The 107,865-nt window shown below is 65.3% G+C and carries 116 protein-coding genes, 2 pseudogenes and 2 riboswitches (2 of these 120 cut by a window edge); of the genes and pseudogenes, 51 read left to right on the top strand and 67 right to left on the bottom strand.

Going from position 1 to position 107,865, the window contains the following annotated elements:
• The 5 genes from ACDI39_RS05355 to ACDI39_RS05335 form a co-directional block, all read right to left on the bottom strand.
• Positions 1–238, bottom strand: the 5' portion of a protein-coding gene (locus ACDI39_RS05355; protein ID WP_410896930.1) for an START domain-containing protein. Its footprint begins 368 nt before the window's first position; 238 of the gene's 606 nt are visible here — the first part of the coding sequence; the start codon lies at positions 236–238; its stop codon lies beyond the left edge, outside the window.
• A 138-nt stretch (positions 239–376) separates the two neighbouring features.
• A complete protein-coding gene (locus tag ACDI39_RS05350; RefSeq protein ID WP_225789066.1) occupies positions 377–1,213 on the bottom strand; it encodes a bifunctional allantoicase/(S)-ureidoglycine aminohydrolase in 837 nt (278 codons plus the stop codon).
• A 133-nt stretch (positions 1,214–1,346) separates the two neighbouring features.
• The gene (locus ACDI39_RS05345) at positions 1,347–2,711 is read right to left on the bottom strand and encodes an LLM class flavin-dependent oxidoreductase (RefSeq protein ID WP_225789067.1); all 1,365 of its coding nucleotides are present in this window, start codon (positions 2,709–2,711) and stop codon (positions 1,347–1,349) included.
• 16 nt (positions 2,712–2,727) lie between these two features.
• Positions 2,728–3,708, bottom strand: a complete 981-nt coding sequence (locus ACDI39_RS05340) for an aliphatic sulfonate ABC transporter substrate-binding protein (protein ID WP_253090746.1) — start codon at positions 3,706–3,708, stop codon at positions 2,728–2,730.
• A gap of 119 nt (positions 3,709–3,827) precedes the next feature.
• Complete coding sequence (locus ACDI39_RS05335; protein WP_225789069.1) at positions 3,828–4,514, bottom strand: class I SAM-dependent methyltransferase; 687 nt, start codon at positions 4,512–4,514, stop codon at positions 3,828–3,830.
• Between the two features lie 125 nt (positions 4,515–4,639).
• On the opposite strand from ACDI39_RS05335, the gene ACDI39_RS05330 reads away from it, so the two are divergent.
• Positions 4,640–5,854, top strand: coding sequence for a YeeE/YedE family protein (locus ACDI39_RS05330; RefSeq protein WP_225789070.1), 1,215 nt, complete (start codon positions 4,640–4,642; stop codon positions 5,852–5,854).
• 153 nt (positions 5,855–6,007) lie between these two features.
• On the opposite strand, the gene ACDI39_RS05325 is transcribed toward ACDI39_RS05330, so the two are convergent.
• Entirely contained in the window at positions 6,008–6,337 is a 330-nt protein-coding gene (locus tag ACDI39_RS05325; protein ID WP_486537937.1) for a hypothetical protein, read from the bottom strand.
• Positions 6,338–6,411: 74 nt separating this feature from the next.
• Positions 6,412–7,224: a sulfite exporter TauE/SafE family protein gene (locus ACDI39_RS05320; protein WP_253102458.1), complete on the bottom strand. Its 813-nt coding sequence runs from the start codon at positions 7,222–7,224 to the stop codon at positions 6,412–6,414.
• A 107-nt stretch (positions 7,225–7,331) separates the two neighbouring features.
• Here ACDI39_RS05320 and ACDI39_RS05315 point away from each other — a divergent pair, with 107 nt between their 5' ends.
• Positions 7,332–8,105, top strand: coding sequence for an AraC family transcriptional regulator (locus ACDI39_RS05315; protein ID WP_225789073.1), 774 nt, complete (start codon positions 7,332–7,334; stop codon positions 8,103–8,105).
• A 188-nt stretch (positions 8,106–8,293) separates the two neighbouring features.
• Here the strand turns inward: ACDI39_RS05315 and ACDI39_RS05310 are convergent, their stop codons facing one another.
• From ACDI39_RS05310 to ACDI39_RS05280, 7 genes are all read right to left on the bottom strand, one after another.
• On the bottom strand, positions 8,294–9,103 hold the full coding sequence (locus ACDI39_RS05310) for a gamma-glutamyl-gamma-aminobutyrate hydrolase family protein (RefSeq protein WP_225789074.1): 810 nt from the start codon (positions 9,101–9,103) through the stop codon (positions 8,294–8,296).
• Between the two features lie 361 nt (positions 9,104–9,464).
• Positions 9,465–10,247 (bottom strand): amino acid ABC transporter ATP-binding protein, encoded by a 783-nt coding sequence (locus ACDI39_RS05305; protein ID WP_486537934.1) that lies wholly within the window; start codon positions 10,245–10,247, stop codon positions 9,465–9,467.
• 22 nt (positions 10,248–10,269) lie between these two features.
• Entirely contained in the window at positions 10,270–11,514 is a 1,245-nt protein-coding gene (locus ACDI39_RS05300; RefSeq protein WP_225789075.1) for an NAD(P)/FAD-dependent oxidoreductase, read from the bottom strand.
• Between the two features lie 16 nt (positions 11,515–11,530).
• Entirely contained in the window at positions 11,531–12,241 is a 711-nt protein-coding gene (locus tag ACDI39_RS05295) for an ABC transporter permease (RefSeq protein WP_486537932.1), read from the bottom strand.
• Entirely contained in the window at positions 12,238–12,957 is a 720-nt protein-coding gene (locus tag ACDI39_RS05290) for an ABC transporter permease (RefSeq protein ID WP_253080239.1), read from the bottom strand. The genes ACDI39_RS05295 and ACDI39_RS05290 overlap by 4 nt, the downstream gene beginning before the upstream one ends.
• A 125-nt stretch (positions 12,958–13,082) precedes the next feature.
• On the bottom strand, positions 13,083–13,835 hold the full coding sequence (locus ACDI39_RS05285) for a transporter substrate-binding domain-containing protein (RefSeq protein WP_225789078.1): 753 nt from the start codon (positions 13,833–13,835) through the stop codon (positions 13,083–13,085).
• A 26-nt stretch (positions 13,836–13,861) separates the two neighbouring features.
• The gene (locus tag ACDI39_RS05280; protein ID WP_225789079.1) at positions 13,862–14,734 is read right to left on the bottom strand and encodes a MurR/RpiR family transcriptional regulator; all 873 of its coding nucleotides are present in this window, start codon (positions 14,732–14,734) and stop codon (positions 13,862–13,864) included.
• 149 nt (positions 14,735–14,883) lie between these two features.
• On the opposite strand from ACDI39_RS05280, the gene ACDI39_RS05275 reads away from it, so the two are divergent.
• From ACDI39_RS05275 to ACDI39_RS05235, 9 genes are all read left to right on the top strand, one after another.
• The gene (locus tag ACDI39_RS05275; RefSeq protein WP_486537929.1) at positions 14,884–15,909 is read left to right on the top strand and encodes an Ldh family oxidoreductase; all 1,026 of its coding nucleotides are present in this window, start codon (positions 14,884–14,886) and stop codon (positions 15,907–15,909) included.
• Between the two features lie 155 nt (positions 15,910–16,064).
• Entirely contained in the window at positions 16,065–17,264 is a 1,200-nt protein-coding gene (locus tag ACDI39_RS05270) for an amino acid aminotransferase (protein WP_225789081.1), read from the top strand.
• A gap of 355 nt (positions 17,265–17,619) precedes the next feature.
• Positions 17,620–18,912, top strand: a complete 1,293-nt coding sequence (locus tag ACDI39_RS05265) for a serine/threonine transporter (protein WP_253080242.1) — start codon at positions 17,620–17,622, stop codon at positions 18,910–18,912.
• Between the two features lie 146 nt (positions 18,913–19,058).
• The gene (gene tpx / locus ACDI39_RS05260) at positions 19,059–19,559 is read left to right on the top strand and encodes a thiol peroxidase (protein ID WP_225789083.1); all 501 of its coding nucleotides are present in this window, start codon (positions 19,059–19,061) and stop codon (positions 19,557–19,559) included.
• A 206-nt stretch (positions 19,560–19,765) separates the two neighbouring features.
• Entirely contained in the window at positions 19,766–21,028 is a 1,263-nt protein-coding gene (locus ACDI39_RS05255) for an MdtA/MuxA family multidrug efflux RND transporter periplasmic adaptor subunit (protein ID WP_225789084.1), read from the top strand.
• Entirely contained in the window at positions 21,025–24,120 is a 3,096-nt protein-coding gene (locus ACDI39_RS05250) for an MdtB/MuxB family multidrug efflux RND transporter permease subunit (protein WP_225789085.1), read from the top strand. Before ACDI39_RS05255 ends, ACDI39_RS05250 begins: the two co-directional genes overlap by 4 nt.
• A gap of 34 nt (positions 24,121–24,154) precedes the next feature.
• Positions 24,155–27,262, top strand: a complete 3,108-nt coding sequence (locus ACDI39_RS05245) for an efflux RND transporter permease subunit (protein WP_486537925.1) — start codon at positions 24,155–24,157, stop codon at positions 27,260–27,262.
• Positions 27,259–28,761 (top strand): efflux transporter outer membrane subunit, encoded by a 1,503-nt coding sequence (locus ACDI39_RS05240; RefSeq protein ID WP_253080244.1) that lies wholly within the window; start codon positions 27,259–27,261, stop codon positions 28,759–28,761. The genes ACDI39_RS05245 and ACDI39_RS05240 overlap by 4 nt, the downstream gene beginning before the upstream one ends.
• 149 nt (positions 28,762–28,910) lie before the next feature.
• Positions 28,911–30,992, top strand: coding sequence for a putative bifunctional diguanylate cyclase/phosphodiesterase (locus ACDI39_RS05235; RefSeq protein WP_253080245.1), 2,082 nt, complete (start codon positions 28,911–28,913; stop codon positions 30,990–30,992).
• On the opposite strand, the gene ACDI39_RS05230 is transcribed toward ACDI39_RS05235, so the two are convergent.
• Positions 30,989–31,249, bottom strand: a complete 261-nt coding sequence (locus ACDI39_RS05230; RefSeq protein WP_225789089.1) for a DUF1652 domain-containing protein — start codon at positions 31,247–31,249, stop codon at positions 30,989–30,991. The two genes, ACDI39_RS05235 and ACDI39_RS05230, sit on opposite strands and share 4 nt — an antisense overlap.
• Before the next feature lie 280 nt (positions 31,250–31,529).
• The gene (locus tag ACDI39_RS05225; RefSeq protein ID WP_225789090.1) at positions 31,530–32,711 is read right to left on the bottom strand and encodes an NnrS family protein; all 1,182 of its coding nucleotides are present in this window, start codon (positions 32,709–32,711) and stop codon (positions 31,530–31,532) included.
• Between the two features lie 201 nt (positions 32,712–32,912).
• Between ACDI39_RS05225 and ACDI39_RS05220 the strand changes: the two genes are divergently transcribed.
• Complete coding sequence (locus tag ACDI39_RS05220) at positions 32,913–33,827, top strand: site-specific integrase (protein WP_486537922.1); 915 nt, start codon at positions 32,913–32,915, stop codon at positions 33,825–33,827.
• 35 nt (positions 33,828–33,862) lie between these two features.
• On the opposite strand, the gene ACDI39_RS05215 is transcribed toward ACDI39_RS05220, so the two are convergent.
• Together ACDI39_RS05215 and gspG are read right to left on the bottom strand one after the other, a co-directional pair.
• On the bottom strand, positions 33,863–35,053 hold the full coding sequence (locus ACDI39_RS05215; protein ID WP_225789092.1) for a type II secretion system F family protein: 1,191 nt from the start codon (positions 35,051–35,053) through the stop codon (positions 33,863–33,865).
• Between the two features lie 12 nt (positions 35,054–35,065).
• Positions 35,066–35,491 (bottom strand): type II secretion system major pseudopilin GspG, encoded by a 426-nt coding sequence (gspG, locus tag ACDI39_RS05210; protein ID WP_225789093.1) that lies wholly within the window; start codon positions 35,489–35,491, stop codon positions 35,066–35,068.
• Between the two features lie 184 nt (positions 35,492–35,675).
• On the opposite strand from gspG, the gene ACDI39_RS05205 reads away from it, so the two are divergent.
• From ACDI39_RS05205 to ACDI39_RS05190, 4 genes are all read left to right on the top strand, one after another.
• Complete coding sequence (locus ACDI39_RS05205) at positions 35,676–36,272, top strand: lytic transglycosylase domain-containing protein (RefSeq protein WP_225789094.1); 597 nt, start codon at positions 35,676–35,678, stop codon at positions 36,270–36,272.
• 81 nt (positions 36,273–36,353) lie between these two features.
• Positions 36,354–37,808 carry an ATP-binding protein gene (locus tag ACDI39_RS05200; RefSeq protein WP_486537919.1) on the top strand — a complete coding sequence of 485 codons (1,455 nt, stop codon included), beginning with the start codon at positions 36,354–36,356 and terminating at the stop codon, positions 37,806–37,808.
• Positions 37,809–38,100: 292 nt separating this feature from the next.
• Positions 38,101–39,594 carry a sensor histidine kinase gene (locus ACDI39_RS05195; protein WP_225789096.1) on the top strand — a complete coding sequence of 498 codons (1,494 nt, stop codon included), beginning with the start codon at positions 38,101–38,103 and terminating at the stop codon, positions 39,592–39,594.
• Positions 39,563–40,987 carry a sigma-54-dependent transcriptional regulator gene (locus tag ACDI39_RS05190; RefSeq protein WP_410045624.1) on the top strand — a complete coding sequence of 475 codons (1,425 nt, stop codon included), beginning with the start codon at positions 39,563–39,565 and terminating at the stop codon, positions 40,985–40,987. Before ACDI39_RS05195 ends, ACDI39_RS05190 begins: the two co-directional genes overlap by 32 nt.
• Positions 40,988–41,019: 32 nt before the next feature.
• Here ACDI39_RS05190 and ACDI39_RS05185 read toward each other — a convergent pair whose 3' ends face one another.
• The 3 genes from ACDI39_RS05185 to ACDI39_RS05175 all read right to left on the bottom strand — a co-directional run bounded on the left by ACDI39_RS05185 (position 41,020) and on the right by ACDI39_RS05175 (position 43,426).
• The gene (locus ACDI39_RS05185; RefSeq protein ID WP_486537916.1) at positions 41,020–41,316 is read right to left on the bottom strand and encodes a hypothetical protein; all 297 of its coding nucleotides are present in this window, start codon (positions 41,314–41,316) and stop codon (positions 41,020–41,022) included.
• 117 nt (positions 41,317–41,433) lie between these two features.
• Entirely contained in the window at positions 41,434–42,786 is a 1,353-nt protein-coding gene (locus tag ACDI39_RS05180; protein ID WP_253080247.1) for a GntP family permease, read from the bottom strand.
• Between the two features lie 100 nt (positions 42,787–42,886).
• Complete coding sequence (locus tag ACDI39_RS05175) at positions 42,887–43,426, bottom strand: gluconokinase (protein WP_225789099.1); 540 nt, start codon at positions 43,424–43,426, stop codon at positions 42,887–42,889.
• A 210-nt stretch (positions 43,427–43,636) separates the two neighbouring features.
• On the opposite strand from ACDI39_RS05175, the gene gntR reads away from it, so the two are divergent.
• Positions 43,637–44,656 (top strand): HTH-type transcriptional regulator GntR, encoded by a 1,020-nt coding sequence (gntR, locus tag ACDI39_RS05170; protein ID WP_368816722.1) that lies wholly within the window; start codon positions 43,637–43,639, stop codon positions 44,654–44,656.
• Positions 44,657–44,711: 55 nt separating this feature from the next.
• Here the strand turns inward: gntR and ACDI39_RS05165 are convergent, their stop codons facing one another.
• The 6 genes from ACDI39_RS05165 to ACDI39_RS05140 form a co-directional block, all read right to left on the bottom strand.
• Positions 44,712–47,984 carry a transporter substrate-binding domain-containing protein gene (locus ACDI39_RS05165; protein ID WP_486537913.1) on the bottom strand — a complete coding sequence of 1,091 codons (3,273 nt, stop codon included), beginning with the start codon at positions 47,982–47,984 and terminating at the stop codon, positions 44,712–44,714.
• A 14-nt stretch (positions 47,985–47,998) separates the two neighbouring features.
• Positions 47,999–48,613, bottom strand: a complete 615-nt coding sequence (locus tag ACDI39_RS05160; RefSeq protein WP_225789102.1) for a response regulator transcription factor — start codon at positions 48,611–48,613, stop codon at positions 47,999–48,001.
• A 248-nt stretch (positions 48,614–48,861) separates the two neighbouring features.
• On the bottom strand, positions 48,862–49,617 hold the full coding sequence (gene cobM, locus ACDI39_RS05155) for a precorrin-4 C(11)-methyltransferase (protein ID WP_225789103.1): 756 nt from the start codon (positions 49,615–49,617) through the stop codon (positions 48,862–48,864).
• Positions 49,618–49,649: 32 nt separating this feature from the next.
• Positions 49,650–50,060: a cobalamin biosynthesis protein gene (locus ACDI39_RS05150; protein ID WP_225789104.1), complete on the bottom strand. Its 411-nt coding sequence runs from the start codon at positions 50,058–50,060 to the stop codon at positions 49,650–49,652.
• The gene (locus ACDI39_RS05145) at positions 50,060–50,749 is read right to left on the bottom strand and encodes a CbtA family protein (RefSeq protein WP_368816718.1); all 690 of its coding nucleotides are present in this window, start codon (positions 50,747–50,749) and stop codon (positions 50,060–50,062) included. The genes ACDI39_RS05150 and ACDI39_RS05145 overlap by 1 nt, the downstream gene beginning before the upstream one ends.
• A gap of 10 nt (positions 50,750–50,759) precedes the next feature.
• Positions 50,760–50,945 carry a CbtB domain-containing protein gene (locus ACDI39_RS05140; RefSeq protein WP_253090755.1) on the bottom strand — a complete coding sequence of 62 codons (186 nt, stop codon included), beginning with the start codon at positions 50,943–50,945 and terminating at the stop codon, positions 50,760–50,762.
• Between the two features lie 96 nt (positions 50,946–51,041).
• Positions 51,042–51,263: riboswitch (cobalamin riboswitch) on the bottom strand.
• Between the two features lie 84 nt (positions 51,264–51,347).
• Positions 51,348–51,545, top strand: a riboswitch (cobalamin riboswitch).
• A 100-nt stretch (positions 51,546–51,645) separates the two neighbouring features.
• On the opposite strand from ACDI39_RS05140, the gene cobW reads away from it, so the two are divergent.
• The 4 genes from cobW (at position 51,646) to ACDI39_RS05120 (ending at position 58,149) form a co-directional block, all read left to right on the top strand.
• Positions 51,646–52,713 carry a cobalamin biosynthesis protein CobW gene (gene cobW / locus ACDI39_RS05135; RefSeq protein ID WP_253102448.1) on the top strand — a complete coding sequence of 356 codons (1,068 nt, stop codon included), beginning with the start codon at positions 51,646–51,648 and terminating at the stop codon, positions 52,711–52,713.
• A 3-nt stretch (positions 52,714–52,716) separates the two neighbouring features.
• On the top strand, positions 52,717–56,478 hold the full coding sequence (cobN, locus tag ACDI39_RS05130) for a cobaltochelatase subunit CobN (protein ID WP_253102446.1): 3,762 nt from the start codon (positions 52,717–52,719) through the stop codon (positions 56,476–56,478).
• 1 nt (position 56,479) lies between these two features.
• Positions 56,480–57,481, top strand: coding sequence for a magnesium chelatase ATPase subunit I (locus ACDI39_RS05125; protein WP_486537908.1), 1,002 nt, complete (start codon positions 56,480–56,482; stop codon positions 57,479–57,481).
• An 83-nt stretch (positions 57,482–57,564) separates the two neighbouring features.
• Positions 57,565–58,149, top strand: coding sequence for a vWA domain-containing protein (locus ACDI39_RS05120; RefSeq protein ID WP_225789110.1), 585 nt, complete (start codon positions 57,565–57,567; stop codon positions 58,147–58,149).
• Between the two features lie 119 nt (positions 58,150–58,268).
• Here the strand turns inward: ACDI39_RS05120 and ACDI39_RS05115 are convergent, their stop codons facing one another.
• Positions 58,269–58,535, bottom strand: coding sequence for a hypothetical protein (locus tag ACDI39_RS05115; protein ID WP_016392598.1), 267 nt, complete (start codon positions 58,533–58,535; stop codon positions 58,269–58,271).
• A gap of 331 nt (positions 58,536–58,866) precedes the next feature.
• Between ACDI39_RS05115 and ACDI39_RS05110 the strand changes: the two genes are divergently transcribed.
• Positions 58,867–60,192 (top strand): sigma-54 dependent transcriptional regulator, encoded by a 1,326-nt coding sequence (locus ACDI39_RS05110; RefSeq protein WP_486537905.1) that lies wholly within the window; start codon positions 58,867–58,869, stop codon positions 60,190–60,192.
• Between the two features lie 30 nt (positions 60,193–60,222).
• Here the strand turns inward: ACDI39_RS05110 and ACDI39_RS05105 are convergent, their stop codons facing one another.
• The 11 genes and pseudogenes from ACDI39_RS05105 to ACDI39_RS05055 all read right to left on the bottom strand — a co-directional run.
• Positions 60,223–62,424: an LTA synthase family protein gene (locus ACDI39_RS05105; RefSeq protein WP_410897086.1), complete on the bottom strand. Its 2,202-nt coding sequence runs from the start codon at positions 62,422–62,424 to the stop codon at positions 60,223–60,225.
• 285 nt (positions 62,425–62,709) lie between these two features.
• On the bottom strand, positions 62,710–63,987 hold the full coding sequence (locus ACDI39_RS05100) for a hypothetical protein (protein ID WP_225787721.1): 1,278 nt from the start codon (positions 63,985–63,987) through the stop codon (positions 62,710–62,712).
• Positions 63,988–64,033: 46 nt separating this feature from the next.
• Positions 64,034–64,774: a hypothetical protein gene (locus ACDI39_RS05095; protein WP_225787722.1), complete on the bottom strand. Its 741-nt coding sequence runs from the start codon at positions 64,772–64,774 to the stop codon at positions 64,034–64,036.
• Between the two features lie 35 nt (positions 64,775–64,809).
• On the bottom strand, positions 64,810–65,490 hold the full coding sequence (locus ACDI39_RS05090; protein ID WP_225787723.1) for a C39 family peptidase: 681 nt from the start codon (positions 65,488–65,490) through the stop codon (positions 64,810–64,812).
• Positions 65,491–65,550: 60 nt separating this feature from the next.
• A complete protein-coding gene (locus ACDI39_RS05085; RefSeq protein WP_225787724.1) occupies positions 65,551–66,528 on the bottom strand; it encodes a heme utilization protein in 978 nt (325 codons plus the stop codon).
• A 46-nt stretch (positions 66,529–66,574) separates the two neighbouring features.
• Positions 66,575–67,153 carry an adhesin gene (locus tag ACDI39_RS05080; protein ID WP_486537901.1) on the bottom strand — a complete coding sequence of 193 codons (579 nt, stop codon included), beginning with the start codon at positions 67,151–67,153 and terminating at the stop codon, positions 66,575–66,577.
• Position 67,154: 1 nt separating this feature from the next.
• Complete coding sequence (locus ACDI39_RS05075; RefSeq protein WP_225787726.1) at positions 67,155–67,604, bottom strand: hypothetical protein; 450 nt, start codon at positions 67,602–67,604, stop codon at positions 67,155–67,157.
• Positions 67,605–67,899: 295 nt separating this feature from the next.
• Entirely contained in the window at positions 67,900–68,451 is a 552-nt protein-coding gene (locus ACDI39_RS05070; protein ID WP_225787965.1) for an AAA family ATPase, read from the bottom strand.
• Entirely contained in the window at positions 68,448–69,017 is a 570-nt protein-coding gene (gene pnuC, locus ACDI39_RS05065; protein ID WP_225787727.1) for a nicotinamide riboside transporter PnuC, read from the bottom strand. Before pnuC ends, ACDI39_RS05070 begins: the two co-directional genes overlap by 4 nt.
• A gap of 254 nt (positions 69,018–69,271) precedes the next feature.
• A pseudogene (locus tag ACDI39_RS05060) lies at positions 69,272–69,790 on the bottom strand (methyl-accepting chemotaxis protein); the annotation flags it as partial.
• A gap of 402 nt (positions 69,791–70,192) precedes the next feature.
• Positions 70,193–70,816: pseudogene (locus tag ACDI39_RS05055) on the bottom strand (cache domain-containing protein); the annotation flags it as partial.
• Between the two features lie 392 nt (positions 70,817–71,208).
• Between ACDI39_RS05055 and ACDI39_RS05050 the strand changes: the two are divergent.
• Positions 71,209–72,039, top strand: a complete 831-nt coding sequence (locus tag ACDI39_RS05050; RefSeq protein ID WP_225787728.1) for an undecaprenyl-diphosphate phosphatase — start codon at positions 71,209–71,211, stop codon at positions 72,037–72,039.
• A 1-nt stretch (position 72,040) separates the two neighbouring features.
• Positions 72,041–72,484, top strand: a complete 444-nt coding sequence (locus tag ACDI39_RS05045) for a DUF1294 domain-containing protein (RefSeq protein ID WP_486537898.1) — start codon at positions 72,041–72,043, stop codon at positions 72,482–72,484.
• A 341-nt stretch (positions 72,485–72,825) separates the two neighbouring features.
• Here the strand turns inward: ACDI39_RS05045 and ACDI39_RS05040 are convergent, their stop codons facing one another.
• The gene (locus ACDI39_RS05040) at positions 72,826–73,173 is read right to left on the bottom strand and encodes an MmcQ/YjbR family DNA-binding protein (RefSeq protein ID WP_225787966.1); all 348 of its coding nucleotides are present in this window, start codon (positions 73,171–73,173) and stop codon (positions 72,826–72,828) included.
• 4 nt (positions 73,174–73,177) lie between these two features.
• Positions 73,178–74,080, bottom strand: a complete 903-nt coding sequence (locus ACDI39_RS05035; protein ID WP_253081746.1) for a LysR substrate-binding domain-containing protein — start codon at positions 74,078–74,080, stop codon at positions 73,178–73,180.
• A gap of 133 nt (positions 74,081–74,213) precedes the next feature.
• Here ACDI39_RS05035 and ACDI39_RS05030 point away from each other — a divergent pair, with 133 nt between their 5' ends.
• Positions 74,214–74,825, top strand: a complete 612-nt coding sequence (locus tag ACDI39_RS05030; protein WP_253081747.1) for an FMN-dependent NADH-azoreductase — start codon at positions 74,214–74,216, stop codon at positions 74,823–74,825.
• 50 nt (positions 74,826–74,875) lie between these two features.
• On the opposite strand, the gene ACDI39_RS05025 is transcribed toward ACDI39_RS05030, so the two are convergent.
• From ACDI39_RS05025 to ACDI39_RS04985, 9 genes are all read right to left on the bottom strand, one after another.
• Entirely contained in the window at positions 74,876–76,075 is a 1,200-nt protein-coding gene (locus ACDI39_RS05025) for an MFS transporter (RefSeq protein WP_486537895.1), read from the bottom strand.
• Positions 76,076–76,239: 164 nt separating this feature from the next.
• The gene (locus ACDI39_RS05020) at positions 76,240–77,826 is read right to left on the bottom strand and encodes an ABC-F family ATPase (RefSeq protein ID WP_225787967.1); all 1,587 of its coding nucleotides are present in this window, start codon (positions 77,824–77,826) and stop codon (positions 76,240–76,242) included.
• Positions 77,827–77,846: 20 nt separating this feature from the next.
• The gene (locus tag ACDI39_RS05015) at positions 77,847–78,971 is read right to left on the bottom strand and encodes a tyrosine-type recombinase/integrase (protein ID WP_368816357.1); all 1,125 of its coding nucleotides are present in this window, start codon (positions 78,969–78,971) and stop codon (positions 77,847–77,849) included.
• Positions 78,881–79,213, bottom strand: coding sequence for a hypothetical protein (locus tag ACDI39_RS05010; RefSeq protein ID WP_486537892.1), 333 nt, complete (start codon positions 79,211–79,213; stop codon positions 78,881–78,883). Before ACDI39_RS05010 ends, ACDI39_RS05015 begins: the two co-directional genes overlap by 91 nt.
• 36 nt (positions 79,214–79,249) lie before the next feature.
• Entirely contained in the window at positions 79,250–79,477 is a 228-nt protein-coding gene (locus ACDI39_RS05005; protein WP_486537890.1) for a hypothetical protein, read from the bottom strand.
• A 51-nt stretch (positions 79,478–79,528) separates the two neighbouring features.
• On the bottom strand, positions 79,529–79,888 hold the full coding sequence (locus ACDI39_RS05000; RefSeq protein ID WP_486537205.1) for a hypothetical protein: 360 nt from the start codon (positions 79,886–79,888) through the stop codon (positions 79,529–79,531).
• A gap of 341 nt (positions 79,889–80,229) precedes the next feature.
• Positions 80,230–80,499 carry a hypothetical protein gene (locus tag ACDI39_RS04995; RefSeq protein WP_486537206.1) on the bottom strand — a complete coding sequence of 90 codons (270 nt, stop codon included), beginning with the start codon at positions 80,497–80,499 and terminating at the stop codon, positions 80,230–80,232.
• Positions 80,496–80,873, bottom strand: coding sequence for an HNH endonuclease (locus ACDI39_RS04990; RefSeq protein WP_486537207.1), 378 nt, complete (start codon positions 80,871–80,873; stop codon positions 80,496–80,498). The genes ACDI39_RS04995 and ACDI39_RS04990 overlap by 4 nt, the downstream gene beginning before the upstream one ends.
• Positions 80,874–80,954: 81 nt before the next feature.
• The gene (locus ACDI39_RS04985) at positions 80,955–82,079 is read right to left on the bottom strand and encodes a hypothetical protein (RefSeq protein ID WP_486537888.1); all 1,125 of its coding nucleotides are present in this window, start codon (positions 82,077–82,079) and stop codon (positions 80,955–80,957) included.
• A gap of 52 nt (positions 82,080–82,131) precedes the next feature.
• Here ACDI39_RS04985 and ACDI39_RS04980 point away from each other — a divergent pair, with 52 nt between their 5' ends.
• Positions 82,132–82,518: a hypothetical protein gene (locus ACDI39_RS04980; protein WP_486537886.1), complete on the top strand. Its 387-nt coding sequence runs from the start codon at positions 82,132–82,134 to the stop codon at positions 82,516–82,518.
• 5 nt (positions 82,519–82,523) lie between these two features.
• Here the strand turns inward: ACDI39_RS04980 and ACDI39_RS04975 are convergent, their stop codons facing one another.
• The 17 genes from ACDI39_RS04975 to ACDI39_RS04895 all read right to left on the bottom strand — a co-directional run bounded on the left by ACDI39_RS04975 (position 82,524) and on the right by ACDI39_RS04895 (position 92,349).
• Positions 82,524–83,447, bottom strand: coding sequence for a DNA cytosine methyltransferase (locus ACDI39_RS04975; RefSeq protein WP_486537884.1), 924 nt, complete (start codon positions 83,445–83,447; stop codon positions 82,524–82,526).
• Positions 83,444–84,604: an RNA-directed DNA polymerase gene (locus tag ACDI39_RS04970; RefSeq protein ID WP_486537882.1), complete on the bottom strand. Its 1,161-nt coding sequence runs from the start codon at positions 84,602–84,604 to the stop codon at positions 83,444–83,446. The genes ACDI39_RS04975 and ACDI39_RS04970 overlap by 4 nt, the downstream gene beginning before the upstream one ends.
• A gap of 198 nt (positions 84,605–84,802) precedes the next feature.
• A complete protein-coding gene (locus ACDI39_RS04965) occupies positions 84,803–85,156 on the bottom strand; it encodes a four helix bundle protein (RefSeq protein ID WP_486537880.1) in 354 nt (117 codons plus the stop codon).
• A gap of 52 nt (positions 85,157–85,208) precedes the next feature.
• Positions 85,209–85,781, bottom strand: a complete 573-nt coding sequence (locus ACDI39_RS04960) for an Lcl C-terminal domain-containing protein (protein WP_486537878.1) — start codon at positions 85,779–85,781, stop codon at positions 85,209–85,211.
• Between the two features lie 116 nt (positions 85,782–85,897).
• Complete coding sequence (locus tag ACDI39_RS04955; protein WP_486537876.1) at positions 85,898–86,374, bottom strand: hypothetical protein; 477 nt, start codon at positions 86,372–86,374, stop codon at positions 85,898–85,900.
• A gap of 65 nt (positions 86,375–86,439) precedes the next feature.
• Entirely contained in the window at positions 86,440–86,628 is a 189-nt protein-coding gene (locus ACDI39_RS04950) for a hypothetical protein (RefSeq protein WP_486537265.1), read from the bottom strand.
• Between the two features lie 93 nt (positions 86,629–86,721).
• Positions 86,722–86,883, bottom strand: coding sequence for a hypothetical protein (locus ACDI39_RS04945; protein WP_486537266.1), 162 nt, complete (start codon positions 86,881–86,883; stop codon positions 86,722–86,724).
• Positions 86,884–86,885: 2 nt separating this feature from the next.
• Complete coding sequence (gene ssb, locus ACDI39_RS04940; RefSeq protein ID WP_486537874.1) at positions 86,886–87,374, bottom strand: single-stranded DNA-binding protein; 489 nt, start codon at positions 87,372–87,374, stop codon at positions 86,886–86,888.
• 10 nt (positions 87,375–87,384) lie between these two features.
• A complete protein-coding gene (locus ACDI39_RS04935; protein WP_486537872.1) occupies positions 87,385–87,882 on the bottom strand; it encodes a siphovirus Gp157 family protein in 498 nt (165 codons plus the stop codon).
• A complete protein-coding gene (locus ACDI39_RS04930; RefSeq protein WP_253168228.1) occupies positions 87,879–88,631 on the bottom strand; it encodes a hypothetical protein in 753 nt (250 codons plus the stop codon). The genes ACDI39_RS04935 and ACDI39_RS04930 overlap by 4 nt, the downstream gene beginning before the upstream one ends.
• A 288-nt stretch (positions 88,632–88,919) precedes the next feature.
• On the bottom strand, positions 88,920–89,135 hold the full coding sequence (locus ACDI39_RS04925; RefSeq protein ID WP_486537870.1) for a hypothetical protein: 216 nt from the start codon (positions 89,133–89,135) through the stop codon (positions 88,920–88,922).
• Positions 89,132–89,323 (bottom strand): hypothetical protein, encoded by a 192-nt coding sequence (locus ACDI39_RS04920; RefSeq protein WP_486537868.1) that lies wholly within the window; start codon positions 89,321–89,323, stop codon positions 89,132–89,134. Before ACDI39_RS04920 ends, ACDI39_RS04925 begins: the two co-directional genes overlap by 4 nt.
• Complete coding sequence (locus ACDI39_RS04915; RefSeq protein WP_486537866.1) at positions 89,320–89,739, bottom strand: hypothetical protein; 420 nt, start codon at positions 89,737–89,739, stop codon at positions 89,320–89,322. The genes ACDI39_RS04920 and ACDI39_RS04915 overlap by 4 nt, the downstream gene beginning before the upstream one ends.
• A gap of 20 nt (positions 89,740–89,759) precedes the next feature.
• A complete protein-coding gene (locus ACDI39_RS04910; RefSeq protein WP_486537864.1) occupies positions 89,760–90,053 on the bottom strand; it encodes a DUF551 domain-containing protein in 294 nt (97 codons plus the stop codon).
• Positions 90,050–90,337, bottom strand: a complete 288-nt coding sequence (locus ACDI39_RS04905) for a hypothetical protein (RefSeq protein WP_486537862.1) — start codon at positions 90,335–90,337, stop codon at positions 90,050–90,052. Before ACDI39_RS04905 ends, ACDI39_RS04910 begins: the two co-directional genes overlap by 4 nt.
• 561 nt (positions 90,338–90,898) lie before the next feature.
• The gene (locus ACDI39_RS04900; protein WP_486537860.1) at positions 90,899–91,087 is read right to left on the bottom strand and encodes a hypothetical protein; all 189 of its coding nucleotides are present in this window, start codon (positions 91,085–91,087) and stop codon (positions 90,899–90,901) included.
• Between the two features lie 593 nt (positions 91,088–91,680).
• Positions 91,681–92,349 carry a S24 family peptidase gene (locus tag ACDI39_RS04895; protein ID WP_486538953.1) on the bottom strand — a complete coding sequence of 223 codons (669 nt, stop codon included), beginning with the start codon at positions 92,347–92,349 and terminating at the stop codon, positions 91,681–91,683.
• A 188-nt stretch (positions 92,350–92,537) separates the two neighbouring features.
• Between ACDI39_RS04895 and ACDI39_RS04890 the strand changes: the two genes are divergently transcribed.
• From ACDI39_RS04890 to ACDI39_RS04770, 25 genes are all read left to right on the top strand, one after another.
• The gene (locus ACDI39_RS04890) at positions 92,538–92,777 is read left to right on the top strand and encodes a carph-isopro domain-containing protein (RefSeq protein WP_332774401.1); all 240 of its coding nucleotides are present in this window, start codon (positions 92,538–92,540) and stop codon (positions 92,775–92,777) included.
• A gap of 30 nt (positions 92,778–92,807) precedes the next feature.
• On the top strand, positions 92,808–92,996 hold the full coding sequence (locus ACDI39_RS04885; RefSeq protein WP_027907665.1) for a hypothetical protein: 189 nt from the start codon (positions 92,808–92,810) through the stop codon (positions 92,994–92,996).
• Positions 92,997–93,281: 285 nt separating this feature from the next.
• Positions 93,282–94,148, top strand: a complete 867-nt coding sequence (locus ACDI39_RS04880) for a replication protein (protein WP_486537857.1) — start codon at positions 93,282–93,284, stop codon at positions 94,146–94,148.
• Positions 94,138–94,944: an ATP-binding protein gene (locus tag ACDI39_RS04875; RefSeq protein ID WP_486537855.1), complete on the top strand. Its 807-nt coding sequence runs from the start codon at positions 94,138–94,140 to the stop codon at positions 94,942–94,944. Before ACDI39_RS04880 ends, ACDI39_RS04875 begins: the two co-directional genes overlap by 11 nt.
• Positions 94,944–95,135: a hypothetical protein gene (locus ACDI39_RS04870; protein WP_486537853.1), complete on the top strand. Its 192-nt coding sequence runs from the start codon at positions 94,944–94,946 to the stop codon at positions 95,133–95,135. The genes ACDI39_RS04875 and ACDI39_RS04870 overlap by 1 nt, the downstream gene beginning before the upstream one ends.
• Complete coding sequence (locus ACDI39_RS04865; protein WP_486537851.1) at positions 95,132–95,602, top strand: hypothetical protein; 471 nt, start codon at positions 95,132–95,134, stop codon at positions 95,600–95,602. Before ACDI39_RS04870 ends, ACDI39_RS04865 begins: the two co-directional genes overlap by 4 nt.
• Complete coding sequence (locus ACDI39_RS04860; protein WP_486537849.1) at positions 95,599–96,204, top strand: recombination protein NinG; 606 nt, start codon at positions 95,599–95,601, stop codon at positions 96,202–96,204. The genes ACDI39_RS04865 and ACDI39_RS04860 overlap by 4 nt, the downstream gene beginning before the upstream one ends.
• Positions 96,205–96,349: 145 nt before the next feature.
• Positions 96,350–96,715: an antiterminator Q family protein gene (locus ACDI39_RS04855; protein ID WP_486537847.1), complete on the top strand. Its 366-nt coding sequence runs from the start codon at positions 96,350–96,352 to the stop codon at positions 96,713–96,715.
• A gap of 166 nt (positions 96,716–96,881) precedes the next feature.
• The gene (locus ACDI39_RS04850; protein WP_253080000.1) at positions 96,882–97,127 is read left to right on the top strand and encodes a holin; all 246 of its coding nucleotides are present in this window, start codon (positions 96,882–96,884) and stop codon (positions 97,125–97,127) included.
• A complete protein-coding gene (locus ACDI39_RS04845; protein WP_486537844.1) occupies positions 97,124–97,648 on the top strand; it encodes a glycoside hydrolase family protein in 525 nt (174 codons plus the stop codon). The genes ACDI39_RS04850 and ACDI39_RS04845 overlap by 4 nt, the downstream gene beginning before the upstream one ends.
• Positions 97,645–97,827 (top strand): hypothetical protein, encoded by a 183-nt coding sequence (locus ACDI39_RS04840; RefSeq protein WP_253099495.1) that lies wholly within the window; start codon positions 97,645–97,647, stop codon positions 97,825–97,827. Before ACDI39_RS04845 ends, ACDI39_RS04840 begins: the two co-directional genes overlap by 4 nt.
• A complete protein-coding gene (locus tag ACDI39_RS04835; protein WP_486537842.1) occupies positions 97,824–98,300 on the top strand; it encodes a lysis system i-spanin subunit Rz in 477 nt (158 codons plus the stop codon). The genes ACDI39_RS04840 and ACDI39_RS04835 overlap by 4 nt, the downstream gene beginning before the upstream one ends.
• A complete protein-coding gene (locus ACDI39_RS04830) occupies positions 98,297–98,554 on the top strand; it encodes a hypothetical protein (protein ID WP_486537840.1) in 258 nt (85 codons plus the stop codon). Before ACDI39_RS04835 ends, ACDI39_RS04830 begins: the two co-directional genes overlap by 4 nt.
• A gap of 7 nt (positions 98,555–98,561) precedes the next feature.
• Complete coding sequence (locus ACDI39_RS04825; protein ID WP_486537838.1) at positions 98,562–99,104, top strand: terminase small subunit; 543 nt, start codon at positions 98,562–98,564, stop codon at positions 99,102–99,104.
• Positions 99,082–100,578 (top strand): terminase, encoded by a 1,497-nt coding sequence (locus ACDI39_RS04820; protein ID WP_486537836.1) that lies wholly within the window; start codon positions 99,082–99,084, stop codon positions 100,576–100,578. Before ACDI39_RS04825 ends, ACDI39_RS04820 begins: the two co-directional genes overlap by 23 nt.
• A gap of 40 nt (positions 100,579–100,618) precedes the next feature.
• Positions 100,619–100,909 carry a hypothetical protein gene (locus ACDI39_RS04815; RefSeq protein WP_486537834.1) on the top strand — a complete coding sequence of 97 codons (291 nt, stop codon included), beginning with the start codon at positions 100,619–100,621 and terminating at the stop codon, positions 100,907–100,909.
• Positions 100,910–100,911: 2 nt separating this feature from the next.
• On the top strand, positions 100,912–102,600 hold the full coding sequence (locus tag ACDI39_RS04810; protein WP_486537832.1) for a portal protein: 1,689 nt from the start codon (positions 100,912–100,914) through the stop codon (positions 102,598–102,600).
• Complete coding sequence (locus ACDI39_RS04805) at positions 102,601–102,900, top strand: Bbp19 family protein (RefSeq protein ID WP_486537830.1); 300 nt, start codon at positions 102,601–102,603, stop codon at positions 102,898–102,900.
• A gap of 2 nt (positions 102,901–102,902) precedes the next feature.
• Positions 102,903–103,244, top strand: a complete 342-nt coding sequence (locus ACDI39_RS04800) for a Gp49 family protein (protein ID WP_486537828.1) — start codon at positions 102,903–102,905, stop codon at positions 103,242–103,244.
• Complete coding sequence (locus tag ACDI39_RS04795; RefSeq protein WP_486537826.1) at positions 103,241–103,939, top strand: hypothetical protein; 699 nt, start codon at positions 103,241–103,243, stop codon at positions 103,937–103,939. The genes ACDI39_RS04800 and ACDI39_RS04795 overlap by 4 nt, the downstream gene beginning before the upstream one ends.
• Before the next feature lie 16 nt (positions 103,940–103,955).
• Positions 103,956–104,951 (top strand): major capsid protein, encoded by a 996-nt coding sequence (locus ACDI39_RS04790; protein WP_486537824.1) that lies wholly within the window; start codon positions 103,956–103,958, stop codon positions 104,949–104,951.
• A 10-nt stretch (positions 104,952–104,961) separates the two neighbouring features.
• Positions 104,962–105,354, top strand: coding sequence for a Bbp16 family capsid cement protein (locus ACDI39_RS04785; RefSeq protein WP_253079988.1), 393 nt, complete (start codon positions 104,962–104,964; stop codon positions 105,352–105,354).
• Positions 105,347–105,763, top strand: a complete 417-nt coding sequence (locus tag ACDI39_RS04780) for a hypothetical protein (protein WP_486537822.1) — start codon at positions 105,347–105,349, stop codon at positions 105,761–105,763. The genes ACDI39_RS04785 and ACDI39_RS04780 overlap by 8 nt, the downstream gene beginning before the upstream one ends.
• Before the next feature lie 53 nt (positions 105,764–105,816).
• Positions 105,817–106,443 carry a phage connector family protein gene (locus tag ACDI39_RS04775; protein ID WP_486537820.1) on the top strand — a complete coding sequence of 209 codons (627 nt, stop codon included), beginning with the start codon at positions 105,817–105,819 and terminating at the stop codon, positions 106,441–106,443.
• A protein-coding gene (locus ACDI39_RS04770) for a phage tail protein (RefSeq protein WP_486537818.1) crosses the window boundary here: on the top strand, positions 106,443–107,865 show its 5' portion. Its footprint extends 905 nt past the window's final position; only the first 1,423 of its 2,328 coding nucleotides appear in the window; the start codon lies at positions 106,443–106,445; its stop codon lies off the right edge, out of view. Before ACDI39_RS04775 ends, ACDI39_RS04770 begins: the two co-directional genes overlap by 1 nt.

The raw sequence follows: 107,865 nt of genomic DNA, 5'->3' as shown, positions 1-107,865 counted from the left end.
TGGCGCAGGCGTACAGCCATTTGCAGGCGACCCGCAGATTCTCCTGCAGGTCGGCCAGGATGCGTACGCTGGCCTTGATGCGGGTGACGCCGCGAAACCGCTGGTAGGGCGAGCCGGGTACCGCGCTCAGGTAGACATCGATGCCGTCTTCCTGGTGCGCCAGGCGCCAGTCGTCGGCCAGCAGCGTGGGCGCTGCCAGCAGGAGCAGCACGGCGAGCAATCGGTGCAAGGAGGGCATGGGGCGGCGGCCGGGTGGGAAGGCGTCAGGCAAGTATGGCCGCTGGAGGCAGAGGTGCCATGAAGATCTGCGCTGTCGAGCTGTTGGGCTGTGTTGCAGCCCGCGAACAGGGCGCCAAGCGCGCCCTGTTCGCTTACTTCAACGTTGGGGGTTGAGGGTCAGGTGCACGTGGCGGTTGACGTCCTTGTACAGCAGGTAGCTGAACGGGCCCGGGCCGCCAGAGTAGCAAGCCTGCGGGCAGAAGGCGCGCAGCCACATGAAGTCGCCGGCCTCGACCTCGACCCAGTCCTGGTTCAGGCGGTACACCGCCTTGCCTTCCAGCACGTAGAGGCCGTGTTCCATGACATGGGTCTCGGCGAACGGAATCACGCCGCCGGGCTGGAAGGTCACGATGTTCACGTGCATGTCATGGCGCATGTCGGCCATGTCGACGAAGCGGGTGGTGACCCAGCGGCCTTCGGTGCCCGGCATCTCGATGACCTGGGCCTTGTCGCGGTGGGTGACGAAGGATTCCGGAACGGCCAGGCCCTCGACCTTCTGGTAGTGCTTGCGCAGCCAGTGGAAGGTGACGTTGGCCTTGCTGTTGTTGCGCAGGCTCCACTCGGCGCCTGGGGCCAGGAAGGCATAGCCGCCCGGGACCAGGGTGTGGTGCTTGCCTTCGACGGTGATGTCGATCTCGCCTTCGACCACGAACAGCACCGCTTCGGCGTTCGGGTCCAGTTCCGGCCGCTCGCTGCCGCCTTCCGGGGCGACTTCGACGATGTACTGCGAGAAGGTCTCGGCGAAGCCGGTCAATGGGCGAGCGATGACCCACATGCGCATCTTGTCCCAGAACGGCAGGTGGCTGGTGACGATGTCACGCATCACGCCCTTGGGGATGACGGCATAGGCTTCGGTGAACATGGCACGGTCAGTCAGCAGCTCGGTCTGGGCTGGGTGCCCACCGTGGGGGGCGAAGTAGGAATGGTTCGACATGGAGGGTCTCGACTTGTTGTTCTGTCCCCGTGCCGTAAGCCGCACCGGCCGGTGCGCCGCAGGGGATGCACGGACAGAATATGAGCCTTTGCCGGGTATCCACAAATTAAATGTTGAAATATCCGGTATTCATTCACTGAATGTCGACCTGGCGCCCCGCGTGCTGTTCCGGCAGCCGGTTGCCACGGCCGAACAGCTTGTGGCGCAAGGTGCCGTCGGTATAAGCCCGAGGGTAGCGGCCACGGCGTTGCAGCTCGGGCACCAGCAGCTCGACCACGTGGCGCAGGTCGTCCGGCTGTACGGCGTAGGTCAGGTTGAAGCCGTCGATGCCGGTCTGGTCGAGCCAGTGTTCCAACTGGTCGGCGACCTCTGCGGGCGAGCCCACCAGTACCGGCCCGCGTCCGCCGAGGCCGACGAACGCGGCGGCCTCGCGCACCGTCCAGCGGCGGTTCGGGTCGGCGGCGGTGAACGCGGCCAGGGCGGCGCGGCCGGCATCGTTCTCCACGTACTCGATGGGCGCGTCGGGGTCGAGGCCGGCGAAATCGATGCCGGTCCAGCCCGACAGCAAGGCCAGGGCGGCATCCAGGTCCACGTGCCGGCGGTAATCGGCAAAGCGCGCCTGGGCCGCTTCGCGCGTGTCGGCGACGATCAGCAGTGCCTGGGCATAGATCAGTACGTCGTCGCGGCCCCGGCCGGCCGCTTCGCTGGCCTGGCGGATACCGTCGGCGTAGCGGTGCAGCACGGTGGGGGTCGGCCCGCTGATGAACACGCACTCGGCGTGCCGCGCGGCGAACTGTTGGCCACGGGCCGAGGCGCCGGCCTGGAACAGCACCGGCGTGCGCTGGGGCGAGGGCTGGCACAGGTGCATGCCGGGCACCTGGAAGTGCTCGCCATGGTGGCCGATGGGGTGCACACGAGCAGGGTCGAGGTAGCGGCCAGTCTCGCGCTCCAGCAGCACGGCGTCGTCGTCCCAGCTTTTTTCCCAGAGTTTGTACAGCACCTGCAGGTACTCCTCGGCCAGGTCGTAGCGCTGGTCGTGGCCGAGCTGGCGCGCCAGGCCCAGGTTGCGGGCGGCGCTGTCCAGGTAGCCGGTGACGATGTTCCAGCCGACCCGGCCATCGCTCAGGTGATCGAGGGTCGACATGCGCCGAGCGAAGGGGTAGGGGTGCTCGTAGGTCAGCGAGAAGGTCACGCCGAAGCCCAGGTGCCGGGTGACGCCGGCCATGGCCGGGACCAGCAGCAGCGGGTCGTTGACCGGCACCTGCACGCCGCCGCGCAGGGCCGCCTCGGGGCTGCCCTGGTAGACGTCGTAGATGCCCAGCACGTCGGCGATGAACAGGGCATCGAACAGGCCTTGCTCGAGCAGGCGGGCCAGGTCGGTCCAGTAGTCCAGGCGGTTGAAATCCACGCTGGTGTTGCGGGGGTGGCGCCACAGGCCGGGGGACTGGTGGCTGGCGGCGTTCATGCTGAAGGCGTTGAAGCGGATCGGGCGTGGCATGCGCATCTCCTTGGCGTCAGGGCAGCACGGAAGCCGGGTAGACCGCGTCGGCCACCTGCAGCTTGCGTGGGATCAGGCCCAGGCCCTGGAAGGTATCGGCCAGCTTCTGTTGCTCGGCGACGATCTGCGGGGTGATGGCCACGGCGTTGTAGTTGCGCCGCTCGCTGGCCACTTCCAGGATGTCGGCGCTGATCCCCAGTTGTGGTGCCAGCAGGCTGGCGACTTCGGCAGGCTTGGCATTGGCCCACTGGCTGACCTTGCCCAGTTCGGCGAAGAAGGTCTTGAGCAGTTCGCGGTGCTGGTCGGCGAAGCGGGCGGTGGAGAGGTAGAAGGTGCGGTTGTTCGACAGGCCGCTGCCATCGCGCAGGTTCTTCAGACCTGGCTGTCGCTGCGCGGCGGCGAGGAACGGGTCCCACAGGGTCACGGCCTGCACGCTGCCCGACTGCAGCGCCGCCACGGCATCGGCGGCGTTGTTGACGTAGGCGGGGGTGATGTCCTTGTAGCTCAGGCCGGCCTGCTCCAGGGCGACGGCCAGCAGGTACTGGGCGTTCCAGCCGCGGCCGGTGGCCACGCGCTTGCCCTTGAGGTCCTGGACGCTGGCGAGGTGGTCCTGCTCGCGCACCACCAGGCCGATGCCGCGCGGGTAGGGCTGCTCTGCCGCCAGGTAGACCACCGGCTTGCCGGCTGCCTGGGCGAACACCGAGGGGGCGTCGGCGGCATGGCCCAGGTCGATGGCGCCGGTGCTCAAGGCTTCGAGCAACTGCGGGCCGGCGGCGAACTCGTGCCAGCTGACTTTCACGCCCTGTGGGGCGAGGGCCTTCTCCAGGGCTCCACTGCCCTTGAGGATATTGATGCTGTTGAACTTCTGGTAGCCGATGCGCAGGGTCCTGGCCTCATCGGCCAAGGCGCTGGACCAGGGTAGCAGGGCGCTGGCGACACCGGCCAGCAGGCCGCCGAGGAGCAGGCGGCGCAGGGGAGAGAAGGCACGGGCAGGCACGGGAAGATCTCCTGGAGGGCAAGGAAAATGGCCTGCCCAGCCTAAGGAGGCGTCTGGGTGCTTTCAATTTTTTAATTCCAATTTGTTAGATTGTTTTGTTCTTTATATATCGTTTTTTTTCAAGGTATCCCTGCCTCCGGTGCTGCTACTGCCGTGAGCAGCAACGATTGTGGCAGTGCACGCTGCGGGTGTTGCGGCTCCTGCAGGCCGGCAAGGCGATAGCCCGCCATCTCCAGGGCGTTCAACCAACTGGACAAGGTGCGGAAATACCACGGCATGGGTGCCCACTGCCCGGCGAGCGCCACGAACGTCTCTTCGCGCCAGCCATCCTGGTAATCGCCCTCGGCCATGCTCCACGGATGCAGCGTCTGGATGATCAGCGCGCCGTCTGCGGCGAGCAGCGCGTTCAGGGCGGCGAGCAACGGAATGATGTCCTGGTGCAGCAAGGCGAAGTTGGCACAGACCAGGTCGTAGCCGCGACCAATATCCACCTGGGACTTGGTCAGTTGCGCGTAGGTAGCCAGGTGCACGCTGGCCGGACCCGCCGCCCGCGCGGCCTCGACCAGCGTCGCATCGCCGTCCACGCCCACCGCCTCGATGCCGCGCTCGCCCAGGGCACGTAGCAGCCAACCCTCACCGCAGCCGAGGTCCAGTACCCGTTGTGGCTGCCGGCCGAGTATGGCCAGCAGGATGGCCTGGTCGGTGACTTGGCGCCGGCTTTCGATGCCGCCCTCGCGCACGGCCTGGATCCAGGCCTGCGCGTTGTGGTGCCAGGTGTGCAGGACCGTGGTTTCGCTAGGTGACATGGCGGGCGCCCGATCTGGAGGGTTGGCTGCAAAAGGATAGGCCAGGTTCGTGACCTCGTCGCAGTCGTGCCCTGGCGTCTGGGCGTTATACTCGCGGCCCCGTTCCACTGTATCTGAGTATTCCGATGGGTCTTTGCGCAACTGCCACACCCGAACCGCGCCGCCTCGGCGCGCCGCTGATCGCCCTGGCCCTGCTGCTGGCCGGCGCCTGGTTCCTCAACCTCAACGCCGGCGCCAAGCAGGTGCTGCTGCTGATCGTCGGTGCCGCCCTGGGCTTGACGCTCTACCATGCCGCCTTCGGCTTCACCTCGGCCTGGCGGGTGTTCATCAACGAACGCCGTGGCGCCGGCCTGCGTGCGCAAATGGTCATGCTGGCCCTGGCCGTGCTGCTGTTCTTCCCGGCGCTGTCGGCTGGCAGCCTGTTCGGCACCCCGGTCACCGGGCTGGTGGCGCCGGCAGGGGTGTCGGTGGTGTTCGGTGCGTTCATCTTCGGCATCGGCATGCAACTGGGCGGCGGTTGCGCCTCCGGCACGCTGTTCACCGTCGGCGGCGGCAATGCCCGGATGCTGGTCACCTTGCTGTTCTTCATCATCGGTTCGGTGACCGCCACCCACCATGTCGACTGGTGGTTCGCCCTGCCTTCGTTCCCGGCCACGTCGATCGTCCAGACATGGGGCGTGGCGCCGGCGCTGCTGGCAAGCCTGGCGCTGTTCGGGCTGATCGCCTGGGCCACCGTGGTGCTGGAGAAGCGCCGCCACGGCCAGCTCGAAAGCCCGGTGCGCAGCGAGCACCAGGGCCTGCGCCGCTTCCTGCGCGGGCCCTGGCCGCTGCTGTGGGGCGCCGTTGCCCTGGCGTTGCTCAACTACGCCACCCTGGCCCTGGCCGGGCGCCCCTGGGGCATCACCTCGGCCTTCGCCCTGTGGGGCGCCAAGACCCTGGGCGGCCTGGGCATCGATGTCGGCAGCTGGGCCTTCTGGCAGATGCCGGGTAACGCCAAGGCCCTGGCCGCGCCCCTGTGGCAAGACATCACCACCGTGATGGACATCGGCATCGTCCTCGGCGCGCTGCTGGCCGCGGGTCTGGCCGGGCGTTTCGCACCGAGCCTGAAGATCCCGCTGCCGTCGCTGGTCGCCGCGGTGATCGGCGGCCTGTTGCTCGGCTATGGCTCGCGCCTGGCCTATGGCTGCAATATCGGCGCCTATTTCAGCGGCATCGCCTCGGGCAGCGTGCACGGCTGGCTGTGGTTGGTAGCGGCCTACACCGGCAACTTGGTCGGCGTACGCCTGCGACCGCTGTTCTTCGCGGGCGAGCGACGAGCACCGGCGCTGAGCGGCTGCTGAGCCTTCCCCCGCGCGCTGGCCGTTCAGGGCCAGCGCCACCCCGCGAGCCTGACCTGTGAGGTCAGGCTTGAGTGGAGCATTTTGAGAAATTACATTAACTAAATCTCGTAATTACTTTATAAAAATCAATTAACTTATTGTTTTTATAGAGAATTATCTTCCGGCGACAGCATGCTGGACGCACTGCTCGTAGTACGTCTGCTTGATCGCTGCCGGCTTGAGCCGCGAGCGGCTGTTGTAGGTTTGTTCGGTAATCCCGAAGGCGGTCATACGCATCCATGGCTTGGGGAACTTGCGTGCCTGCAGTTTCTTGCGTGTGGCATACAAGGTAACGCCAGAGAGCTTGGCGTGCTGCGCCTCGGCGGCGATCTGCGAACCCCAGTTGCAGACATGGCGATCGTTCTGGTTCAAGGCCCTGGCCTGGACACCGGAAGCCACCGTGATCAACAGGCAGCCGGCGACCGTTGCTAGAAATACCCGCATGTTGCTGTCCTAAGCTTATGAAGGAAAAGGGAGTTTGCCTTCGCTTGGAGTGGCCGGGGGCCAGCAATTTGCCGTCAGGGGCCTACCAGCAGCATCGTCAGCAACACGATCCCCAGCAGTACCAGGTAGGCGCGCGCGTGCAGGCCATCGGCGATCCGCCCGACCAGCGGTGCGGCCAGGCGCATGCCCAGCCAGGCGCCGAGCACCAGGGCAGCCGCGGCCGGCAGGTCGATGAAGCCAAGATAACCATCGCCCAGGCCTCGGCCCGATGCCGGCAATACGGCATAGACCAGCGTGGCCGCCAGCGCCATGGGCAGGGAGAGCGGGTTGGCCATGGCCGTGGCGCTGAGCATGCTCGCGCCACGCCTGCGCATCAGCGGCACGGTCATCACGCTGCCGCCCACGCCGAGCAAGGCTGCCAGCGCGCCAATGGGCAGGCCGGCCAGGGTCGCACCCGCTCGGCCCAAGGGGCGCAGCCTGGCCCCTTCGTGGAGGAAGCCTGGGCGCAGCCAGCCATCGAGCAGGCTGGCCACCAGATAGGCGACGAACACCCAACGCAGCCAGGTGCTGTCGAGGTGCAGTGCCGCGAAGGCACCGAGCAGGGCGCCCAGGGCGATGCCGGGCGCGAGCGGGCGGACCAGGCCCCAGCGCAGGCTACCCGCGCGATGATGGCGCCAGGTCGCCAGGGCGCTGCTGACGATCATCACGGCGGAGGAGGTCGCGACGGCGACCTGCATGGCGTGCTGGCCGACCAGCGAGCTGGCTTCATGGTTGGCCAGCAGCAGGGCATACAGCAGCGGTACGGCGAAGAAACCACCGCCGAAGCCGAACAGCAGGGTGGTGATACCGGCACACAGGCCGAATGCACCGAGCAATGGATACAGCATCGATCTGCCTCCCAGGCGTATGGAGGCCGGCAGCGTAGAGCGAGCAGGCTTGGCCGGCATGCGCGAATCGGCCAATAATCATCGTGTTCAGGCCAGAGGCTTCAGCCATGCGCAACATCCCCTTGGCCCAGGTCGATGCCACCCCCCGGCCTGTGTTGGCGATCGGCACCGATTACGCGCCGGGCACGCTGTTGCCCAGCCACACCCACCGGCGGGCCCAGTTTCTCTATGGCATGAGTGGGCTGATGGAGGTGCAGACCGACGATGGCTCCTGGGTCATCCCGCCGCACAACGGCGTCTGGATCCCGCCGGGCAAGCCGCACCAGGTGCGCATGCAGGGGGTGAGCACGCGCAGCCTGTACATCGAGCCGCAGGCGGCGCCGCGCGCGGGCACCTCGTGCGAGGCGCTACGGGTCAGCCCGTTGTTGCATGAGTTGCTGCTGGCCAGCGTGGAGATACCGCCGTTGTATGACGTGCAGGGGCGGGACGGGGTATTGCTGGCACTGATTCTCCATGAGCTGAGCCTAGCGCCGCGCCTGCCACTGTTCGCGCCGATACCCGCCGAGCCTCGGCTGGCGGGGCTGTGCCGGGCGTTCCTGCGTGCCCCGGACATCCGCGTCGATGCCGAGGGCTGGGCCCGGCAATCGAACCAGAGCCTGCGCACCTTCAATCGCCGGTTTCGCCAACTGACTGGCTTGTCGTTCGGTGCCTGGCGCCAGCAGGCGTGTGTGATGGCGGCAGTGACCCGGTTATCGGCGGGCGAGGCGGTCACCCGGATTGCCCTGGACCTGGGCTACGACAGCCCCAGCGCTTTTTCCAGCATGTTCCGCCGGGTCATGGGGCGGGCGCCGTCGGCGTTTAGCCGGCGCGAGGGGGGCTGAGCGAGCATTTGGGCCGCCTTGCAGCCCCAGGAGCAGGGCATTGGCAGTAGGGATAAAAAAAGATCGCGCAGACAGGCACAAGCCCGCCGCCCGTTTCCACAGGAGATGTTCTGGGACCAGCAGAGGGTGACCTGGGGAAACGGGGGCGACCTTGCGCCGCCCCGCGATCAAAGCTAACGAAGAACGGGTCAGGCCGCCTGGTTGCGCTTGACCTGGGCCTTGCGCACCTGGGCGCGGCAGGCGTCGCCGAAGGCCTGGAAGATCCTGATCGAGTCAGGGTTCTTCGCGGCCTGCCATTCCGGGTGCCACTGCACGGCGAACAGGAACGGCGAGATGCCCGGGGCGTGGATCGCCTCGACCAGGCCATCCTCGGCATGGGCGATCGGCTCGATGCCCTTGCCCAGGTTGCGCAGGCCCTGGCCATGCAGCGAGTTGACGCGGATCTCGTCGGTGCCGAGGGTCTCGCGCAGCCAGCTGCCAGGCTGGATCTTCACGCTGTGTACGGCCTGGTACTGGATCTCGACCGGGTCCTCGGGGTTTTCCCGATGGTCGTTGAAGCCAGGCTCGGCGTAGACCTTCTGGTAGATGTCGCCGCCCAGGGCGACGTTGATTTCCTGCATGCCCCGGCAGACGCCGAAGATCGGCAGGCCACGGGCGATGGCCATCTTCACCAGGGGGATGTCGAACAGGTCGCGGTCCTTGTCCTGGGCCTTGCCCGGGGTCAGGTTTTCCTGGCCGTAGAGGGCCGGGTCGATGTTGCTGCCCGCGCCGGTGAGGTAGACGCCGTCGGCCATGTCGAGGTAAGTCTCGAGGTCTTCGGTCCCGCAGCAGGTGGGGACCAGGACCGGGACGCAACCGGAGAATTCGACCAGCGGGGTGATGTATTTGTGGGTCATGACCTGGTAGTCATGGCCCTTGCGCTCCTGGGTGCCCATGGTCATCAGGACGACGGGTTTGCGCAGGGTGGGTTGCTTGTTGCCAATGTTGCTGTTGGACATATGTCACCTTAGGACAGGTTCTACCTGTCGTTGTTGTGCAGGCGCACGGCCTGGGCCTTGTGTGCGGCCTGGGGCCCCGAGCACTGCCGGCTCGCCGGAGGGGCGTTTCCGGTCGGGGCTTGATTCATAGCTTGCCAGAGCCGTTCGATATGTCAAACGACTGGCAGGGCGGTCTGGCGCCGGTTTTCGGGGGCTGCAGGGCGTACAAGCCTGAGGTGGCAAGGGTTTGGCGGAGGTTGAGGTCAATAATATTTAACGATGCAGTTGGGTCTTTGCGTGGCTGCAATGAAAGGGCGGTGCGGGCTCATTCCTGGCGGTTCGTCGGCCCGACAAGCTTGGGGCTGCTTTGCAGCCCCCCTGGTCAGTGCAGGATCTGCTTGAGAAACGCCTGCGCCCGCACCGTGCGGGGCTGGTTGAAGAACACCTCCGGCGCGCTGTCCTCGATGATCTGCCCACCTTCGAGGAACAACACGCGCTCGGCCACCTGGCGGGCGAAGCCCATCTCGTGGGTGACGCAGAGCATGGTCATGCCGGTCTGCGCCAACTGCACCAGCACGTCCAGCACCTCGGCGACCATCTCCGGGTCGAGCGCCGAGGTGGGCTCGTCGAACAGCATGATCCGCGGCTTCATGCACAGCGCCCGGGCGATGGCCACGCGCTGCTGCTGGCCGCCGGACAGCTGGCTGGGGTACTTGTGCGCCTGGTTCTCGATACCGACCTTGCGCAGGTACATCCGCGCCCGCTCCTCGGCGTCCTTGCGCGACAGGCCACGCACGCTGGTGGGCGCCAGCAGGCAGTTGTCCAGCACGCTCATGTGCGGGAACAGGTTGAAGTGCTGGAACACCATGCCGATCTCGCTGCGCACCTGGGCGGCCTGGCCAGTGGTGGCGGCCAGGTCGGTGCCGGCAACCCGGATGCTGCCTCGCTCGGCGATCTCTAGGCGATTGATGCAGCGGATCAGCGTCGACTTGCCCGAGCCGGATGGGCCGCAGAGCACGATACGCTCGCCTTCGCGTACCTCCAGGTCGATATCGCGCAGCACGTGGAAGGCGCCGTAGTGCTTGTTCAGGCCCTCGATACGGATCAGCACCGGGCGCGGGTCGGTTTCAGGGGCGAGGCTGGCAAGGCTCAGTGGGGCGGTCATCTTGTTGTTCTCCCGCATAGGTTCAGTCGAAGCGAGTGGCGCTGTAGGGCGCCGGGTCGGTGAAGGGCGCCTGCCCGGTGACCAGCTCGGCCAGCAGGCGGCCGCTGACCGGGCCCAGGGTCAGGCCGTGGTGGGCATGGCCGAAGTTGAACCACAGGTTGGCGTGGCGCGGCGCCGGGCCGATTACCGGGCGCATGTCTGGCAGGCACGGACGCCGGCCCAGCCAGGGCCTGTCGTCGAGGCGTTCGCCCAGCGCCGGGAATAGCTTGCGCGCCAGGGCTTCGCAGCGGCCTAGCTGGATCTCGTTGCCCGGCGCATCCGCGGCGGCGAACTCGATGCCGGTGGTCAGGCGCACGCCCCGGGCCATGGGCGCCAGCACATAACCGCCCTGGGTATCGCAGATCGAGTGGCCGAGCTCGGCACCGTCGCGGGTGGCGTAATGCATGTGGTAGCCGCGCTTGATCGCCAGCGGGAAGCGGTAGCCCAGCGGTTCGAACAGCTCGGCCGACTGTGGGCCGAGGCAGGCCACCACTTCGTCGGCCTCAAGCGGGCCACGGCGGCTGTCCACCTGCCAGCGCTCGCCGAGCCGGCGCAGGCTGCGCGCATCGCCCTGCAGGAACTGCCCGCCACGCTGGACGAACAGTGCGGCATAGCCGCGGGTCAGGGCGCCGGGGTCGCTCACGGTCTTCGGGTCGAGCCAGTGGATGCCGCCCAGCACGTCGCCCTCCAGGCGCTGCTCGCGGGCTTGCAGTTGCTCGCGCTCGAGGATTTCGTACTGCAGGCCGTAGCGCGCCAGGCCGTGCAGGTCGGCCTTGGCCCGGTCGAACAGGCGTGGGTCACGGTACACCTCGATCCAGCCCTTGGCCTGCACCAGTGCACCGAGGCCGGCGGCCTCGATCAGGGCGTCGTGCTCCTCGACGCAACGTTGCACCAGCGGCAGCATGTCGGCCGCCGCGCCGGCCAGGCGCCCTGGGGCCGATTGCTGCCAGTAGCGCAACAGCCAGGGCGCGGCCTTGGGCAGGTGGACCAGGCTGTAGCGCACGTCTGGCTGGCGGTTCAGGCCATAGCGCAGCAGGGCGCCGAGGTTGCGCGGGAAGGCATAGGGAATCACGCTGGAACGCTCGATCAGCCCGGCGTTGCCATGGCTGGTGCCGCTGCCGGGCGTGTCGCGGTCGAGCAGGATCACCTGGCGTCCGCGCGCCTGCAGGTGCAGCGCGGTGCTGACGCCGACGATGCCGGCGCCGAGGACAAGGGTTTGGCAGTGCATGGGGCGTATCCTTCGGTCAGTTCAGATGGCGGCCCAGGCGGGCTTCCAGGTGTTTCAGGGCGCGCCGCACGAGTTCCACGATCACCAGGTAGAGCACGGCGGCCCACAGGTAGATCTGGAAGTCGAAGCTGCGCGAGAAGGCCAGCTTGGTCACGCCCATCAGGTCGTAGATGGTCACTAGCGAGGCGATGGCGCTGGCCTTGATCATCAGGATCAGCTCGTTGCCCAGTGGGCCGATGGCCACCAGCAGCGACTGCGGCAGGATCACCTTGAAGAAGGTGGTCGAGCGCTTCAGGCTCAGGGCCCGCGCCGCCTCGTACTGGCCGGGGGCGATGGCCAGCAGGCTGGCGCGGAAGATCTCCGCCTGGTAGGCGGCGGTGTTCAGGGTGAAGGCCAGCAGGGTGCAGTACCAGGCTTCGCGGAAGAACCACCACAGGCCCAGCTCCTGCCAGAAGCCCTTGAGCGAGCCGAGGCCGTAGTACAGCAAGAACAGCTGGGCCAGCAGCGGCGAGCCACGGAAGAAGTAGATGTAGCCGGCGGCCAGGCGTTGCAGCAGTTGGCTGCGCGACAGGCGCGCCAGGGCCAGCAGCAGGCTGAGCGCCGCGCCCAGGCTGAAGGAGATCGCCACCAGCTTGGCGGTCACCAACAGGCCGTCGAGAAAGCGCGGGCCGTAGCGCTCCAGCAGGTCGGGGTCCAGCACCATGGCCAGCCATTGTTCGACGCTCATGCCCGGGCTCCTTGCAGGTGGCGGTTGCAGCGCCGTTCGATGAGGGCGAAGACCCTGCCCGACAGCGCCGAGAACAGCAGGTAGCCCAGGCAGGCCACGCCGTAGAAGAACATCGGCTCCTTGGTCACGCTGACCGCCAGGTTGGTCTGGCGCATCAGGTCGACCAGGGAGATGGTCGACACCAGCGAGGTGTCCTTGAGCAACGACAACCAGTTGTTGGACAGACCAGGCAGGGCGATGCGGGTGAGTTGCGGCAGCACCACCTTGAAGAACCCCGTGCGCCGGCTCAGGCCCAGGGCGGCGCAAGCCTCCACCTGGCCCTTGGGCAGGGTCTTGAAGGCGGCCAGCCAGATCTCGCTGGAAAAGGCGGCGAACACCAGGCTGAAGGCGATCATCGCGGCGAGGAAGGTGTTGATCAGCACCTCGCCTTCATAGCCCAGGGCCGCCAGCAGCGTCTGCGCGGCGATCTGGCAGCCGTAGTAGATGATCAGCAGGGTCAACAGCTCGGGCAGGCCACGGAACACGGTGGAGAACGTGGTCGCCCAGGCGCGGGGCAGGCGCTTGCGCGAACGCGCGGCGAGGGCCACGAGCAGGCCCAGGGGCAGGCCGATGGGCAGGCAGGCCAGGGCCAGCGACAGGGTCACCAGGGCGCCGGCCAGCAGCGCCTGGCCCCAGCCGCCACTGGCGAAAGACAGCAAGGACAATTGATCGAGCATGGTGTATCTCCACACTGTCGCTATCGGGGGCGCTTCGTGCCCCTTTCGCGACGCAAGGCCGCTCCCACAGGGGCGGCGCCGAGCTCAAGAGCGGCGCAGCCTCCATGGGAGAGGGCGGTCGCAGGTCAGTTGTAGATATCGAAGTCGAAGTACTTGCTGGCGATCTTCTGGTAGGTGCCGTTGGCGACGATCTCGGCCAACGCCTGGTTCAGGCGCTGGCGCAGGGCGTCGTCGTCCTTGCGCACGGCGATGGCGGCGTTGGCCTTGGTGCCGGCGACGTCGCCGAGGATCCGGCAGCAGGCCTGGCCGTTCTTGTCCATCCACTCGTGCAGGGGGAACTTGTCGGCGATCACCCCGTCCAGGCGGCCGGAGGCCAGGTCGGCGTTGGCTTCGTCCATGGTGGGGTAGAGCTTCACGTCGGCGCCGGCCCTGGCGTAGACGTCCTCGGCATAGATGGCTTGGGTCGAGGAAGACTGGGCGCCGACGGTATAGCCCTTGAAGTCGGTCTGGGCATCGGTGATCGGGCTGTCCTTGGCCACCGCGACGGCCAGCGGGGTGCGGTAGTAAGGGTCGCTGAAGGCGATTTTCCTGCGCCGTTCCTCGGTATCGATCATCGAGGCGACCACGGCATCGTACTTGCGGGCCATCAGCGCCGGGATGATGCCTTCCCAGTCCTGGGCCACCAGGGTGCACTGGACCTTCATCTGCGCGCACAGGGCATGGGTGATATCGATGTCGAAACCATGCAGCTTGTTATCGGCGTCGACATAGTTGAAGGGCGGGTAGGCGCCCTCGGTGGCGAACCGCAAGGTCTCGGCACTGGCGGCGCCCGCCAGCAGCAGGGCGCACGCACCCACCACAGCCATGGTCTTTTTCATTTCGCACCTCTGTACTTGCACTCTTGCTATTGTTGTTTGCCCGCTGGCCACGAGGTGTAGCCGACGAACTCGTTATGTAGAGCGGCAGTCGCTTCCAAGCGTCTTTCAACATCGGGCCCGAGTTTCCTGCAGACCTCGTTGACCATCAGGTGCACCCACGACAGCATCGCCGAGGTGGACTCCCAGAACAGGTTGAATTCGGTGGGGATGCGGAACACCTCGTCGGCGTTGGCCTCGGCCCAGTCACAGAAGGTGTCGGTCACCAAGGTGACCGGAATGCCGGCCTGGCGTGCCTTCTGGCACAGCTGCAGGGCATGGCGTGAATAGCGGCGCGCCTCGAACACCAGCAAGGCGCTGTCCTCGGCGCGGCCAAGCAAGACCTCGCCGAAGTGCCCGGCGCTGCCATCGACCAGTTGCACACCGTCGCGCAGGTACTGCATCAGGTGACTCATGCACATGGCGATGCCGCGTTCGGTCTGGAAACCGGCGACGAACACCCGCGGCTTGTCCGCCAGGCGCTGGGCCACCTGCTGCCAGGCCTGGCCACGGCTGTATTCGTGCACCCGCACCAGTGCCGCGATCTCCAGCTCCAGGCTGCCGGCGCTGTCGGCAGCTTCGCGGTTCTGGCGGTAGGCTTGCAGGCGATCCCCCACCAGCCAGGGGCCGTCGCCCAGGTCGCTCTGCAGGTCTTGCTTGAGCGCCTTGAGGTGGGCATAGCCCAGGGCGCGGCAGAAGCGGCCGACACTGGACTCGCTGACGCCCAGCTTGGCGGCGATGCTGGCCGAGGTCTGGAACGGCAGCTCGTGCAGGTTGGCGAGCATGTAGCTGGCGATCTTGCGGCCCGAGGCGGCGGCGCCGTGCAGGCTGTTCTCCAGGCGTTGCTTGATCGGTTGGCTCATGTCGCGGCTCCGGGCTGGCTGAGGCGTGGGATAGAAAATGGATGTTTTCTGTCACTAAGTCAATATTTGACAGATAACTGCCATTCGCGGGAAAGTCTTCGCCATTGCCTTACGCTGTAGCCATTCCAATGCCAAGAAAGGAGCTCCAGATGTCCGCACCTTCCGCCAGCCCCGTCGTGCGCGTGCCTTTTGCCGAGCTGCAGGCGCTGCTGCAACGTATCTTCCTGCGTCACGGCTGTTCCGAGGCGGTGGCCGCGGTGCTCGCCCACAACTGCGCCAGCGCCCAGCGCGATGGCGCCCACAGCCATGGCGTGTTCCGCATGCCCGGCTACGTCTCTACCCTGGCCAGCGGCTGGGTCGATGGCCGTGCCCAGCCCCAGGTGAGTGACGTGGCGTCGGGGTACGTGCGCGTCGACGCCGCTGGCGGTTTCGCCCAGCCGGCCCTGGCGGCGGCCCGGGCGCTGCTGGTAGAGAAGGCTCGCAGCGCCGGGATCGCGGTGCTGGCGATCCACAACTCGCACCACTTCGCCGCCCTTTGGCCGGACGTGGAGCCCTTCGCGGACGAAGGGCTGGTGGCGCTCAGCGTGGTCAACAGCATGACCTGCGTGGTGCCCCATGGGGCGCGTAAACCGCTGTTCGGCACCAACCCCATCGCCTTTGCCGCGCCTTGCGCAGGGCATGATCCGATCGTCTTCGACATGGCCACCAGCGCCATGGCCCATGGCGACGTGCAGATCGCCGCCCGGGCGGGCGAGACGTTGCCGCCGGGCATGGGCGTGGACGCCGAGGGCCAGCCGACCTGCGACCCGGCGGCGATCCTCGAAGGCGGCGCGCTGCTGCCGTTTGGCGGGCACAAGGGCTCGGCGCTGTCGATGATGGTCGAGTTGCTGGCGGCGGCGCTGACCGGTGGGCATTTCTCCTGGGAGTTCGATTGGTCCGGGCATCCGGGGGCGAAGACGCCCTGGACCGGGCAACTGATCATTGTCATCGACCCGAGCAAGGCACAAGGGCAGCGGTTTGCCCAGCGCAGCCGGGAGCTGGTGGAGCAGATGCAGGCGGTGGGGCTGACCCGTATACCGGGGGAGCGGCGCTACCGCGAGCGGGAGGTGGCCGAGCGGGAAGGCGTGGCACTGAGCGAGCAGGAGTTGCAGGGGCTCGAGGCGCTGGCTGGCTGACACGGCCCAATGGCCGCTCAGAGCATACCGCTGTCCTTATGTCGTGCAGGCCTGCACTGAACACCTTGCACATCAGTGATGTTCCTGCGGCGCCACTGCAGGTATCCTCGGGGGCAGCATTTCCCGAACTGTCCTGATCCAAGGAGCTGTGCGCTGTGTTCAAACATGTCGATGCCTATGCCGGCGACCCGATTCTCTCGCTGATGGAGACCTTCAAGGCCGACCCACGTGCCGACAAGGTCAACCTGAGTATCGGCCTGTACTACGATGAGGCCGGCGTGGTGCCGCAACTGGCGGCGGTGGGCGAGGTGGAGAAGCGCCTGGCCGGCCAGCCCCACGAGGCTTCCCTGTACCTGCCGATGGAAGGTCTGGCCAGCTATCGCCAGGCGATCCAGGCCCTGCTGTTCGGTGCCGATCACCCGGCGGTGGCAGGCGGTCGCGTGGCCACCGTGCAGACCGTGGGCGGCTCCGGGGCGCTGAAGGTCGGTGCGGACTTCCTCAAGCGTTACTTCCCGCAGTCCGAGGTCTGGGTCAGCAACCCGACCTGGGACAACCACCGGGCGATCTTCGAGGGCGCGGGCTTCAAGGTCCACACCTACCCGTACTTCGACCCGGCCAGCCGTGGCCTGGACTTCGCCGGCATGCTCGCCACCTTGCAGGGGCTGGCGCAGAACAGCATCGTCCTGCTGCACCCGTGCTGCCACAACCCCACTGGCGTCGACCTGGACCAGAACCAGTGGCAGCAGGTGGTCGAGGTGGTCAAGGCGCGCCAGCTGATCCCGTTCCTCGATATCGCCTACCAGGGCTTCGGCGAAGGCCTGGTGGAAGACGCCTACGCCATCCGCGAAATGGCCCGCGCCGGGGTGCCGTGCCTAGTCAGCAACTCGTTCTCGAAGATCTTCTCGCTGTACGGCGAGCGGGTAGGGGGCCTGTCGGTGGTCTGCGACGACGACGCCACCGCTCAGAGCGTGCTCGGCCAGCTCAAGGCCACCGTGCGCCGCAACTATTCCAGCCCGCCCTGCCACGGCGCCCAACTGGTCGCCGGCGTGCTCGGCGATGCCGCGCTCAATGCCCAGTGGGTGGCGGAAGTGGAAGCGATGCGCAAGCGTATCCTCGACATGCGCCAGGGGCTGGTGGACCTGCTCGGTGAACTGCTGCCGGGCCAGGACTTCCAGTTCTTCCTGCGCCAGCGCGGCATGTTCAGCTACACCGGTTTGAGCGTCGAGCAGGTACGTCGCCTGCGGGACGAGTTCGGCGTGTACCTGATCGACAGCGGCCGGGTGTGCATGTCGGGCCTGCGCCCGGCCAACCTGCGCCGTGTGGCCGAGGCATTCGCGGCCGTTCAACAGGGTTGATGCAGGCGGGCACCCTTTCGGGGTGCCTGGTCGATCACATTCGCGGGCAAGCCCGCTCCCATGATCCTGCCAGTCGTATCGTTGGCGACCGGCTCGGCCCCTGTGGGAGCGGGCTTGCCCGCGAGTGCGTTCGCCGCCACGCTTCCTGTGTGAAGGTGCAACCCATTCCTCCAATCAGGTAACGCCTGGTTTCAGAAAATTCCCACTCAAGGTGCAACCGTCCCTCGGGCAGGGCTATGCAAGTGCAACCCAATCAGCGCACAATCGCGCCCCTCTTTTTCGGTTGAGGTGCGCGAGGCCTCGTGTTTCGCCGCTCTCAGCCTGTTGCAGTCTTGCGAGTGGAGTTGCACCCGGAATGAATGAGCAGGCCCCAAGCGTCGAACGGCGCTTCGAAGAATCGACCCCCGCCACCCTCGGCAGCTGGTCGCGACAAGACACCACCTGGATGCTGGGCCTGTTCGGCACGGCGATCGGCGCCGGAACCCTGTTCCTGCCGATCAACGCCGGCCTCGGCGGTTTCTGGCCGCTGCTGATCCTGGCCGTGCTGGCCTTCCCCATGACCTACTACGCCCACCGCGGGCTGACCCGCTTCGTGCTCTCCGGGCGCAACGGCGGCGATATCACCGAGGTGGTCGAGGAACACTTCGGCATCACGGCCGGTGCCCTGATCACCGTGTTGTACTTCTTCGCCATCTTCCCGATCCTGCTGATCTACAGCGTGGCCTTGACCAACACCGTCAGCAGCTTCATGGAACACCAGTTGCACATGACCCCGCCACCGCGGGCGCTCCTGTCGTTCCTGCTGATCTTCGGCCTGCTGCTGGTGGTGCGCTGCGGTGAACAGGCCACGGTCAAGGTCATGAGCCTGCTGGTGTACCCGTTCATCGTCGCCCTGGCGCTGCTGGCCCTGTACCTGGTGCCGCACTGGAATGGCGGCATCCTCGACAGCGCCACCCAGCTGCCGTCTGGCTCGGCCTTCCTGCACACCTTGTGGCTGGCGATCCCGGTGATGGTGTTCTCCTTCAACCACTCGCCGATCATCTCGGCCTTCGCCGTCGACCAGAAGCGTCGCTACGGCGAACATGCCGATGAGCGCAGCGGCCAGATCCTGGCACGCGCCCATCTGCTGATGGTAGCCATGGTGCTGTTCTTCGTCTTCAGCTGCGTGCTGACCCTCAGCAGCGCCCAACTGGCCGAGGCCAAGGCGCAGAACCTGTCGATCCTGTCGTACCTGGCCAACCATTTCAGCAACCCGACCATCGCCTTCGCCGCGCCGTTGATCGCGTTCATCGCCATCGCCAAGTCGTTCCTGGGGCACTACATCGGGGCCAGCGAAGGCCTCAAGGGCATCATCGCCAAGACCGGCCTGCGCCCAGGCGCCAAGGCCATGGACCGTGTAGTCGCTGCGCTGATGTTGGTGGTGTGCTGGATCGTCGCCACCCTCAACCCGAGCATCCTGGGCATGATCGAGTCCCTCGGCGGCCCGATCATCGCTGCGCTGCTGTTCCTCATGCCGATGTATGCCATCCGCCGCGTGCCGTCGATGCGCAAGTACAGCGGCGCGCTGTCCAACGTCTTCGTCGTGGTGCTTGGCCTGATGGCCATGTCCTCGGTGGTCTACTCGGTGGTCGATAGCCTGCTGGGGTGAGGGGGCGGCTTCGAGCTGCAAGCTTCAAGTAAAAGCGACGTGGTGCGCCTTGGCTTGTCGCTTGCAGCTCGAGGGGCCACTAGGCACCCGGGCGCCTTCGTGCTTAACTCGGTGTCCTTTTCAAACCTCGCATAAGGATTCATGTCATGGCTCAAGTGACCCTCAAAGGCAGCCCCGTACAGGTCAACGGCAACCTGCCGCAGGCCGGTGCCCAGGCGCCGGCCTTCTCCCTGGTTGGCGAAGGCCTGGCCGACAAGTCGCTGAAGGACTACGCCGGCAAGCGCAAGGTGCTGAACATCTTCCCGAGCGTCGACACCCCAACCTGCGCCACCTCCGTGCGCAAGTTCAATGCCCAGGCCAACGACCTGGCCAACACCGTGGTGCTGTGCATCTCCGCCGACCTGCCGTTCGCCCAGGCGCGCTTCTGCGGCGCCGAAGGCCTGGAGAACGTGAAGAACCTGTCGACCCTGCGTGGCCGTGAGTTCCTTGAGAACTATGGCGTGGCCATCGCCGACGGCCCCCTGGCCGGCCTGGCTGCCCGCGCCGTGGTGGTGCTGGACGAGAACGACAAGGTCCTGCACAGCGAACTGGTCGGCGAAATCGCCGACGAGCCGAACTACGACGCGGCGCTGGCTGTATTGAAATAAATGTACCGGGGCTGCCGTGCAGCCCCCTGGGGTTACACCCTGTAACGGCCTGGAACGCTTTCCAGGCCGTTTTCATTTAAAGTTCAGCGTCTTGGCAACGTAAGCCGAAGGTAAATCCCTGGTAAAGGCCCTTTGCTAAAACGGTGCCAGTGCTTATCGTTCAACCTCCCCAAGCCGCCATTTCCTGAACAAGGTTCGTTCAACCCATGCAAGCTTCCGTCTCCCGTTCCCCTCGTCGCTGGCTCGTCGGCCTGCTGATCCTGCTGCTGGTGGCCCTGCTGGCCTGGTGGCTGTGGCCTGCATCGCCGGCCAACAAGGAAGCGAGCGGGCGCCCAGGCGGGCGTCCTGGCTTCGGCGCCTCCGCCGACCCGGTGCCGGTGCGCGTGGAGCCGGTGCGCGTCGGTGACTTCCCGCTGTACTACAAGGCCCTGGGCACGGTAACGGCGACCAACACGGTCAACGTGCGCAGCCGGGTGGCCGGCGAGCTGGTCAAGATCCACTTCAAGGAAGGCCAGCAGGTCAAGGCCGGCGACTTGCTTGCCGAGATCGACCCGCGCCCCTACCGCATCGCCCTGCAGCAGGCCGAAGGCACCCTGGCGCAGAACCAGGCCCAGTTGAAGAACGCCCAGGTCGACCTGGCGCGCTACAAGGGCCTGTACGCCGAGGACAGCATCGCCAAGCAGACCCTGGACACCGCCGAGGCCCAGGTGGCGCAGTTCCTGGGCCTGGTCAAGACCAACCAGGCGCAGGTCAACGATGCCCGTCTGAACCTCGAATTCACCCAGATCCGCGCGCCGATCAGCGGCCGCGTGGGCCTGCGCCAGCTCGACCTGGGCAACCTGGTGGCGGCCAACGACACCACCGCGCTGGCGGTGATCACCCAGACCGAACCGATCAACGTCGCCTTCACCCTGCCGGAGACGGAACTGGCCACCGTGCTCGAGCGCTACCGCAGCGGCGCCAGCCTGCCGGTCGAGGCCTGGGATCGTGGCGATGCCAAGCTGCAGTCCACCGGCGTGCTGGGCAGCCCGGACAACCAGATCGACACCACCACCGGCACCCTGAAGTTCAAGGCCCGCTTCGAGAATAAGGACCAGGCCCTGTTCCCCAACCAGTTCGTCAACGTGCGCCTGCTGGCCGATACCCTCAAACAGGTGGTCCTGGCCCCGGCCGCGGCGATCCAGTTCGGCAACGACGGTACCTTCGCCTACGTGGTCAATGCCCAGAACAAGGTCAACATCCGCAAGCTCAAGGTGGGTGCCAGCGATGGCGAGCGCAGCGTGATCCTCGAGGGCCTGGCCGCCGGCGATCGCCTGGTGCTCGAAGGCACCGACCGCCTGCGCGAGGGCAGCCTGGTGGACGTGGTGGAAGACAGCTCGCAAGTCCCGACCACCCCCGGCCAGCACCTGCAGGGCCAGGACGCCAAGGGCTCGGCCCAGGCCGATGAGCCGCGCAAGGCGGGCGCATGAACCTGTCGCGCCTGTTCATCCTCCGTCCGGTCGCCACCACGCTGAGCATGCTGGCCATCGTCCTGGCCGGCCTGATCGCCTACAAGCTGCTGCCGGTCTCGGCCTTGCCCCAGGTCGACTACCCGACCATCCGGGTCATGACCCTGTACCCCGGTGCCAGCCCCCAGGTGATGACCAGCGCGGTCACCGCGCCACTGGAGCGCCAGTTCGGACAGATGCCGGGGCTGACCCAGATGGCCTCGACCAGTTCCGGCGGCGCCTCGGTGCTGACCCTGCGCTTTAGCCTGGACATGAACATGGACGTCGCCGAGCAACAGGTGCAGGCCGCGATCAATGCCGCCAGCAACCTGCTGCCCAGCGACCTGCCGGCACCGCCGGTGTACAACAAGGTCAACCCGGCCGACACCCCGGTGCTGACCCTGGCCATCTCGTCGAAGACCATGCCGTTGCCCAAGCTCAACGACCTGGTCGATACCCGCGTGGCCCAGAAAATCGCCCAGATCAGCGGCGTGGGCATGGTCAGCATCGCCGGCGGCCAGCGCCAGGCGGTGCGGATCAAGGTCAACGTCGATGCCCTGGCCGCCAACGGCCTGAACCTGGACGATGTGCGCACCCTGATCGGTGCCTCCAACGTCAACCAGCCCAAGGGCAACTTCGACGGCCCGACCCGGGTGTCGATGCTCGACGCCAACGACCAGCTGCGCTCGCCCGAGGAGTACGCCAACCTCATCCTGGCCTACAACGACGGTGCACCGCTGCGCCTGAAGGACGTCGCCGAGATCGTCGACGGTGCCGAGAACGAGCGCCTGGCGGCCTGGGCCAACGAGAACCAGGCGGTGCTGCTGAACATCCAGCGCCAGCCGGGGGCCAATGTCATCGAGGTGGTCGACCGGATCAAGCAGATGCTGCCGTCGATCACCGACAACCTGCCGGCCGGCCTGGATGTCATGGTCCTCACCGACCGTACCCAGACCATCCGTGCCGCGGTCAAGGACGTGCAGCACGAGCTGCTGATCGCCATCGCCCTGGTGGTGATGGTCACCTTCGTCTTCCTGCGCCGCGTCAGCGCCACGATCATCCCGTCGATCGCCGTGCCGCTGTCGCTGATCGGCACCTTCGGCGTGATGTACCTGGCCGGTTTCTCGATCAACAACCTCACCCTCATGGCCCTGACCATCGCCACCGGTTTCGTGGTGGACGATGCCATCGTCATGCTGGAGAACATCTCCCGGCACATCGAGGAGGGCGAGACGCCGATGCAGGCGGCGCTCAAGGGCGCCCGGCAGATCGGCTTCACCCTGGTGTCGCTGACCTTCTCGCTGATCGCGGTGCTGATCCCGCTGCTGTTCATGGCCGACGTGGTCGGCCGGCTGTTCCGCGAGTTCGCCATCACCCTGGCGGTGGCGATCCTGATCTCCCTGGTGGTGTCCCTGACCCTGACGCCGATGATGTGCGCCCGCCTGCTCAAGCGCGAGCCCAAGGCCGAGGAGCAGGGGCGCTTCTACCGCGCCAGCGGCGCCTGGATCGACTGGCTGATCGAGCACTACGGCAGCGCCCTGCAGTGGGTACTCAAGCACCAGCCGCTGACCCTGATGGTGGCGGTGGCGAGCCTGGCGTTGACCGTGTTCCTCTACCTGATCGTGCCCAAGGGCTTCTTCCCGGTGCAGGACACCGGGGTGATCCAGGGCATCTCCGAGGCGCCGCAGTCGACGTCGTTCGCCGCCATGAGCGAGCGCCAGCAGGCCTTGAGCAAGGTGATTCTGCAGGACCCGGCGGTACAGAGCCTGTCGTCCTACATCGGCGTCGATGGCGACAACGCCACCCTCAACAGCGGCCGCCTGCTGATCAACCTCAAGCCCCATACCCAGCGTGACGTCACCGCCAGCGACGTGATCGACCGCCTGCAGCCGCAACTGGACAAGCTGGTGGGCATCCGCCTGTTCATGCAACCGGTGCAGGACCTGAGCATCGAGGACCGGGTCAGCCGCACCCAGTACCAGTTCAGCCTGTCCTCGCCCGATGCCGACATGCTCGCCGAATGGAGCGGCAAGCTGGTCCAGGCCCTGCAGCAACGGCCCGAGCTCATGGACGTGGCCAGCGATCTGCAGGACAAGGGCCTGCAGGTCTACCTGGTGATCGACCGCGACATGGCCAGCCGCCTCGGCATCAGCGTGTCGCAGATCACCAACGCCCTGTACGACGCCTTCGGCCAGCGGCAGATCTCCACCATCTATACCCAGGCCAGCCAATACCGCGTGGTGCTGCAGTCCCAGGCCGCGTCGAGCATCGGTCCGCAGGCGCTGGAGTCGATCCACGTCAAGGCCAGCGATGGCGGCCAGGTGCGCCTGTCGGCCCTGGCGCGCATCGAGCAGCGCCAGGCGCAACTGGCCATTTCCCATATCGGCCAGTTCCCGGCGGTGATGATGTCGTTCAACCTGGCCCACGGTGCGTCCCTGGGCGAGGCGGTCCAGGTGATCGAGCAGGTGCAGCAGCAGATCGGCATGCCGCTGGGCGTGCAGACCCGCTTCCAGGGCGCCGCCGAGGCGTTCCAGGCGTCGTTGTCGAGCACCTTGCTGCTGATCCTCGCCGCCGTGGTGACCATGTACATCGTGCTGGGCGTGCTCTACGAGAGCTACATCCACCCGGTGACCATCCTCTCGACCCTGCCATCGGCGGCGGTGGGGGCCTTGCTCGCGCTGCTGCTGAGCGGCAACGACCTGGGGATGATCGCCATCATCGGCATCATCCTGCTGATCGGCATCGTCAAGAAGAACGCGATCATGATGATCGACTTCGCCCTGGAGGCCGAGCGCCAGCAGGGCATGAGCCCGCGCGATGCGATCTACCAGGCGGCGCTGCTGCGCTTCCGGCCGATCCTGATGACCACCCTGGCCGCGCTGTTCGGCGCCGTGCCGCTGATGCTCGCCACCGGCTCCGGCGCCGAGTTGCGCCAGCCCCTGGGCCTGGTGATGGTCGGTGGCCTGCTGGTCAGCCAGGTGCTGACGCTGTTCACCACCCCGGTCATCTACCTCTACTTCGACCGCCTTGCACGGCGCTTCGGCAAGCAGCGCCTGACGGAGGAGCCGGCATGAGCAACGGCAAGCTTCAAGCGGCCCGGGGTCGCCCATGAACCTGTCCGGCCCGTTCATCCGCCGGCCGGTGGCGACCATGCTGCTGAGCCTGGCGATCATGCTGCTCGGTGGCGTCAGTTTCGGCCTGTTGCCGGTTTCGCCGCTGCCGCAGATGGATTTCCCGGTGATCGTGGTGCAGGCCAACCTGCCGGGCGCGAGCCCCGAGGTCATGGCTGCCACCGTCGCAACGCCCCTGGAGCGCAAGCTTGGCAGCATCGCCGGGGTCAGCACCCTGACCAGCAGTTCCAACCAGGGCTCCACCCGGGTGATCATCGGCTTCGAGATGGGGCGTGACATCGACGGTGCGGCACGCGAAGTGCAGGCGGCCATCAACGCCACCCGCAACCTGTTGCCCAGCGGCATGCGCAGCATGCCCACGTACAAGAAGATCAACCCGTCCCAGGCGCCGATCATGGTGCTGTCGCTGACCTCCGACGTGCTGCAGAAAGGCCAGCTCTACGACCTGGCCGATACCATCCTGGCCCAGAGCCTGGCCCAGGTCAGCGGGGTAGGGGAAGTGCAGATCGGCGGCAGTTCCCTGCCGGCGGTGCGTATCTCCCTGGAGCCGCAGTTGCTCAACCAGTACGGCCTGTCCCTGGACGAGGTGCGCACCGCCGTGGCCAACGCCAACCAGCGCCGGCCCATGGGCTTCGTCGAGGACGCCGAGCGCAACTGGCAGGTGCGCGCCAACGACCAGCTGGAGAAGGCCAAGGACTACGAGCCCCTGGTGATCCGCCAGGAGAATGGCTCGATCCTGCGCCTGTCGGATGTCGCCAGCGTCACCGACGGCGTGGAGAACCGCTACAACAGCGGCTTCTTCAACGACCAGAGCGCCGTGCTGATGGTGGTCAACCGCCAGACCAACGCCAACATCATCGAGACCGTCGAGCAGATCAAGGCCCAGTTGCCTGCCCTGCAGTCGCTGCTGCCGGCCAGCGTCAAGCTGGACGTGGCCATGGACCGTTCGCCGGTGATCAAAGCGACCCTCAAGGAAGCCGAGCACACCCTGCTGATCGCCGTGGCCCTGGTGATCCTGGTGGTCTACCTGTTCCTCGGCAACCTGCGTGCCTCGCTGATCCCGAGCCTTGCGGTACCGGTGTCGCTGGTAGGCACCTTCGCGGTCATGTACCTGTGCGGCTTCTCCCTGAACAACATGTCGCTGATGGCCTTGATCCTCGCCACGGGCCTGGTGGTGGACGATGCCATCGTGGTGCTGGAGAACATCTCCCGGCACATCGAGGACGGCCAGCCACCGATGCGCGCGGCCTTCCTCGGCGCCAAGGAGGTGGGCTTCACCCTGCTGTCGATGAACGTCTCGCTGGTGGCGGTGTTCGTCTCCATCCTGTTCATGGGGGGCATCGTGCGCGGCCTGTTCCAGGAGTTCTCGATCACCCTGGCGGCGGCGATCATCGTCTCGCTGGTGGTGTCCCTGACCCTCACGCCGATGCTCTGCGCACGCTGGCTCAAGCCGCACCGCGAGGAGCAGAACCGCCTGCAGCGCTGGAGCGAGCAGGTGCACCAGCGCATGGTCGGCGCCTACGACCGCAGCCTGGGCTGGGCCCTGCGCCACAAGCGCCTGACCCTGGTCAGCCTGCTGGTGACCATCGCCGTCAACATTGCCTTGTACGTGGTGGTGCCCAAGACCCTCATGCCGCAACAGGACACCGGCCAGCTGATGGGCTTCATCCGTGGCGACGACAGCCTGTCGTTCACCGTGATGCAGCCGAAGATGGAGGTCTATCGCCGGGCATTGCTGCAGGATCCGGCGGTACAGAGCGTGGCCGGCTTCATCGGTGGCAACAGCGGTACCAACAACGCCATGGTGCTGGTGCGCCTCAAACCGATCAGCGAACGCCGGATATCGGCCCAGCAGGTGATCGAGCGCCTGCGCAAGGAACTGCCCAAGGTGCCTGGCGGGCGCCTGTACCTGATGGCCGACCAGGACCTGCAACTGGGTGGCGGTGGCCGCGACCAGAGCACCTCGCAGTACCTGTACACCCTGCAGAGCGGCGACCTGGCGGCCCTGCGCGAGTGGTTCCCGAAAGTCACCGCGGCCCTGCGCGCCTTGCCGGAGCTGACCGCCATCGACGCCCGTGACGGCGCCGGCACCCAGCAGGTGACCCTGGTGGTGGACCGCGACCAGGCCAAGCGCCTGGGGATCGACATGGACATGGTCACCACGGTGTTGAACAACGCCTACAGCCAGCGCCAGATCTCGACCATCTACGACAGCCTCAACCAGTACCAGGTGGTGCTGGAGATCAACCCGAAGTACGCCTGGGACCCGAGCACCCTGGAGCAGGTCCAGGTGATCACCGCCGAGGGGGCGCGGGTGCCGCTGTCGAGCTTCGCCCGCTACGAGAACAGCCTGGCCAACGATCGGGTCAGCCACGAGGGGCAGTTCGCCTCCGAGGACATCGCCTTCGACGTCGCCGAGGGCTACAGCCCCGACCAGGCCATGGCCGCACTGGAGCGCGCGGTGGCCAAGGTCGGCCTGCCGGAGTCGGTGATCGCCAAGCTCGGCGGCACCGCCGATGCCTTTGCCAAGACCCAGGAAGGCCAGCCGTTCATGATCCTCGGCGCCCTGGTGCTGGTGTACCTGGTACTGGGCATCCTCTACGAGAGCTACATCCACCCGCTGACCATCCTCTCGACCTTGCCCTCGGCCGGCGTCGGCGCTTTGCTCGCGCTCTACGCCACAGGCGGGGAGTTCAGCCTGATTTCGCTGCTGGGGCTGTTCCTGCTGATCGGCGTGGTGAAGAAGAACGCCATCTTGATGATCGACCTGGCCCTGCAGTTCGAACGCAACGACGGCATGAGCCCGGAGGAATCGATCCGCCGCGCCTGCCTGCTGCGCCTGCGCCCGATCCTGATGACCACCCTGGCCGCCATCCTCGGCGCACTGCCGCTGCTGCTCAGCCGCGCCGAGGGCGCCGAGATGCGCCAGCCCCTGGGCCTGACCATCATCGGCGGCCTGGTCTTCAGCCAGGTCCTGACCCTCTACACCACGCCTGTGGTCTACCTGTACCTCGACCGCCTGCGCCACCGCTTCAACCATTGGCGCGGCGTGCGCACCGACGCCGCACTGGAAACCCCGCTATGAACTTTGCCCAGACCCCACTTCATCGTGCCTTCACGCGGCTGACCCGCGGGCGCGGCTCGCGCCTGCTCGGCGCCGGGCTGTGCGTGGCGATGCTCAGTGCCTGTACCTTGAGCCCGGACTACCATCGGCCCGAACTGAGCACGCCGGCCCAGTTCAAGCAGGCCGAAGGCTGGACCCAGGCCAAGCCGTCCGACGCCCTGGCGCGTGGAGCCTGGTGGGAGATCTACGGCGATGCCGGGCTCAACGCGCTGGTCGAGGAGCTCAACCGCAACAACCAGACTGTCGCGCAGTACGAAGCCCAGTACCGCCAGGCCCAGGCACTGGTACGCAGCAGCCGTGGCGCGCTGTTCCCCAGCCTCGACCTGTCCGTGGGCAAGACCCGCTCGGCCCAGGGCACCGGCAGCAGCAGCTCGAGCCTGTCGAACAACAGCAGTGGTATCCGCAATACCTACAACGCCCAGCTCGGTGTGAGCTGGGAGCTGGACCTGTGGGGCAAACTGCGCGAAACGCTCAACGCCAACGAGGCCAGCGCCGAAGCCAGCTTCGCCGACCTTGCGGCGATTCGCCTGAGCCTGCAGTCGGAGCTGGTGCAGAACTACCTGCAACTGCGGGTGATCGATGAGCAGAAGCGGCTGCTGGAAGCGACCGTCGCCGCCTACGCGCGTTCGTTGCGGATGAACGAGAACCATTACCGCGCGGGCGTCGCCGGCCCGGATGCGGTGGCCCAGGCGCGGACCCAGCTCAAGAGCACCCAGGCCGACCTGATCGACCTGGCCTGGCAGCGCGCCCAGTACGAGAACGCCATCGCCGTGTTGCTGGGCAAGGCACCGGCCGATTTCGCCCTGGCCGACAGCAACGACATCCCGGCCTTGCCGCAGATTCCCCTGGCGCTGCCGTCGCAGTTGCTGGAGCGGCGCCCGGACATCGCCTCGGCCGAGCGTAATGTGATGGCGGCCAACGCCAATATCGGCGTGGCCCGTGCGGCCTACTTCCCAGACTTGACGCTGAGCATGAGTGGCGGTTACTCCAGCAGCAGCTTCAGCAACTGGATCGAGCTGCCCAACCGCTACTGGTCGGTAGGGCCGCAACTGGCCATGACGCTGTTCGATGCCGGCAGGCGCAGTGCCGAAGTCGACCGCACGGTCGCGGTGTATGACCAGACCGTGGCGCAATACCGGCAGACCGTGCTCGATGGCTTCAGGGAAGTGGAGAACTACCTGGTGCAACTGAAGGTGTACGGGGACGAGGCGGTGGTGCGCCAGGAGGCGCTGGATGCCGCCCGCGAGTCGCTGCGCCTGACCGAGAACCAGTACCGTGCCGGGCTGATCGGCTACCTGGACGTGGTCAATGTGCAGACCACGGCGCTGAGCAACGAACGCAGCGTGCTGACCTTGCTGCAGGGGCGGTTGGTGGCCAGCGTGCAACTGATCGCCGCGCTGGGCGGCGGATGGGAAGCGCAGCAGGCGTTTGCCGAGGCGCAGGAGAGCGGACAGGACTGAGCCTGGGTTTTTGGGGGGGCGAAGCGGCCCCAATCCCCTTCCTAGAATGGATCCATTCTCATTCGCGAAAACCCGTGCGTTTCAGCAAGGCTTGAGTACAATCATCGGCTTTTTCCGGACCCACTCCGGGCCTGCCGCTGGAACTGCAAATGCTGATCGGTAGCTACTCCTCTTCGCTGGTGTTGATCTCGCTGTGCGTGGCCATCCTGGCGTCCTATACCGCCCTTGACCTCACCGGACGCATCGCCACGGCCAAGGGCCAGGCGGCCTGGCTGTGGATGGGCGGGGGCGCGTTCGCCATGGGCATCGGCATCTGGTCGATGCACTTCATCGGCATGCTCGCCTTCAGCCTGCCCATCGACCTGGGCTATGACCTGGCCCTGACCGCGCTGTCTTTGCTGATCGCCATGCTGTCGTCGGGCTTCGCCCTGTGGCTGGTCAGCCAACCGAGCCTGCCCTGGCCGTCGTTGGCGTTCGGCGCGCTGATCATGGGCGGCGGGATCGCCAGCATGCACTACACCGGCATGGCCGCGTTGCGTCTGCAGCCGGGCATCGACTACGACCCGACGCTGTTCGGCGCCTCCCTGGCCATCGCCGTGGGGGCGTCGGCGGCGGCGTTGTGGATCGCCTTCCGCTTGCGCCGGCACACGCCCTACGTGCGCCAGGTACGTGGCGCGGCGGCGGTGTTGATGGGCATCGCCATCGTCGGCATGCACTACACCGGCATGGCGGCGGCGAACTTCCCCGAGGGCAGTTTCTGCGGTGCACTGGCCGGTGGCCTGCGCGGCGATGGCCTGGACTACCTGGTGCTGATCACCACCCTGGCGGTGCTCGCCGTGGCACTGCTCACCTCGGTGCTGGACGCCCGCCTGGAGGCGCGTACCGCGGAGCTGGCACAGTCGCTGACCCTGGCCAACCAGGAACTGATCCAGCTGGCGCTGCACGACACCCTGACCGGGCTGCCCAACCGCACCCTACTGGCAGACCGCATCGAGCAGGCCATCGGCAAGGTGGCGGAGCAGGGCGGTTGTTTCGCCCTGATGTTCATCGACCTGGATGGCTTCAAGCCGGTCAACGATGCCTTCGGCCACCATGTCGGCGACCAGTTGCTCAAGGCCGTGGCGGCGCGCCTGCGCGGCCACCTGCACAGCCAGGACACCCTGGCACGCATCGGCGGCGATGAGTTCGTCCTGCTGGTGCAACTGCGCGAGCCGGACGATGCCATGGACGTGGCGGTCAAGCAGGTCAACCTGGTGTCGCGCCCGTTCCGCGTGGCCGAGCACGACCTGCAGCTGTCGGCGAGCCTGGGCATCGTGCTCTACCCGGGCAATGGCCAGGACCAGCACGAACTGCTGCGCAACGCCGATGCCGCCATGTACCACGCCAAGAGCGCCGGCAAGAACGGCTACAGCTTCTTCGACAGTTCGATGAACAGCAACGCCCGCCAGCAGCTGCAGTTGCTCCAGGACCTGCGCGCGGCCCTGGAGCTGGGCCAGTTCCGCCTGCACTACCAGCCCAAGTTCGATGCCGTCGCCCGCCAGCCGATCGGTGCCGAGGCATTGCTGCGCTGGGAACACCCGCAGCACGGCCTGTTGCTGCCGGAGCGCTTCATCGGGCTGGCGGAGAAGACCGGGCTGATCATTCCCATTGGCGAGTGGGTGCTCGACGAGGCCTGCCGGCAGATGCGTCAGTGGCTCGACCAGGGGCACGAGGGCTGGCGCATGGCGGTCAACCTCTCGGCCATCCAGTTCTGCCACGCTGGCCTGGTCGCCAGCGTGGCCCGCGCCCTGGAGGCCAACCGCCTGCCGCCGAACCACCTGACCCTGGAGATCACCGAGACCACCGCCATGCGCGATGCCGACGCCAGCCTGACCGTGCTGCAGAAGCTCGCCGACATGGGCGTGGACCTGTCCATCGACGATTTCGGCACGGGCTATTCCAGCCTGATGTACCTCAAGCGCCTGCCGGCCAACGAGTTGAAGATCGACCGTGGCTTCGTCCGCGACCTGGAGCAGGACAGCGACGACGCCGCGATCGTCTCGGCCATCGTCGCCCTTGGCCAGGCGCTGGGCCTGCGTATCGTCGCCGAAGGGGTGGAAACCGACCGTCAGCAGGCGTTCCTGACCCGCCTGGGATGCGATTCGCTGCAGGGCTACCTGCTCGGCCAGCCAGTGCCGGCCGAGCAGTTCATGGCCGGGCTGGACGCGACGCGCCAGCCCGAGGCGAGCTAACTGGCGTCACGCAAGGTACAGAACGGCACGAACGCCTCCATCTCGGCCTCCACGGCCTCGATGATGCGCTCGACATCGGCGGCGGCCATGATGGTCGCGCAGGGGATACCGGCGATGGCCAGCAAGGTCTCGCCGGTGGCGCGGTCGAACAATCGGGCGACCATGCTGCGCGGCGCATCCATGCTCGCCTCGAAGCCCAAGGGGTGGAAGTGCCAGCGCATCACCTGGCAGGCGTTGGGGAACGTCATCTTGTTCATGCCAGCCTCCTTGTCCTGATCCTGAACGCGGTGATCGGGCGGCCGTTCGCTTGGCCGGTGGGAATGTAACGATAGCAGCTGCATCGCCAGTGTCCCGTGGAAAACATGACAAATGTGCGAACGCATGATGTCGATCACAGCCCCGGTAGGGATGACCAGGGCCAGGCCGAAGGCCCTGGCAAACGTTTTCTGCGGTGAGCGGCGGCCGAGGCGCTTGGGGCGACGTGAGTTCACTGCCCAGCGGGGTTTCGGACCAACGGTGCCGCTCGCCCGGCCTGCGTCACCCCGGCATGCCGTCGATCCGCGGGCGCAGCAGGATCGGTAGGTAATGCCAGAGGAACAGCAGCAACGCCAGGCTCCAGCCCAGCACCGACAGGCTCAGCCCCAGCGGTGTGAAAGGCGCCAGCAGCACCCGCGCCAACGCCGCCAGCTGCATCAGGGCGAAGGCCCAGGCGATGAGGGCGGGCACCTGCAGCGGGCGGCCGGTATGGCCGAGGCTGACTCGCGCCATCATCGCCACGATCAAGCCGGTCATGGCGCCGACGCTCAGGGCATGAGTGGCCAGGCTCGGGTTCAGTGCCAGCCCGGCGTGCCACAGGGCCATGCCCAGGCAGGCCAGCAGCAGCCAGGCATAGGCCAGGTGCAACGACCATAGCAGCGGTACCCGCCAGATACCCCGGGCGTGCCAGTGCGCCAAGCGTACCGCATGAAGCACGGCCAGGGCGGCGAACAAGACGGCCAAGGGCAGGCGAGGCGTATCGCCCAGGCCGGCGACGAAGGTCAGCGGCACGGCGACGCTGAGCGCCAGGCACAGCCGGTCCAGCCAGGGGCGGGCGGGGGCGGGTGTCATATCGCCCAGGCCGCGGCGGGTGAAGAACGGAATGACCCGCCCGCCGATCACCGTCATCATCGCCGCCACCAACCACAGGCCGGCGAAAACCCCGCGACGTTGCCACAGTTCGTCCTGGCGCAGCCAGCCAACCAGGGTCAGCCACTGGCAGGCGGCCAACAGCAGGACCAAGCCGACGATCGGGTAATTGTTGCGCAGGCGCCGCCGCACGATGGGCTGCGCCAGGGCCAGGGCGACCAGGGGCAGGAAGCTGCCTTGCACCAGTACCAGCAGCCAGCCCGGCAGGGGCAGGAACCAACTGGCCCGGCCCAGCAGCCAGAGCAGGAACAAGCCTGCCAAGGGCCGCCCGCTCAGGCCCGCGATGCCGCTCCAGTTCTGCACGGCGGTGAGCAGGAAGCCCGCGACGATGGCCGCGGCGAAGCCGTAGAGCATCTCGTGGCGGTGCCAGGCCAGCATGCCGCCGGGCGGCGTTGGTGCGAGCACGCCAAGCAGCACGCCGCCCCACAGCAGCAGGGCGACCAGGGCGAACAGGCTGCCGCCGAGGAAGAACGGACGAAAACCCAGGGCCCAGAGGGCCTGGCGCGGGCGGGAAGCGATCGGCTGGGCGAGCATGGCGGACCTTCGTTCGAACAGTGGGCATCTAATGAGGTACCATCACGAACCGTGCCATCGGCAAAAGCCTTGTATATCAAGGTGATGGCATGGTGCGGAGTCGCTATGACTCCATGTTTCGCTGTCAATTCGACATCCATAAAGGTCGAAATGACTCGCTTGATGCATTGCAGCCCCCTGCTGCGCTACAGGATCCACGTTTTGTCCGATCTTCTGCTCAATCCACTGTTGCAGTACCTGGCCCGCCTGGCGCCTTCGAGCCAGCTGACCATGCGCTACATCCTCCAGGATGCCGCCGACCGGCTGGGCTTCGTCGACTGCGATATCGCCGAGGTGCCCTGGCACCGCCTCGAACCCGGCCACGTCGTTGCCCTGGTGGCAGCGCTGCGTGCCGATGGCTATGCGCCCAATACCTCGTCCTTGTACGTCAACGCCATGCGCGGGGTGATGAACGAGGCCTGGCGCCAGGGCCTGATCGACCATGAGCGGCTGCTGCGCATCCGCGAGGTCAAGCCGGCCAGCGGCAGCCGCCTGCCGCCGGGGCGCAACCTGCGGCGCAGCCTGATCCGTGAATTGATGGAGCTCTGCGCCGCCGACCCACGGCCGCAGGGTGTGCGCGACGCGGCGATCATCGCCTTGCTGTATGGCACGGGCATGCGCAAGTCGGAATCGGTGGACATCGACCTGGACCAGGTGGACTTCCAGGCGCGCAGCCTGCAAGTCGTGGGCAAGGGCAATCGCCAGCTGATCAAGTACGCGCCGACCTGGGCCTTCGAGAAGTTGCAGGCCTGGCTCGACCTGCGGCGCGCACAGTTGCCTGCTGGCGAGCCGGACGATCCGTTCCTGTTCAACCGTATCCGCCGTGGCAACCACATCACCCGCGCGCGGATCACCAAGCACGCCATCTACTACATCGCCCGCCAGCGCGGTGCCCAGGTAGGGGTGAAGATCATGCCGCACGATTTCCGCCGCGCCTTCATCACCCGGGTCATCGAGGAGCACGACTTGTCGATCGCCCAGAAGCTGGCGCATCACGCCAACATCCAGACCACCGCGAGCTATGACCGGCGCGACGACAACGAGCGGCGGCGGGCCGTCGACCGCTTCGATTACTGAGCTCCAGCGTGTAGTTTGAAGCGTGTAGCTGGCATTCAGTGAATGCTCGAGGCCAGTTCGAAGATCGGCATGTACATGAGGATCACGATCAGGCCGATCAGCAGGCCGATGAAGGTCATCAGCAGCGGCTCGAACAGGCGCACGAACCATTCCACCCAGCGGCCGATTTCCTGATCGTGGAAGTCGGCGCAGCGCTCGAGCATCTCGCCGAGGTTGCCTGATTGCTCGCCAGCCCGCAGCAGGCGCAGGGACACCGGTGTCACCAGTTGCCCGGCTTCCAGTGCGTCGGACAGCGGCAGGCCTTCGCCGACCCGCTGACGGGCCTGCGCCAGGCCGGCCGCCGCGGCGCTGCCGAGCAGGCCGCGGGCCATGTCCATGGCGGTGAGGATGGGGATACCCCCCTGCAGGAGAATGCCCAGCGAACGGTAGAAGCGCGCCAGTTCGTACATCACCAGGCGTTGGTGCAGGGCGGGCCAACGGCGCACCTGGCGGCCTGCCCAGCGTCGCAGCGCTGGATGCCGGCGCAGCAGGACCAGGGCCGCGATACCGGCCAGCGTCGCCAGTGCCAGGGGCAGTCGCTGGGCGTGCAGGAACAGGCCGATCTGCATCAGCCCGCGCGACAACCAGGGCAACTCGCTGCCCATGCCTTCGAACACCAGGCTGAAGCGCGGCACCACATAGCCCAGCAGGAACAGCACCACGCCGCCGCCCACCAGCAGCAGGAGCAGGGGGTAGACCGAGGCGCCGACCAGCTTCTGCCGGACCAGGTCCAGGCGCTGGCGATAGCCGATGTAGCGGGCCAGGGCGTCGCCCAGGGCGCCGGTGCGTTCGCTCGATTGCACCAGCGCTACGTACAGGGCGGGAAACACCCGTGGCTGCTGCCCCAGGGCCTGGGACAAGGAGCGGCCCTCGTAGAGCTGGCGCACCAGCGCCTCGAGGACCTTGCGCGCCGACGCGCTGGGCGCTTTCTCGGCCAGGCTCTCCAAGGCATCGATCAGCGGCAGGCCAGCCTCGAGCAGGGTGCCCAACTCCTGGCTGAACAGCACCAGGTCGAAATCCGCCGCCCGGCGCCAGGGCAGGGCATGCAGCAGGCCGCCAGCGCCGCGCACGCTGACCACCCGCAGGCCCTGGTCCTCGGCCTGGCGGCGTGCCTGCTCGGCATCCTCGGCATCGACCTGCAACTGGACGATGCCATGCCGGCCCAGGGCCTTGAGGCTGTAGCGCATGGTTGCCTCTCCCTACTGCCAACTGGTGATTTCGGCGTTTTCCCCGTCGCCGCCAGGCTGGCCGTCCTTGCCCATGGACAGCAGGTCGTACTCGCCGCCGTTCTCGCCGGGCTGGCGATAGATGTACGGGCGGCCCCAGGGGTCATGGGGCACCGCTTTCTGCAGGTAGGGGCCCGACCAGCGTGGCTCGCCGCTGGGGGCGCTGACCAGCGCCTGCAGGCCTTGCTCGCTGCTAGGGTAGTGGCCGACCTCCAGGCGGTACAGGTCCAGGGCCTTGCCCAGGCCTTCGATCTGCGCCCGGGCCACCTTCGCTTCGGAGCGGCCGAGCTGGCTGAAATACTTGGGCGCGACGATGCCGGCCAGCAGGCCAAGCACCACCAGGACCACCAGGAGTTCGAGCAGGGTGAAGCCGCGTTGGCGGATGGATCTGCGCTGCATGGTGAAACCCTCCAGGGCGTGTGGGCAGGTCTTTGCCAGCACCATGCAACAGCCGTGCACGTCTGTTGCGCGGCCTTGCGCCATGCGGCACGGCAGGCGGCACAGTGCTTGCGTCGTAGCTGCAAACCCTGGGTTTTCCGGGGCATTTCCCCCACTTCGGGGGCTCGACGGGGAGGCGGCCGACATGCGTGGAGTCATCCTTGGGTTGATCTGGCTGGCGGCAGGGATCGCCCAGGCCGACGTGTACATTTCCCGCGACGCCCAGGGCGTCTATGTGCTGTCCAACGTGCATCGGCCAGGGCGGCACTACGAGAAGGTCATCCGTGAGTCGCTGGCCCAGGCCGGGCCCGTCGATGCCCAACTGGTCACCGGCCGGCCATACGCCGACCTGGTGGCCGCCGCGGCGCAGGCCCACGGTGTGCCCCAGGCCTTGTTGCATGCGCTGATCAAGGCCGAATCCGGCTACAACCCCAAGGCACGCTCGCCCAAGGGTGCACAGGGGCTGATGCAGCTGATGCCGGATACCGCGCGGGAAATGGGGGTCAAGGACGTGCTCGACCCGCAGGACAACCTACAGGGCGGGGCGCGTTACCTCAAACGCATGCTCACCCTGTTCGACAACGACATCACCCTGGCGGTGGCGGCCTACAATGCCGGGCCCGAGGCGGTGCTCAGCCGTGGCCGGGTGGTGCCGCCGTTCGCCGAGACGCGCCGCTACGTGCCCAATGTGCTGAACGAGTACCGCCGGCTGCAGGGGCTGGCCGAGGATGCGCCGTTGTAGGGGCGAAAAGCCACAAGTGCTCCATGGTTCCCCAACTCTGGGCTATAACCTTGAAAAAGGCGCCCACCGCTGGAGTCCGCCATGGACATCGCTCCCCGTTCCGACACCCTGGTTGTACCTAGCGACGGCGATGCCGGGGCGGTGCGCAAGCCGTTCGACCTGTTGCGCTGGTACGCCTGGGTCAGCCTGGCCATCATCGTCTCGGTGGCCGTCGGGCTGGGGCTGATTTCCAGCCGCTTCATCATCAACGAGAGCGTCGAGCGCGACGCGCTGCTCACCGCCCAGTTCATCCAGTCAATCGCCGATGCGGAAGTGCGCCATGTGGCGATCCCCAACGTGCGCACCATGGGCGAGCTGCTCGACCCGCGCATGGACCAGGCCATGCCCGACGTCGACCCGGATGCCCGGCGCAAGGCCCGGGGTGAGTTCCTCGACCACATCGCCCACCTGCCGGACATGCTGCTGGCCAACATCTATGCCCCCGACCGCACGGTGATCTGGTCGAGCAACCCGGCGCTGACCGGCAAGGTGATCGAGTCCGACGACGACCTGGAGCGGGCCTTCGAATACAAGATGCGGGTCTCGGCCAGCTACCACGACTTCGACGACGCCCGCAGCGAGCAGAAATTCGTGACCCCGCCCCAGCAGCTGTTCATCGAGAACTACATCCCGCTGTTCGATGCCGATGGCGAACGGGTCGCCGCCATGGTGGAGATCTACAAGGAACCCCACGACCTGATCGTGCGCATCGAGCATGGGCTGCTGCTGATCTGGCTGGCCATCGCCGTGGGCGCCGCGGTGGTGTACCTCGGCCTGTACGGGATCATGCGCCGTGCCGCACGCACGTTGGAGGTCCAGCAGAAGCGGCTGATCAGCAACGAGACTTTCGTGGCGCTGGGCGAGGTGTCCTCGGCGGTGGCCCACAGCCTGCGCAACCCGCTGGCCAGCATCCGTTCCAGCGCCGAGCTGGCCCAGGCCTTCGACGAAGGGCCGGCGCAGAAGAACATCAGCGACATCATCAGCCAGGTCGACCGCATGGCCCAGTGGGTGCGCCAGTTGCTGCAGTCGCTGCGTCCGCTCAACGACGAGGCAGTGCCGGTGGACCTGCCCCAGGCCTTGCAGGAAAGCCTGCAGGCGTTCTCCGTGCCCCTGCTGCGCTGCGGCGTGAACCTGGATGTCAGTGCGTTGCCGCCCTTGCGAGTGGTGGGCCATCCGGTGCTGATCGGGCAGATCTTCAACAGCCTGATCGCCAATGCCCTGGAGGCGATGGAGCAGGGTGGGCGCTTGCGCGTGGAGGTGGTGCGCCAGGACCGGCGCAGCCTGACCCTGCGCCTGTCGGATACCGGCAAGGGCATGAGCGAGCAACAGCAACGCATGGCCTTTCGGCCATTCTTCACCACCAAGCAGGGTGGGTTGGGTGTGGGGCTGGTGCTGGTCAAGCGGATCATGGAGCGCTTCGGCGGCTCGATTCGCCTGAGCAGTCGTGAAGGCGAGGGGACCAGCGTCTCGCTCAGTTTCCGATTGGCCAAATCCTGATAGTTGACTTTCTATTTGCCTAGTAACTTATTGTTTTCAAATGGATTAACGGTTTTGGGGTGAACGTTACCCAAATGTGGGGAATCAACCTCGAATCAATGAGAAGTAATTTTTATATCTAATTGATAGTAAATAAAATTTTATTAAAAATCATTGCTGGCTGATTTCTTGCACAGCAGCCATGACGACCAACGGCGGCTGCAGCCGCTCTGGCGAACTGCTATCACCTTGCTACGTGCGGTAACGATACCGTGGCGACATCCACCGAAGGCCTCCAGGCGGGAACGACGCGATGCAGACGCTGGAACACGATGTCCCCGACAAGGCCTCCCTCCCATCCAGTGGGCTGGCTGCGCCGCTGCGCGAGTTCAACCTGCTGCGCTGGTTCTCCCTCATCAGCCTGCTGATCATCGCTTCGGTGGCCGGCGGGCTGGGCTACGTCTCGACCCGCTTCGTGGTGCGCGACAGCGTCGAGCGCGACGCCATGCTCACTGCCCAGTTCATCCAGGCCATGGCCCAGGCCGAAGTGCGCCATTCGCAGTTGCCGCCGGGCACCACCATGGGCGAGCTGCTCGACCCACGGCTGGACAGCCAGCACCTGCAGGTGAGCCCGGCGCTGGCGCGGTCGACCCGCACGGAGTTCCTCGACCATGTCGAGCACCTGCCCGATACCCTGCTGGCCAATGTCTATGCCCGTGATCGGACGATCGTCTGGTCCACCAATCCCCAGTTGATCGGCAAGCGCATCTCTGCCGATGGCGACCTGGACCATGCCTTCCGCTCGCGAAAGGCCGTCTCGGCGAGCTACCACCAGGCCGAGGACGACCGCGAGGAACAGAAATTCCTGCGCGAACCCCGCTACCTGTTCATCGAGAACTACATCCCGCTGTTCGACAGCCAGGGCGAGCAGGTGCTGTCGATGGTGGAGATCTACAAGGAGCCGCAGGACCTGGTGCGGCGCATCCAGCGCGGTTATGTGCTGATCTGGGTCTCGACCCTGCTGGGTGGGGCGCTGATCTACTTCGGCCTGTTCTGGATCGTGCGCCGCGCGGCGCTGTTGCTGCATCACCAGCAGGACCGCCTGGTGGCCAGCGAGACCTACGTGGCCCTGGGCGAGATGTCCTCGGCGGTGGCCCACAGCCTGCGCAACCCGCTGGCCAACATCCGCTCCAGCGCCGAGCTGGCCCAGGACATCGCCAGCGAGCCGGCGCGCAAGAACATCAACGACATCATCAGCCAGGTCGACCGCATGTCGCGCTGGGTGCGCGACCTGCTGGTGTCGCTGCGCCCGGCCAGCGACGAGGTCGAGGCGGTGGACCTGGTGGCGGCGGTGGAGGATACCCGCCTGGCCTTCGCCCAGCAGATCGAGCGCCATGGCGTGCAGTTCAGCTTCGCAGGGCCCGCATTGCAGTGGGTGGCCAGCCAGCCACTGCAACTGACGCAGATCCTCAACAGCCTGTTCGCCAATGCCCTGGAGGCGATGCCCCAGGGCGGCCACCTGCGGGCCGAGGTCAGGCGCCTGGAGGGGCAGCGGGTGCAGTTGCTGCTCAGCGACACCGGCAAGGGCATGAGCCAGCAGCAGGAGCGAATGGTGTTCAAGCCGTTCTTCACCACCAAGCAGGGCGGCCTCGGCGTGGGCCTGGCCCTGGTCAAGCGCATCATGGAACGCTTTGGCGGCTCGGTCAGCCTTCACAGCCGCGAAGAGGAAGGAACCCGCGTCAGCCTGATCTTCAATATCGCAGCGGGAGGGGACCATGGAGCCCAGCATTCTGGTGGTCGAGGATGACGAGATCCTCGCCGACAACATCCGCACCTACCTCGGCCTCAAGGGCTTCGAGGTCACGGTCTGCCACAGCGCGGAACAGGCCCTGGAGCAGGTCAGGCGGGTCCAGCCCGATGCGGTGCTGACCGACAACTCGCTGCCTGGCATGAGCGGCCATGACCTGTTGCGCAACCTGGTGGCCCAGGCGCCGGCGCTCAAGGTGATCATGATGACCGGCTATGGCAACGTCGAGGATGCCGTGCTGGCCATGAAGGAGGGTGCCTTCCACTACCTGACCAAGCCGGTGGTGCTGGCCGAACTCAAGCTGATGCTGGACAAGGCCCTGGCTGCCGAGCGCATGGAGCGCACCCTGTCGTTCTACCAGGAGCGCGAAGCGCAGCGCTCCGGCTTGCAGGCGTTGATCGGCGAATCCCCGGCCATGCAGGGCCTCAAGCACACCCTGCGGCAGTTGCTCGATGCCGAACAGCGCATGGCCAGCGGCGACCTGCCGCCGGTGCTGATCGAGGGCGAGACGGGCACCGGCAAGGAACTGGTGGCGCGTGCCTTGCATTTCGACGGCACGCGCAGCAAGGGGCCGTTCATCGAGTTCAACTGCGCCTCGATCCCTGCCAACCTGCTGGAAGCCGAGCTGTTCGGGCATGAGAAGGGGGCCTTCACCGATGCCAAGGAGCGCCGGGTGGGCCTGGTCGAGGCGGCGGACGGGGGGACGCTGTTCCTCGACGAGATCGGCGAAATGGACCTGGTGCTGCAGGCCAAGCTGCTCAAGCTGCTGGAGGATCGCTGCATCCGCCGTATCGGCGCGGTCAAGGAGCGCAAGGTCGACCTGCGGGTGATCAGCGCCACCAACTGCAACCTGGAGCAGATGGTGCAGCAGGGCAAGTTCCGTCGCGACCTGTTCTTCCGCCTGCGCATCATTGCCCTGAAGGTGCCACGGCTGTACGCCCGCGGCCAGGACATCCTGCTGCTGGCGCGGCATTTCCTCGCCTACCATGGGCGCCGCTACGGCAAGCCCAACCTGCGTTTCTCCACCGAGGCCGAGGCGCTGATGCTCGGCTACAGCTGGCCGGGCAACGTGCGCGAGCTGCGCAACATGCTCGAGCAGACGGTGCTGCTGGCGCCCACCGAGGTGATTGCTGCGCACCAGTTGAACCTGTGCATGACACTGGTCGACGAACCCCTGACCCAGGCTGCGCCACCGGTTTTCGAGGCGCCGCGGCACGAGCCGGAGGCGGGCACCAGCCTGCCGGACATGGAGCGCGACCTGGTGTGCCGGACGCTGGACCGTACCGACTGGAACGTCACCAAGTCGGCACGCTTGCTGGGGTTGTCACGGGACATGCTGCGCTATCGGATCGAGAAGCTTGGGCTGACGCGGCCGGACAAGCGGCAGTGGTGAGCGGTTGGGGCTGCACCGCAGCCCCAATGCCCCTAGCGCTGGCCATTGTCGTCAGCATCGTCCTGGCCCCGCATGCCCTCCGAACCCCCGCCATCCATCCCCGGCAGGTTGCGGTCGTCGGTTTGCTCGGCGGGCGGGCTGTCCGGGTCGTTGCCCTGGATACGCGGGTCGGTATCCCGGGGCGTGGGCCTCTCGACCGGGTTGAGGGTGCTGTCGGCGCCCGGGTTGGGCGCCGGGGTGTGCGGATTGTCCGGATGGGTCGGGCCCGTGCCGACGGCAAGGGCCAGGGGCGAGGCGAGCAGGGCGGCCAGTAGGTAGGTGGCTTTCATGGGCAGGCTCCTTTGCTTGGGGAAGGAGGCCTGTAGCGCACGCGACTGCATGCGCAAGGCCTCTTCCTGCGTTGGGCCATGTCCTCGTCAGCGAGGTGCCATCACTGCGACAGGCGGTCAGACCACCAGCGACAGCAGCATGATGAAGATGATGCCGACCACCGACAGCAGGGTTTCCATCATGCTCCAGGTCTTGAAGGTCTCGGCCACGGTCATGTTGAAGTACTGCTTGACCAGCCAGAAACCGGCGTCGTTGACGTGGGAGAGGATCAGCGAGCCGGCGCCGGTGGCCAGCACCAGCAGCTCGCGGTTGACGCCCGGGACCAGGTCGATCACCGGTGCCACGATGCCCGCGCCGGTGATGGTGGCCACCGTCGCCGAACCGGTGGCGATGCGGATCACCGCTGCGACCAGCCAGGCCAGCAGGATCGGCGAGATCTGCGCCTGTACCGCCATTTCGCCGATCACGTTGCCGACACCGGTGTCCACCAGCATCTGCTTGAAGCCGCCACCGGCACCGACGATCAGCACGATCGCAGCGGTGGGGGCCAGGCTCTGGTCGAGCATTTTCATGATCTGCTGGCGCGAGAAGCCACGGGCCGCGCCGAAGGTGTAGAAGGCCAGCAGCAGGGCGGCGAGCAGGGCGCTGATGGGGTGGCCGATCAGGTCCATCCACTGGCGCACGATGTGCTCGGTCGGCAGCACCACGTCGGCGAAGGTCTTGAGCAGCATCAGCACCACCGGCAGCAGCACGGTGATCAGGGTCACGCTGAAACTCGGCAGGTTCTGCTGGTCCGACTCGCGGGCGATCTGGTCCATCAGCTCCTGGGAAGGGTTGCCGGGGATGTAACGGGAAATGAAGTTACCGAACAGCGGGCCGGCGATCACCGCGGTGGGCAGGGCCACCAGCAGGCCGTAGAAGATGGTCTTGCCGATGTCGGCGTTGAAGATGCCGATCGCCAGCAAGGGCCCCGGGTGCGGTGGCACCAGGCCATGGACCACGGACAAGCCGGCCAGCAGCGGGATGCCGATCTTCACCAGCGACACCCCCGAGCGCCGGGCGACGATGAACACCAGCGGGATCAGCAGCACGAAGCCGATCTCGAAGAACAGCGGGATGCCCACCAGGAAGGCGGCGAACATCATCGCCCAGTGCACTTTTTCTTTGCCGAAGGCCCGGATCAGCGTGCGGGCGATCTGGTCGGCGCCGCCGGAGTCGGCCATCAGCTTGCCGAGCATGGTGCCCAGGGCGAGGACGATGCCGACGAAGCCGAGCACGCCGCCGAAGCCGTCTTGGAACGACTTCATGACCTTGGCCACCGGCATGCCGGAGGTCAGGCCGAGAAAGCCGGCTGCCAGGGTCAGGGCGACGAAGGGGTGGACCTTGAAATGGGTGATCAGCAGGACGAGCCCGACGATGGTCACCAGGGCATCGAGCAGCAGGTAGGTATCAGTAGCGAGTCCGAACATGGTTCATGTGCCTCGATCTTATCGTTGTTCTTGGTCAAACGCTCGGTGCCTGATGGCACCGAGATAGCGCTGTCTTTGGTGAGCCGGGAAAACCACCGGTTCAGGCGGTCCGCGCCAGGCTCCGGTCACCGCAGGGCTTTAGCCAGGCGTGGGTCGCTTCGGCCAGGGCCTCGATCGGCCGCGTGGCATCCAGCGCCAGGGTCAGCGGTTCGCCATGGGGAGGCTCGAGGGCGGCGAACTGGCTGTCGATCAGGCTGGCCGGCATGAAGTGGCCTGGGCGGGCGAGCACGCGTTTCTCGGCTTCGGCCGGGCTCAGTTCGAGGAAGACGAAGGCCAGGCCGGGCACCGCCTGGCGAAGGGTGTCGCGATAGCGACGCTTGAGTGCGGAGCAGGTGAGGATGGGGCGTTCGCCAGCGGCGAGGGTGGCCTGCAGTTCCTGGCCCAGGCGCACCAGCCAGCCGGCACGGTCATCGTCGTCCAGGGGAATACCGGCACTCATCTTGCGGATGTTTTCGGCAGGGTGAAAGGCATCGCCTTCGATCAGGCGACCGCCGCTTCTGCTGGCAATGGCGGCCCCGACGCAGCTCTTGCCGCAGCCAGCTACGCCCATTACCACAATCGCGGACAGGGGAGAGTTCATCAGTACCTCCTGCGGGGTGAGATAGCGCTGTCTCGTGATTGACGAGGCGTTGTCGCGAGCGCCACCCTCCCGGGTGTTATTGGTCTTGTCTTTTCGCAGTATGGACGCTTGGCACATAGCCGCTACTCAAGATTACGTTGCCTGCGTCCTGAGACAGCGCTACCTTAGTGGCCGTTCCTTTTTCTGGCAAGTAGTAAAATTACAACACCCATGTCTCGCACAGGCTCGCGCACTACCGGTCGCCCCACCCTGGCTGAAGTCGCCAGGCTTTCGGGGGTTTCCCCCATCACCGCCTCGCGCGCCCTGCGCGGCGTCAGCACGGTCGCGCCGGCGCTGGTGGAAAAGGTCATGGCCGCCGCTGCCAGCCTGGGCTATGTCGCCAACCCGGCGGCACGCGCCCTGGCCTCGGCGCGCAGCCAATCGGTGGTGGTATTGATCCCGTCGCTGTCCAACCAGTTGTTCATCGACACCCTGGAGGCCATCCACGAGGTGATGCGCCCGCGTGGGCTGGAGGTGCTGATCGGCAACTATCACTACGATATCGCCGAGGAAGAGAACCTGATCCGCAACTACCTGGCCTACCAGCCCTGCGGCATGCTGCTCACCGGCTTCGAGCGTAGCGACGCTGCCCGGCAGATGCTGGCTGCCAGCGGTGTGCCGTGCGTGCACATGATGGAGCTGGGCGGGCAGGCCGGTGCGCTGTCGGTGGGGTTCTCCCAGCAGCAGGCCGGGCGCGCCGCGGCCCGCCACCTGATCGAACGTGGCCGGCGGCGCCTGGCGTTCATCGCCGCGCAGCTCGACCCACGGGTGATGCAGCGTGCCGAAGGGTTCCGCCAGGCCCTGGCCGAGGCCGGCCTGCAGGCGCCGGAGCTGGAGTTGCTGACGCCGCAGCCTTCGTCGATCGGCCTGGGTGGCGAGTTGTTCAGCCGCTTGCTCGAGCAGGCGCCGGAGGTGGATGGGATTTTCTTCTGCAACGACGACCTGGCCCAGGGGGCGGTGCTCCAGGCCTTGCGCCAGGGCATCGAAGTGCCGCGCCAGGTGGCGATGGTCGGTTTCAACGACCTGCCGGCCTCGGCGCACATGGTGCCGCGCCTGACCTCGATCCGTACCCCGCGCGCCGCGGTCGGCCGGGGCGCGGCCCAGGCGCTGCTGGCACTGCTCGACGGCAAGCGCGTGGCGGTCGAGGAGCAGGACCTGGGGTTCGAACTGATGGTGCGCGAGAGTTCCTGAAGCCGGCGGGAGCTGGGTTGGGGCCGCTGCGCGCCCCAGGATTTCATGACCTCGCTCAGCCGGCCCCGTCGATCGCCTCCAGCCCATCGCGCAACTGCCGCGCCAACCCCTCCAGGTTCGCCTCCAGCCGCTGGCACAGCCGCTCGGTCGGCTGCGCCTGGCCAATCGCCTGCTCGATGGCTTCGCAATCGCCTACCACGCCGCGTACCTTGAGCATCCTGGCACCACCCTTGATGCGGTGCACCAGGGCCCGCAGCGCCTGGACATCGGGTTGCGGGCCGAGACCGCGCAAGCCCTGCAGGTCTTCGGCGGTACTTTGCGCCAGTTGCGCGAGCAGGCGCCGGGTGAGTTGTTCGTCGCCCTGGGTCAGGTGGCGTAGTTGGCCGAGGTCGAACCCACTGGCGGGCTCCTCCTCGGGGGCAGCCATGGCGTCGTTGGGAGCGATCCGGGACAGGCGTGCCCTGAGCACCTGCAGGCCGATCGGCTTGAACAGGCAGTCGTCCATGCCGCTGGCCAGGCAGCGCTCGCGCTCTTCGGCCTGGGCGTTGGCGGTAACGCCGAGAATGCGGCAGGGCGGCCCTCCATGTACCTGCTCCAGCGCGCGGATACGCCGGGTCAGTTGATGGCCGTCCATCACCGGCATGCTGCAGTCGGTGATCACCAGGTCGAAGCGACCGCCCTGCCAGCGCTCCAGCGCCGCCTCGCCGTGTTCGGCCAGGGTGACCTTGTGGCCGAGGCTGCGCAACTGCTTGTCCAGCAGCATGAGGTTGGCGGGGTAGTCGTCGACTACCAGGATCTGTAATGGCCCGGCGCTCGGCTGCGCGACCGGCCCGGCTATCGGTTCGGCTACCGGCGCAGTGGCGGGCACCAGGCCAAGGTGCACCTCGACCCGGGTGCCGACCCCCGACGCGCTGTGCAGCTGCAGCTCGCCGCCCATGAGCTGGCACAGGGTGCGGCTGATCACCAGGCCCAGGCCAGCGCCCTGGCGGGCACGGTGGTTGTCGAGCTGGGCGAAGGCCTCGAACAGCCTGGCCTGGTCCTGGGGGCTGATGCCGATACCGCTGTCTTGCACGTGCAGCGCCACCTGCGTGACGTGCCCGGGCGTGCTGGGGGTCAGCGCCAGCCTGACTTCGACATGGCCCTGGTCGGTGAACTTGATGGCGTTGCTCACCAGGTTGGACAGCACCTGCCTGAAACGCACCGGGTCGACCATCACCCAGGCCGGCGCCTGGGGCAGTTCGGCGCGCAAGGCCAGGCCCTTGATCCGCGCATTGCCCTCGAACACCCGCAGGGTGGCGCGCACCAGCTCGACCAGCTCGGTGGCGACCGGCTGCAAGGTCATGTGGCCGGATTCGATGCGCGAGATGTCGAGGATGTCGCCGATCAGCTCGAGCAGGCCGAGCGCCGAATCATGGGCGGTCTTGAGGCCCTGCGGGTCGCTGCGGCCCTGGCGGCTGTCCTCCAGGGCCAGCTCCAGCAGGCCGATCACGGCGTTCATCGGGGTGCGGATCTCGTGGCTCATGATCGCCAGGAAACTGCTCTTGGCCTGGCTGGCCTGTTCGGCATCGTCCTTGGCCTGGCGCAGTTGTTCGAGCAGGCCGCGGCTGAACGCCAACTGTGCCTGCAGGGCACGCTGGGCTTCGCCGCGCTGCTGGATCAACTTGCGCAGGTAGTTGTTCCAGAACACCACGCCGGCCAGCAGCGCGGCGGCCAGCACCAGCACCTGCAGCACCAGCGAGCGATAATCGCCCCACAGGCTGTCGCTGACCACCGTGCTGGTGCGCCAGCGATTGACCAACTGGTCCAGCTCCTCCGGGGGAATGCTCAGCAGGGCCTTGTCCAGGATCGATTGCAGCTGGGGCTGCCCCGGCGCCACGGCGAAGGCCGCGACCGCCGGGTCATCGCCCTGCAGCCCGGCGATGCGCAGCGTGTCCTTGAACACGTGGGCAATGTAGTAGGCCGCGGTGATATGGGGAATCAGGGCGACGTCGGCGTGGCCGCTGGCCACGGCTTCCATCAGCGTCAGGGCATTGTCCGTCTCGACCACCCGCGCCCGTGGCGCGTGCTGTTGCAGGGCGACGTGCTGGGAGGAGCCGCGCACCAGCGCCACGCGCTGCCCGTCGAGCAGCTCGCTCGCGCCGGCGTCACTGCGCGCCACTATCACCCCTGGGGTGACCAGGTAGGGGCGGGTGTAGCGCAGGCGTGCCGCTCGTCCGGGACCGTAGTCCAGCGCACCGATCATCTCGGCGTCGCCGCGCGCCACTTCGTCGACCATCTCCGGCACCGAGTCGCGCTCGAGCATCTGGAAGCGCAGCCCGGTGCGCAGGCTGATCTGCTTGAGCAGGTCGAGGGTGATGCCATTGGCCTGCTGTTGGCGATCGTTGAAGGTCAGCGGCGCCAGCGCGCTGTTGATCAGCACACGTACCGTGGGGTGGCGGGCGATCCAGTCGTGCTCTTCGTCGCTCAGGCTGGACAGGTGGCGCTCGAGCAGCAGGCTGGTGTTGCCGCTGGTCCAGCGACGTAGGATGGTCATTCGCTCGCTGTCGCTGATCCGTGCCAGCGCCTGGTCGACCAAGCGGCGCAGCCTGTGGTTGTCGTGGGCCAGGGCGAAGGCGAAGGCATCCGTGGGGCCATGCACGAAGTGATCGATGCGCACCTGCCCCTGGTAGCTCTTGCCGATCAGGAAGTCGGTACTGATGGCGTCGCCGAGGTAGGCATCGGCTTCGCCCAGCGAAACGGCGGACAGGCCGGCCAGGGTCGAGCGATACAGCTGCAGTTGCGCCTGTGGGTAGAGCTCGCGCACCGAGGTTTCGGGCAGGTAGTGGTCGACCATCGCCAGGCGCAGGCCGGCCAGGTCTTCATCCTTTTGCAGCAAGCGGCCCTGGCGGGTGACGATCACCGGCAGGTCATCGGCATAGGATTGGCTCAGGGCAAGCTGGGCATCGGCCGCCTCGAAGCCGTTGGAGCTGCCGAGCAGGTCGATCTGCCCGGCATGCAGCGCCTCGATCGCCGCCTGGCGGCTGGCGAAGCGGCGGACTTCGATCGCCACGCCCAGTTGCTCGCCGATCAGCCCGGCATAGTCGGCGCTCAGGCCCTCGTAGTCGCGCTGGCTGACGTTGATCTCGAAGGGCGGGTAGTCGGGGCGGGAGCTGCCGAGCACCAGTACCTTGCGTTGCAGCAGCCATTGCCGGTCGTCCTGGGGCAGGTGCAGCGGCGGGGCGACGCTGGCCGAGCGGGCGAGCAGGTGGCGTGGCTCGGCATCGCCGAGCACCAGGCTCGGCACGCTCAGGAACATGGCCAGCAGCAGGCTCGGCAGCGTGCCTTTCATGGCGGTGGCATGGCTCAGGCGACGTTGTTGCGCTTGGCCAGGTCGACCATCTCGACCAGCGACTCGGTCTTGAGTTTCTCCATGATGCGGCCGCGGTAGGTGCTGATAGTCTTGGCGCTCAGGCTCATGCATTGGCCGATGTGCTTGTTGCTCTCGCCGCGTGCCAGTCGGCGCAGCACTTCCATCTCGCGGTTGGACAAGCTGTCCAGGCGTACGCTCTCGCTTTCCAGCGAACTGCTGTTGACCGACATCTGCGGAAAGGTCGAGTAACCCTTGACCAGGGCCTTGAGGGCGAAGACTGGCGCCTCCAGGTCCTCGTCCTTGCGCACGAAGGCGGAGATGCCGGCGTCCAGGCAGCGGCGCACGTAGAGGTCGGCGGGCTGGCCGGTCAGGGCCATGATCTTTGGCGCCGGCTCGAGCAGTTGCAAGCGCTTGATCACTTCCATGCCATCCAGCCCTGGCAGGCCGATATCGAGGATGACCACGTCGGGTTGCAATTGGCGAGCCATCTGTACCGCTTCGATGCCGCTGCCGGCTTCGCCAACGACCTGGAAGCGTTCGCGTTCGAGCAGCATGCGTACGGCCAGCCGAACGGTGGGGTGGTCATCGACCAACAGTACGGTTGTCATTGGGGAACTCCTGTCTGGGTGTGGTCCGTTTCCTGAAATCACCCAGGAATATGTCTGGGGGCCTGCGTGGCAGCGCGCAAGATACGTCGATTAAGGAGCGTTGGTAATGGCGAGTATAGGGGTGTTGAAAAAGCGAGGTTGGTTTGTTGAAAAACCCTACACGATTAAGGGGTTTCAGTAGGCGGGGGCTGGCAGCGTCTTCGGCTGATTCCTGCACAGGTATTCGCGTGCCGGAATCAGCCGACAGGTTATTGGTCCGCGGGGCGATAGAGGTGGGCGTGCCCGGCTCGGTACAGGGCTGACTCGGCGAACGGCGCATCGCCCAGCACATGGCCCACCAGGATCAGCGCCGTACGCCGGAAGCCCTTGGCCGCAGTGCGTTCGACGATGTCCTGCAAGGTACCCATGACCCAGTCCTGGTCGGGCCAGGTGGCACGATGGACCACGGCGATCGGGCAGTCGGCGCCGTAGTGCGGCAGCAGCTCGGCGATGATGCGTGCCAGGTGCTTGACGCCCAGGTGAATGGCCAGGGTACTGCGGTGCCGGGCAAGGTCGGCCAGTTGCTCGCCGGCTGGCATGGGCGAGCTGTCGCCGTAGCGGGTGAGGATCACCGTCTGTGCCACCGCCGGCAGGGTCAGCTCGCAGCCGAGCAGGGCGGCGCTGGCCGCCGTGGCGGTGACGCCGGGGACGATCTGGTAGTCGATGCCCAGCTCGCGCAGGTAGCGGATCTGCTCGCCGATGGCGCCATACAGGCTGGGGTCGCCGCTGTGCACCCGGGCCACGTCCTGGCCTTTGTCATGGGCACTGCGAATGGCGGCGATGATCTGCTCCAGGTGCAGTTCGGCGCTGTTGATCACTGTTTCGGCACGGTGCCCTTCGAGCACCGCCGGCGGCACCAGGGAGCCGGCATAGATGATCACCGGGCACTGGCGGATCAGGCGCTGGCCCTTGACCGTGATCAGTTCCGGATCGCCGGGGCCGGCGCCGATGAAGTAGACCGTCATGGGGAATCCTTGCGGGTGAGCGGGGGAGGCGATTATCCGCCACTGGCCAGGGCGAGGGTAGCCGGGCCGAGGACCTGGCGCGTTACCCGTAGGGCGGCCGGGCCCTGGGCCTGGCTGGCGAGGGCCAGGGCTGCGCTTTCGGCCACCCCCCAGCAGCCGCTGTGCTGGAAGGTGGTTGCCGAGCGGTGGCTGAGCTGGGGTTCGAAAGCGTGCAGTTGCGCGGGGCTGAACAGCACGAGGGGCAATGCCAGGCGCCTGGCCAGTTCCTGCAAGCCGGGTTCGTTGGCTTTGAGGTCGATGCTGGCGATGCCGCGCAGCAGCGCCGGGGCCAGCCCGTGCGCCGCGAGGGCCCCGCGCAGCAGGGCCTGCAGGGTGTCGGCCGGGCAGCCCTGGCGGCAGCCGAAGCCGGCGTACAACGCCGGCGCAGGAGGGGCGAGGCGCATCAGGCTTGGCTGGTGCGACGGTACAGCCAGGCGCTGAGCAGGCCCAGGGCGAGCCAGAAGGCGGCGTTGGTCACCCAGGAGGCGATCTTGAACTGGGTTTCCAAGGCTTCGGGCGCCAGGCTCTCGTGCATCGCCGGTTGCGGCGCGCCGATCAGGTGCGGCACGACCAGTAGGGCGAGGCCCAGTACCTTGAACAGCCAGTGATGGGCGAACACCAGCAGGGCCAGGCCTGCCGCGGTGGCGGCGGCGGTGCCGATCCACCAGCCCTGGCGCTGACCCAGGTCGGCAGCGGCGGTACCCGGCAGCTCTGGCGGCAGCCCCAGGGTCGGCGCCAGGCAGAACACCGCGAACCCGGCCAGGCCCCACAGTGCGCCGGTGGCCACGCGGCCCGGTTCGCGCAAGCTGTACAGGGCCGCGAGGATCAGGGCGAAACCGACCGCGACCACCAGGTTGCCGCCGGTGGTGGAGAGCAGGCGCTGCCAGCCGTCTTCCGGTGCCCAGGCTTCGGCGTCGTGTTCATGGGCGGCGACGGCATCGCCGTGGCCGTGGTGTTCGGCGACGGGGGCCGCGCTTTCATAGGTTTCCGCCTCGAGGATCAGCGGGCTGACCCACAGGCTTTGCAAGAAGGTCAGCAGCAGGGCGGCGAGCAGGCCGCTGAAGCCGGCGGTACGGGCGATGCGCTTGATCATGCAGGCGTACTCAGTGGCAAGGGAAGGCGGCGCTGTGGCGGGTATCGTGGGCGGCGTTGTGCACGGCCTCGATGTGCGAGAAACCGGCGAAGTAGATCAGGCACAGGCCCAGCAGGCTGGCGCCGGCGGCGATGACGATGCGTTGGCTGAGGCTGACGGGGGTGCTGACGCTGTGTTTGGCGCTGGTGACGGGCATGACGCTTTCCTCTGCTTTGTCATAGGCGGCGGACAAGCGCGACAGCCCCGGACGCAACGGGCCCAGGGAGATGCGACAGCGCCCGCCCACCGCGGGGTGATCATTCGACGTCAGGCCGGTCTCCGGGCTTGCGAGGAGGAGCAGGGCTCCTGGGGGGGAGCGTCACCTTCCCATGCCCTACGACGTGGCACAGTGGTCAAGACGCTTCGCTCGCTTACCGTTGCGGGGGCAGCACCGGCGTTGTCCGACCCCTTGGGGGCCTGGGACGCACCGGTTTCCCGTTTCACCCCCGAAGGGGCACCTGAACGCAGTGCATTAGCAAATCATGGGGCGGTTTCCCCGTCAATCGCAGGATAGGCAAGGCTTTAGGGCTGCCAAGGTTGACCGCCTGCCAACCACTGCGTAGCCTTGCCGCTTCGAGGTTCTCCGGCCGCCGCCGGAGCTAAGATGGGAACGCGGTCCAAGCCGCGGCTGCCCCCGCAACTGTAAGCACTGAACAGGATCGACACAGCCACTGCGCCAGCGCGGGAAGGCGTCATCCAACCGGCCCGGGGCCGGTACTGTGCAAGCCAGGAGACCTGCCTCGAAACGCTTTCGACTTTCAACCGGGCGGGGTGATCCGGTGGCGAACGGGCCCGGCCGTGGTGGCACGAGGCTTTCGTCCTGCATGCCCGCGCCATCCTGCCAAGGGCATCGCGACATGAAAACACTGGCCAAGCTCCCCGTCACCATCGTCACTGGCTTCCTCGGCTCGGGCAAGACCACCTTGCTCCGGCACATGCTCGACAACGCCCAGGGCCGCCGCATCGCGGTCATCGTCAACGAGTTCGGCGAGCTGGGCATCGACGGCGAGATCCTCAAGCAGTGCAGCATCGGCTGCACGGAGGAAGAGGCCAGCGGCCGCGTCTACGAACTGGCCAACGGCTGCCTGTGCTGCACCGTGCAGGAAGAGTTCTTCCCGGTGATGCGCGAACTGGTGGCACGCCGTGGCGACCTGGACCACATCCTCATCGAAACCAGCGGCCTGGCCCTGCCCAAGCCGCTGGTGCAGGCCTTCCAGTGGCCGGAAATCCGCAATGCCTGCACGGTCGATGCGGTGATCACCGTGGTCGACAGCCCGGCGGTGGCGGCGGGTACCTTCGCTGCCTACCCAGAGCAAGTGGACGCCCAGCGCAAGCTCGACCCCAACCTGGACCACGAGTCGCCGCTGCACGAGCTGTTCGCCGACCAGTTGGCCAGCGCCGACCTGGTGGTCCTGAACAAGGCCGACCTGATCGATGCCGAAGGCCTGGCCAAGGTCCGCGCCGAGGTGGCCGAGGAACTGCCGCCGGCGGTCAAGGTGATCGAGGCCAGCAGCGGGCGCCTGCCGCTGGAGGTGCTGCTTGGCGTGGGCGCCGAGGCCGAGGCGCACATCGATGGCCGGCGCACCCACCACGATGCCCATCACGCTGGCGAAGATCACGACGATCATGACCATGACGCCTTCGACTCGATCTCCATCGACCTGCCCGAGGCCGACGAAAGCCTGCTGCTCGACGCCTTGACGCAACTGGTGGTGGAGTTCGGCATCCTGCGCGCCAAGGGCTTCGCGGCCATTCCCGGCAAGCCGATGCGTCTGCTGGTGCAGGGCGTGGGGACCCGTTTCGACAAACACTTCGACCGCGCCTGGCGTGCCGACGAGCCTCGCCTGACGCGCCTGGTGCTGATCGGCCAGGACCTGGATGCCGTGCAACTGGAGGCGCGCCTGCGCCAGGCCCTGGGCGCCTGATCCATGCACCTGCTGCGGACCCAGCCCGGCGGCTTCGTGCCGGACGACAGCATCGCCGACCTCGGCCAGACGCCCGCTGAGCTGGTGATCCTCTGCAGCGGCGACTCGCACCTGGCGCTGCTGGCGGAAACCGCCGAGCAGTTGCCAGACGACTTCCCCAGCCTGCGCCTGGCCAACCCCATGCAGGTGCAGAACCACGCCTCGGTCGACCTCTACGTCGACCAGGTGCTGCGCCACGCCAAGGTGATCCTGGTGTCGCTGCACGGCGGGGTCGGCTACTGGCGCTATGGCGTCGAGCAACTGGTCGAGCTGGCCAACCGCGGTGTACGGCTGATCCTGGTGCCAGGCGATGACCGCCCCGACCCCGAGCTGACCGGCCTGGGCACGGTGACCGGCGAGCAGGCCGAACGGCTCTGGCACTACCTGCGCCAGGGCGGCAAGGCCAATGCCCTGAACCTGTTCAACTGCCTGGCCAGCCTGTGGCTGGGGCGTACCTATGCCTGGGACGAACCGCAGCCGCTGCCGCGCACGGCGGTGTATCACCCCGCCAAGGCCAGCGCCACGCTCGAGGACTGGTACGGCCAGTGGCACCCGCAGCAGCCGGTGGCGCCGCTGCTGTTCTACCGCTCGCACCTGCAGGCGGCCAACACCGCCTTCATCGATACCTTCTGCACACGTTTGCAGGCGATGGGCCTGAGCCCGCTGCCGATCGCTGTGGCCAGCCTCAAGGAGCGCGCCTGCCTCGACCAGGTCGAGGCCTGGCTGGACGAGGTCGGCGCCGACGTGGTGATCAACACCACCGGTTTTGCCCTGTCCAGCCCGGAGCAGCCCAACCTGCGCCCGTTGCGTCGCGACGTCCCGGTGTTGCAGGCGATCTGCGCCCAGGACAACCAGCCGGGCTGGGAGGCCAGCGAACAGGGCCTGGGCGCCCGTGACCTGGCCATGCATATCGCCTTGCCGGAGCTGGACGGGCGCATCATCACCCGGCCGGTCAGCTTCAAGGACCTGGCCTGGCGCAGCGAGCGCAGCCAGTCGGACGTGGTCTGCTACAGGGCCCACCCTGAGCGCATGGACTTCGTCGCCGAGCTGGCGCGGCGCTGGGTGGAACTGGCGCGCCTGCCCAACCCGCAGAAGCGCGTGGCGCTGGTGCTGGCCAACTACCCGACCCGCGACGGGCGCATCGGCAACGGCGTGGGCCTGGATACCCCCGGCGCGGCCCTGAACATCCTCCGCGCCTTGCAGGCCGAGGGCTACCCGGTGGCTGGCCTGCCCGACAGCGGCACCGCGCTGATCCAGCAATTGCTGGGCGGCGTGAGCAACGACCTGGAGCACCTCGACCAGCGCCCCTGCGCCCAGAGCCTGGCCCTGGCCGACTACCAGGCGGCCTTCGCCGACCTGCCCGAGGCCAACCAGCAGGCGGTGCTGGCGCGCTGGGGCGCCCCTGAACAAGACCCGATGTACCGCAGCGGGCGCATGATGATCGCCGGCCTGCGCTACGGCCTGACGTTCGTCGGCATCCAGCCGGCCCGGGGCTACCAGGTGGACCCCAGCGCCGTGTACCACGACCCCGACCTGGTGCCGCCCCATGGCTACCTGGCGTTCCACTTCTGGCTGCGCAATGGTTTCGCCGCCGACGCGGTGATCCACGTCGGCAAGCACGGCAACCTGGAGTGGCTGCCCGGCAAGGGCGTCGGCCTGTCGGCCCAGTGCTGGCCAGATGCCTTGCTCGGGCCGCTGCCCAACATCTACCCGTTCATCGTCAACGACCCAGGCGAGGGCGCCCAGGCCAAGCGGCGTACCCAGGCGGTGATCATCGACCACCTGATGCCGCCGCTGACCCGTGCCGAGACCTACGGCCCGCTGCGCGACCTGGAGCGCCTGGCCGATGAATACTACGAAGCGCAACTGCTCGACCCACGCCGTGCCCGGGAGCTGCAGCGCGACATCCTCGAGTTGCTCAAAGCCAACCACATCGACCGTGAGTTGCAACTGGAAGGCCAGTTGGACGATGCGGCACTCTGGCTGCCACGGCTGGACACCTATCTGTGCGACCTGAAGGAGTCGCAGATCCGCGATGGCCTGCATGTGTTCGGCCAATCGCCCGAAGGGCGGCTGCGCAGCGATACCCTGCTGGCCCTGGTACGTGTCGAGCGTGGTGACGGCAAGGGCGGCAATGCCAGCCTCATCCGTACCCTGGCCAAGGCCCTGGCGCTGAGCTTCGATCCCCTGGACTGCGACCTCGGCCAGCCCTGGCAGGGGCCGCGCCCGGCCATACTGGAGGCGCTGGCCCCACCCCCCTGGCGGACCTGCGGCGATACCCGCGAACGCCTCGAACTGCTGGCCCTGGCGCTGATCGAGCAAGGGCTGGACGGCTGCCTGCAACTGCCCGACGAGGCCCCCTGGCAGCCGGTGCGCAGTGTGCTGCAGACGCTGGTCGAGTCGGTGGCGCCGAACCTCGATGGCTGCGGTGCGGCTGAGCTCGATGGCCTGCTCGCCGCCCTGGCCGGGCGTTTCGTCCCGGCCGGCCCCAGTGGGGCACCGAGCCGGGGGCGCCTGGACGTACTGCCCACCGGCCGCAACTTCTATACCGTGGACGTGCGCAACCTGCCCACCACCACTGCTTGGCGCCTGGGTTTCGCCTCGGCCAACCTGATCCTCGAGCGTCACCTGCAGGACCATGGCGACCACCTGCGCCAGTTGGGGCTGTCGGTGTGGGGCACGGCGACCATGCGTACCGGTGGCGACGATATCGCCCAAGCCATGGCGTTGATGGGCGTGCGCCCGGTATGGGCCACTGGCAGCCAGCGGGTCGACGACTTCGAGATCCTGCCCCTGAGCCTGCTCGACCGCCCACGGGTGGACGTGACCCTGCGTGTCTCGGGTTTCTTTCGCGATGCCTTCGGCAACCTGATCCGCCTGTTCGACGCGGCGGTGCAGGCCGTGGCGGCCCTGGACGAACCCGACGACCTCAACCCCCTGGCGGCCCGGGTGCGTGCCGAGCGCGAGGCGCTGCTGGCCGCGGGCGCGGACGCCGAGCAGGCGGCGCGTCAGGCAGGCTGGCGCGTGTTCGGCGCCAAGCCCGGGGCCTACGGCGCCGGGGTGCAGAACGCCATCGATGGGCGTCTGTGGCACAACCGCGACGACCTGGCCGAGGTCTACCTCAACCATGGCGGTTATGCCTACGGCGGTGCCGACGACGGTACGCCGGCCCGTGCCGAATTCGCCCGACGCCTGGGCCAGGTGCAGGCGGTGTTGCAGAACCAGGACAACCACGAGCATGACCTGCTCGATTCCAACGACTACTACCAATTCCAGGGCGGCATGCTGGCGGCGGCCGAGACCCTGGCAGACGCCACGGTGGCCAGCTACCACGGCGATCACAGCCAGGCCGACCGGCCACGCATCCGTACCCTCAAGGAAGAACTCAACCGGGTCATCCGCGCCCGCGCGCTCAACCCCAAGTGGATCGAAGGCGCCAAGCGCCACGGCTACAAAGGTGCCTTCGAACTGGCAGCGACGGTCGACAACCTGTTCGCCTTCGATGCCACCACGCACCTGATCGACGACCATCACTATCAGTCCCTGGCCGACGCCTACGTGCTCGACCCGGCGACCCGCGATTTCATGCGCCAGCACAACCCCGACGCCTTGCGCGACCTCACCGAACGCTTGCTGGAGGCCCAGCAGCGTGGCCTCTGGCAGGCTCCGGGCGCGTATCGCGAGGCCCTCGAGGAGCAACTGCTGGACGGCGAGGAACAGGCCTGACATGAGCGAACCCCTGCAATTTCCACTGGCTGCCGTGGTCGGCGCCGACGACCTCAAGCTGGCCCTGTGCCTGACGGCCATCGACCCGAAGATCGGCGGTGTGCTGATCGAAGGCCCGCGCGGCATGGCCAAGAGCACCCTGGCCCGGGGCCTCGCCGACCTGCTGGGCGAAGGCCCCTTCGTGACCCTGCCGCTGGGGGCGACCGAGGAGCGGCTGGTCGGCACCCTCGACCTGGATGCCGCGCTGGGGCAGGGCAAGGCCCAGTTTTCCCCGGGCGTGCTGGCCCAGGCCGACGGCGGCGTGCTCTACGTCGACGAAGTCAATCTGCTGCCCGACCCCCTGGTGGACCTGCTGCTCGACGTGGCGGCCAGCGGCACCAATCGTATCGAGCGCGACGGCATTTCCCATCGCCATGCGGCGCGCTTCGTGCTGATCGGCACCATGAACCCGGAGGAAGGCGAGCTGCGCCCGCAGTTGCTCGACCGCTTCGGCCTCAACGTCGCCCTCGAAGGGCTGGCGCAACCCGAGGCGCGTCAGCAGATCATCCGCCGGCGCCTGGCCTTCGACAGCGATCCGCAGGCCTTTTGCGCGCAATGGGCCCAGGCCCAGGCGCAATTGCGTGAACGCTGCCACGGCGCGCGCCAGCGCCTGGAGCGCATCCCGCTGGACGACCAGGCCCTGGCCTGGATCACCGAACGCTGTTTCGCCGCTGGCGTGGACGGCCTGCGCGCCGACCTGGTCTGGCTGCGTGCGGCCCGGGCCCACGCTGCCTGGCGCGGGGGCGAAACGATCGAGCAAGACGACGTGCAGGCGGTAGCGGAGTTCGCCTTGCGTCACCGGCGCCGCGCCTCGCCGCCGGACACGCCCCCCCATGCGGCAACCAGTGCCGGCAATGGGCAGACCGAGCTTCAGGGTGGGCCGGGCGATTGGGGGGCGTTGCCGCCGCAGGCCGTGCCCAGCGGTGCCCGGCGCGAGGTGCCGAACTGGGCAAAAAAGCCCTGAGCATTCGCCAGCCCGACGCGTTGGCGGCGGATGCCAGGCCCCGCGTCGGAAAGCTGGCAGGTGCGCCCCGTGGACGAGCGCGGATGGCGGGTGCGGGAAAGGTGGCCTGGTTGCCGACCCTGCTCAAGGGCCGGCCCCGCCAGCGCCAGGACCTGTGCTGGCAGCAGCGCCAGGCCCAGGCGCCGGAATTATGGCTGGTGATCGTCGATGCCTCGGCCTCCACCCGTCGTCACCAGGCCTTGGCCCAGGCCAAGGGGCTGCTGGCCGAACTGTTCGATCAGGCCTACCGCCAGCGTGCACGCCTGGCCCTGGTGACCGCCAGCGGCGGCGCACCGCGCTGGCAGCGCCAGGGGCTCAAGGCGTCGGGGACATTGCAACCCTGGTTGCAGGCGCTGGGGGCGGGGGGCGGCACACCGCTGATCGCGGCACTGGAGCAGGCGCACCAGTGGTTGCTGGCCCGGGGCAAGCGTCACCCCCAGGAGACACAGCGCTGCCTGGTGCTCACCGATGGTCGCCTGCAACGCTGGAACGCTCCACGGCCGATGCCCTGCGCGACCGTGCTGGTGGACATGGAGCTGACAGCGGTACGTCTGGGGCGGGCACAGCGGCTGGCCGAGCAACTGCAGGCCGAATACCGGCACATCCAGCAGTTCAGGGTACGTGACTGATTAAAGAAGGGAAGTCGCGCCTGCGGCGCAATGTCGCAATTAAAGAAAGTTGCCAGGCCAGGGCGGTAGAAAGTTGCACAAGTGCGTGGCTCGGCACGCACTTGCAAGTGGCCGCGATATTACTTGGGCATCGACCAGGGTTGCAGGTCGTAACCTTTTTCGCAAAGTTCGGCGCGTACTTCCTCGATCAGGCAGGCCCACTGCGCGGGGTCGGAATAGATACGCGAGGAAACTTGCTTGCTGCCGATACGGGTGCTGGTCCGGTCGATCACTGCCAGGCTCAGCTCACCAGTGCCATTGGGTGCATCCCAGGCTACGCACTGGAAGGGTTCGAAGGCGTGGTCGGCGATCAGCAGTGCTTCGTTGACACGGAGCGGGGCATTCATGGTTCGGTCTCTCTATGGTCCCAAACAGCGAAATGAAGTCCGCGTTGCTCAAGGTCGAAGGTAGGCAGCGCGGGGTTACTTGTACTGATGCTCCATGTTGGGGGTGAAGTCACAGGGTCGTTGAAATTTTTTTTAGTCTGCAAAAGTGTTGCCGTGGCCTGTGCCGCCTGTGACGTCGATAACTTTGAAAAATTCCCGGATGACCCGCTGATGACAGCAACCGGCAGACAAACGGTAGTGGGGAGCGTCAGGTTCATTGCTACTGTTAATTCGGGCGCTGCAACTTACTGTTTCTACGTGAAAAACCAAAAATTGGCGCCAAGGAACGGTCATGCTCGAAACCGCCTCTCAACGCCGCTTGCTGATCGTCGATCCCTGCGACGACTGCCACCGTCTACTACCGGGCCTGCGAAGCGTCGGCTGGGATGTACACAGCTGTACCCTGGCGGCCGCGCTGGATCATCGCTGCGATGTCGGCCTGCTGCGTCTGCAGGCCTCGCACCTGCGTCACCCCGATGCGGTCAAGGACATGATCAAGCGCAGCAACACCGAATGGATCGCCGTGCTCAGCGCCGAGGAGCTGCGCATGCAGAACGTCGGGGATTTCGTCTGCGAGTGGTTCTTCGATTTCCACACCCTGCCGTTCGATGTGTCGCGGGTCCAGGTCACCTTGGGCCGTGCCTTCGGCATGGCGCGCCTGCGCGGCAAGGGCTCGGTGCGGGTGGACGAGCCGGAGCACGAGCTGCTGGGCGACAGCCGGCCGATCCGCGAACTGCGCAAGTTGCTGGGCAAGCTGGCGCCCACCGAGTCGCCGGTGCTGATCCGTGGCGAGAGCGGGACGGGCAAGGAGCTGGTGGCGCGCACCCTGCATCGGCAATCGCTACGGTGTGACAAGCCCTTCATCGCGATCAACTGCGGCGCCATTCCCGAACACCTGATCCAGTCCGAGCTGTTCGGCCACGAGAAAGGTGCTTTCACCGGTGCCCACCAGCGCAAGGTGGGACGCATCGAGGCGGCCAACGGCGGCACTTTGTTCCTCGACGAGATCGGCGACCTGCCCCTGGAATTACAGGCCAACCTGCTGCGCTTTCTGCAGGAGAAGCACATCGAAAGGGTGGGCGGGGACCAGCCGATCCCGGTGGACGTGCGGGTATTGGCCGCGACCCACGTGGACCTGGAGAAAGCCATCGAGCAGGGACGTTTCCGTGAAGACCTCTATTACCGGCTCAACGTCCTGCAAGTGGTCACCGCACCGCTGCGTGATCGGCATGGCGATTTGTCGATGCTGGCCAGCCACTTCGCCCATTTCTACAGCCTGGAGACCGGCCGCCGGCCGCGCTCGTTCAGCGACAGCGCCTTGGCGGCGATGGGCCGGCACGACTGGCCAGGCAACGTGCGCGAGCTGGCCAACCGGGTGCGGCGCGGGTTGGTGCTGGCCGAGGGGCGGCAGATCGAGGCCCAGGACCTGGGCTTGCAGACCCTGGAGCAGGAAGATCAGCCGCTGGGCACCCTGGAGGACTACAAGCACCGGGCCGAGCGCCAGGCCCTGTGCGACGTGCTCAGCCGGCACAGCGACAACCTGAGCATCGCCGCCAAGGTGCTGGGGGTTTCCCGGCCCACCTTCTACCGCTTGCTGCACAAGCACCAGATCCGCTGATAGCGTGGGCGGAGCCTGCCTGCGCAGCGTTCAGCCAGAGTGGGCGACTCGCCCGTCCTGGAATTCCTCGACCGTCTCGTCTTCCCCCGGCAACGCAGTGATCACACTGAAGTCGCTGACCTCGACCTTGCCTCCGCCATAACCCAGCAGGTGGAAGGAAAACGCCTTGCGCTGGGAAGGGTTGTCGAAGCTGAACTCCAGCACCAGCGGCTTCTTGGTGGTCACTCTCATCTCTTCGGGCAGCCCGAGCGGCACGTCCTGTTCGAACTCCTTGGCCTTGAGGCGGATGTAGGCCACGTGCCGTGGGTCGAGGGAGCGCACCTTGAGCCGTACGCGGGTATGGGAGCCTTCGGGCATCTCCAGGTACTGGGCGCCGATCAGGTTGTCGGCCCAGTCGTCGCGGATGCGCTTGTGCAGTGGGATGGCGGCCGGGCCACCGAACTGGTAGCGCAGGTTGAGCGGGGTTTGCAGCAGGGACTGGTCCAGTGCGCTGGCCAAGGCCGTGAGCTGCTGGCCTGTGGCTTCGTCACCGCGGCCGAGGTATTTGGCGCGATCGGCGATGAAGCCTTGGCTGGCATAACGCCGGCAGCGCTGCTGGAAATCGCACTCGGTCAGGGTGCCGTGGCCGTCGTGGTAGCGCAGCATGCCGTTGGTGAAGGAAATCATCTCGCGGCCGCTGTCGTAGTCGCGAAACAGCGAGCGGCCGCCCAGGGCTGCCGGGATCGGCAGGCTGAAGTAGTCGAGCAGGGAGGTGGCCAGGTCGACATGGCCATAGGTGCCCTGCTTGATGCGTGGCAACTGCGCCTGTTCCGGGGCCAGGGTCAGGTTGAAACCCCAGGACGAGGCCAGGCGTACGCCATCGATGCCGTGGGACTCGTCGGAGGTGATGACCACCAGGGTGTCTTTCAACACGTCCTGGCGCTCCAGGTCGTCGAGGAAGCGGCCCAGGGCATCGTCCAGGTAGGCCACTGCCGCCTGCTTGGGCGTGGCGTAGCGGCGCAGGTAGTGCGCCGGTGCCGAATAGGGCTGGTGCGTGCCGACGGTCAGCAGGGTCAGCATCCAGGGTTGTTTCTGCTTGCGCAGCTTTGCCACGTACGCCTGGGCGCCTTCGAAGAAGGCTCGGTCGTCCTTGCCCCAGGGGAAGTCGAGGTAGTTGGCGTTGCGGAACCATTCCTGGCCGTGGACCGAGTCGAAGCCGATGTGCGGCATGATCCGGTCCTTGGCCATGAAGCGCAGGCCCGCGCCTTGCAGGTAGTGGGTGGTGAAGCCGGCCTGGCGCAACTGGGCCGGCAGGCAGGCCTGGTTGCGCAGGTCCTGGGTCAGCAGTTCGACGCCCTTGGGCGTGCCGTTGGCCATCTTGTCGTAGTCGCCGCAGAGCATGGCGTACAGGCCACGGATGGTCTGGTGGGTGTGCAACACGTAGTCGGGCGTGTTCATGCCGCGCTCGGCCCAGCGGCTGAGGTTGGGCATGAGCTCTTCGTCGAAGCGGCTGTGCAGGGCCTGGCGGTTGGCGCGTACGTAGGCGCCGGGGATGCCTTCGAGGGTGATCACCAGCAGGTTGCGGGCCTGACCGGGTGTGGCGAGCAGTTTGCGGCCGTTGAGGTCCGACTGCACCAGGCCGGCGGTGGGCAGGGGGGGGACCGTCGGCTCGTCGCCCAGCCAGCCACGGGCCTGGCGCTGCAGGTCGCCGACGCCAGCGGATAGAAGTTGGTGCGGCAGGTTGTACTGGCGCCACTGGTCGGCCTCGGAGGGGACCAGGTGCTGGCTGGCCCAGTGCGCGCCCAGCAGTAGCAAGGGGATGGCCCAGGCCTTGCGCGACAACGCCATGGCAGGCCGGCCGCGGCTGCGCCAGACGGCCAGCAGCCAGGCCGCCAGGCCCGCGACCAGGACCCAGGGCAGCCATGGGTGGGCGAGGGCGCCGCCGGTGGAATTCTCCATGAACTGTGGGTCGAGCAGGTAGGTCAGGTCGGCGCTGGTGGGCAGCCTGCCCACGGCACTGACCAGTTCCGCCGAGCCCACCATCAAGGCGCCCCAGGCCAACAGTACCGGCAATGCCAGCCACCAGGCACGGCGGTGCAGCAGCAGGAGCAGCAGGCTGCCGATGGCCAGGTCGGACAGGTAGCCGAGCGGGTCGGACCAGCCGAGCAGGGCTCGGATGCCCAGGGGAAGCGCCAGTACCAGGCCCGCCAGGGCGAGCAGCCGGGTGCGGGGATGGCCGAGCCTATCGTTCACAAAAAAGTTCCTTCTTGCCATGAAGCTGTCACAGAGATGTGCTCCATGATAACAGGCGCTCGGCAGAAGGCGGGGGTTACAGGACGGCCTGCCGCTTGGGCGGGGCGTGGGTGGGGCAGAGGAACTGCGGGCCAAGCTCCGCTCTCCCTGCATAATCGCATCTTCAGACGATCCACTCGGACCTTGTGGGAGCGGGCTTGCCCGCGAACAAGGGCGAAGCCCTTGCCAGGCACCGGTGGTGTCGGGAGGGCCGCTGGCCGGCCAGGCAGGGCCTCCCGGGCCGGCTCAGAAGTAGTACGGGAACTTCAGGCTGAAGGTGAAATCCGGGGCGTCGTCGGTCAAGCCGATCGCCAGGTTCGGCACGATGGTCAGGTTGTCGGTGGCCGCCAGGGTCATGCCGATGTTGAAGTAGGCGGCGTTGGCGTCGCTGCTCTTGACGTCGGCCCAGCGGTCGCCGGTTTCCGCCGACTTGATCCGCGAGCGGCGGGCGATCAGGTCGGAGACCGAGAACGACATGGACATCTTCTCGTTGAGGGCGAAGGCGATACCGGCACCGATCTGGAAGCTGTCGCCGATCTTCACCTTGCCCGGCACTTTCTGGTTGACCGTGGAGCTGACGTCGCTGAACGACTCCTCGAAGGTGTGGGTATACGACAGGCTGCCGAACAGCACCGCCGGATCGTAGGTCTTGACCAGCGAGATCCCCGGGGTGATCGACCAGACACCGTTGCCGGTGGGCAGGTCCTCGGGGTAGCTGAGGTTGTCGTTCTCCGCGTCGCGCAGCAGCTTGATGCCGAACGGGTCCTTGCCGGTGGGCGCCTTGACCCGCACGCTGAACACCGCATCGGGGGTGTTCTCCGACTCGTCGAGGAACTTGTAGGCGATGCCGAAGTTGACGTCGCCCAGGGTCGGGTCGCGGGTGACGGTGTGCTCGGAAACCCCCTGGGCGTTGCCGCCGACGCCGCCGGATTGGTAGGTCGACTCGCGGTAGACGATCGGCACGTTGACGTCAAACTGCCAGCGCTGGTCGTAGTTGTAGCGGGCGGTCAGGTCCAGGGTCCAGTTGTCGGCCTTGATCCGGTCCAGATTGATGTTGCCCAGGAAGATCGAGTCCAGCGCCAGGAAACCGTTGAGGATCAGCTGGCGGGTGTCGTAGCGGGCATAGGTGATGCCGGTCTCGACACTGAACTTGCCGCCGCCGAAGAAGCCGCTGGCCTCGTCGTACAGGTTGGAAACGCTCTGCGCCGGTTCCGAATCTTCCTTGAGCGACTCACCGTAGGAAGAGCCCGTGCCGGAGGCGGCGATGGCCTGGTTGTTGCGTGGCTGCGAGGCGGGTGAACGGGTCAAGCGCTGGGGTTGCGGCGTGGCGGGCTGCTCCTCCACCTGACGGACCCGCTGTTCCAGGACCATCAGGGCCTGCTGTTGGGCCTCGTAGCGCGCCTTGAGCGCCGCCAGTTCGGCTTTGAGGGCTTCCACCTGGGGATCGGCTGCCGCGTACAGCAGCGAAGAAGGCAACAGGGTCCCCAGGCAGACAACTGCTTTCAACGACATCGAACGATGCATAAGTTAGCCGTCCCTTCCAACTGCGATGATTGAGACGAAGCGTAGATCAATATCCCGAGATCCGTAGGCCCTTGAGCTGATCAAGGTTGCAGTTCAGCGCACCGGCCGAAGGCAGGTTGTCGCGCAGCACCACGTTGAGCTGGGTCAGGTTGTTGACCGCGTTGCTGCCGCCGAGCAAGGTGGTGGTCTGCAACAGGCCGCCATTGGACAGGCGTTGCAGGCTCTGCCCCTGGTTGTTGTTGGCCTGGATGGACATCTGGATGCCCTTGCCGGTGTTCGACACGCTGAGGGTGCCGGCGTTGTTGCTGTTGGTCAGGGTGGTGCCGGCGGCCAGGACCTGGCCTTGCGGCACGGCCGTGGGCGCCTTGCCGCCTTCGCTGACGTTGATGGCCACGTCGTTGTAGGCGCTATTGTTGTCGCCGGCGGCACGTACCGATTGGGTCACCCCCTGGGTATTGACCAGTCCGGCGCCGCCGTTGACCAGGCCGTTGCCGCGCCCGGGCGCCGCGCCGCTGCCGTTGTCCCCGGACATGGACACGTAGAACTGGGGCTTGAAGGTGTTCTGCTGGACCTGCAAGGTCGTGGTCGCGCCGATACGGTCACCGGCGGCGTTCTGCCAGGTACTGCTCATGACCACGCCGAAACTGATGATCCGCCCGGGCATCACATAACGCCCACGCAGCTCGGCCAGTTCCTGGTCCTTGATCTCGATGGGCTTGAACAATTGCGCCTGGGCGGGGAGGCTGGTGGCCAGGCACGCGGCGACCAGCCAGGTGGTAGTCTTCATCGCTGCTCCCCGGGGCTCCATGCCCCTTGTAATCATTAGAAGAAATCGCTCTGGATGAAGCCGAACTCCATCAACTGCGCGTCATCCACCGGGTAGAAACCGTTGATACGGTTGCGGGCGGTCACCGGCGCCGGCGGGTCGAGCAGGGCGTTGGCCTTGTCGTAGCCAGGGCCTATGACGGCGAAGATGATGCCGTTCCAGCCTTTTACGAAATCGTCGAAGGTGTAGCGTTTGTGGCCCAGCACCGGGTCGCCGATGTAGACCCAGCCCTTGTCGATGCGCTGCAGCACGACGAAGTGCTTGTAGCCACGGATGTCCATCAGCACCACCACCGGGATGCTCACCCGGTGCAGGCTGTCGGGGTCGACGCGGTAGCCACGGGCACGCATGCCGATGCTTTCCACGTAGCGCTTCATGTCGAGCATGGAAAAGCCCTGGACCTGGACGGTGTCCTGGTCGGAATGGGCGAGCATGCCTTCGATGACCTGGTGCTCATCCACGTCCAGCCAGTAGGCCTGCTTGAGGATGGTCGCCAGGGCGGCGGCGCCGCAGCTGAAATCGGTCTTCTGTTGCACCAGGTCGGCGAAGCGCCGCTCCCGTATGCTCTGCACCGGCTTGTACACGAGGGTACCGCCAGGCAGTGCCGCGATAGGCATCTGCGCGGCCTCGACGATGCCGGCAAGGAACACGAGCGTGGCAAGCAGGACAATGCGCATGACCCTCTCCACCTGGCAGAGACAGGGAAAGGGGCCCCGAAGGGCCCCGATCGACTGGTGTTACATGCAGGCTTTGCAACCTGCGGCGATGGACAGCGAGTTGCTCTGCTGGTTGCCGGAGCCGGCCGAGACGTTGGCACCGACGTTGCCCGACACGCCGTTGAGCGAGTTGGACATGACGGCAGTGTTGGTCACAGGGTTTTTCCAGCCGTTGGGGGTCAGGACCTGGTAGGAGGCGACGCCAGCCAGGCCGAAGGTGCCCTCTTCGTGGAACTTCAGAGGATCCTTGTCGACCTTGCCGCCTTTGTGGCCATGGCCACCGCTGCGTTCGTCTTCCACGTAGCCCCAGCCGTTACCCTCGTAGCTGCCCCAGGCGGCGAAGCCTGCATGCAGGGTGTCCTTGCTGTAGGTGCGGTCGGCGTTGTTCTGCACGTTCAGGCCACTGGTGGTCTGGTTGGCACCGGCGCTGGCCACGGCCACACGGCCGCCGGACACGGCGATCGCCAGGTTGTTTTTCTGCTGGTTGAAGTCGCCAGCGGTGACGTTGACGCCGATGTTGCCCGAGCTGCCATTGGCCGAATTGGTCAGGCTGGCGTTGTTGTAGGTGGAGTAGTTGGCAACGGTGTTGCCGCCGTTGGTCTGGGTCGCGGTGGACAGGGCCATGGCGCTGCCGAAGATGAAGTTTTCGTCGGCGGTGGCGATGGCGGCGACGTTGTCCTGCTGGTTGCCGTCACCGGCGGCCACGTTGGCGCCCAGGTTGCCTTGGGAGCCGTTGGCGGAGCTGTCCATCCGGGCATCGTTGCGGGTGGCCTGGTTGAGCACCTGGTTGCCACCATTGCTCTGGATGTCGGTCACGGTGGCGGCGGAGCCGGCAGTGATCAGCAGTTGCAGGAGCAGGTTGTCGTTGTTGTTGTGGCCGTTATGGCCGCCGTTGTGGCCACCGTGGTTGTCGTGACCACGTCCGCCGGCTTGTGCAGCAACTGCCATGACCGCAGCGAGGGCGAATACCAGAGGCTTGAGTGCCATTTTTGGTTTCATGGTGTTTCTCCGCTTTTCGTTGTTAAGTGTTGTGTTGCCACTCGGGTCAATCCGCGACCCGTACGCTCAGGGTGTTGGCCATTCGGTTGCCCACCCCGGCGCTCTGATTCAACTGGATCACTCCGCGGCTGCCGGTGAAGGCCTGGTCACTGGTGGTGACCTGGCGACTGCCGGGTGCGCGATCAGTTGCGTCGGAGCCGTTGGCCAGCGAGACGTTCTGCTGGCTGAGAAGGTTGTCGTCGATGCTTTGCGGCGCGGCGCTGATGCCGATCCGCACGGCATTGGCCTGTTGCGTGGCGGCACCGGCGGACTGGTTGATGCCGAGCATGCCGCTGCCGTGGCTGAAGGCATTGCCGCTGATGCTGGCGCGGGCATCCAGTGCCGGATTGGCCTGGAAGTCGCTGCGCTGGCGGATCTGCGTCGAGGCGTTGGCCTGGCTGCCGATGGCGATCGCCCGGGCGTTGGCCTGTTGCAGGGCATCGCCGGCGGCCTGGTTGATGCTCAGGTTGCCCTGGTAAGCGCGGCCACTGGCATCGAGGGTGGCGTTGTCCACCACCGGCGATGCGGCCAAGGCATGGCCTGCGGAGGCAGCCAGGCACAGCAGGGAGAGGGTGAGTGCGCGCATGTCATTGGCCCCGGGTCAGGATCTGCAGCGGCGCCAGGCCGCGCTGGACGTTCTGGTTGACCGTGTTGGCGATGCTGTTGCCGCCACTGGCACCAGCGGCCGAACCGCCGGCCATGCCCGGCAGTTGCGACTGGACGGTGCCCATGCCGCGCAGGTTGCCTGAGTGGTCGGGGGTGAGCATGCGGTTGAAGGTCGAGCCACTGGCCACGTTGGCGAAGTCACCATCGGTCAGCTCGTTGGTCTGGGCGATCACCCGAGGCGACTGGTCGGTGTTGACGGTGGTGGGGTAGGGGTCGGGTGTGCCGGTCGCTCGGGCGGCCTGGCGGGCCTGGACGTCGCGGGTCAGGACGATGATCCCGTTGCCGCCGGCCTCGGCCGGAAGAGGAAGGGTTGCGGCGGTCAGGCAACCCAGGACAAGCAGTGCAGGCAGTGTATTGTTCTTGTTCCCCACGGCGATGCTCCCTTTCTCTGTACGCTGGCCCTTGAGCGTTGGCAGAGGTAGAGCGAAAGCCGTGCCGCTTTTGCTTTTTGCTTGTTAATCAATAGCTTGTGGTGTGAACAGGGCGATGCCTGTGTTGACCTGTGTCACGGTTGATACACCACGGCCCCCGGTGAGCCGCCAAGCGTTGAAGAACCTGGCCCCGAGGGCTATTCGCAGCGCTGTATCAGCCCTGAGACACTTCCCCCGGATTTGCGTCAGCGGCCCCAGAAATGGGGCTTTGCGTCCCCGTCGCTGTATCAGCGCGTTAACACTCGGTGGCACAGGCTGGCAGCTGGCCATCGAGCAGCTTCGACACCGCGGCCAGGGCCTGGGCCTGACGTTGCGGCCAGCCGCCCTCGATCACCTGCAGCGGCTGGCGGTGGCGGCGTAGCCAGTCCAGGCTGTCGGCGAAGAACGCCTGGCGCTGCGGCAGGCCAGGCTGGCAGCGCTGGCCGTCGCCGACCCAGTCGACGCCGTGCGGGCTGAGCAGCAGGTGCAGGTCGTAGCGGCGTGCGAGCAGGGCTTGTTCGATCCAGGGCGGGCAGTCGCCGAACAGCACGCGGCTCCAGAGCAGGTTGCTGAGCAGGTGGGTGTCGAGGATCAGCAGTTCGGGTGCCTGCTGGCGGGCCAGGTCTTCCCAGGCGAGCTGGCCGCGGGCGATCGTCGGAATATCGGCGTAGCAGGTATCGCGTTGCTCGCGATCGATGAAGTGACGCACGTACTCGCCCACCACCAGGCCACCGAAATGCGCCTGGAGCTCGCCGCTGAGCCAGCTCTTGCCGCTGGACTCGGGGCCGCACAGCACCAGGACCTTCATGCGGCGCAGGCCAGCGCCGGGTCGCGCCGCCATTCCAGCCAGCCGCGCAAGGCGATGAGGGTGAACAGGGCATAGAGCGCGGCGGTCAGGTACAGGGCCTTGTGCAGGAACAGGCCGACGAAGACCACGTCCACCACGACCCACAGCGCCCAGCACTGCAGGCGCTTCTGCGCCATCCACAGCTGCGCCACCAGGCTCAGGCCGGTCAGGGTGGCATCCAGCCAGGGTTGGGCGGCGTCGGTCCAGTGCGCCATGGCCGCGCCCAGGCCCAGGCCGGCCAGCAGGCCGATCCCCAGGCCGCCGAGCAACGGCGCGGTGCCGAGGCGGGTCACCTGGCGCGCGTCCTCGACCCGGTCCGGGCGCGTCCATTGCCACCAGCCATAGAGCTGCAGCACGGCATAGACCAGTTGCAGGAGCATGTCGGAATACAGCTTCACCTCGTAGAAGACCCAGCTGTAGAGCAACACCATCACCAGGCCGATCGGCCAGCACCAGGGGTTCTGCTTGACCGTGAGCCATACGGCGATGACGCCGAGCGCGGCGGCGAAGAGTTCGAGGCCGGACATCGGCGATCCTTGGGGGAGGGAAAGGGCGCGATTGTAGCTTGTGGGGCGGGGAAGGTGAATCGTGGGGCGGCTTCGAGGTGACCGCCTTATGCAGGAGGTGTTCGGTCTGGCCTATTCGCGGGCAAGCCCGCACCCACATGGCCCTGCAAGCCGCATCATACGCGATCCACTCGGAACCTGTGACGGTTGACGCAGGACCCTGTGGGAGCGGGCTTGCCCGCGAAGGGCCGCAGAGCGGCCCCAGGCTACAAGGCTCAGACCCGAAACTGGCGCAGCAACTGCTCCAGCTCCTCGCTCAGCCGCGCCAGGGCCGCCCCGGCATCGCGCGACTGCAACGCCGCCTCGGCGGTCTGCTGGGACAACCCGGCGGTATCGAGGACATTGCGGTTGATCTCTTCGACCACATGGGACTGCTGCAAGGTCGCGCTGGCGATCGAGGCATTGAGCGCGGTCAGGTTGTGCAGCGCCTGGCTGATCGCGTCCAGGCTGCTGCCGGCTTCGCGGGCCTGCTCGACGGTCTGGCGCGAGGCCTCGGCGCTGGTGTCGATGGCCCTGACCGCCGCTTCCGACTGGCCTTGCAGGTGCTCGATCATGGTCTGGATCTCGGCGGTCGACTGCGCGGTGCGCTGGGCCAGCAGGCGCACCTCGTCGGCGACCACGGCGAAGCCACGGCCCTGCTCGCCGGCGCGAGCCGCCTCGATGGCGGCATTGAGGGCGAGCAGGTTGGTCTGTTCGGCGATCGAGCGGATCACTTCCAGCACGCCGCCGATCCGGGTGCTGTGCCCGGCCAGTTCACGGATCACCTGGACTGCCTGGTCGATCGTGGTCGAAAGCCGGTCGATCTGCTGCAGGCTGCCGTGGATCGCCTGCTGGCCGTGGCCGACCTGCTGCTGCGCGGCGCGCATCTCGCTGGCGGCCTGTTCGGCGGTCTTGGCCACGTCCTGCACGGCGTAGGTGACTTCGTTGACAGCGGTGGCGACCTGGTCCATCTGCAGCGACTGCTGGGCGCTGCGCTCCTGGGCGGAGCCTGCGTTGTCGCCGACGTGGCTGGCGGACTGGGCCAGGGCATGGGCGGCCCCCTGCAGTTGGCCGACCACGCCCTGCAGCTTGCCGTTGAAGCGATTGAAGTGCTCGCCCAGGTGGGTGATCTCGTCGCGGCCATGGGTGTCCAGGCGCCGGGTCAGGTCGCTCTCGCCGCTGGCGATGTTGCCCATGGCGTGCACCGCCTCCTGCAACGGGCGGGCGATGCTACGGGCGATGAGCACGACCAGCAGGGCCATCAGCAGGGCGATCCCCAGACCCACGAGGGACGCGTCGCGCACCTGGCGGGCGAATTCGGCCTGCACGTCATCGATGTACACGCCCGAGCCGATGATCCAGCCCCAGGGCTCGAACAGTTGGATGTAGGAGGTCTTGGCCACGGCCTCGCTGGCGCCGGGCTTGGGCCAGCGGTAGTCGACCGGGCCTGCGCCCTGGCTGCGGGCCAGGGCGACCATCTCGTTGAACACGGCAAAGCCGTCGGGGTCGCGGACGGCGGAAAGGTCCTGGCCGTCGAGCTTGGGGTTGACGGGATGCATGACCATCCTCGGCCCCAGGTCATTGATCCAGAAATAGTCGTCCTTGTCGTAGCGCAGGCCGCGTATCACCTGCAACGCCTGTTGCTGGGCGGCCTCGCGGCCCAGCGTGCCGGCCGCTTCCAGGCCCTGGTAGTAGGCCAGCACGCCGGCGGCGGTCTGCACCACGTGGCGGGTCTTCTCGGCCTTGGCCTGGTACAGGCTGCCGTGCAACTGGCGCAACATCAGCAGGCCGAGGATCACCAGCATGGCCACCGCCACCACCAGGATCAACGACAGACGCCGGCTGATCGACATCGACCTCAGGGTCTTCATGAGTGCTCACTCCCGTATTCGTTCTTGTTATCAGGCGCATCCAAGCACGCTTTCGCGGCGGCCACACACTCGACCAAGGGCTAAGTGCCTGGCGCGGCGATCCGTGTTGCATGCGGCACAAGCCATTGGCAGGCCGCTCTGATAGGATCTCGGCCGCGCAAGATGAAACCTTTAGGCTCGCCGAACTTTTCCACTGGCTTGGCGATCGACTGTCGCTGTAATACAGCCGGGCCGTGCGCGGCAATTCATAAGCAAATCAAGAACAAGGGGCCTGCACGCCGCAGCGCCCCATTGGGGGAACGATGGATTTTTGGAATGCCTTCCAGGCAATCATCTTGGGGATCGTCGAGGGATTGACGGAGTTTCTGCCGATCTCCAGTACCGGCCACCAGATCATCGTGGCCGACCTGATCGGCTTCGGTGGCGAGCGCGCCATGGCCTTCAACATCATCATCCAGCTGGGAGCGATCCTGGCGGTGGTGTGGGAGTTTCGCCGCAAGATCTTCGACGTGGTACTTGGCCTGTCGAGCCAGCCCACGGCGCGCCGTTTCACCAGCAACCTGCTGCTGGCCTTCCTGCCGGCGGTGGTGCTGGGGGTGCTGTTCGCCGACCTGATCCACGCCTACCTGTTCAACCCGATCACCGTGGCCGCGGCCCTGGTGCTGGGCGGGGTGATCATGCTCTGGGCCGAGCGACGCGAGCATCGCATCGAGGTCGACCATGTCGACGACATGCGTTGGAGCCATGCCTTGAAGATCGGCTTCGTCCAGTGCCTGGCCATGATCCCAGGGACCTCGCGCTCGGGCTCGACGATCATCGGCGGGCTGCTGTTCGGCCTGTCGCGCAAGGCCGCCACCGAGTTCTCGTTCTTCCTGGCGATGCCGACCATGGTGGGTGCTGCGGTGTATTCGGGCTACAAGTACCGCGAGCTGTTCCAGCCGGACGACCTGCCGGTGTTCGCCATCGGCTTCGTGGTCTCGTTCATCTTCGCCATGATCGCCGTGCGTGGCCTGCTCAAGTTCATCGCCAACCACAGCTATGCGGTGTTCGCCTGGTACCGTATCGTCTTCGGCCTGCTGATCCTGGCGACCTGGCAGTTCGGCTGGGTCGACTGGGCCACGGCGCAGGGCTGACATGGCGCGGGTGCAGAGTGCGGCACGGCGGGGCGCCGGCCGCGAGGCAGCGGGCGTGCGCAACCTGCGCCTGAAGCTGCTGGCGTTGGCCGGATTGTGCCTGCTGCCGGGGCTGGGCGCGGCGCAGATGGCCTGGAGTGGGCAGTCCTGGTTGCCGCTGGCGCTCTATCCAGCGGTGAGCCTGGTCAGCCTGCTGCTCTACTGGCAGGACAAGCACCAGGCCCGTACCCAGGCCTGGCGTACGCCGGAGAAGGTGTTGCATGCCAGTGAGCTGTGCGGCGGCTGGCCGGGGGCTCTGCTGGCCCAGCAACTGTTCCGCCACAAGACGCGCAAGCTGTCGTATCAGTTGACCTTCTGGGGCATCGTTGGCTTGCACCAGGTGTTCTGGATCGACCATCTGGTGCTGGGCGGGCGCTGGCTGGGGTTGATGGGCGTTAGTGGTTGAGCTGGCGTCGTCCCCATCGCCGACAAGCCCCCACAGATTTCTGTGCATGGCGCAGATTCGGGAACACCGCTGGCCCGTGTGGGAGCCGGCTTGCCGGCGGATGGGCCGGCTCTGACAGCATCGGTGTATGGCAAGGGCTGCGCCCTTGTTCGCGGGCAAGCTCGCTCCCACACGGGCCCTGCAAGCCACCCATGCGTGATCGGCTTGGCGCCACAGTGGCACAGGGCTCGGATTTGCGAGCAGCACTGCTTCACCGGGGTGAGTCGAGCACACATGATGCGGTTTGCAGGGACCTGTGGGGGCTTGCTGGCGATGGGCTGCAAAGCTGTCCCCAAGCCCCCTCACTCGATCAGCAACCCGGCCTGCAACCGCCTGGGCAGCCGCCTCACCACCAACTGGTGCGAGCGCTGCAACAGCTCGCACAGCTCTTCGCGCCCCATGGGGTAGGGCGGTGCCATGCTGATCCAGCGTGCCCGTGCCAGGTAGGGCGCCGGGCGGATGCCAGGGCGGTCGCAGTAGCCGAGGAACAGGTCGTCGGCCACCTTGAACGACAACCCCGCTCCCGCCAGGTCGAGCACCGCGAACATCTTGTTGCCTGCCACCGAGAACACCCGGATACCGCCCCACTTGTAGTCTTCCCGTGCCCCGGGCAGCCCCAGGCAGAAGGCCGCCACTTCGTCCGGTGTCATCTTCCTAGACATAGCGCTCTCCACAACCCTCGAACGACGCCGCCAGGTGGTCGATCCACACGCGCATCGCCGGCAGCAGCCCACGCCGGTGAGGGTAGACCGCCTGCAGCCACCCGCCTGGCAGCGACCAGTCAGGCAGCAGGCGTACCAGTTCGCCACGCTCCAGTTCCTCTTCGCAGAACATGCTCGGCAGGGCCGTGAAGCCCAGCCCGGCGCGCACGGCCGCCTTGCGCACGACGAAGTCGTCGATGGCCAGGCGTGGCTCCAGCGCCACTTCCTGTTGCTGGTCATTTGGCCCGATCAGGCGAAAATGCACCAGCCGATCGGCCTCGGTCGCCCCCAGCACCGGCAGGCTGGCCAGCTCCGACGGGTCTTGCAGGTGGTCGGCGAAGCCCGGGGCGGCCACCAACTGCATCTGTGCCTGGCGCAGCCGGCGGGTGACCAGGGCTGGTTCTTCGTCCCCCAGGTCACGCACCCGCAGGGCCACGTCGATGCCCTCGGAAATCAGGTCGACCCGGCGGTTGAGCAAGACCATGTCCAGCTGTACCAGCGGGTACTGTGCGAGGAAGCGGCTGATGACCTCTGGCAGCAAGGCATGGGCCAGGGCCACCGGGCACGACACCCGCAGGCGCCCGCGCGGCTCGCTGCTCATGCTCGCCACCACTTCGTCGGCAGCCTCTGCCTCCAGCAGCATCGCCTGGCAATGGTGCAGGTAGCGCTCGCCCACGACGGTCAGCTTCAGTTGCCGGGTGGTGCGCTGCAGCAGTCGGGTGCCCAGGCGCTCTTCCAGCTCGGCGATACGCCGCGACAGGCGCGACTTGGGGATGCCCAACTGGCGGCCGGCGGCGGCGAAACCACCGGCCTCGACCACCTTGGCGAAGTAGAACAGGTCATTGAAGTCTTGCATTGGCGTATCTCATCGTTCCATACATAGGACAAACTAATGCATTTTTGCAGGCTTATCAGCCATTCGATGGGCCTATAGGATTCTCTCCATCGTGATCGCCCACCGCCGCGGTCTTCATTCACAGGAGAGTCCCATGAAACTGTTGCATATCGATTCGAGCATCCTGGGCGACAATTCCGCCTCCCGCCAGCTCAGCCGCGAAGTGGTCGAGGCCTGGAAAACCGCCGACCCGAGCATCGAGGTGGTCTATCGCGACCTGGCCGCCGACGCCATCGCCCACTTCTCCGCCGCCACCCTGGTCGCCGCCGGCACCCCCGAGGACATGCGCGACGCCGCCCAGGCCTTCGAAGCCAAGCTGAGCCAGGAAACCCTGGACGAATTCCTCGCCGCCGACGCCGTGGTGATCGGTGCGCCGATGTACAACTTCACCGTGCCGACCCAGCTCAAGGCCTGGATCGACCGCATCGCCGTCGCCGGCAAGACCTTTCGCTACACCGAAGCCGGCCCGGAGGGCCTGTGCGGCGACAAGAAGGTGATCCTGGTCTCCACCTCCGGTGGCCTGCACCATGGCCAGCCAACTGGCGTCGGCCACGAGGAGTTCCTCAAGGTCCTGCTTGGCTTCATCGGCATCACCGACCTGGAGATCGTCCGCGCCCATGGCCTGGCCTACGGCCCGGAGCAGCGCAGCCAGGCCATCGACGCCGCCCAGGCGCGGATCGCCAACGAGCTGTTCGCCGCCGCCTGATCGTGGTCTTGTAGAAAACCGGCTGGCGCCTCGTGCGTCAGCCGGTTTTTTCATGAGGCTTGCAAGCGTCGGCCACGGCGGGCGAGCAACAGGCTCAGGCCCACCCCTGCCAGGGCGAGCAGGGCGGCGGCACAGAAGATCGAGGCATAGCCCAGGTGCACGGCCACCGCGCCCATCACCGGGCCGGCGATGGCCAGGGCCAGGTCGAAGAACACCGCATAGGCGCCGAGCCCCGCACCTCGGCTGCTGCTGGGCACCTGCCTGATCGCCTCCACGCCCAGGGCCGGATACACCAGCGACAGGCCGAAGCCGGTGAGGCCGGCGCCGAGCAGCGCCCAGGCCGGCGAGGGCGCCAGCCACAGCAAGGTCAGCCCCAGCACCTCGGTGGCCATGCAGGCGATGGCCACGTTGTAGCCGCCGAAGCGGTTGACCGCGTTGACGAACAGCAGCCGGGAGAGGATGAAGCACAGGCCGAAGGCGCTCAGGCACCAGGCCGCGCCAACCCAGCCGCGTTCCAGGTAATAGAGGGTGACGAAGGTGGTCAGGGTGCCATAGCCGATCGACGCCAGGGTCAGCCCCAGGCCGCAGGGCGCCACCCGGCCGAAAGCCGACCAGAAGGGCAGCCGCTCGCCCTGCACGACCACCGCGTTCGGCCGGGTACGCAGCACTAGCAAGGCGAGCAGGGCCAGTGCCAGCAGGGCCGGGCCGAGTGCACTGAAGCCCAGCCCGTCCACCAGCAGCACGCCTGCCGGCGCGCCAATGGCGATGGCGCCATAGGAGGCGATGCCGTTCCAGGAGATCACCCGCGCCGTGTGCTCGCTGCCCACCTGGCCGATCCCCCAACTCAAGGTGGCCACGCCGATCAGCCCCTGGGCGATGCCCAGCAGCAGCCGCCCGCCCAGCAGCAGGCACAGGCTCAGCCAGGGCAGGGCGAGGGTCCAGGCCGAGAGCAGGGTCAGCACGCCGCAACCGGCGATGCCGTACAAGCCATAACGGATCGCCCGCTTGCCGCCCAGGCCGTCCGCCACCCGTCCGGCGAAGGGCCGGCTGAGCAGGGTGGCCAGGTATTGCAGGCCAATGGTCAGCCCGGCGATCACCGCACCGAAACCCAGTCGGTCGTGCACGTAGCTGGGCAGCACGGCGATCGGCAGGCCGATGCAGAGGAAGGCGATGAAGGTATAGAAGACGATCGAAAGGATCTGCTGGGTGATGCCGAAGGTGCTGCTGGGGGCGGGCTGATGCGCGGTCATGGGCTCGTTCGCGGCTGGGCGGTGGGGCAGGAGCCCATCATGGCGGGTGCCGGATGGAAAAGAAAGCAGACTAACGATTTTTTCGTCTGCCGGTCAGTCGGGGGGGCTTGAGGCCTTGGGGCCGCAAAGCGGCCCCAGGCACTACCAAGCGATGCCGGACGAGGTCAGACCACGACCCCCTGGCTACGCAGGTAATCGTCGTAGGTGCCGCTGAAGTCCACCACTCCATCCGCCGTCAGCTCGATGATCCGGGTGGCCAGCGACGACACGAACTCGCGGTCATGGCTGACGAACAGCAAGGTCCCTGGGTAGTTCTCCAGGGCCAGGTTCAGCGCCTCGATCGACTCCATGTCCAAGTGGTTGGTCGGTTCGTCCATCACCAGCACGTTGGGCTTTTGCAGGATCAGCTTGCCGAACAGCATGCGGCCCTGCTCACCACCGGAGATCACCTTCACCGACTTGAGGATCTCGTCGTTGGAGAACAGCATGCGCCCCAGGGTGCCGCGGATCAGCTGTTCGCCCTGGGTCCACTGGCCCATCCAGTCGAACAGGCTCAGGTCCTCCTCGAAGTCATGGGCGTGGTCCTGGGCGTAGTAGCCCACCTCGGCGCTGTCGGTCCACTTCACCGCACCGGCGTCCGGCGTCGTCTCGCCGACCAGGGTACGCAACAGGGTGGTCTTGCCGATGCCGTTGGGGCCGATGATCGCCACCCGCTCGCCGGCTTCGACGACGAAACTGAAATCCTTGAACAGCACCTTGTCGTCGAAGGCCTTGGCCATCTTCTCCACGGTCACCGCCTGGCGGTGCAGCTTCTTGGTCTGTTCGAAGCGGATGAACGGGCTGACCCGGCTCGAAGGCTTGACCTCGGCCAGCTGGATCTTGTCGATCTGCCGTGCCCGCGAGGTGGCCTGCTTGGCCTTGGAGGCGTTGGCCGAGAAGCGGCTGACGAAGCTCTGCAGCTCGGCGATCTGCGCCTTCTTCTTGGCGTTGTCGGCCAGCAGCTGCTCGCGGGCCTGGGTGGCCGCGGTCATGTACTCGTCGTAGTTGCCCGGGAACAGGCGCAGCTCACCGTAGTCCAGGTCGGCCATGTGGGTGCAGACGCTGTTGAGGAAGTGCCGGTCGTGGGAAATGATCACCATGGTGCTGTTGCGCGCCGTCAGCACGTTTTCCAGCCAGCGGATGGTGTTGATGTCCAGGTGGTTGGTCGGCTCGTCGAGCAGCAGCACGTCCGGATCCGAGAACAGCGCCTGGGCCAGCAGCACCCGCAGCTTCCAGCCCGGCGCCACTTCGCTCATCGGGCCGAAGTGCTGCTCCAGCGGAATCCCCAGGCCCAGCAGCAGTTCACCCGCACGGGACTCGGCGGTGTAGCCGTCCATCTCGGCGAATTCGGTTTCCAGCTCGGCGACGGCCATGCCGTCTTCCTCGGTCATTTCCGGCAGGGAGTAGATGCGATCGCGCTCGGCCTTGACCTTCCACAGCTGCTCGTGGCCCATGATCACCGTGTCGATCACGGTGAATTCCTCGTAGGCGAACTGGTCCTGGCGCAGCTTGCCCAGGCGGGTGTTGGGTTCGAGCATCACCTGGCCCGCGGACGGCTCCAGGTCGCCGCCGAGGATCTTCATGAAGGTCGACTTGCCGCAGCCGTTGGCGCCGATCAGGCCGTAGCGGTTGCCGTTGTTGAATTTGACCGAGACGTTTTCGAAGAGCGGCTTGGCGCCGAATTGCATGGTGATGTTAGCGGTGGAGATCAAGGAACTTACCTATCAATAACTTACGTGGCTTCTTCGCAGCTACGGACCAATTTCGGACCAATTTGGAGCTTTTCCAGCTCCTGCCAGTCGTTGGACGAGTTAATCCAGCGCGCATAAGTCGATAAGAGCATCTGCACGCTATGCCCGAGCTGTTGGGCGATAAATGCGGGGTTGAGTCCAGACATTAAGCATATTGTCGCATAGGTGTGGCGGCAGTTATACGGGGGGCGGTATCTGATCCCCAGGCTCTTGAGGATTGGGCGCCACTGATGGTGCAGGTCTGAGGTCTGCTTGACGTGCTCCCCATTCTTGCCTGGCGGGAAGACGAACGGCGATTCGGTGAACTGCCCTTTGCCCTGCTTGCGGCGCTCCGCGTACTGCTTGGCGAACTCAAGGGCATGCAGAGCCCGGTCGTTGAGCAGCACGAAACGATCCCGCCCAGTCTTTGTCCTTTCCTCAATCACCCCCAACGCAACCGTTCGCCGCACGTGAGCAGTCTTCTTGTCCATGTCGACGGCATCCCAGCGAAGCGCCAGGCCTTCGGACAGGCGCAGTCCAGTGAAGAACATGAACTCGAAGAACGCAGCGTAGATCTGGCTTGGCCAGTGCTTGTGTTTGTAGATCTCTGCGATGATGGAGTTGGCTTCTTCCAGGGTGAATGGGTCAACTTCCTTCTTGGAGCGTGCTGGTAGCTGGAGGGCTTCCGCTGGATTCCGGGTTATCAACCCGTCCAGCACCGCTGAACGCAGAATGGTCGATAGCTTGACCATCGCGTTGCGCTTTACCGAGGGAGTGGTCCAGTTGATCGACGCGACGATCCGACGGAGAAGGGTGGTGGTGATCAAATCTATGCGTACCAGGGCAAGGTGTGGAACCCAGTACAGGTTGAGCGTGCCCTTGTAGTTCAGCCTGGTGCCCGCGGTGATCTCTCGGCTGTCGAGCCACAACTGAGCATATTCGCCAAAGGTCGGCACTCCGCCTACGACAGCAGCGGAGCTGGGAAACAGCTCCGCGTATTTGTCGTGATCGAGCAGGTTTAGTTTCAGCAGGCTGTTTACTTTATCGCGAAGCTGGGATGCAGCCTTGATGCCTTTTTGTGTCGGGGGGTAGGGAAGGGTCTCACTTCGGCGAGTACCCTCCCACATGAACCTGAGCCGGAGCGAGCCGTAATGCAGGTCAATTCCTTGGGGTAAATCCATTGGTTTTCCAGCCATTCGTCATACCTCTTTTTGCTGTAGATGATGCGGCCGCCGTGCTTGATCCAGACACCTTCGGGAATCACCCCGCGCAGGCGCCGGCCCTCCAGGGCGCGCTTGGTGCAGCCAAGCAGGTCGGCCATGCGTTGCTCGGTGACCTTGTCGACGTCACCGGTGCTTTCGGTTTCCATGGGAACTCCACGCCGCCGGTGGCGGCAGGTTGGTGGTCAGGCCGAGCCTTCTGCGATCGAATGCTCAACCGACTGCTTGATAGGGTCGTGCGCGCCCATGTACACCCGGCACATGGCGCTGTCCTGGCGGCAAACCACGTCATCGGTGGCTTCCTCGTCCTCGCTCAGGAATGGAAGGGCTTGATGCCGGATCTGGTCGATGGTCAGTCCCTCGGGCACTTCATGGACGGACTTCACGGTGGTGGTGATCGTGATAATGGGCATGGCTTCTCCTCGCCCGCGCATGTCGGCGGGCTTGAGTAGTTGGGGGAGGGGTTAGCAGTTGAAGGCGAACTGGAAGTAGCGGCCGTCAGGCAGGGGAAGGGCTACGGTGCCGGAGAAGTCATCGCCGGACATGCCGCACTCTTGATCGACGTATACGTCGCCGAGGGCAAAGCCGTTGTCCTGAGGTGCGCCTGCCGGCTCGTCGACGATCTCGTAGTCGTAGGTGTTCTCGGCCGCTTCAATCTCTTCTTCGACCTGGGCGAATACCTCATCGCCAACCAGCGCCTTTACCGTTTCCAGCACAGGGGCGTTGCGCGCCTGTTGATCCAGAAGGTACTGGGTCTGGGCCTCGTCGGCCGCCCGCATGATCTCGAAGCACTCCTCATCGGTGATTCCGAAGATGTTGCTCATCGCGGCGCCTTCCAGATGAGGAAGGCCATGTACATCATGGGCAGGATCATGGCTGCTTCTCCTTCGGCGGATGAACTGGGCAAGGCCAGCGCAGCGAGCCGTTGCCGGATGGGCAGGTGCAGGTCTTCACTTCGATCAGGTCGGTCATGGGCGGCGCTCCAATGTCAGTCCGAAGGGTTGGTAGCTGGGCGTTTTCCGCGCCCACTTGTAACGACCGCCGCCAGTCCACCCAGCCTTGCCAGGTATCAGGATCGGCATCGACTCCCACCAGAACCATTCGCCGTCGCTGTCCTGGGCAAGCCATTCAGCCCACTCTGGCGCGTCGATCCAATGCGGTTTGCTCACAGCTGATACCTCTCATCAATCCAGCGCCCAGGCGCCAAAGCGGGTGTAGGCTCGGGTTGGGTTTCGTGCGGGGAGAGCTGGCGCTCGTTGCCGGCCTGCAGCTGGCTGTCGGGGATGCAGCTGATGCCGCCCTTGTATGTGTTCTCGCTGTAGATCCAGCAGGTAACAGAACGCTTTTGGTCGTGGACCACTTCTACGTCCAATGTGAGTTGCTCTGCGCTGGCGCCGGTGGCCAGCAGTAGGAGGCAGAGGGCGAGGCGGGTCATGGTTGGCTCACCTTTTCGAAGTAGAAGACGACCTCGGCACCGGTCTCAGCGATCAAGCCGTAGGCCTTGGCCAGGCGGTAGATGGGGTGGTACTGGTTGAGGCTGTTCACGTGACCTGCCAGCCAGCGGCGCCAGTCTTCCAGCCGCATGCGATGCTTGCTCAGGTTGCAGGGCACGCAGGCCGGCATCATGTTGGCCAGGTTGTGGTTGCCCGGCCGCAGAGCGGGGACGGTTTTCGCGGCTTCGCCCGAGTTGCGGACGACTGGCTCGAAGTGGTCGGCGTGCCATCGCTCGCCCAGGTCGTTGCCACAGTAGGCGCAGCGGCCGCCGTACTTCAGGCGGATCTGCTCGCGCTCAGCTTTCTTCAGGCGCACGGGTGCTCCTTGGCCGCCATATCGCGGCAGAGAATAGAGGGGAGAGGGGTTACAGCAGAAAAGGAGTACGGATGTACTCCTTCAGGGTTCGTCGTACTCAGCCGGTGGGGTGTGGACGATGCCGATCATCTTTGGATCGAGCGCTGGCTTGCGCTCCAGGCCGCCCCGTGCGTTCCACAGCTGGCGGGCCAGGTCGATGGGATCATCCCATCCGGTTTCCATGGCCTTCTGGAATGCGGCGTTGAAGGCGGCGAGGTCGTCGGCCCCGGCGGGTTTGCGCTCCAGGGCTGCGCGGGCTTGCCAGCCCCACCAGCCGCATTCAACCAGTTGGTTGACGTGCGAGCCGTCTGGGCGTCGCTTGAGGGCTTCTGGGTCAAGCTCTTGGCCGCGAGCGTAAGCTGCCTTCTGGCACGCTTGCGCGAATGCCTGATGCTCATCGCGTTCAACCGGCGCGCTCGGACTTTCCTCGTCTAGTCGACAACCATTCGGACACCCGCCACATGCGCCGCAGGACTTCGATGGCTCTGCGCTGGCGGATAGGGCGATGGTTGGTGTAGCGCAGTCAGGGCATGCGTCCATGATTGGTTCGGGCTCTGTCTGCATGCCGTAATGAACGTCGCCCTTGCGCACGAATACTTCACCCTGGCCGTGGCAGGTCTTGCACTTCGGCGCGCTTGCAGATATAGCGCAGCACTCAGCTTCAAGCGATTCGTACTGCTCACTCAACAGCGCGCCGGAATTTACAACTCGGGCCAGCAGCGCATCCCGCTTGGCCAGCTGGGCGCGCTGGGTGTCGAGTTCGGCCCTCTGGTCACAGACTACTTTCCAGTGTTTTGCGATTCCTTCGCGCAGCCGCTCAACCTCGCCAGGATCGGCGTGGGTGTGGACCTCGGCGCTGCCATCCTCGCTGCATAGGTCAGGGGCGTTATCTGCGACCAGCAGCGTCATGCCGGCGAACAGCTCGGCGGTGCCGCCTTCAAGGAGCCAGAGGGCCTCAAGGCCGCCATCACCATCGTCCACCAACTCTGCCACGGCAGTCAGCATGATGGGCTTGCCCTGGTGCTGCTCGGCTGGCTGGGCCAGGATGGCACGCAGCTCCTTGACGCCGCGCTCTTGCGTGATGCGCAAGCCATTGCAGATCTCTTCGGCGAGATCGCGCGGCACGCTGATCATGTCGGTGTTGTTGGATCGGTTTTCTGTGGGCATGGGGTTACCTCTGCACAGCTAAGCTCTGCTGACGGTTGATGGGAGAGGGAAAATGGATCTGCAACGACAAGCAACATTTCGAAAGCAGGCATGGCTCGACTACAGCGGGGTGACAACTCTGCTGCTGATCGCTGTAGCGGTTCCAGCCCTGTCTTTCCTCGAGGCGGCCCGTCCAATCGGAGAGCCACTGGGTGCCTGGTTCCAGCGCAGCGGGGCCATCACAACCGTGTTCTCAATGTTCGCCGCAGCCCTTATCAAGGTTCTTGTGGCCAGACTGCATGTCCCGGGCACTTGGGGCGACGATGATGGATGCGCAGTCCTGGATCAGTTCAAGGTGCGCCTGGATGTGGTCAATAAAATGTCCTTCATCCTCATCGTTGTCGGCACGGTCGTGTGGGGGTATGGGGACGTGATCATCAACAGCTTGCTGAAGATGTGAAGGGCTCAGGCAGCCTTCAAAAGCGCCTCAATCACGCGCTGGCCAGCCAGCGGCGGAACGGCGTTGCCAGCCATGTGCATTGTCAGTCGATGGCTGTCCGGCCGCAGGGTGTCAGCCGGGAAAGACATGGCCGCCAGGGCCTCGCTGGCGCTGAGCATTCGCATGCGGTCGCCGTCGACCAAGGCCCAGCGGTCCAGGGTGGTGATGGTGCCGATCGGTCGGTTTATGTCGCGGCCGGTGGTGCCAGAGCCTTTGCCGTAGTAGGGCATGATGAACCGGTCGCCGAAGCGCTGGCGCCCGTTGCGCACCCGATCGAGCGTGGCCTGGGCCCGGCCTGGCTTCTCGATTGGCGACCAGCGCCCTGCGTCGAAGTCGAGGAAGCTGCTGGCCGGAATGTGTTCGCACTGCTGTAGCTGCAGTTGGATCGGCGCCTTGCTCTTGGTGCAGATCAGGAACAGGCGCACCCGGTGCTGCGGCACACCGAGGTCGGCGCAATCGACAATGTGCGGCGCGACTTGGTAGCCAAGGCGCTGCATCGCATCCACCCAGCTGGGGTACAGCACCCAGTTCATGAACTCTGGAACGTTCTCGATCACCCAGGCTTCCTGCTGCAGCACTTCGGCTGCCGCCGGAACAGCCCATGCCGTGGATCTAGACGCATCATGCTCCGGGTTGCCGTTTTTCTTGCCGCGGGCCTTTGCGTGGCCCTGGCAGCACGGGGAAGCGATGCCGATATCGGCGCGAGGAACAGCTGCCCAGTTCGCCTGGTGTAGGTCCTGGCAAGCGTGCTCTGTTTCGGGGTGGTTGGCCGCATGCCACTTCACGGCATCAGGCCAGTGATTTGCCGCCCAGAGAACCTGGACGCCTGCGGCGCGAGCGCCGGTGCTCCATCCGCCGAGGCCGGCGAACAGGTCGATTGCCGTGGTCATGGGTTCCTCTGGAAGGTTTTGGTTAGATCGCCGTTGACGACGTGCCCGCGCCGCAGTACTAGTCTGGCCAGTGCGGCGCGGTCTTTCTGGCTGTGGCTGGCTTGGCCAAGCAGGCCGAAGTAGCTGTTTGCCGTCTCGCGCAGGCTTTCCACTGGCGCCGCAGCAGCTCGCTTCAAGGCCTGGGCCACCGACTTCTTGCGAGTGGTGCGCCGCCAGGGCTTGATCACGTGCCCAACGAAGTCCACGCCGCGGTCAATTGGCTGCAGGATGGTCTTCGAAGGGTTGAGCCTGACGCCCAGGCTGGGCAGGAACTGCTCAATCTGGAACAGCCATTCGTTCAACTGCTGCGGCGACTCATGCAGCAGCACGAAGTCGTCGACGTAGCGGATGTAATGCTTGGCCTTGAGCGTGTGCTTGCAGAACTGGTCCAGGGCGTCGAGGTAGACGTTGGCGAAGAACTGCGATGACAGGTTGCCGATCGGCAGGCCCAGGTAGGCCGGCTGCGCCGTCAGCCGCTTGTGCTGCGGCACACGATTGAACAGACCAGCAGGGCTGCGCAGTTCGTAGTTCTCGCGTGGGTCGTGCATCAGCACCTGTAAGGCAAGCTGCCGCCACCAGGGATCGTCGATGCGGTTGGCCAGCTGGCGCCCGAGCACGCGCTTGTCGATCGACACGAAGAAGTTCGCCAGGTCGCATTTCAGGTAGAAGCCCGGCCGCGACCAGTTCTGCGTCTGGCTGCGGATCTTCGCCTCAAGGCGTTTCGCGGCGTACAGCGTGCCGCGCCCTGGGATACAAGCGCAGCTGTCCGCTATGAAGCTGCGCTCGATGGCGGGGCCGATGCGGTTGTACAGCAGGTGGTGCACGATGCGGTCCCGGAACTCGGCGGCCCATACCTCGCGGGCCTTTGGCCGGGTGACCACAAAGCAGATTGATCGGCCAGGCTGGTAGGTGCCACCCTGGAGCTCGTCGAATAGGTCGAGGAGGTTGGCCTCCATGTCCACTTCGAAGCGGCGAGCGCTCGCGGTGTTTCGCTTGTGCCGCCGGCAGTCGTAGTAGGCCTGGACCAACTCCTCGAAAGTGAAGGGTGCAACCGGTGAGTCTGCGGACGGGACGGACAAGACGCTCGTTGTTCTTGTCGTTGTTGTTGAGCCAGCCATTCTCAAAGTCCATGTTGTAGGCGTTGTTGGCGGAGAACTGCGACCTATCGTGCTATCCACGTCGCCAGGACGATTGCTCAGCCTGGAAACTGCGCCGGACCTACCAGCATCCGCTGGCGGTATCCGTGCTGCGCATGGCGGTGTCCATCGGACAGCGGCACGACCAGATTCAGCGCACAGGCAGGAGAGCCGTAACCCTCAAGCAGCGGGCGCGGTTGCGGATTTCTTCCAGGCGTTGGCCTGGCGGCCTACGGAGGCCGTGAGCTTCATTGCTTTCGCGTGCTGTCCACGGCTGATAGCACCACAATCGGAAAGCGCCCTGAACAGGTAGTTGAGCGCCCAGGTGTTTTCGATCACCTGGGTAAGGTGCGGGCGCTTGTCACGCGCCATGTTGGCTCGGCCGATCAGCAACAGAATTTCGAGGCATACGTCTCGGATCTTGTTGCCCGCGATCTGCTTCAGGTCGCGCGGGATGTGCCGAACCAAGGCGAGGGAAAGCCGGAACAACTCCTCGGCCACCTTGTGGATCTCAAGTTCTGTGTGCAGGGCCATCCTGGCCTCCTAAAAGCGAGGGCGCCGAGTCGCCCAGGAATGAAGAACTGGATTACTGAAGGAATCTGCGGACGGGACGGACAAGACGCTCGATGAACTTGCCGCCGTAGTAGAGCCAGCCACCCTCAAAGTCCATGTAGTAGGCGATGTCGGCGGAGAACTGCGAAGAGGACCAGTGATAGGCCTTCTCAAACAGCTCCGGCACGTTCGCCTCTGCGACCTGCAGTTCGCGCCGAGCGGGCAGGTAGAAGTCGCTGTGACCGTCGGCAGTGAACTCGCTGGCCAGCTTGGCTGCCGGGTGTTCGTTGGTGTCGGCCAGCAGTGCTCTGGTATTGGCCAGGCCGTCGCTCATGCTGGTTGCGCCTTCGCACTCCTCGCCGTACCCACCCCATTCAGCCCGCAGTTGCTCGGTCAGGATTGGAACGATCAGGTAGTAGTCCGGCGCTCCGTCCTCGCCGCGGACCAGGCCCGCGTTGTAGCCTCCTTGTCCGGGCCAGTACGAGCCCAGGGCGGGGACTCCGGAAGGTACGGAGTCGAGGCCTGTATAGTTGAGCAGCCGGTCGAATTCGCGCTGGATGATTCGAGACGCCACGTTGGCGTCAATGCTGATGCTGACTTGCTCCATGGGTTGCTCCTGATGGAAATAGGGGCAGGCGGCCGGCGCTTCCCGGCGTGCTTCTGGTCTGATCGTCAATCCGACGAACCCGGAATCGCCTGCAGAGAAAGGAATGAAGGGGTGAATTACTGAATAGGAAGGCTGCGGACGGGACGGACAAGACGCTCGATGCTCTTGCCGAGGCTGTTGAGCCAGCCACCCTCAAAGCCCATGGTGTAGGCGCCGTCGGCGGAGAACTGCGTACTCAGCCAGTGGAAGCGGTCTTCGCGCAGGGCCACCAGGCCGTCAGCCTTCGCGGCCATCACCAACTGGCCTTCCAGGCAGGACGGGATATGCGCGCCCAGCTCCAGAGCCTTGATGGCGATCTCGCAGCCGGCCTCGGCCATGGCACGGGTGTTCGCTTCACCGTCGCTGTAGCTGTCGGCGCCCGGAATCTTCACGCCGTATTTTCCCCAGGGGCCTTCGAGTTCGTCGCCCAGCTGGATCAAGGCGCGTTCCTGGCCGTTCAGCCAGTAGCGAGTGACGAAGATGCCGCCGGCGAGCGGTTGGCCGCGCTCGGGAAGGTCAGCAGTAGCGATGAATTGCGGTACAGGTTGGGTCATGACTTTCTCCAGGGTGTAGGCCGCCCTCCATATCTGGTGGCGGTGAAGTGGTGATGCGGGGGGCGTTACTTCAGGATGGCCTTTGCGCACGCCTGGATCTCGATCCAGAGCGCCGACGAGGGCCGCACTTCGTACTTGACGAGAGCCTTGGCGATGCGCAGGGCCAGTTCTTCTTTGCTACCGGTTGGCGCTGCCGGCGGCTGGTGAGCAACCTGGATCGGCAGATCGAACTGGCCCGGAAGGTCGATTCTCATGCGGTGCGTCTCCTCGATCTTCTGATAGCCCGCTGGGCGGCAGATTGATGTACTGCTGGCGCCGGCCGTGGCGGACGCGCGCGGTGATGCGTTTCAAGCGGAAAGCTCCATATCTCGGTCATGCCAGCCAGCAAGCCACCAGCCGCAGTTCACGGTCATCCAGCCGTATGGCTGGGCATCGCGTGACTGGTTGTTGTCGCGGCAGGCCCGCCCGAGGTAGTACGCGGCGGGGTGAACCATCTGCCGGCGCTTCATGGCTACGCACCGGCGAGGCTGTGGAGCGGGGCGAACGGAATATCGTCATCGAAGCTTTCGTAGTCCGGACCGTTCGTGCCTTGCTGGCTCTGCTGCTGGGCGGCCGGGCGCTGCTGGGTGCGCTGTTGCTGGCGGGGCTGCTGGGGTGGCTGGCTGCCCTGCGATTGCTGCGGCGGGCTGCCGGCGAACTTGATGACGATCACCCGTCCGGTGAGCTTCACGCCCTGCGTCTGGTCGGACTTCGTGAAAACCTCTACGTGCGCATCATCGACGGTGAAGTGCACCTGCTGGCCTTTAACCAGGTATGGAGCCATGGCCTCAGCCTGCTTGCCCCAGAGCGTGGCATCCACCCACTGGGTGGGGCGCTTTCCATCCTGGCCCTTGCGGCCGTAGTCGCAGGCGATTGCCAGGTTGCAGACGGCATCGCCGTTTGGGGTGTAGCGCAGTTCAGCGTCGCGGCCAATGCGGCCGATATCGGTAAGTGTTGGCATGAGTTATCTCTTACTTGATGCGGATCGAAGACTTTCCGCGCTCCAGGTGAGCGCCCTTTACCTCCTGGCCGGACTTGATCCGCTCGGAGATAGCCTTCTTGTCAGGGACATAGGTCACGCGCGAATCGACCAAATCGTCAGGGAGGGACTTTTCGTCGTCGATGATTACTGACTCGCGGCCTTTGGCCAGAGTGATGGTGAAGAGGGGGCAGCTAATCTTGGTGATGTTCGCCGCCTCCATGTTCTCGCGCAGGTAGTCGATGATCTGTCCCTTGCGATTGGACATGATCCGCTTTCGCTCCTGGAGGCGATCGATCTCGGCCTCCACGGCCTCGATATCACCATCCATGTTCAGGATGACCCGACTTACGGCCAGGGCCTTATCATTGAACTCAGCCTCAATGGCGCCCATGGTGTCGCGTACAGCGATGGACATGTCTTCGTCGGCCCCATCCATAAGGGCGGTCAACTCTTTGAATTGACCCGTCAGCTCGTAAAGAGTGCTCATGCGGCCTGCTCCTTCTTCTTGTCGCCTTCAAGGAAGGCTTTGCGCTCTTCGTATGCCTCGGTCAGGCGCCGAAGGAATGCTGTTTCGTTGCGTGCAGTGGCGCTCTTCACGTATCTGGTATTGAGCATTTTCAGCTCATGCATGGTGACGGCGCCTGCCAGGGTTTCTACAGCGGACTTGAGCCACTCCAGTCTTTCTTGCTTCTGGCGCTCTTCCTCAGCAGCTTTATCCTCTGCCTTCTCAATGGCCACCTCGCTGCGCACCGTCTCGACGTAGGAGGCGTCATCGAACATGCCCATGTGGATGTCAGCAGCGAAGCCAAGAGGCTGAAGGCACTTGCCGATAGCGTCGGTGAGAGACTTCTTCGCAGCCTCCCAATCCGTGATGATCTTGCCCTGCTGGAGAAGAACAAACGGTGTGTGGCCGTAGTGCTCGACAGTGCATTTCTGCCCATCTTTTCCCAGGTACCAAAGCTGAATCTTGATCGTGTGCAGCTTGGCGTTGATTCGCGGCGCCTCTGGCCATTCCTTGGTAGGAGCTGAAAGCGGGGCGCCCTCATCGAATCGATCCTCAAGCACCGTCCAGCCCCATCCCTCACCGCAAGGGCCGAAGACCTCAGTTGCCTTGCGCATAAGGTATGTTGGTTTGATTGCGGTTCCTTTGAAACCGCCCATCCCAGTGAAGTTCTTCGTTGCACTAGGGTCGGTCGTGTCAACCTGGTCCCAGATGCGCATGTTTGCATTGGACATTTGTCACCTCGCGCCAGGCCGGCGCCGTCAGTTGGAATAGGGAATCGCCAGGTCACCCAGGCACGGAGGTACGCTCCAGGCCCTGGCTGCGGTGGATGGTTGCGCGCTCTCGCCGCTTACGCTCCCGAAGGGGTACGGTTATCCCCGACGGGGCCCGCCGTGCTCGGGTGCGTGTGATTCAGGAAGTGATGCTGCCGGCCAATGCGCTGGCGAGCATGAAGAAGGTCCAGGCGAAGAGCATGGAGAAGGATCCGCGCCAGAACGCCAAGCGTCTGGCCTGTTGGCGGTTCACGTGCGGACCTCGTAGGCCAGTGTGCACATGCCGCAGAGGTAAGCCCGGCCAGACCAGGCCGCTGGGTTCTCGATGTGGGCTAGGCGCGCCTGGTTCATGGCGTCCTCCAAGGTCAGGCCCTTGAACACCATCAGGATTCGGTCGTCTGGCACGGCCTGGGCGACCTCGGCAACCTGGTCGTCGATGATCGACGGGAAAATCGGCGCGGTCATGCAGCCTCCTTGCGCCCATCAACGATCTTGTTGAGGCGCCCGCAGTAGTGGTTGAACTCTTCGATGGTTATGCGCTGGTCAACCAGCATTTCGGTCAATAGCTTGAGAACCATGGAGTGCCAGGACATGGGTGTCGCTGGGTCGGCCATGGCGTCTAGCTCCTGATCGATCAGGACATGCGGGCTCATTGCTCGGCCTCGGCCTGCGCCAACACTCCCTCTTTCGCGAAGGGCGTGAGTAGCGTCCGCGCAATCTCCTGCAGCATGGCGTCGGGGTTGGCCACGCTCATGATTTCATCGGCAGCTGCTGCGGCATCGCTGGTGATCTTGAAGTGCGCAGCCAGGACCAGCCGCCCCAGAGCCGAGCTGCTGATCTCCGAGAGGCCGAGCTGACCCATCACGAACTCATCCACCGCCTGGGCGAAGCGTTCGTAGGTGACGCCCTGCTGCCGAAAGTTGCGCTGGAACACCACGTCGCGGCGCTCCATCAGCTCGGCGATGCCGTCGTCGATCCAGCGCGCCTCAGCCTCCTCAGCAGCGCTTTCGCTCACCGCCGGAGGCAACTGGTTGTCGTACTGCCATTGTGCTGCTCGAAGTGCGCCCATGGTCGCCTCCAGGTGGTGGGTTACTCGGTGGGTGGGGAAGGGAGGGGTTGCCAGTGGGTGACGTCGCGGTCATTGATTGGCTCATACCATCCCGCGTACTCGGCGCTCTCTTTGACGTCATACCAACCGAAAGCCTCGGTGATACCGTCCTCTTCGCCGCAATCATCATCAGGGTTGTACAGCCCATAGCCATTCAGGTACTGAGCAGAGAACACGAACGTCTGCCCTTCGACGACAGCGCAGACGATGTACTCTTTTGCTGTTCCTGATAGCTGCTCCGGCAGCCTGTCGCTGCACTTGATCCAGCCGCTCATGGCTTCACCCGGGCGGCTAGCGAGATACCGCCTGGAGAATTCGGCAGAGGTGTCGCCCAGTTCTTTTCGAAGTCGGACATGGCAGCAGCTGGCGAATCGCCGAACCCGGCTACACCGTTTTGCAGGTCTTCACCGTACAGCGCGCACCATTGGTTTCCGTCGATGCTCAGGGTTGGGCGGTAAAGAACCGAAGGGCTGGAGGCGTTTTCGGCGATCGCGTGAAAGCAGAGCATCGCATTGTGCTCGATGGCGCTACAGGCCATGAGGCTGTGTTCGTCTTTCATGGTTGATCCTCTGGACCGCATTGGCCAGGAGCCAGGCGCGGTGACCAAACCCACCGTGAAAGGTGGCCTGGCGCCTGCCAATGCGGTCGTATGTGAAGGGAAGGGGATGCGGGATGCATCGGAGTGTGATCTGTCGCGTCCAAGCCGGTCGCCAGGTTTAACGCCGCGTAACCGGTTTTCATCTACCCCCGCGCTGGGGCAGCTACTTACTTGGCAGATCACACTCCGATGCAGCCTGCGATGGGGAGCAGGGCATCGGGCCAGTCTTTCCTGGCAGTCAAGGGATAGGTGGTGTTGATGGCCGGTGCTGATCTCCGGCTTCGCTGGCGCTCCTAGCTCAGGCCGTTTCCGGCGGCCTAGTCTCCTGGCTCTTACCTGCGATCTCATGCCATCCAGCAATGACACCCGCCGCGACAACTGGCGGGCTTACCCGTGCGCCTCAGCCTGCGCATTCATCAACACCGCAGAGCGCCCTGTCTGTCTCCCCCTGAACTGTCTATGGGGCAGGGCGCTCTGCGCTGGTGATGAAGTCCCGCATGGGCGGGCACTTGGTGTTGGTTGTTACTGCTGCTCGACGGCGTCCGCCATAGCGCGAAGCTGATCTGCGCTGATAAAGATCGGCGCGTCAGCGTGCTGAACGTCGATGCAGATACCGAGAACTCGGCCTGGCATTTGAATGCCAGGTTCAACCTCGATGCTTTCGCAGGTCCATGAGTTCTGCTCCATCACCTGGTGGAAAATGTCGCTCATCGTCTTGCCCTCCAGGGCTGTGGTTCAGTTGTAAGCTTCTGGTTTACAACTCGTTGATTTCCCTGATGCCCCTCATGAGAATGGCATCGAGGAAATCTGCCGCGACCCGCTACTGGCGTCGGTCGCTGGCTCAAATCTCTATGTCAAAGAACTTGGTTCCAGTCGGTCCCGCTTTCCGGGGCTGGGAGATCACTTCGCTGATCCCGTGCTATCTGGCGGCTTCACCAGTCGTGTGTGGGCCTCTTGAGGCCCTGTGCAGGACCTGAGTCGCTGCGTTGAGGTAAATATGTACCAACGGTTCACAACGGTCAAGTACCAAAAGTACATAAATTTTCCATGGGTACAAAAAAACCCGCTCAAGGCGGGCTCGGGTAGGAGGGTCATGGTCGTCGGTAATTGTCGTGCTGCTCGCCGTAATTAGGCTTCAGTCTGAAAGCGTACGGATCTCGTTCAATAATGGTCGCGGCAGCGCCTATGACATTCAGTAGGCAGAACCCAATAAGCGCTATGCGGACCGTCCCTGGCTCTGCCTTGTAAGCGCAGAATCCAAGCCCGAGGGCGAAAATGATCATCACAATGGCCATGGCATCACCTCAAAGCAGGACGGAGTACCAAAAGACCTTGCCGATAACCGAGATGGAGCAATCGGCCAGTTCATCGGCGCTGTACTCCTCGTCAGGATATTCGTCCTGGTTGAAGCTGCGGAAGCGAAGGCCACCGCCGGGCATCCTGTAGAGGACCTTCACGCGAAGCTCGCCGCCGTGATTGATGGCATACATCTTCCCGTCGCGAATGGCGGTGGAGCCTTGATCGACGCCTACAGTGCTGCCATCAGGGAGCACTGGCTCCATGCTGTTTCCGCGAACGGTGACGCAAACCGCCTGATCAAACTGGACGCCCTGGTTGCGCAGCGTTTGCTTGCCAAAGCGCAGCTTTCGGTTGGTTGAAATCTCAATAACCGTTCGGCCAGACCCAGCCGCAAGCTCCATTTCCTTCAGGAACGGCACATACACCTCGTCGTCATCCAATGGCGTGGCATCGTCCCAAACAGAAATGGGGCCGATCAGCGTTGCATTGCTCGTTACCTCGCTTTTCGGGCGCGGAGCTGCTGATGACCCGTCGTCGATCATCGCCCCGCGCCCGTACTCGAGCCATTCGATACGGACCCCGAGAGCCGAAGCCAGGGCGATCATCTTGGCGCCGCCAGGCATCGTCTCACCATTTAGCCACTTGCTGCTGGCCTTCGCAGTTACTCCAGCCATAGCCGCCAGTCGGGCGCCGGCGCCCCACGCTGGGATGCCTTTTGACGCAAGGGCTTCTTTCAGGCGCGCCGCAAAGGCCGCCCGCAACTCTTCTATATGAACCATAGGTTCAATGTCGCATGTACTTGCATGTACTTTCAGTTCCGACATAATATGTACTTACAGTTCATATTCCGTTTGGAGGCCCCATGCAGGAGCTCAAGAAGGCAATCGATGACGCTGGCGGTGTGACCGCCGTAGCGCTCGCTTGCGGGAAAACGCCGCGCGCCGTCTACAAGTGGCTCACCGCTGGCTGCCTCCCGCGCACCGAATACACCGGCGAAACCAAGTACGCCGAGAAGATCGCCGCCCTCGCGAAGGCCAACGGTAAACCGTTCAAGGCCCAGCGCTTGCTTGCGGCGACCGCCCCAACCAAGACAGCTGCTTAACCAATTCCAACCGCAAGGAGCAATACCTGCATGTACGCCAACCGCAATCACCTGCATGACCGTGAGATCAAGGTCCGGGTCGATGAGGACACATTCGAGCTGATCCAGGCCCTGGCGAAGTTCCACCGAACCCAGCGAGCGGTGCTTTGCCGCGAACTGCTGGAAGCACAACTGGCTGCTCTGGCCTCGGAGAATACCGGCGATCAGCACGTGGCCTGAAGGCCCGGAGGAGGCCCCATGCCGATTGAACAGATCGGATTGGATCAGGGGTTGATGGAACAGCTTGAGCGAGAGGCGGAACGGAGAGGGATTAGCCCTGAAGCCTTAGCAGCAGAGTTGCTTCGTCGAGAGCTGGCCAACCGAACGAAGCCCCGGAATCCGCGGGGGACAGTAGCACCGTTTCACAGGAGGGCCTGAACAGGCCCTGATAAGCCCGGAGGTCGGGCACAAAAAAGCCGACGGGCAAGGTCGGCGTTTTCGTTACAGCGATAAGTGAGAGAGATCATGACAAACATCGTTTCAATTGACAAGTCCAGGGGGTTCACCCGTATGGACAACCAGCTGATGGATGGCCTGATGGCTATCGACCTGTCAGCGCGCGAAATGAAGATCGTGCTGTATGTGGCCAAGGCCACCCTGAACTTCAACGAGGGCGCCCAACGTATCCCGGCCACGGCGATTGCCAAAGCCACCCACATTCACCCTGACACCGTGTCCAAGGCAATCTCCAGCCTGCTGCGCCGACGGGTTCTGTTCCGTGATGGTGGAGCCCGTGGTGATATCGGCCTGTGCGACCCGAAAGAGTGGGTGTTTGTGGAAGATCCGAAACAGACCAAATCGTCTGACTCGGCTCAAATCGTCCGAATCGGATCTTCCTCGAAACAGACCAAAACCGACGACTCCCTTCTCTATTCCAAGAATAAAACCCCCTATGTAAATCTTCCTTCGGAAGATATTACATCCCCCCCCAAGGCTCTGGACGAGGCTTCGGCCCCGGAAGCAAAACCGGACCGCAAAGCGCCGTTCGGTAAGACGCAAATGTTGGCCGACAACCCCCACGGCCTGGACGAATCCCTGATCGCGGATTACCTGGCTGTCCGCAAGGCCAAGCGGGCTTCGATGTCCGCTCGAATCTGGTCCGGCCTGAACGCCAAGCTGGAGAAGTGCAAGGCTTTCGGTGTTCAGCCGTCCCAGGCGATGGCTATCGCGATTGAAAACGGCTGGCAGGGGTTTGAAGTCGAGTGGATCGTGAAGCGCGTGGGCGCTCGAGCTCAGGCAGATCATGCCCAGCAATCCCGCCACCATGGCTTTGCCGACCGAGACTACACCGCCGGCCTGAAGATGCGAGAGGACGGTAGCTATGCGCTCTGAGAAAACCGTTCCAGCCAATGAAGCACCACCACCTGTTCGCACTCAGCCGGCGAACTGCGAGAAGCATGGCCCGTTCGATCAAAGCGTGATCTTGGTTCTTGATCGAGAGCTGCGAGGTGGTTGCCCGGAGTGTCACCGCATTGCCAACGAGGAGCGGGAACAGCGCCAGAAGGCCCAGGAAACGTATACAAGGCGTTTGGCGATCTCGCGCAAGCTTGGGGATGCCCTGATCCCGAAGCGCTTCGAGAAACGAACCCTGGCGAACTACAAAGCCGAATGCGAAGGGCAGCGCAAAGCACTGAGTTTCTGCCGGCACTACGTAAAAATCTTCGATGAGATTGCCGAGACAGGTCGCTGCATGGTCCTGATCGGTAAACCTGGAACTGGGAAGACCCACCTTGGCGTAGCCATTGCCAATGAGCTGCTGCACAAGAGCTCTCGTACGGCCGTATACCGGACGGTGGGGTCAGTCCTTCAGGCTATTCGCGCCACCTACGATCGCTACAGCGAGCGTAGCGAGGCCGACATCTTGGCCAGCCTTGTCACTCCCGACCTGCTGGTGCTGGACGAGGTGGGCGTGAGCAAGGAGCTGCCGAGCGACTTCGAGCTGACGACCCTGTTCGCAATCATCAATGGCCGCTACGAGCAGATGCGACCCACTGTGGTGATTTCCAACCTGGACGCCGGCCAGCTGCCGATGGCCATGGGCGAGCGCTGCGTCGACCGTCTGCGCGAAGGAAATCTGATCGTCGTCCCGTTTGACTGGGAATCGCATCGCGGCAAGGAGGGTATCTGATGACCCCTGCACAAGAAATCACAATCGCCCAGCTCAAGGGCCAGGGCTTCGCACAGGTCGTGGAGGGCCGCGAAATCGTCCGCATGACCAAGGGCGCAGACCGCCGTGTCGTTATGGCTGATGGCAGCCAGAAGCGCGCCCACCACGTTGAGTTTGAGCGCGCCGAGCGGTCGGCCGGGGAGGGCGTATGACAGAGAAGATCAGCGTGAACAGTCAGGCCAAGCTGTCCGAGGCGGTGACCATGCTCACCCGCATGTTCCGCGACAAGAAGTTCGTCGTGGTGAGCATGCGCCCGGGCAAGGACCGAACCTTGGACCAGAACGCCCTGTGGTTCGCGTTCTACAAGCGCATCTCCGAGATGACCCAGATCGGTGACCCATCGGAGGCCCGCAAGTACTGCAAGCTGCACCACGGCGTGCAGATCTTGCTGAACGAGGACCAGGACTTCCAGGCGGCCTGGTATCGCGTCATGCGCCACCTCTCCTACGAGGAGAAACTGGACATGATGGGTGACTGCAAGCTGTTCGGGCCAGACGGTATGCCTGTGACCAGCCTGTTCAATCGCGCCCAGGGCATCGCATACACCGAGCGGGTAGTTGCGGACTTCTCGGCCCGTGGCGTGGTGTTCAGCGATCTGCTTGGGGAGGAGGCGGCATGAGTCTGACCAAGGAGATCAAGCCGAAGAAGTGCAGGGCGCCAGGTTGCGGCAAGCGCTTCAAGCCAATCCTGTCGACGCAGAAGGCCTGTAGCCATGCCTGTGCGCTGGCCATGGCCAAAGACCCGAAGCTGCAGAAGGTTGCCGCCAAGGCCATCACCAAGCAGGCCAGGGAAGACCTCAAGGCGCGCCGTGAGAAGCTGAAGACGAAGGGCGACCACCTGCGGGAGGCTCAGCAGGCTTTCAATGCGTACATCCGCGAGCGGGACGCCGGCCTGCCGTGCATCAGCTGCGACTCAACGCCGAGCGACCACGACCTCATCACCGGCAGCCGCTGGGATGCCGGTCATTATCGGTCTGTAGCTGCCTGCCCAGAGCTCCGCTTCGAGCCCCTAAATGTCCACAGGCAGTGCGTCAAATGCAATCGAAACATGTCTGGGAACGTCGTCGAGTATCGCATCCGATTGGTGAAGCGTATCGGCACCGATGCCGTCGAGTGGCTGGAAGGCCCGCACGCCGCCTGCAAGTACACCATCGATGACCTGAAGGCCATCAAGGCTCTATACCAGGCTAAAACCAAAGCCCTGAGAAAGGAGGCTGCATGACACCAGTGTCGGGATTTCTGGCTCTGTCCGTGCTCATGGCATTAGGTGGCGTGGCTCTATCTTGGGCTGGAGCGATTCGCCGCAAGCGGATCGAGGAAGAGCGAACCCTCTCAACTTCATACGCAAAACTACGCAAGGGGGCGTGATGAAGCAGATAGACACCGTTTACCTGTTGACCCAATGGGGGATCTGGTTGCGCTACGGCGATGGCCTGCCAAGGTATGTATCTCCCCAGTACGCACTCATGCGTGACAATGTGGAGCAGCTGTCTTCTGCTCCGGTGGCGGTGATATCTGAAGATATGTGCATGATGATGGATGGCATCGTCGCCCGGCTGATGCTGCGCAACAGAGAGATGGGGGAGGCCTTAGCCATCTACTACAGCTGGGGCGTCAGCTATGCGGTTCTTGGTAGGGCCATGGGCATACCGAAGACCAGGGCAGAGTCACTGGTTAAGTCGGGAGAGGTGTGGGTAGACGCTGTGCTTGATGATCGCCTAGCTGCTGCTTGAAACGTCCGGACGGTTGATGTAATTTACCCATCAAATTGCGGTTTTACCGCTTCCGACAAGCCCGGCCATTGCGCTGGGCTTTTTGTTGACTTGAATTTGACCCCGCCACCGAGCGGGGTTTCGCGTTTCTGGAGGCCCCATGAACGCCCCAGGCAGGAGTACCCCCATGTCGAAACCGGAAGGCATCGTAGAAGTGGTCGGCGCCTCGGTGGCGAACAAGGGCATGCTGGTCGGCGCCACGACTGGCGTGGCCGGCTGGCTCACCCAGGTCAACTGGATAGGCGTTGCCGGCGTAGCCATCGCGCTGCTGGGCTTCCTGGTCAGCACCTGGTTCCAGATCCGGCGTGATCGGCGCGAGGCCCGCGAGAGCGAGGCCCGCATCCAGGCCCTGCGGGATCAGTGCCAGCGATGAGCGCTCGCCAACGCATTGCGGTCGGCTTTCTGACCATGAGCCTGGCCGGATTCGGTGCCTGGAAGGCGCATGAGGGCTTCACCGGCGTGGCGGTCATCCCCACCCAGGGCGACGTGCCTACCATCGGCCACGGCAGCACCCGCTACGAGGACGGCTCCCGCGTCCGTCTGGGCGACACCATCACCCGCCAGCGCGCTGAAGTCCTGGCCCGCAACCTGCTGACCCAGGACGAGAAGTTGTTCGCCGCCAGCCTGCCGGGCGTGAAGCTGTTCCAGGACGAGTTCGACCTGTACATGGACTTCGTGGGGCAGTACGGAATCACCAACTGGCGGTCGTCCTCGATGCGCCGCGACCTGCTGGCCGGCAACTACGTCCAGGCCTGCCACGACCTGCTCAAGTGGCGCAGGGCCGCCGGCTACGACTGCTCCACCACGATCAATGGCCAGCCGAACAAGCGCTGCTGGGGCGTCTGGCAACGTCAGCTCGATCGCCACGCCAAGTGCCTGGAGGCCCAGCAATGACCCCGATGAACGTCTCCATGCCAGTCCTGCTGGACGAGCACGGTCACCTGCACTACTGCGATGCAGGCTTGCCCGATGGCTACGTTGAGCGCGTGCTGAAGGTCTACGCCGGTATCGCCTGCGCCTCGCTGCTGGCGTTCGCCGGCTTCCTGCTGGTCACCTTGCCGGTGGCAGCATGAACCGCTACCTGATCGCCGCCCTGGTTGCCTGCGGACTGCTCATGTACGGCGGCTGGCAGAAGATGCAGCGCCAGAGCGACCAGCTCGAGCAGCAGGCCCAGGCCATCGACACACTGCAACGTGCCGCCGAGTCTCGCCGCAATACCCAGCGCCTGCTGACCCAGCTCGATACCGAACACACCCAGGAGCGCGAACGTGCGAACCAGACCAATGCCGATCTGCGTGCTGCTGTCGCTGCTGGTGAGCGCCGGCTGTCAGTCCTCGCCACCAGCTGCACCACTGTGCGAGCCACCACCACCACCACCACCACCACCGCCGCCACCGGCCTGGATGATGATCAAGCGCGAGCCGAACTTGACCCAGCGGCTGCTGAACGAATTGTCGCCATCGCCAACGACGGTGACGACACCATCCGCCAACTGACCGCCTTGCAGGACTATGTCCGCATGGCCTGCACAGGACCAGCGCAATGACCACTTACGAAGTAGGAACCCCTGACGGCATCTTGCACACCATCGAGGCGATAACCCACGTCCGCGACTCCAATGGCCTGACCTTGTTGGTCGATGGCGGCAAGGCGGTAGCCATGTTCCCGGTGTTCAGCTGGATGCGACTGGCTCCGTATGTCGTCGAGCCTGGTACGGGGACCACCGAGGTGATCAGCACCGAAGCCGGCGAAACCACCACCAGCGGCGAGGTTGCAGCCCCGGCCGCCAGCGGCGAGTGATTTACCCATGGCCCTGACAGCCAAGCAGCAGCGTTTCGTCGTCGAGTACCTGGTCGACCTGAACGCCACCCAGGCTGCCATCAGGGCCGGATACGCTCCAGCCAGGGCCAGGGAGCAGGCCTACCAGCTCATGAAGAAGCCAGAGATCAAGGCGGCCATCGAGAAGGCCATGGGCGATCGCAACGAGCGCCTGAAGGTTGATGCGGACTATGTGCTGCGGCGGTTGACTGAGATCGATCAACTTGACGTGATCGATATCATCAACGATGACCTGACGCTGCGGCCGTTGAGCGAATGGCCCAAGGCGTGGCGCCTGTCGCTATCCGGGATGGATATCACTGAGATAGGCCGGGCCACCGAGGATGCCAGCGCAGCCATGGCCTTCCTCAAGAAGATCAAATGGCCGGACAAGGTCCGCAACCTGGAACTCATGGGCAAGCACGTCAACGTGAACGCCTTCAAGGACCAGGTCGATGTGACCGTGACCGGTCTTTCGGCGCGGATGGCCAAGGCCAAGGAGCGTGTGCGTGACCGCTCCAGTCGAGGTTGACGACGAGCAACTGCTGGTCGACGACATTGTCGGCTTCGCTGATGATCCGCTGGGATACGTGCTCTATGCGTTCCCGTGGGGAGAAGAAGGCACAGAGCTGGCCAACAAGACCGGTCCCCGCGATTGGCAGGTCGACGTACTCGAGTCGATCGGCGAGCAGGTTCGGGCCGGCGCCAAGGATCTGGGCGAGGTAATCCGCGAGGCGGTGGCCAGCGGCCACGGCATCGGCAAGTCGGCGCTGGTGTCCTGGATCATCCTGTGGGCCTTGAGCACAGCGGTTGATACCCGCGGCGTCGTTACGGCCAACACCGAAAGCCAGCTGCGTACCAAGACCTGGCCCGAGGTAGCCAAGTGGCACCGGCTGTCGATCAATAGCCACTGGTTCAAGCTCGTAGGCACGGCCCTCTTCAGCACAGAGCCCGGCCACGACAAGAACTGGCGCATCGACGCGGTGCCTTGGTCCGACACCAACACCGAGGCATTCGCCGGCCTGCACAACGAAGGCAAGCGCATCCTGCTGATCTTCGATGAGGCTTCTGCCATCGCCGACCTGGTGTGGGAAGTGGCAGAGGGCGCGCTGACCGACGCCGACACTGAGATCATCTGGGCAGCCTTCGGCAACCCAACCCGAAATACCGGGCGCTTCCGCGAGTGCTTCACCAAGTACAAGCACCGCTGGCGGCACCGCCAGGTCGACAGCCGCACCGTCGACGGCACCAACAAGACACAGATCGCCAAGTGGATCGCCGACTACGGCGAGGACAGCGACTTCGTCCGTATCCGCGTACGCGGCATGTTCCCGAGGGCTTCTGACTTGCAGCTCATTCCAACCGACTGGGTGGCCGAGGCCATGCGGCGCGAAGCCGTGTTCGGCATGGACGATGCCCTGGTGTGCGGCATCGACATCGCCCGCGGCGGCATGGACAACAACGTGATCCGCTTCCGGCGCGGCATGGATGCCAAGAGCATCAAGCCGATCAAGATCCCGGGCAGTGAAACGCGGGACACCACCAAGTTCATCGCCCGGGTGTGCACCGAGGTGGCGGAGCGAAAGCCCGACGCGGTGTTCGTCGACTCGACAGGCGTTGGCGGCCCCATTGCTGACCAGCTACGCCGGCTCCTTCCAGGCGTGGTGATCATCGATGTGAACTTCGCCAGCCAGGCCCCGGACCGGCACTACGCCAACATGCGGACCTGGATCTGGTGGCGCATGCGCGAGGCCATCAAGTTGGGCTTGGCCATCGAGCAAGACACCGAACTCGAAGCCGAACTGACCAGCCCCGAGTACACGCACAACGCGCACGACCAGCTGGCCCTGGAGAAAAAGGCCGACATCAAGAAACGCCTGGGCATCAGTCCAGACGACGGAGACGCGCTGGCCCTGACCTTCACCATGCCGGTGATGAAGGCCCAGTACCAAGGCGGGCGAGGGGGCAGTAGCCACCAGTCCGACTACGACCCATTCAACAGTTGAGGTAACAGCCATGTGTGGTGGCGGCGGACTTGGCGGCATTGTGGACACCATCAAGAAGATCGACCCCTTGCGGGGCGGGGACGTAGTCCTCGACAAGTTGGGCCTGCCCAACCTGCTGGGCGACGAGAACGGCCTGATGACCAGCAACGACATGGTGTTGCAATCGGGATCGCCAACGACCGAGCAGGCCACCAACGTTGCCGTTGATGTCCAGGCGGCCCGCGACGACGAGAAGCGCCGCCGCGCGGCCGCTGCCGGCATGTCCAGCACCATCCTGGGTGGTTCGATGGCCGGCACCCAGACCGCTCGCAAGACCTTGCTGGGGCAATGACCATGACCGCAGAGAGCCCACGCAAGCAGGCCGAGAAGCGCCTTGCCTCGCTCAAGAACGAGCGTTCGTCGTGGGAGCCGGGCTGGCGCGAGCTGTCGGACTTCATCCAGCCCCTGCGCTCCCGCGTGCTGTGTGACGACACCAACCGTGGTGATCGCACCACGAACAAGATCATCAACAACACGGCCACCATGGCCAACCGGACCCAGGCGTCTGGCATGGTCAGCGGCATCACTTCGCCGGCGCGCCCATGGTTCAACCTGAAGCCGGTGGCCAGGGCCATCATGGAGTTCGGCCCGGTCAAGTCCTGGTTCTACGAGTGCACCCAGCGGATGCGGGATGTGTTCCTGCGCTCCAACCTGTACCAGGTGTTGCCCACCTGCTACCTGGAGATGGGTTCCTTCGGTACCGGCTGCATTTGGGTTGATGAAGACCCCGTGACGGTGATTCGCTGCGAGGCCTTCACCATCGGCGAGTACTACGTCGCCAACGGAGCCAGTGGCCGGGTTGACTCGATCTACGTGGAGTTCAAGTGGACGGCCAACCAACTGGCCGAGAAGTACGGCAGGGATGTGCTCAGCCCGACAGCCAAGAGCCTGCTCGAGGGCAACAACGGCGACACGCTGATCAGCTGCGTCCAGATGGTTGAGCCGAACCGTAGTCACGACCCGAACAAGCGTGGCGCCCGCAACATGCCGTTCAAGTCTCTGGTCTGGGAGTGCGGCGCGCCAGGCGACATGGTGCTCGAACATCGCGGGTATCACGAGTTCCCGGCCATGGTTCCGCGCTGGGATCTACTTCCGGGTGACGCCTACGGGTATGGTCCTGGCAAGGTCAGTCTGGGCGACAACAAGGCGCTGCAACTGTTGGAGCGCCGGGCGGCCCGCATGGTCGACACCGGATCGAACCCGCCTTTGCAGGCCCCGGCCGAGCTGAAGGGCATGCCGAGTAGCACCATCCCCGGCGGCGTCACCTACGTACCGATGATCGGCGGCCAGAACCAGATGACGCCGATCTACGAGCCGAATCCGGCATGGCTGAATCCGGTCGAGGCCAAGATCCAGCAGCACGCCGCCCGGATCAACCAGGCGTTCTTCGCCGATCTGTTCCTGATGGTCAGCCAGCTGGACACCGTGCGCACCGCCACCGAGATCGCGGCGCGCAAGGAAGAAAAGATGCTGATGCTGGGCCCGGTGCTCGAGCGCATCAACGACGAACTGCTCGACCCGCTGATCGACCGCACCTTCAACATCATGCTGCGCCAGTCGCTGCCGATCTGGCAGGGCATCATCGAGGGCGAGCCGTTGCTGCCTGAGCCGCCCGAAGAGCTGATGCAGACCGAGATCCAGGCCGAGTACGTCTCGATCCTGGCCCAGGCCCAGAAGTCGCTGAATGTGACCGGCCTGGAGCGCTTCGCCGCCTTTGCCGGCAACCTGTCTGGCGCCTTCCCCGAGGTCCGAGACAAGCTCAATGCCGACCAGATGGTCGACGAGTACGCCGACGCCATTGGCGCGGTACCCACCGTGGTTCGTGGCGACGATGAGGTCGACGCGATCCGCCAGCAGCGCAACCAGCAAGCCCAGATGCAGCAGGCGGCCCAGGCCATCGGCAGCACCATCCAGGGCGCCAAGCTCCTTTCCGAAACCGAGGTCACCCCAGACAACGCGCTGGGCCGGATGCTGGGGGCCTAAATGGATGACAACGACGAGATCCTGCTCAAGCGGAAGGAAGAGGAGCGCCTGCAGCAAATGCAGGCCGAGCAGGACTTCAAGTGGCTGATGGGCGACGCCCGAGGCCGCCGCCTGGTCTGGGCAGAGCTCTCCGCTGCCCGCGTCTTCCACCCGGTCTTCGACCAGAACAACGCCCAGATGGCCTTCAACGAGGGCAATCGCCAGTACGGCCTGCGCCTGCTGGAGCGAGTCCACGCCCTGTGCCCGCACCTGTACCCGGTGATGGTTCAGGAGAACACCACGGTCAGCAAAGAGGAATGACCATGAGCGACAACACAATCGAGCAAGAAATCCAGGCCAAGGGGCTCAACGCGCCACGCATTCGGCCGGCCGACATCGAGGCGAACATCCAGGGCGAGTGGTATTTCACCGCCGCCGACGGCGCCAAGGTGGCAGGTTCTCAGCCTCACCCTCTGGATTTGCTCACTTTCTGCGTGCTGGTGCTGCGCAACGGATTTACCGTCACCGGTGAGAGCGCCTGTGCCAGCCCTGAGAACTTCGACGCCGAGATCGGCAAGCGCATTGCCCGGGAAAACGCCGTGGCCAAGGTGTGGCCGCTGATGGGCTACGAACTGCGCAGCAAGCTGACCGGGGGTGAAGCATGAACCTCTTCATCCACGGCCGTCTCGGCCACTTCCTCATGAACGAAGCCGGCGCCGACGGTGCCGATGCGGGTGGTGGTGCTCCGCCTGCCGGTGGTGCCGAGGGTCAGCAGGCCGCAGCCCCGGCAGCTGACACCATCCTTGGCACCCCACCAGCAGGCGAGCAGGGCGCTGATCCCGCCAAGGCGGAAGGCGAGCAGAACAAGACCGACGACCAGACCGGCAAGCCCGTGGTGCCGGAGAAGTACGCCTTCGAGAACCTGCCCGAGGGCTACAAGCTCGACGAAGCCGCCACTGCCGAATGGTCCGGCGTGTTCAAGGAGCTGGGTTTCACCCAGGAACAGGTCGACAAGCTCGTCGCCATGGACGCCAAGCGCCAGCAGGGCATGATCCAGGCCTACCAGCAGCAGATGCAGCAGCACCGCCAGCAGCAACTGGGCGAGTGGGCGAGCGAGCTGCAGGCCGACCCCGAGTTCGGCGGCGCCAAGTTCGAAGCCAACGTCGCCATCGCCCAGAGAGCCCTGGGCGAGTTCGGTACCCCTGAGCTCAGCAAAGCCCTGGCCGAGACCGGCATGGGCTCCCACCCCGAAGTTGTTCGGCTCTTTCACCGGATCGGCCAGCAGTTGGCCGAGGGCCAACTGTCCCGTTCTGGGACGGGTCCGGCAAAAGAAATCACCATCGTTGACGCCTTCCGGTAAGGCCAAGGAGTAACCAGTGGCAATTCTCACCTCGACCATGCCGACGCTGATCGACAAATTCAGCCGGCAGGACAACACCCAGAAGATCATGAAGATCGTCGAGCTGATGGCAAAACAGAACGACATCCTCATGGACGCTGAATACATGGAGTGCAATGACGGCTCCAAGCACAAGACCACCATGCGCTCTGGTATCCCGGAGCCGGCATTCCGCATGTTCAACCAGGGTATCCAGCCGAGCAAATCGACCACCATCCCGGTGATCGACACCACCGGCATGATGGAGGACTACGGCCTGGTCGATAAGGCTCTGGCTGACTTGAGCGGCAATGCCGACGCTTTCCGGGCGTCCGAGAACATCGCGAAGCTCCAAGGCTTCAACAACAAGGCTTCTCGTTACATGTTCTACGGCAACACCGCGAGTGAGCCGCAAGCGTTCTTGGGTATGGCGCCGCGCTACAACGATTTGTCTGCCGATTCTGGCGAGAACGTTGTTGACGCTGGCGGTACAGGGTCGACCAACGCCTCGATCTGGTTCATCACCTGGGGTGAGCTGGCCACCCACCTGCTTTACCCGAAAGGCAGCGTTGCCGGTTTCCAGCATCGCTTCCTGGGCGAGGACACGGCGCGCGACGAGAACGGCGGCGAGCTCCAGGTCTACCGCGACCACTTCAAGTGGGACATCGGCATGTCCTGCCGCGACTGGCGCGCCAACTCCCGTGTCGCCAACATCGACGTCACTCAGCTGACCAAGGATGCATCGGCTGGCGCCGATTTGATCGACCTGATGATCGACGCCTACTACCGCATCCAGAACCCGATGCAGGGCGAGGGCAAGACCATCATCTACTGCAACCGCACCATGCAGACCTTCCTGCACAAGCAGGCGATGAACGCCAAGAACGTCAACCTCACCCTGGGTGAATACGCCGGCCGCAAGATCCCAGAACTCCTGGGCATCCCGATCAAGCGTTGCGACGCCCTGCTCAACACCGAATCCCGCGTGGTTTAAGGAGGCCATCATGCTTTTCGACGCGAAGAATCTCTTCTCCAATGCCCAGGCGGTAACTGCCACGGCGGCTTCCACCAACATCATCGATCGTGGCGACAACAAGGATGTCGGTGCGGCTGGCGATATCCCGCTGTGTATCCAAGTGACCGAAGCCTTCAACAATCTGACCAGCCTGGCGATTGCCTTTCAGACCGATGACAACTCGGCATTCAGCTCACCGAAGACGCTGTTCACCGTCACGGTTCCGCTGGCCGATCTCCAGCCGGGCTATATCGCACCGGTGATTGTTGTGCCGAAGGACTGCGAGCGTTATCTCCGACTCAACTACACCGTCACGGGCGACGCACCAACTACCGGCAAGGTAACCGCTGGCGTTGTCGCAGGAGTGCAGACCAATGGCTAAATACGAAGTGCTGGAGCGCTCTTTCATCAACGGACGGCTTTGCGAAAAGGGTGCGGTCGTGGAGCTGGAGGTCGACTCCCCCGGCACCAATCTAAAGCCCATTGGCGTGGCGCAGGTCGTCAAGAGCGCAGTTGTCGCTACCGGCGGCCAGGGCGGCACGACCCCAGCCTACACCGCCAAGCACATCGGTGGTGGTCGCCACATCGTCATCGACGCCAGCGGCAAGAAGGTCGGCGATTTCGTCGGCGCCAACAAGGAAGAGGCGCAGGCTGAAGCTGACCGCCTGATTGCCGGCGGGGCTCCGTACGTGAAGCCTGCCGATTCCGGCGCCGGCGGCCAGGGCGGCACGCTGGCGGGCGAAGGCGCTGCCGGCGATGAGAAAGACGACCCAGGCCTGCCGGACGCCTGACAAGCACCAACCCTCAAGGGCCCTTCGGGGCCCTTTTTATTGGAGCCGCATTCATGTCGTCTGTCGTGGAAATCTGCAACATGGCGCTGTCCCACATCGGACATAGCCAGCGCATTGACGACCTGGCCGAAGCCAGCCTGGAAGCTGAGCAGTGCAGTCTGTTCTACGAGCATGCCCGGGATTTCGTGCTGCGTGCTGATTGTGACTGGGGCTTCGCCACTGCCTTTGCGCAACTGGCCGAGGTCGCCACGAACCCAAACCCCGAATTCCCCTATGCGTATGCGGTCCCGAACGACTGCATGCGCGTCCGCCGCATCTTGCCGCCAGCATTCCCGCAGGGCTTTCTGCCGCATGACCGGTGCATGCCGGCAACGCCCGAAATCAAGTTCCGCATCATCAACGGCAGCAGCCAGCGGCTGATCAGCACCACGATCTCGCCCGCCACGCTGGAGTACACGATCAAGATCGAGTCCTCGGAGATGTTCGACCCGATCTTCGTCTCGGCGCTGTCCTGGTACCTGGCGTCGCTGGTCGCCGCTCCGCTGGCCAAGGACACATCCGTGGCCCTGAGCTGCTACCAGCAGTACCAGGGTGACGTGCTCCGGGCCGCCGCCGCTGCGCTCAACGAAGGCGCTGCGGAGCAGTGGCCGGAATCGTCCTTCATCACGGGGCGCTACTGATGACGGATATCCTCCAGCCCTCATTCAGCGCCGGTGAGCTGGCGCCGGCCACTCAAGCGCGGGCGGACCTGACGCGCTACTTCACAGGGCTCAAGACCTGCCGCAACTTCATGGTGATGCCGGAGGGCGGGGCCCGGAATCGTTCCGGCTACCGCTTCCTAGCCGAGACCAAGATCAGCAGCCGCAAGTCAAGGCTGATCCCCTTCCAGTTCAGCACCGAGCAGACCTATGCCATTGAATTTGGGCATCTCTACGTTCGGTTCTATACCAACGGCGGCCAGTTGCTGGATGGCGCCTCGGTCTATGAGGTGGCCACGCCATACCAGGAGCAGCACCTGTTCGAACTGTGCTTCACCCAGTCCGCCGACGTGCTGACCATTGCACACCCAAGCTACGAGCCGCGCGAGCTGAAGCGCCTGGGCGCCACCAACTGGACGCTGACAACCATCAGCTTCATGCCCAGCATCGCCGCTCCCACGGGCCTGACTGCGACACCGCTCACAGGCGGCAGCGGCGATACCACCACGTTTCGCTACGTCGTCACGGCAGTGGCTGCTGGGGAATCGGCAGAGGAATCCGTGCCTTCGGCGCCGGCAACCGTGGCTGCCTGGGACAACAAGTCTGGTGCCAATCTCAGTTGGAGCGGCGTCAGCGGCGCAGACCACTACAACGTGTACAAGGAGAACAACGGCTCCGGCGTCTTCGGCTTCATCGGCATGGCCACCAACACCGCGTTCACTGACCTCAACATCACCGCCGAGAAGAACGACACCCCGCCCAGCTACCAGAACCCCTTCGCCGACGGAAACAACCCCGGGGTGGTGGGCTACTACCAGCAGCGCCTGGTATTCGCCGCCAGCGAATCGAAGCCCCAGACCATCTGGATGAGCCGGGTAGGGGCCTTCAACAACTTCGGCTACTCCCAGCCGCGCAAGGATGACGACGCGATCGAGCTGACCATCGCCTCCAACCAGGTCAATCGGATTCGCTCCCTTGTGCCGCTCAAGGAGCTGCTGGTGCTGACGTCGGGCGCCGAAGTAACCATCTCCGGGGATGCGACCGGGATCAAGCCCACCAACGTGCGTGCCATCTTCCAGAGCTACATCGGTTCAAGCCCGGTCCCGCCAGCGGTCTACGGCAACACGGCACTGTACGTCCAGGCCCGAGGCCAGAAACTGGCTGACCTGGCCTATTCGTACACCAGCGATGGCTTCCAGGGCCAGGACCTCACCGTGCTGTCGTCCCACCTTGTGCGTGGCTACGAAATCACGGCCATGGCCCTGGCCCAGGTGCCCAACAGCGTGTTGTGGTGCGTGCGCAACGATGGCGTGAAGCTGGGCTTTACCTACCTGCCGGCCCAGGAGGTGTTCAGCTGGCACCGCCACGACACCGACGGCGCGTTCGAATCGATCGTCTCGATAC

The organism is Pseudomonas sp. Tun-23181 (assembly GCF_057415455.1).
Note: the sequence above shows the minus strand (reverse complement) of the source record. Positions and strands in the feature narration are given on the sequence as shown.

What these genes read in the sequence shown, in the direction of transcription:
- ACDI39_RS05150 (WP_225789104.1), bottom strand. Translation starts at nt 50,060, where the DNA reads ATGCGCCTCGCCCCTCCTGCGCCGGCGTTGTACGCCGGCTTCGGCTGC.
- ACDI39_RS05010 (WP_486537892.1), bottom strand. Translation starts at nt 79,213, where the DNA reads ATGGAAACCGAAAGCACCGGTGACGTCGACAAGGTCACCGAGCAACGC.
- ACDI39_RS05040 (WP_225787966.1), bottom strand. Translation starts at nt 73,173, where the DNA reads ATGACACCGGACGAAGTGGCGGCCTTCTGCCTGGGGCTGCCCGGGGCA.
- ACDI39_RS05200 (WP_486537919.1), top strand. Translation starts at nt 36,354, where the DNA reads ATGGACATCGCTCCCCGTTCCGACACCCTGGTTGTACCTAGCGACGGC.
- ACDI39_RS04910 (WP_486537864.1), bottom strand. Translation starts at nt 90,053, where the DNA reads ATGAGCGGCTGGATCAAGTGCAGCGACAGGCTGCCGGAGCAGCTATCA.
- ACDI39_RS04930 (WP_253168228.1), bottom strand. Translation starts at nt 88,631, where the DNA reads ATGTCCAATGCAAACATGCGCATCTGGGACCAGGTTGACACGACCGAC.
- ACDI39_RS04850 (WP_253080000.1), top strand. Translation starts at nt 96,882, where the DNA reads ATGTCGAAACCGGAAGGCATCGTAGAAGTGGTCGGCGCCTCGGTGGCG.
- ACDI39_RS04890 (WP_332774401.1), top strand. Translation starts at nt 92,538, where the DNA reads ATGCAGGAGCTCAAGAAGGCAATCGATGACGCTGGCGGTGTGACCGCC.
- ACDI39_RS04960 (WP_486537878.1), bottom strand. Translation starts at nt 85,781, where the DNA reads ATGGAGCAAGTCAGCATCAGCATTGACGCCAACGTGGCGTCTCGAATC.
- ACDI39_RS05250 (WP_225789085.1), top strand. Translation starts at nt 21,025, where the DNA reads ATGAACCTGTCGCGCCTGTTCATCCTCCGTCCGGTCGCCACCACGCTG.
- pnuC (WP_225787727.1), bottom strand. Translation starts at nt 69,017, where the DNA reads ATGTCCGGCCTCGAACTCTTCGCCGCCGCGCTCGGCGTCATCGCCGTA.
- ACDI39_RS05030 (WP_253081747.1), top strand. Translation starts at nt 74,214, where the DNA reads ATGAAACTGTTGCATATCGATTCGAGCATCCTGGGCGACAATTCCGCC.
- ACDI39_RS04875 (WP_486537855.1), top strand. Translation starts at nt 94,138, where the DNA reads ATGCGCTCTGAGAAAACCGTTCCAGCCAATGAAGCACCACCACCTGTT.
- ACDI39_RS05090 (WP_225787723.1), bottom strand. Translation starts at nt 65,490, where the DNA reads ATGCGCATTGTCCTGCTTGCCACGCTCGTGTTCCTTGCCGGCATCGTC.
- ACDI39_RS04955 (WP_486537876.1), bottom strand. Translation starts at nt 86,374, where the DNA reads ATGACCCAACCTGTACCGCAATTCATCGCTACTGCTGACCTTCCCGAG.
- ACDI39_RS05110 (WP_486537905.1), top strand. Translation starts at nt 58,867, where the DNA reads ATGCTCGAAACCGCCTCTCAACGCCGCTTGCTGATCGTCGATCCCTGC.
- ACDI39_RS04855 (WP_486537847.1), top strand. Translation starts at nt 96,350, where the DNA reads ATGAAGCAGATAGACACCGTTTACCTGTTGACCCAATGGGGGATCTGG.
- ACDI39_RS04925 (WP_486537870.1), bottom strand. Translation starts at nt 89,135, where the DNA reads ATGACCGCGCCGATTTTCCCGTCGATCATCGACGACCAGGTTGCCGAG.
- ACDI39_RS05255 (WP_225789084.1), top strand. Translation starts at nt 19,766, where the DNA reads ATGCAAGCTTCCGTCTCCCGTTCCCCTCGTCGCTGGCTCGTCGGCCTG.
- ACDI39_RS05345 (WP_225789067.1), bottom strand. Translation starts at nt 2,711, where the DNA reads ATGCCACGCCCGATCCGCTTCAACGCCTTCAGCATGAACGCCGCCAGC.
- ACDI39_RS04985 (WP_486537888.1), bottom strand. Translation starts at nt 82,079, where the DNA reads ATGCCCACAGAAAACCGATCCAACAACACCGACATGATCAGCGTGCCG.
- tpx (WP_225789083.1), top strand. Translation starts at nt 19,059, where the DNA reads ATGGCTCAAGTGACCCTCAAAGGCAGCCCCGTACAGGTCAACGGCAAC.
- ACDI39_RS05320 (WP_253102458.1), bottom strand. Translation starts at nt 7,224, where the DNA reads ATGCTGTATCCATTGCTCGGTGCATTCGGCCTGTGTGCCGGTATCACC.
- ACDI39_RS04775 (WP_486537820.1), top strand. Translation starts at nt 105,817, where the DNA reads ATGTCGTCTGTCGTGGAAATCTGCAACATGGCGCTGTCCCACATCGGA.
- ACDI39_RS05230 (WP_225789089.1), bottom strand. Translation starts at nt 31,249, where the DNA reads ATGAACAAGATGACGTTCCCCAACGCCTGCCAGGTGATGCGCTGGCAC.
- gntR (WP_368816722.1), top strand. Translation starts at nt 43,637, where the DNA reads ATGTCTCGCACAGGCTCGCGCACTACCGGTCGCCCCACCCTGGCTGAA.
- ACDI39_RS04905 (WP_486537862.1), bottom strand. Translation starts at nt 90,337, where the DNA reads ATGAAAGACGAACACAGCCTCATGGCCTGTAGCGCCATCGAGCACAAT.
- ACDI39_RS04950 (WP_486537265.1), bottom strand. Translation starts at nt 86,628, where the DNA reads ATGAGAATCGACCTTCCGGGCCAGTTCGATCTGCCGATCCAGGTTGCT.
- ACDI39_RS05300 (WP_225789075.1), bottom strand. Translation starts at nt 11,514, where the DNA reads ATGCACTGCCAAACCCTTGTCCTCGGCGCCGGCATCGTCGGCGTCAGC.
- cobN (WP_253102446.1), top strand. Translation starts at nt 52,717, where the DNA reads ATGCACCTGCTGCGGACCCAGCCCGGCGGCTTCGTGCCGGACGACAGC.
- ACDI39_RS05005 (WP_486537890.1), bottom strand. Translation starts at nt 79,477, where the DNA reads ATGCCCATTATCACGATCACCACCACCGTGAAGTCCGTCCATGAAGTG.
- ACDI39_RS05235 (WP_253080245.1), top strand. Translation starts at nt 28,911, where the DNA reads ATGCTGATCGGTAGCTACTCCTCTTCGCTGGTGTTGATCTCGCTGTGC.
- ACDI39_RS04870 (WP_486537853.1), top strand. Translation starts at nt 94,944, where the DNA reads ATGACCCCTGCACAAGAAATCACAATCGCCCAGCTCAAGGGCCAGGGC.
- ACDI39_RS05195 (WP_225789096.1), top strand. Translation starts at nt 38,101, where the DNA reads ATGCAGACGCTGGAACACGATGTCCCCGACAAGGCCTCCCTCCCATCC.
- ACDI39_RS05215 (WP_225789092.1), bottom strand. Translation starts at nt 35,053, where the DNA reads ATGCGCTACAGCCTCAAGGCCCTGGGCCGGCATGGCATCGTCCAGTTG.
- ACDI39_RS05115 (WP_016392598.1), bottom strand. Translation starts at nt 58,535, where the DNA reads ATGAATGCCCCGCTCCGTGTCAACGAAGCACTGCTGATCGCCGACCAC.
- ACDI39_RS04885 (WP_027907665.1), top strand. Translation starts at nt 92,808, where the DNA reads ATGTACGCCAACCGCAATCACCTGCATGACCGTGAGATCAAGGTCCGG.
- ACDI39_RS05125 (WP_486537908.1), top strand. Translation starts at nt 56,480, where the DNA reads ATGAGCGAACCCCTGCAATTTCCACTGGCTGCCGTGGTCGGCGCCGAC.
- ACDI39_RS04795 (WP_486537826.1), top strand. Translation starts at nt 103,241, where the DNA reads ATGAACCTCTTCATCCACGGCCGTCTCGGCCACTTCCTCATGAACGAA.
- ACDI39_RS04945 (WP_486537266.1), bottom strand. Translation starts at nt 86,883, where the DNA reads ATGAAGCGCCGGCAGATGGTTCACCCCGCCGCGTACTACCTCGGGCGG.
- ACDI39_RS05180 (WP_253080247.1), bottom strand. Translation starts at nt 42,786, where the DNA reads ATGTTCGGACTCGCTACTGATACCTACCTGCTGCTCGATGCCCTGGTG.
- ACDI39_RS05085 (WP_225787724.1), bottom strand. Translation starts at nt 66,528, where the DNA reads ATGAAACCAAAAATGGCACTCAAGCCTCTGGTATTCGCCCTCGCTGCG.
- ACDI39_RS05190 (WP_410045624.1), top strand. Translation starts at nt 39,563, where the DNA reads ATGGAGCCCAGCATTCTGGTGGTCGAGGATGACGAGATCCTCGCCGAC.
- ACDI39_RS05160 (WP_225789102.1), bottom strand. Translation starts at nt 48,613, where the DNA reads ATGACAACCGTACTGTTGGTCGATGACCACCCCACCGTTCGGCTGGCC.
- ACDI39_RS04780 (WP_486537822.1), top strand. Translation starts at nt 105,347, where the DNA reads ATGGCTAAATACGAAGTGCTGGAGCGCTCTTTCATCAACGGACGGCTT.
- ACDI39_RS05310 (WP_225789074.1), bottom strand. Translation starts at nt 9,103, where the DNA reads ATGTCCAACAGCAACATTGGCAACAAGCAACCCACCCTGCGCAAACCC.
- ACDI39_RS05050 (WP_225787728.1), top strand. Translation starts at nt 71,209, where the DNA reads ATGGATTTTTGGAATGCCTTCCAGGCAATCATCTTGGGGATCGTCGAG.
- cobW (WP_253102448.1), top strand. Translation starts at nt 51,646, where the DNA reads ATGAAAACACTGGCCAAGCTCCCCGTCACCATCGTCACTGGCTTCCTC.
- ACDI39_RS04935 (WP_486537872.1), bottom strand. Translation starts at nt 87,882, where the DNA reads ATGAGCACTCTTTACGAGCTGACGGGTCAATTCAAAGAGTTGACCGCC.
- ACDI39_RS05100 (WP_225787721.1), bottom strand. Translation starts at nt 63,987, where the DNA reads ATGCATCGTTCGATGTCGTTGAAAGCAGTTGTCTGCCTGGGGACCCTG.
- ACDI39_RS05275 (WP_486537929.1), top strand. Translation starts at nt 14,884, where the DNA reads ATGTCCGCACCTTCCGCCAGCCCCGTCGTGCGCGTGCCTTTTGCCGAG.
- ACDI39_RS05330 (WP_225789070.1), top strand. Translation starts at nt 4,640, where the DNA reads ATGGGTCTTTGCGCAACTGCCACACCCGAACCGCGCCGCCTCGGCGCG.
- ACDI39_RS04965 (WP_486537880.1), bottom strand. Translation starts at nt 85,156, where the DNA reads ATGGCCCTGCACACAGAACTTGAGATCCACAAGGTGGCCGAGGAGTTG.
- ACDI39_RS04920 (WP_486537868.1), bottom strand. Translation starts at nt 89,323, where the DNA reads ATGAGCCCGCATGTCCTGATCGATCAGGAGCTAGACGCCATGGCCGAC.
- ACDI39_RS05175 (WP_225789099.1), bottom strand. Translation starts at nt 43,426, where the DNA reads ATGAACTCTCCCCTGTCCGCGATTGTGGTAATGGGCGTAGCTGGCTGC.
- ACDI39_RS05185 (WP_486537916.1), bottom strand. Translation starts at nt 41,316, where the DNA reads ATGAAAGCCACCTACCTACTGGCCGCCCTGCTCGCCTCGCCCCTGGCC.
- ACDI39_RS04970 (WP_486537882.1), bottom strand. Translation starts at nt 84,604, where the DNA reads ATGGCTGGCTCAACAACAACGACAAGAACAACGAGCGTCTTGTCCGTC.
- cobM (WP_225789103.1), bottom strand. Translation starts at nt 49,617, where the DNA reads ATGACGGTCTACTTCATCGGCGCCGGCCCCGGCGATCCGGAACTGATC.
- ACDI39_RS05095 (WP_225787722.1), bottom strand. Translation starts at nt 64,774, where the DNA reads ATGAAGACTACCACCTGGCTGGTCGCCGCGTGCCTGGCCACCAGCCTC.
- ACDI39_RS04830 (WP_486537840.1), top strand. Translation starts at nt 98,297, where the DNA reads ATGACCACTTACGAAGTAGGAACCCCTGACGGCATCTTGCACACCATC.
- ACDI39_RS04865 (WP_486537851.1), top strand. Translation starts at nt 95,132, where the DNA reads ATGACAGAGAAGATCAGCGTGAACAGTCAGGCCAAGCTGTCCGAGGCG.
- ACDI39_RS05225 (WP_225789090.1), bottom strand. Translation starts at nt 32,711, where the DNA reads ATGCTCGCCCAGCCGATCGCTTCCCGCCCGCGCCAGGCCCTCTGGGCC.
- ACDI39_RS05015 (WP_368816357.1), bottom strand. Translation starts at nt 78,971, where the DNA reads ATGTGGGAGGGTACTCGCCGAAGTGAGACCCTTCCCTACCCCCCGACA.
- ACDI39_RS05285 (WP_225789078.1), bottom strand. Translation starts at nt 13,835, where the DNA reads ATGAAAAAGACCATGGCTGTGGTGGGTGCGTGCGCCCTGCTGCTGGCG.
- ACDI39_RS04895 (WP_486538953.1), bottom strand. Translation starts at nt 92,349, where the DNA reads ATGGCTGGAGTAACTGCGAAGGCCAGCAGCAAGTGGCTAAATGGTGAG.
- ACDI39_RS05280 (WP_225789079.1), bottom strand. Translation starts at nt 14,734, where the DNA reads ATGAGCCAACCGATCAAGCAACGCCTGGAGAACAGCCTGCACGGCGCC.
- ACDI39_RS05205 (WP_225789094.1), top strand. Translation starts at nt 35,676, where the DNA reads ATGCGTGGAGTCATCCTTGGGTTGATCTGGCTGGCGGCAGGGATCGCC.
- ACDI39_RS04900 (WP_486537860.1), bottom strand. Translation starts at nt 91,087, where the DNA reads ATGAGCGACATTTTCCACCAGGTGATGGAGCAGAACTCATGGACCTGC.
- ACDI39_RS04805 (WP_486537830.1), top strand. Translation starts at nt 102,601, where the DNA reads ATGGATGACAACGACGAGATCCTGCTCAAGCGGAAGGAAGAGGAGCGC.
- ACDI39_RS04840 (WP_253099495.1), top strand. Translation starts at nt 97,645, where the DNA reads ATGACCCCGATGAACGTCTCCATGCCAGTCCTGCTGGACGAGCACGGT.
- ACDI39_RS05140 (WP_253090755.1), bottom strand. Translation starts at nt 50,945, where the DNA reads ATGCCCGTCACCAGCGCCAAACACAGCGTCAGCACCCCCGTCAGCCTC.
- ACDI39_RS04845 (WP_486537844.1), top strand. Translation starts at nt 97,124, where the DNA reads ATGAGCGCTCGCCAACGCATTGCGGTCGGCTTTCTGACCATGAGCCTG.
- ACDI39_RS05045 (WP_486537898.1), top strand. Translation starts at nt 72,041, where the DNA reads ATGGCGCGGGTGCAGAGTGCGGCACGGCGGGGCGCCGGCCGCGAGGCA.
- ACDI39_RS05165 (WP_486537913.1), bottom strand. Translation starts at nt 47,984, where the DNA reads ATGAAAGGCACGCTGCCGAGCCTGCTGCTGGCCATGTTCCTGAGCGTG.
- ACDI39_RS04800 (WP_486537828.1), top strand. Translation starts at nt 102,903, where the DNA reads ATGAGCGACAACACAATCGAGCAAGAAATCCAGGCCAAGGGGCTCAAC.
- ACDI39_RS04880 (WP_486537857.1), top strand. Translation starts at nt 93,282, where the DNA reads ATGACAAACATCGTTTCAATTGACAAGTCCAGGGGGTTCACCCGTATG.
- ACDI39_RS05265 (WP_253080242.1), top strand. Translation starts at nt 17,620, where the DNA reads ATGAATGAGCAGGCCCCAAGCGTCGAACGGCGCTTCGAAGAATCGACC.
- ACDI39_RS04975 (WP_486537884.1), bottom strand. Translation starts at nt 83,447, where the DNA reads ATGACCACGGCAATCGACCTGTTCGCCGGCCTCGGCGGATGGAGCACC.
- gspG (WP_225789093.1), bottom strand. Translation starts at nt 35,491, where the DNA reads ATGCAGCGCAGATCCATCCGCCAACGCGGCTTCACCCTGCTCGAACTC.
- ACDI39_RS05315 (WP_225789073.1), top strand. Translation starts at nt 7,332, where the DNA reads ATGCGCAACATCCCCTTGGCCCAGGTCGATGCCACCCCCCGGCCTGTG.
- ACDI39_RS04835 (WP_486537842.1), top strand. Translation starts at nt 97,824, where the DNA reads ATGAACCGCTACCTGATCGCCGCCCTGGTTGCCTGCGGACTGCTCATG.
- ACDI39_RS05305 (WP_486537934.1), bottom strand. Translation starts at nt 10,247, where the DNA reads ATGACCGCCCCACTGAGCCTTGCCAGCCTCGCCCCTGAAACCGACCCG.
- ACDI39_RS04825 (WP_486537838.1), top strand. Translation starts at nt 98,562, where the DNA reads ATGGCCCTGACAGCCAAGCAGCAGCGTTTCGTCGTCGAGTACCTGGTC.
- ACDI39_RS04810 (WP_486537832.1), top strand. Translation starts at nt 100,912, where the DNA reads ATGACCGCAGAGAGCCCACGCAAGCAGGCCGAGAAGCGCCTTGCCTCG.
- ACDI39_RS04860 (WP_486537849.1), top strand. Translation starts at nt 95,599, where the DNA reads ATGAGTCTGACCAAGGAGATCAAGCCGAAGAAGTGCAGGGCGCCAGGT.
- ACDI39_RS05325 (WP_486537937.1), bottom strand. Translation starts at nt 6,337, where the DNA reads ATGCGGGTATTTCTAGCAACGGTCGCCGGCTGCCTGTTGATCACGGTG.
- ACDI39_RS05035 (WP_253081746.1), bottom strand. Translation starts at nt 74,080, where the DNA reads ATGCAAGACTTCAATGACCTGTTCTACTTCGCCAAGGTGGTCGAGGCC.
- ACDI39_RS05070 (WP_225787965.1), bottom strand. Translation starts at nt 68,451, where the DNA reads ATGAAGGTCCTGGTGCTGTGCGGCCCCGAGTCCAGCGGCAAGAGCTGG.
- ACDI39_RS05335 (WP_225789069.1), bottom strand. Translation starts at nt 4,514, where the DNA reads ATGTCACCTAGCGAAACCACGGTCCTGCACACCTGGCACCACAACGCG.
- ACDI39_RS04995 (WP_486537206.1), bottom strand. Translation starts at nt 80,499, where the DNA reads ATGACCCGCCTCGCCCTCTGCCTCCTACTGCTGGCCACCGGCGCCAGC.
- ACDI39_RS05245 (WP_486537925.1), top strand. Translation starts at nt 24,155, where the DNA reads ATGAACCTGTCCGGCCCGTTCATCCGCCGGCCGGTGGCGACCATGCTG.
- ACDI39_RS04785 (WP_253079988.1), top strand. Translation starts at nt 104,962, where the DNA reads ATGCTTTTCGACGCGAAGAATCTCTTCTCCAATGCCCAGGCGGTAACT.
- ACDI39_RS05120 (WP_225789110.1), top strand. Translation starts at nt 57,565, where the DNA reads ATGGCGGGTGCGGGAAAGGTGGCCTGGTTGCCGACCCTGCTCAAGGGC.
- ACDI39_RS04980 (WP_486537886.1), top strand. Translation starts at nt 82,132, where the DNA reads ATGGATCTGCAACGACAAGCAACATTTCGAAAGCAGGCATGGCTCGAC.
- ACDI39_RS05080 (WP_486537901.1), bottom strand. Translation starts at nt 67,153, where the DNA reads ATGCGCGCACTCACCCTCTCCCTGCTGTGCCTGGCTGCCTCCGCAGGC.
- ACDI39_RS05025 (WP_486537895.1), bottom strand. Translation starts at nt 76,075, where the DNA reads ATGACCGCGCATCAGCCCGCCCCCAGCAGCACCTTCGGCATCACCCAG.
- ACDI39_RS04915 (WP_486537866.1), bottom strand. Translation starts at nt 89,739, where the DNA reads ATGGGCGCACTTCGAGCAGCACAATGGCAGTACGACAACCAGTTGCCT.
- ssb (WP_486537874.1), bottom strand. Translation starts at nt 87,374, where the DNA reads ATGCCAACACTTACCGATATCGGCCGCATTGGCCGCGACGCTGAACTG.
- ACDI39_RS05290 (WP_253080239.1), bottom strand. Translation starts at nt 12,957, where the DNA reads ATGCTCGATCAATTGTCCTTGCTGTCTTTCGCCAGTGGCGGCTGGGGC.
- ACDI39_RS05145 (WP_368816718.1), bottom strand. Translation starts at nt 50,749, where the DNA reads ATGATCAAGCGCATCGCCCGTACCGCCGGCTTCAGCGGCCTGCTCGCC.
- ACDI39_RS05295 (WP_486537932.1), bottom strand. Translation starts at nt 12,241, where the DNA reads ATGAGCGTCGAACAATGGCTGGCCATGGTGCTGGACCCCGACCTGCTG.
- ACDI39_RS05350 (WP_225789066.1), bottom strand. Translation starts at nt 1,213, where the DNA reads ATGTCGAACCATTCCTACTTCGCCCCCCACGGTGGGCACCCAGCCCAG.
- ACDI39_RS05240 (WP_253080244.1), top strand. Translation starts at nt 27,259, where the DNA reads ATGAACTTTGCCCAGACCCCACTTCATCGTGCCTTCACGCGGCTGACC.
- ACDI39_RS05000 (WP_486537205.1), bottom strand. Translation starts at nt 79,888, where the DNA reads ATGAGCAACATCTTCGGAATCACCGATGAGGAGTGCTTCGAGATCATG.